At 58.7% G+C, this 115,343-nt stretch carries 109 protein-coding genes and 1 riboswitch (2 of these 110 only partly in view); of the genes, 68 read left to right on the top strand and 41 right to left on the bottom strand.

Going from position 1 to position 115,343, the window contains the following annotated elements:
- The 8 genes from GOW60_RS12470 to cmk all read left to right on the top strand — a co-directional run.
- A protein-coding gene (locus GOW60_RS12470) for a PhoH family protein (RefSeq protein WP_171229543.1) crosses the window boundary here: on the top strand, window positions 1-676 show its 3' portion. 347 nt of this gene lie to the left of the window's left edge; the window shows 676 of its 1,023 coding nt (coding positions 348-1,023); the start codon falls outside the window, past its left edge; the stop codon is at window positions 674-676.
- 36 nt (window positions 677-712) lie between these two features.
- Window positions 713-1,207, top strand: coding sequence for an rRNA maturation RNase YbeY (gene ybeY, locus GOW60_RS12475; protein WP_171229544.1), 495 nt, complete (start codon window positions 713-715; stop codon window positions 1,205-1,207).
- 36 nt (window positions 1,208-1,243) lie between these two features.
- The gene (locus GOW60_RS12480; protein WP_152457166.1) at window positions 1,244-2,131 is read left to right on the top strand and encodes a hemolysin family protein; all 888 of its coding nucleotides are present in this window, start codon (window positions 1,244-1,246) and stop codon (window positions 2,129-2,131) included.
- The gene (gene lnt / locus GOW60_RS12485) at window positions 2,128-3,633 is read left to right on the top strand and encodes an apolipoprotein N-acyltransferase (RefSeq protein ID WP_171229545.1); all 1,506 of its coding nucleotides are present in this window, start codon (window positions 2,128-2,130) and stop codon (window positions 3,631-3,633) included. Before GOW60_RS12480 ends, lnt begins: the two co-directional genes overlap by 4 nt.
- A gap of 41 nt (window positions 3,634-3,674) precedes the next feature.
- Window positions 3,675-3,724: riboswitch (SAM-SAH riboswitch) on the top strand.
- A gap of 5 nt (window positions 3,725-3,729) precedes the next feature.
- A complete protein-coding gene (gene metK / locus GOW60_RS12490; RefSeq protein WP_171229546.1) occupies window positions 3,730-4,911 on the top strand; it encodes a methionine adenosyltransferase in 1,182 nt (393 codons plus the stop codon).
- Between the two features lie 97 nt (window positions 4,912-5,008).
- Entirely contained in the window at window positions 5,009-5,719 is a 711-nt protein-coding gene (locus tag GOW60_RS12495; RefSeq protein WP_171229547.1) for a tRNA (guanosine(46)-N(7))-methyltransferase TrmB, read from the top strand.
- A 68-nt stretch (window positions 5,720-5,787) separates the two neighbouring features.
- Window positions 5,788-7,134 carry a 3-phosphoshikimate 1-carboxyvinyltransferase gene (gene aroA / locus GOW60_RS12500; protein ID WP_171205597.1) on the top strand — a complete coding sequence of 449 codons (1,347 nt, stop codon included), beginning with the start codon at window positions 5,788-5,790 and terminating at the stop codon, window positions 7,132-7,134.
- Entirely contained in the window at window positions 7,131-7,748 is a 618-nt protein-coding gene (gene cmk, locus GOW60_RS12505) for a (d)CMP kinase (protein WP_171229548.1), read from the top strand. The genes aroA and cmk overlap by 4 nt, the downstream gene beginning before the upstream one ends.
- Before the next feature lie 21 nt (window positions 7,749-7,769).
- On the opposite strand, the gene GOW60_RS12510 is transcribed toward cmk, so the two are convergent.
- Window positions 7,770-8,246, bottom strand: a complete 477-nt coding sequence (locus GOW60_RS12510; protein WP_171229549.1) for a YHS domain-containing (seleno)protein — start codon at window positions 8,244-8,246, stop codon at window positions 7,770-7,772.
- A 217-nt stretch (window positions 8,247-8,463) separates the two neighbouring features.
- Between GOW60_RS12510 and GOW60_RS12515 the strand changes: the two genes are divergently transcribed.
- The 10 genes from GOW60_RS12515 (at window position 8,464) to GOW60_RS12560 (ending at window position 18,800) form a co-directional block, all read left to right on the top strand.
- Window positions 8,464-9,000 (top strand): hypothetical protein, encoded by a 537-nt coding sequence (locus GOW60_RS12515; RefSeq protein ID WP_171229550.1) that lies wholly within the window; start codon window positions 8,464-8,466, stop codon window positions 8,998-9,000.
- 194 nt (window positions 9,001-9,194) lie between these two features.
- Complete coding sequence (locus GOW60_RS12520; RefSeq protein WP_152457174.1) at window positions 9,195-10,880, top strand: tryptophan halogenase family protein; 1,686 nt, start codon at window positions 9,195-9,197, stop codon at window positions 10,878-10,880.
- 65 nt (window positions 10,881-10,945) lie between these two features.
- Window positions 10,946-11,326, top strand: a complete 381-nt coding sequence (locus tag GOW60_RS12525) for a DUF6525 family protein (protein ID WP_371813358.1) — start codon at window positions 10,946-10,948, stop codon at window positions 11,324-11,326.
- Window positions 11,327-11,557: 231 nt separating this feature from the next.
- Complete coding sequence (gene rpsA, locus GOW60_RS12530; RefSeq protein ID WP_068337749.1) at window positions 11,558-13,234, top strand: 30S ribosomal protein S1; 1,677 nt, start codon at window positions 11,558-11,560, stop codon at window positions 13,232-13,234.
- Window positions 13,235-13,504: 270 nt separating this feature from the next.
- Window positions 13,505-13,789 carry an integration host factor subunit beta gene (ihfB, locus tag GOW60_RS12535; protein WP_050603110.1) on the top strand — a complete coding sequence of 95 codons (285 nt, stop codon included), beginning with the start codon at window positions 13,505-13,507 and terminating at the stop codon, window positions 13,787-13,789.
- 7 nt (window positions 13,790-13,796) lie between these two features.
- The gene (locus tag GOW60_RS12540) at window positions 13,797-14,147 is read left to right on the top strand and encodes a lipopolysaccharide assembly LapA domain-containing protein (RefSeq protein ID WP_171229704.1); all 351 of its coding nucleotides are present in this window, start codon (window positions 13,797-13,799) and stop codon (window positions 14,145-14,147) included.
- Window positions 14,148-14,158: 11 nt separating this feature from the next.
- On the top strand, window positions 14,159-14,800 hold the full coding sequence (locus GOW60_RS12545) for a phosphoribosylanthranilate isomerase (RefSeq protein WP_171229552.1): 642 nt from the start codon (window positions 14,159-14,161) through the stop codon (window positions 14,798-14,800).
- 47 nt (window positions 14,801-14,847) lie between these two features.
- The gene (locus tag GOW60_RS12550) at window positions 14,848-15,183 is read left to right on the top strand and encodes a hypothetical protein (protein ID WP_171229553.1); all 336 of its coding nucleotides are present in this window, start codon (window positions 14,848-14,850) and stop codon (window positions 15,181-15,183) included.
- 68 nt (window positions 15,184-15,251) lie between these two features.
- Window positions 15,252-16,499, top strand: a complete 1,248-nt coding sequence (trpB, locus tag GOW60_RS12555; RefSeq protein ID WP_171229554.1) for a tryptophan synthase subunit beta — start codon at window positions 15,252-15,254, stop codon at window positions 16,497-16,499.
- A gap of 648 nt (window positions 16,500-17,147) precedes the next feature.
- Entirely contained in the window at window positions 17,148-18,800 is a 1,653-nt protein-coding gene (locus GOW60_RS12560; RefSeq protein ID WP_171229555.1) for an Ig-like domain-containing protein, read from the top strand.
- Between the two features lie 54 nt (window positions 18,801-18,854).
- Here the strand turns inward: GOW60_RS12560 and GOW60_RS12565 are convergent, their stop codons facing one another.
- The 7 genes from GOW60_RS12565 to GOW60_RS12595 form a co-directional block, all read right to left on the bottom strand.
- Entirely contained in the window at window positions 18,855-19,229 is a 375-nt protein-coding gene (locus GOW60_RS12565) for a DUF2237 family protein (RefSeq protein ID WP_152457181.1), read from the bottom strand.
- 9 nt (window positions 19,230-19,238) lie between these two features.
- Window positions 19,239-20,402, bottom strand: a complete 1,164-nt coding sequence (locus GOW60_RS12570) for a serine hydrolase (protein WP_171229556.1) — start codon at window positions 20,400-20,402, stop codon at window positions 19,239-19,241.
- Between the two features lie 83 nt (window positions 20,403-20,485).
- On the bottom strand, window positions 20,486-21,166 hold the full coding sequence (gene pth / locus GOW60_RS12575) for an aminoacyl-tRNA hydrolase (protein WP_171229557.1): 681 nt from the start codon (window positions 21,164-21,166) through the stop codon (window positions 20,486-20,488).
- Window positions 21,167-21,307: 141 nt separating this feature from the next.
- Window positions 21,308-21,961 (bottom strand): 50S ribosomal protein L25/general stress protein Ctc, encoded by a 654-nt coding sequence (locus GOW60_RS12580; RefSeq protein ID WP_152457184.1) that lies wholly within the window; start codon window positions 21,959-21,961, stop codon window positions 21,308-21,310.
- A gap of 249 nt (window positions 21,962-22,210) precedes the next feature.
- Window positions 22,211-23,377 carry an alpha-hydroxy acid oxidase gene (locus GOW60_RS12585; protein ID WP_171229558.1) on the bottom strand — a complete coding sequence of 389 codons (1,167 nt, stop codon included), beginning with the start codon at window positions 23,375-23,377 and terminating at the stop codon, window positions 22,211-22,213.
- Between the two features lie 147 nt (window positions 23,378-23,524).
- Window positions 23,525-24,316 carry a tryptophan synthase subunit alpha gene (gene trpA / locus GOW60_RS12590; RefSeq protein ID WP_171229559.1) on the bottom strand — a complete coding sequence of 264 codons (792 nt, stop codon included), beginning with the start codon at window positions 24,314-24,316 and terminating at the stop codon, window positions 23,525-23,527.
- A 78-nt stretch (window positions 24,317-24,394) separates the two neighbouring features.
- Window positions 24,395-24,883: an acyloxyacyl hydrolase gene (locus GOW60_RS12595; RefSeq protein WP_171229560.1), complete on the bottom strand. Its 489-nt coding sequence runs from the start codon at window positions 24,881-24,883 to the stop codon at window positions 24,395-24,397.
- A 199-nt stretch (window positions 24,884-25,082) separates the two neighbouring features.
- Between GOW60_RS12595 and ychF the strand changes: the two genes are divergently transcribed.
- Window positions 25,083-26,180, top strand: coding sequence for a redox-regulated ATPase YchF (gene ychF, locus GOW60_RS12600; RefSeq protein ID WP_152457188.1), 1,098 nt, complete (start codon window positions 25,083-25,085; stop codon window positions 26,178-26,180).
- A gap of 22 nt (window positions 26,181-26,202) precedes the next feature.
- Here the strand turns inward: ychF and GOW60_RS12605 are convergent, their stop codons facing one another.
- Window positions 26,203-26,559, bottom strand: coding sequence for a nuclear transport factor 2 family protein (locus GOW60_RS12605; protein WP_171205608.1), 357 nt, complete (start codon window positions 26,557-26,559; stop codon window positions 26,203-26,205).
- Between the two features lie 157 nt (window positions 26,560-26,716).
- Between GOW60_RS12605 and GOW60_RS12610 the strand changes: the two genes are divergently transcribed.
- From GOW60_RS12610 to fdhF, 3 genes are all read left to right on the top strand, one after another.
- Window positions 26,717-27,598 carry a LysR family transcriptional regulator gene (locus tag GOW60_RS12610; protein ID WP_152457190.1) on the top strand — a complete coding sequence of 294 codons (882 nt, stop codon included), beginning with the start codon at window positions 26,717-26,719 and terminating at the stop codon, window positions 27,596-27,598.
- 85 nt (window positions 27,599-27,683) lie between these two features.
- A complete protein-coding gene (locus GOW60_RS12615; protein WP_171229561.1) occupies window positions 27,684-29,387 on the top strand; it encodes an NAD(P)H-dependent oxidoreductase subunit E in 1,704 nt (567 codons plus the stop codon).
- Between the two features lie 13 nt (window positions 29,388-29,400).
- Window positions 29,401-32,184: a formate dehydrogenase subunit alpha gene (gene fdhF, locus GOW60_RS12620; protein ID WP_171229562.1), complete on the top strand. Its 2,784-nt coding sequence runs from the start codon at window positions 29,401-29,403 to the stop codon at window positions 32,182-32,184.
- 272 nt (window positions 32,185-32,456) lie between these two features.
- On the opposite strand, the gene GOW60_RS12625 is transcribed toward fdhF, so the two are convergent.
- From GOW60_RS12625 to GOW60_RS12640, 4 genes are all read right to left on the bottom strand, one after another.
- The gene (locus GOW60_RS12625) at window positions 32,457-36,545 is read right to left on the bottom strand and encodes a translocation/assembly module TamB domain-containing protein (RefSeq protein WP_254443945.1); all 4,089 of its coding nucleotides are present in this window, start codon (window positions 36,543-36,545) and stop codon (window positions 32,457-32,459) included.
- A complete protein-coding gene (locus tag GOW60_RS12630) occupies window positions 36,542-38,350 on the bottom strand; it encodes an autotransporter assembly complex family protein (RefSeq protein ID WP_171229563.1) in 1,809 nt (602 codons plus the stop codon). The genes GOW60_RS12625 and GOW60_RS12630 overlap by 4 nt, the downstream gene beginning before the upstream one ends.
- Before the next feature lie 152 nt (window positions 38,351-38,502).
- The gene (locus GOW60_RS12635) at window positions 38,503-39,489 is read right to left on the bottom strand and encodes a type I glyceraldehyde-3-phosphate dehydrogenase (protein WP_171229564.1); all 987 of its coding nucleotides are present in this window, start codon (window positions 39,487-39,489) and stop codon (window positions 38,503-38,505) included.
- 54 nt (window positions 39,490-39,543) lie between these two features.
- Window positions 39,544-39,867 carry a hypothetical protein gene (locus tag GOW60_RS12640; RefSeq protein ID WP_170344942.1) on the bottom strand — a complete coding sequence of 108 codons (324 nt, stop codon included), beginning with the start codon at window positions 39,865-39,867 and terminating at the stop codon, window positions 39,544-39,546.
- Between the two features lie 327 nt (window positions 39,868-40,194).
- Between GOW60_RS12640 and GOW60_RS12645 the strand changes: the two genes are divergently transcribed.
- Window positions 40,195-40,551, top strand: a complete 357-nt coding sequence (locus GOW60_RS12645; protein WP_171229565.1) for a hypothetical protein — start codon at window positions 40,195-40,197, stop codon at window positions 40,549-40,551.
- Between the two features lie 15 nt (window positions 40,552-40,566).
- On the opposite strand, the gene GOW60_RS12650 is transcribed toward GOW60_RS12645, so the two are convergent.
- On the bottom strand, window positions 40,567-41,502 hold the full coding sequence (locus GOW60_RS12650) for a glyoxylate/hydroxypyruvate reductase A (protein WP_152457197.1): 936 nt from the start codon (window positions 41,500-41,502) through the stop codon (window positions 40,567-40,569).
- Between the two features lie 130 nt (window positions 41,503-41,632).
- Between GOW60_RS12650 and GOW60_RS12655 the strand changes: the two genes are divergently transcribed.
- The 4 genes from GOW60_RS12655 to GOW60_RS12670 all read left to right on the top strand — a co-directional run bounded on the left by GOW60_RS12655 (window position 41,633) and on the right by GOW60_RS12670 (window position 44,314).
- Window positions 41,633-41,860 carry a hypothetical protein gene (locus GOW60_RS12655; RefSeq protein ID WP_171229566.1) on the top strand — a complete coding sequence of 76 codons (228 nt, stop codon included), beginning with the start codon at window positions 41,633-41,635 and terminating at the stop codon, window positions 41,858-41,860.
- Window positions 41,861-41,867: 7 nt separating this feature from the next.
- Window positions 41,868-42,674: a thioesterase family protein gene (locus GOW60_RS12660; RefSeq protein ID WP_171229567.1), complete on the top strand. Its 807-nt coding sequence runs from the start codon at window positions 41,868-41,870 to the stop codon at window positions 42,672-42,674.
- A gap of 72 nt (window positions 42,675-42,746) precedes the next feature.
- The gene (locus tag GOW60_RS12665) at window positions 42,747-43,394 is read left to right on the top strand and encodes a DUF1007 family protein (RefSeq protein ID WP_152457200.1); all 648 of its coding nucleotides are present in this window, start codon (window positions 42,747-42,749) and stop codon (window positions 43,392-43,394) included.
- The gene (locus GOW60_RS12670; RefSeq protein WP_171229568.1) at window positions 43,379-44,314 is read left to right on the top strand and encodes a nickel/cobalt transporter; all 936 of its coding nucleotides are present in this window, start codon (window positions 43,379-43,381) and stop codon (window positions 44,312-44,314) included. Before GOW60_RS12665 ends, GOW60_RS12670 begins: the two co-directional genes overlap by 16 nt.
- 1 nt (window position 44,315) lies before the next feature.
- On the opposite strand, the gene truA is transcribed toward GOW60_RS12670, so the two are convergent.
- The gene (gene truA, locus GOW60_RS12675) at window positions 44,316-45,083 is read right to left on the bottom strand and encodes a tRNA pseudouridine(38-40) synthase TruA (protein ID WP_171229569.1); all 768 of its coding nucleotides are present in this window, start codon (window positions 45,081-45,083) and stop codon (window positions 44,316-44,318) included.
- 107 nt (window positions 45,084-45,190) lie between these two features.
- On the opposite strand from truA, the gene GOW60_RS12680 reads away from it, so the two are divergent.
- From GOW60_RS12680 to ileS, 6 genes are all read left to right on the top strand, one after another.
- Complete coding sequence (locus tag GOW60_RS12680; RefSeq protein WP_171229570.1) at window positions 45,191-46,606, top strand: YcjX family protein; 1,416 nt, start codon at window positions 45,191-45,193, stop codon at window positions 46,604-46,606.
- Window positions 46,603-47,058 carry a GNAT family N-acetyltransferase gene (locus GOW60_RS12685; protein ID WP_171229571.1) on the top strand — a complete coding sequence of 152 codons (456 nt, stop codon included), beginning with the start codon at window positions 46,603-46,605 and terminating at the stop codon, window positions 47,056-47,058. The genes GOW60_RS12680 and GOW60_RS12685 overlap by 4 nt, the downstream gene beginning before the upstream one ends.
- Window positions 47,051-48,040, top strand: a complete 990-nt coding sequence (locus tag GOW60_RS12690) for a YcjF family protein (protein ID WP_171229572.1) — start codon at window positions 47,051-47,053, stop codon at window positions 48,038-48,040. The genes GOW60_RS12685 and GOW60_RS12690 overlap by 8 nt, the downstream gene beginning before the upstream one ends.
- A 60-nt stretch (window positions 48,041-48,100) precedes the next feature.
- The gene (locus tag GOW60_RS12695; protein ID WP_171229573.1) at window positions 48,101-48,811 is read left to right on the top strand and encodes a VIT1/CCC1 transporter family protein; all 711 of its coding nucleotides are present in this window, start codon (window positions 48,101-48,103) and stop codon (window positions 48,809-48,811) included.
- Window positions 48,812-48,989: 178 nt separating this feature from the next.
- Entirely contained in the window at window positions 48,990-51,698 is a 2,709-nt protein-coding gene (locus GOW60_RS12700; protein ID WP_171229574.1) for a DUF2339 domain-containing protein, read from the top strand.
- Between the two features lie 164 nt (window positions 51,699-51,862).
- Window positions 51,863-54,775 (top strand): isoleucine--tRNA ligase, encoded by a 2,913-nt coding sequence (gene ileS, locus GOW60_RS12705; RefSeq protein WP_171229575.1) that lies wholly within the window; start codon window positions 51,863-51,865, stop codon window positions 54,773-54,775.
- Between the two features lie 40 nt (window positions 54,776-54,815).
- On the opposite strand, the gene GOW60_RS12710 is transcribed toward ileS, so the two are convergent.
- On the bottom strand, window positions 54,816-56,774 hold the full coding sequence (locus GOW60_RS12710) for a hypothetical protein (RefSeq protein ID WP_171229576.1): 1,959 nt from the start codon (window positions 56,772-56,774) through the stop codon (window positions 54,816-54,818).
- A gap of 134 nt (window positions 56,775-56,908) precedes the next feature.
- Between GOW60_RS12710 and GOW60_RS12715 the strand changes: the two genes are divergently transcribed.
- Window positions 56,909-57,364, top strand: coding sequence for a methylated-DNA--[protein]-cysteine S-methyltransferase (locus GOW60_RS12715; protein WP_171229577.1), 456 nt, complete (start codon window positions 56,909-56,911; stop codon window positions 57,362-57,364).
- Between the two features lie 76 nt (window positions 57,365-57,440).
- On the top strand, window positions 57,441-57,908 hold the full coding sequence (locus GOW60_RS12720) for a hypothetical protein (protein WP_171229578.1): 468 nt from the start codon (window positions 57,441-57,443) through the stop codon (window positions 57,906-57,908).
- Window positions 57,909-57,929: 21 nt separating this feature from the next.
- On the opposite strand, the gene GOW60_RS12725 is transcribed toward GOW60_RS12720, so the two are convergent.
- The 4 genes from GOW60_RS12725 to fsa form a co-directional block, all read right to left on the bottom strand.
- Entirely contained in the window at window positions 57,930-58,625 is a 696-nt protein-coding gene (locus GOW60_RS12725; protein WP_152457212.1) for a phosphatidylcholine/phosphatidylserine synthase, read from the bottom strand.
- Between the two features lie 68 nt (window positions 58,626-58,693).
- Window positions 58,694-59,614: a tyrosine recombinase XerC gene (locus tag GOW60_RS12730; RefSeq protein WP_171229579.1), complete on the bottom strand. Its 921-nt coding sequence runs from the start codon at window positions 59,612-59,614 to the stop codon at window positions 58,694-58,696.
- Window positions 59,611-60,318: a DUF484 family protein gene (locus GOW60_RS12735; protein WP_152457214.1), complete on the bottom strand. Its 708-nt coding sequence runs from the start codon at window positions 60,316-60,318 to the stop codon at window positions 59,611-59,613. Before GOW60_RS12735 ends, GOW60_RS12730 begins: the two co-directional genes overlap by 4 nt.
- 196 nt (window positions 60,319-60,514) lie before the next feature.
- Window positions 60,515-61,168: a fructose-6-phosphate aldolase gene (gene fsa / locus GOW60_RS12740; protein WP_170613342.1), complete on the bottom strand. Its 654-nt coding sequence runs from the start codon at window positions 61,166-61,168 to the stop codon at window positions 60,515-60,517.
- An 88-nt stretch (window positions 61,169-61,256) separates the two neighbouring features.
- Between fsa and GOW60_RS12745 the strand changes: the two genes are divergently transcribed.
- From GOW60_RS12745 to GOW60_RS12760, 4 genes are all read left to right on the top strand, one after another.
- On the top strand, window positions 61,257-63,452 hold the full coding sequence (locus GOW60_RS12745) for a primosomal protein N' (protein ID WP_171229580.1): 2,196 nt from the start codon (window positions 61,257-61,259) through the stop codon (window positions 63,450-63,452).
- Window positions 63,453-63,531: 79 nt separating this feature from the next.
- Complete coding sequence (locus GOW60_RS12750; protein ID WP_152457217.1) at window positions 63,532-64,764, top strand: MFS transporter; 1,233 nt, start codon at window positions 63,532-63,534, stop codon at window positions 64,762-64,764.
- 66 nt (window positions 64,765-64,830) lie between these two features.
- Window positions 64,831-65,709: a 50S ribosomal protein L11 methyltransferase gene (locus GOW60_RS12755; RefSeq protein ID WP_171229581.1), complete on the top strand. Its 879-nt coding sequence runs from the start codon at window positions 64,831-64,833 to the stop codon at window positions 65,707-65,709.
- Window positions 65,710-65,798: 89 nt separating this feature from the next.
- Window positions 65,799-66,155: a hypothetical protein gene (locus GOW60_RS12760; RefSeq protein ID WP_224857539.1), complete on the top strand. Its 357-nt coding sequence runs from the start codon at window positions 65,799-65,801 to the stop codon at window positions 66,153-66,155.
- Window positions 66,156-66,266: 111 nt separating this feature from the next.
- Here GOW60_RS12760 and GOW60_RS12765 read toward each other — a convergent pair whose 3' ends face one another.
- Window positions 66,267-66,482 carry a DUF1127 domain-containing protein gene (locus GOW60_RS12765; RefSeq protein ID WP_170344966.1) on the bottom strand — a complete coding sequence of 72 codons (216 nt, stop codon included), beginning with the start codon at window positions 66,480-66,482 and terminating at the stop codon, window positions 66,267-66,269.
- A gap of 333 nt (window positions 66,483-66,815) precedes the next feature.
- Between GOW60_RS12765 and ruvC the strand changes: the two genes are divergently transcribed.
- The 18 genes from ruvC (at window position 66,816) to GOW60_RS12855 (ending at window position 83,242) form a co-directional block, all read left to right on the top strand.
- Complete coding sequence (gene ruvC, locus GOW60_RS12770) at window positions 66,816-67,313, top strand: crossover junction endodeoxyribonuclease RuvC (RefSeq protein ID WP_171117483.1); 498 nt, start codon at window positions 66,816-66,818, stop codon at window positions 67,311-67,313.
- Window positions 67,310-67,987, top strand: a complete 678-nt coding sequence (ruvA, locus tag GOW60_RS12775) for a Holliday junction branch migration protein RuvA (RefSeq protein ID WP_171229582.1) — start codon at window positions 67,310-67,312, stop codon at window positions 67,985-67,987. The genes ruvC and ruvA overlap by 4 nt, the downstream gene beginning before the upstream one ends.
- Window positions 67,988-67,991: 4 nt before the next feature.
- Window positions 67,992-69,011 carry a Holliday junction branch migration DNA helicase RuvB gene (ruvB, locus tag GOW60_RS12780; protein WP_171229583.1) on the top strand — a complete coding sequence of 340 codons (1,020 nt, stop codon included), beginning with the start codon at window positions 67,992-67,994 and terminating at the stop codon, window positions 69,009-69,011.
- A gap of 63 nt (window positions 69,012-69,074) precedes the next feature.
- The gene (locus GOW60_RS12785) at window positions 69,075-69,698 is read left to right on the top strand and encodes a hypothetical protein (RefSeq protein ID WP_171229706.1); all 624 of its coding nucleotides are present in this window, start codon (window positions 69,075-69,077) and stop codon (window positions 69,696-69,698) included.
- Window positions 69,695-70,078, top strand: coding sequence for a tol-pal system-associated acyl-CoA thioesterase (ybgC, locus tag GOW60_RS12790; protein ID WP_171205628.1), 384 nt, complete (start codon window positions 69,695-69,697; stop codon window positions 70,076-70,078). Before GOW60_RS12785 ends, ybgC begins: the two co-directional genes overlap by 4 nt.
- 110 nt (window positions 70,079-70,188) lie before the next feature.
- Window positions 70,189-70,884 (top strand): protein TolQ, encoded by a 696-nt coding sequence (gene tolQ, locus GOW60_RS12795; protein ID WP_152457225.1) that lies wholly within the window; start codon window positions 70,189-70,191, stop codon window positions 70,882-70,884.
- Between the two features lie 2 nt (window positions 70,885-70,886).
- On the top strand, window positions 70,887-71,363 hold the full coding sequence (tolR, locus tag GOW60_RS12800; protein WP_152457226.1) for a protein TolR: 477 nt from the start codon (window positions 70,887-70,889) through the stop codon (window positions 71,361-71,363).
- Window positions 71,364-71,372: 9 nt separating this feature from the next.
- Window positions 71,373-72,476 carry an energy transducer TonB gene (locus GOW60_RS12805; RefSeq protein WP_171229584.1) on the top strand — a complete coding sequence of 368 codons (1,104 nt, stop codon included), beginning with the start codon at window positions 71,373-71,375 and terminating at the stop codon, window positions 72,474-72,476.
- On the top strand, window positions 72,473-73,792 hold the full coding sequence (gene tolB / locus GOW60_RS12810) for a Tol-Pal system beta propeller repeat protein TolB (RefSeq protein WP_171229585.1): 1,320 nt from the start codon (window positions 72,473-72,475) through the stop codon (window positions 73,790-73,792). The genes GOW60_RS12805 and tolB overlap by 4 nt, the downstream gene beginning before the upstream one ends.
- 72 nt (window positions 73,793-73,864) lie before the next feature.
- Window positions 73,865-74,371 (top strand): peptidoglycan-associated lipoprotein Pal, encoded by a 507-nt coding sequence (gene pal / locus GOW60_RS12815; RefSeq protein WP_152457229.1) that lies wholly within the window; start codon window positions 73,865-73,867, stop codon window positions 74,369-74,371.
- Window positions 74,372-74,375: 4 nt separating this feature from the next.
- The gene (gene ybgF, locus GOW60_RS12820) at window positions 74,376-75,212 is read left to right on the top strand and encodes a tol-pal system protein YbgF (protein ID WP_171229586.1); all 837 of its coding nucleotides are present in this window, start codon (window positions 74,376-74,378) and stop codon (window positions 75,210-75,212) included.
- Entirely contained in the window at window positions 75,203-76,462 is a 1,260-nt protein-coding gene (tilS, locus tag GOW60_RS12825; protein WP_371813359.1) for a tRNA lysidine(34) synthetase TilS, read from the top strand. Before ybgF ends, tilS begins: the two co-directional genes overlap by 10 nt.
- A 75-nt stretch (window positions 76,463-76,537) precedes the next feature.
- On the top strand, window positions 76,538-78,454 hold the full coding sequence (gene ftsH / locus GOW60_RS12830) for an ATP-dependent zinc metalloprotease FtsH (protein WP_171117497.1): 1,917 nt from the start codon (window positions 76,538-76,540) through the stop codon (window positions 78,452-78,454).
- Between the two features lie 97 nt (window positions 78,455-78,551).
- Window positions 78,552-79,148, top strand: a complete 597-nt coding sequence (locus GOW60_RS12835) for an MOSC domain-containing protein (protein WP_171229588.1) — start codon at window positions 78,552-78,554, stop codon at window positions 79,146-79,148.
- A 144-nt stretch (window positions 79,149-79,292) separates the two neighbouring features.
- Window positions 79,293-80,969 carry a formate--tetrahydrofolate ligase gene (locus GOW60_RS12840; RefSeq protein WP_171170859.1) on the top strand — a complete coding sequence of 559 codons (1,677 nt, stop codon included), beginning with the start codon at window positions 79,293-79,295 and terminating at the stop codon, window positions 80,967-80,969.
- Between the two features lie 60 nt (window positions 80,970-81,029).
- Window positions 81,030-81,335 (top strand): chorismate mutase, encoded by a 306-nt coding sequence (locus tag GOW60_RS12845; RefSeq protein WP_171117503.1) that lies wholly within the window; start codon window positions 81,030-81,032, stop codon window positions 81,333-81,335.
- Window positions 81,336-81,388: 53 nt separating this feature from the next.
- The gene (gene folD / locus GOW60_RS12850; RefSeq protein ID WP_171229589.1) at window positions 81,389-82,279 is read left to right on the top strand and encodes a bifunctional methylenetetrahydrofolate dehydrogenase/methenyltetrahydrofolate cyclohydrolase FolD; all 891 of its coding nucleotides are present in this window, start codon (window positions 81,389-81,391) and stop codon (window positions 82,277-82,279) included.
- A 264-nt stretch (window positions 82,280-82,543) separates the two neighbouring features.
- Window positions 82,544-83,242, top strand: coding sequence for a LytTR family DNA-binding domain-containing protein (locus GOW60_RS12855; RefSeq protein WP_371813360.1), 699 nt, complete (start codon window positions 82,544-82,546; stop codon window positions 83,240-83,242).
- A 2-nt stretch (window positions 83,243-83,244) separates the two neighbouring features.
- Here the strand turns inward: GOW60_RS12855 and pdeM are convergent, their stop codons facing one another.
- The 15 genes from pdeM to GOW60_RS12930 form a co-directional block, all read right to left on the bottom strand.
- Window positions 83,245-83,907, bottom strand: coding sequence for a ligase-associated DNA damage response endonuclease PdeM (gene pdeM / locus GOW60_RS12860; protein WP_171229707.1), 663 nt, complete (start codon window positions 83,905-83,907; stop codon window positions 83,245-83,247).
- A gap of 40 nt (window positions 83,908-83,947) precedes the next feature.
- Window positions 83,948-86,359 carry a ligase-associated DNA damage response DEXH box helicase gene (locus GOW60_RS12865; protein WP_171229591.1) on the bottom strand — a complete coding sequence of 804 codons (2,412 nt, stop codon included), beginning with the start codon at window positions 86,357-86,359 and terminating at the stop codon, window positions 83,948-83,950.
- A 40-nt stretch (window positions 86,360-86,399) separates the two neighbouring features.
- Window positions 86,400-87,707, bottom strand: a complete 1,308-nt coding sequence (locus GOW60_RS12870; protein WP_171229592.1) for an ATPase — start codon at window positions 87,705-87,707, stop codon at window positions 86,400-86,402.
- Window positions 87,708-87,823: 116 nt separating this feature from the next.
- A complete protein-coding gene (locus GOW60_RS12875) occupies window positions 87,824-88,369 on the bottom strand; it encodes a prepilin peptidase (RefSeq protein WP_171229593.1) in 546 nt (181 codons plus the stop codon).
- A 3-nt stretch (window positions 88,370-88,372) separates the two neighbouring features.
- Window positions 88,373-89,224 carry a lipopolysaccharide assembly protein LapB gene (locus GOW60_RS12880; RefSeq protein WP_152457242.1) on the bottom strand — a complete coding sequence of 284 codons (852 nt, stop codon included), beginning with the start codon at window positions 89,222-89,224 and terminating at the stop codon, window positions 88,373-88,375.
- A gap of 30 nt (window positions 89,225-89,254) precedes the next feature.
- On the bottom strand, window positions 89,255-89,839 hold the full coding sequence (locus tag GOW60_RS12885) for a tetratricopeptide repeat protein (RefSeq protein WP_371813361.1): 585 nt from the start codon (window positions 89,837-89,839) through the stop codon (window positions 89,255-89,257).
- A 15-nt stretch (window positions 89,840-89,854) separates the two neighbouring features.
- Complete coding sequence (locus GOW60_RS12890; protein WP_152457243.1) at window positions 89,855-90,829, bottom strand: type II secretion system F family protein; 975 nt, start codon at window positions 90,827-90,829, stop codon at window positions 89,855-89,857.
- 10 nt (window positions 90,830-90,839) lie between these two features.
- Complete coding sequence (locus GOW60_RS12895; RefSeq protein ID WP_152457244.1) at window positions 90,840-91,808, bottom strand: type II secretion system F family protein; 969 nt, start codon at window positions 91,806-91,808, stop codon at window positions 90,840-90,842.
- An 11-nt stretch (window positions 91,809-91,819) separates the two neighbouring features.
- The gene (locus tag GOW60_RS12900) at window positions 91,820-93,262 is read right to left on the bottom strand and encodes a CpaF family protein (protein ID WP_171229594.1); all 1,443 of its coding nucleotides are present in this window, start codon (window positions 93,260-93,262) and stop codon (window positions 91,820-91,822) included.
- A gap of 25 nt (window positions 93,263-93,287) precedes the next feature.
- Window positions 93,288-94,523, bottom strand: a complete 1,236-nt coding sequence (locus tag GOW60_RS12905) for an AAA family ATPase (protein ID WP_152457246.1) — start codon at window positions 94,521-94,523, stop codon at window positions 93,288-93,290.
- 199 nt (window positions 94,524-94,722) lie between these two features.
- Window positions 94,723-95,352 (bottom strand): OmpA family protein, encoded by a 630-nt coding sequence (locus GOW60_RS12910; RefSeq protein WP_171229595.1) that lies wholly within the window; start codon window positions 95,350-95,352, stop codon window positions 94,723-94,725.
- A gap of 17 nt (window positions 95,353-95,369) precedes the next feature.
- Window positions 95,370-96,776, bottom strand: a complete 1,407-nt coding sequence (locus tag GOW60_RS12915; RefSeq protein ID WP_152457248.1) for a type II and III secretion system protein family protein — start codon at window positions 96,774-96,776, stop codon at window positions 95,370-95,372.
- A gap of 195 nt (window positions 96,777-96,971) precedes the next feature.
- The gene (gene cpaB / locus GOW60_RS12920; protein ID WP_152457249.1) at window positions 96,972-97,850 is read right to left on the bottom strand and encodes a Flp pilus assembly protein CpaB; all 879 of its coding nucleotides are present in this window, start codon (window positions 97,848-97,850) and stop codon (window positions 96,972-96,974) included.
- A 291-nt stretch (window positions 97,851-98,141) separates the two neighbouring features.
- The gene (locus GOW60_RS12925) at window positions 98,142-98,381 is read right to left on the bottom strand and encodes a hypothetical protein (protein WP_152457250.1); all 240 of its coding nucleotides are present in this window, start codon (window positions 98,379-98,381) and stop codon (window positions 98,142-98,144) included.
- Window positions 98,382-98,693: 312 nt separating this feature from the next.
- A complete protein-coding gene (locus GOW60_RS12930; RefSeq protein WP_117869713.1) occupies window positions 98,694-98,924 on the bottom strand; it encodes a Flp family type IVb pilin in 231 nt (76 codons plus the stop codon).
- A gap of 353 nt (window positions 98,925-99,277) precedes the next feature.
- Here GOW60_RS12930 and GOW60_RS12935 point away from each other — a divergent pair, with 353 nt between their 5' ends.
- Complete coding sequence (locus GOW60_RS12935; RefSeq protein ID WP_171117518.1) at window positions 99,278-100,144, top strand: lytic transglycosylase domain-containing protein; 867 nt, start codon at window positions 99,278-99,280, stop codon at window positions 100,142-100,144.
- Between the two features lie 37 nt (window positions 100,145-100,181).
- Here the strand turns inward: GOW60_RS12935 and GOW60_RS12940 are convergent, their stop codons facing one another.
- Window positions 100,182-100,808 (bottom strand): CoA transferase subunit B, encoded by a 627-nt coding sequence (locus tag GOW60_RS12940; protein ID WP_152457252.1) that lies wholly within the window; start codon window positions 100,806-100,808, stop codon window positions 100,182-100,184.
- Complete coding sequence (locus tag GOW60_RS12945; protein WP_152457253.1) at window positions 100,808-101,512, bottom strand: CoA transferase subunit A; 705 nt, start codon at window positions 101,510-101,512, stop codon at window positions 100,808-100,810. The genes GOW60_RS12940 and GOW60_RS12945 overlap by 1 nt, the downstream gene beginning before the upstream one ends.
- A 163-nt stretch (window positions 101,513-101,675) precedes the next feature.
- Between GOW60_RS12945 and GOW60_RS12950 the strand changes: the two genes are divergently transcribed.
- The gene (locus tag GOW60_RS12950) at window positions 101,676-102,053 is read left to right on the top strand and encodes a hypothetical protein (protein ID WP_171229596.1); all 378 of its coding nucleotides are present in this window, start codon (window positions 101,676-101,678) and stop codon (window positions 102,051-102,053) included.
- Between the two features lie 72 nt (window positions 102,054-102,125).
- Here GOW60_RS12950 and topA read toward each other — a convergent pair whose 3' ends face one another.
- From topA to tldD, 3 genes are all read right to left on the bottom strand, one after another.
- Entirely contained in the window at window positions 102,126-104,753 is a 2,628-nt protein-coding gene (topA, locus tag GOW60_RS12955; protein WP_171229597.1) for a type I DNA topoisomerase, read from the bottom strand.
- A 167-nt stretch (window positions 104,754-104,920) separates the two neighbouring features.
- Window positions 104,921-106,045 carry a DNA-processing protein DprA gene (gene dprA, locus GOW60_RS12960; RefSeq protein ID WP_171229598.1) on the bottom strand — a complete coding sequence of 375 codons (1,125 nt, stop codon included), beginning with the start codon at window positions 106,043-106,045 and terminating at the stop codon, window positions 104,921-104,923.
- A gap of 239 nt (window positions 106,046-106,284) precedes the next feature.
- Entirely contained in the window at window positions 106,285-107,706 is a 1,422-nt protein-coding gene (gene tldD, locus GOW60_RS12965; protein WP_171229599.1) for a metalloprotease TldD, read from the bottom strand.
- 176 nt (window positions 107,707-107,882) lie between these two features.
- Here tldD and coxB point away from each other — a divergent pair, with 176 nt between their 5' ends.
- From coxB to GOW60_RS13010, 9 genes are all read left to right on the top strand, one after another.
- A complete protein-coding gene (gene coxB, locus GOW60_RS12970; protein WP_171229600.1) occupies window positions 107,883-108,794 on the top strand; it encodes a cytochrome c oxidase subunit II in 912 nt (303 codons plus the stop codon).
- An 88-nt stretch (window positions 108,795-108,882) separates the two neighbouring features.
- Window positions 108,883-109,833 (top strand): heme o synthase, encoded by a 951-nt coding sequence (gene cyoE, locus GOW60_RS12975; RefSeq protein WP_171229601.1) that lies wholly within the window; start codon window positions 108,883-108,885, stop codon window positions 109,831-109,833.
- Entirely contained in the window at window positions 109,830-109,991 is a 162-nt protein-coding gene (locus GOW60_RS12980) for a hypothetical protein (protein ID WP_171170832.1), read from the top strand. Before cyoE ends, GOW60_RS12980 begins: the two co-directional genes overlap by 4 nt.
- Complete coding sequence (locus GOW60_RS12985; RefSeq protein WP_152457260.1) at window positions 109,991-110,566, top strand: cytochrome c oxidase assembly protein; 576 nt, start codon at window positions 109,991-109,993, stop codon at window positions 110,564-110,566. The genes GOW60_RS12980 and GOW60_RS12985 overlap by 1 nt, the downstream gene beginning before the upstream one ends.
- A 22-nt stretch (window positions 110,567-110,588) precedes the next feature.
- Complete coding sequence (locus tag GOW60_RS12990) at window positions 110,589-111,404, top strand: cytochrome c oxidase subunit 3 (protein ID WP_152457261.1); 816 nt, start codon at window positions 110,589-110,591, stop codon at window positions 111,402-111,404.
- 157 nt (window positions 111,405-111,561) lie between these two features.
- Window positions 111,562-112,239 carry an SURF1 family protein gene (locus tag GOW60_RS12995; RefSeq protein WP_171229602.1) on the top strand — a complete coding sequence of 226 codons (678 nt, stop codon included), beginning with the start codon at window positions 111,562-111,564 and terminating at the stop codon, window positions 112,237-112,239.
- Complete coding sequence (gene thrC, locus GOW60_RS13000; protein WP_171229603.1) at window positions 112,236-113,624, top strand: threonine synthase; 1,389 nt, start codon at window positions 112,236-112,238, stop codon at window positions 113,622-113,624. The genes GOW60_RS12995 and thrC overlap by 4 nt, the downstream gene beginning before the upstream one ends.
- Window positions 113,621-114,883 carry a pitrilysin family protein gene (locus GOW60_RS13005; protein ID WP_171229604.1) on the top strand — a complete coding sequence of 421 codons (1,263 nt, stop codon included), beginning with the start codon at window positions 113,621-113,623 and terminating at the stop codon, window positions 114,881-114,883. Before thrC ends, GOW60_RS13005 begins: the two co-directional genes overlap by 4 nt.
- Window positions 114,883-115,343, top strand: partial view of a GNAT family N-acetyltransferase gene (locus GOW60_RS13010; RefSeq protein WP_117869702.1) — the 5' portion only. Its footprint extends 124 nt past the window's final position; only the first 461 of its 585 coding nucleotides appear in the window; its start codon is at window positions 114,883-114,885; the stop codon falls past the right edge of the window. The genes GOW60_RS13005 and GOW60_RS13010 overlap by 1 nt, the downstream gene beginning before the upstream one ends.

The following is a 115,343-nucleotide window of genomic DNA, read 5'->3' on the forward strand; positions in this document are numbered from 1 at the left end:
GGGCGGTTCAGTCGAGATCAAAACCCGCAAGAAACTGGTGGAACCGCGCACGGACGCCCAGAAGGCTTATGTGCAGTCACTGTTTCAAAATGAGCTTGCATTTGGCATCGGGCCTGCTGGCACGGGGAAAACCTATCTGGCTGTCGCCGTGGGCGTGTCGATGTTCATTGGCGGGCATGTGGATCGAATCATCCTCAGCCGTCCGGCGGTCGAGGCGGGTGAAAAACTGGGCTATCTGCCCGGTGACATGAAGGACAAGGTCGATCCCTACATGCAGCCGCTGTACGACGCGCTGAATGATTTTCTGCCCGGCAAGCAGCTGGCCAAGCTGATCGAGGAAAAGCGAATCGAAATAGCGCCGCTGGCGTTCATGCGTGGACGCACGTTGGCCAATGCTTTTGTGGTGCTGGACGAGGCACAGAACGCCACGACCATGCAGATGAAGATGTTCCTGACTCGTCTGGGCGAAGGCAGCCGTATGGTAATCACCGGCGACAGGTCTCAGGTGGATTTGCCACGCGGCGTTCAGTCGGGTTTGCAGGATGCCGAAAGACTGTTGAAAACGATCCCCAACATCAGTTTCAACTATTTCACGTCCAAGGACGTGGTTCGCCACCCGCTTGTGGCCGCGATCATCGAAGCGTATGAGGCGGATGCGGGCCGCGAAACCAGTTGATTGCAAGGCTCATTCACAGGGCTGTTGTGCGATAAGATGAATCTGGAACTCACTGTCGAAGACGACCGGTGGCAAGAGCTTGAAGCTTTGTCGCGGCAAGCGATATCCGCCGTCCTGTCCCATGCGGAACTGGACCCTGAGCTTTGCGAGATAAGCGTTCTGGGATGCGATGATGCGCGCATTTCGGAGCTGAACGCCGAGTTTCGCGGCAAACCAGCCGCCACCAATGTTCTGAGCTGGCCGGCAGAAGACTTGGCCCCGGACGAAGCCGGGCAAGCGCCGCATCCGCCAAAGCCGGATTTCACCGGTGAAATTCCTTTGGGCGATATTGCGATCTCCTTCGACACCTGCGCGCGCGAGGCGGATGAGGCGGGCAAGGACATTGACGATCACGTCATCCATTTGCTTGTTCACGGAACGTTGCATTTGCTGGGATATGATCACATTCGTGACCCCGATGCCGCTTTGATGGAAGGGATTGAGGTCGAGATACTTGGCAAGCTGGGTATAGATGACCCATATAAGGTATAAGGTGGGTCAGGTGACCCGATCAGTTGGAACAAGGTAATGGGCGAAACAGACGGCAGTTCTAGGGCAGCGCAAAGCGCGCAACCTCAGGACAGCGGCAATGATACAGAAGAGAAAAGCGGGTTTATTTCCCGCATTTTTGACGCGTTTTCGGGTCATGAGACTCAGCAAAACCCGGGGATGAATGGGCAGAGCGCAGCGGCCGCTCGGCCTCACGGGATGATGAACCTGCGCAGGATGCGCGTCGAAGACGTGGCCATTCCAACGGCCGAAATCATCGCGGTTCCTTCTACCATCACCAAGGATGAACTGGCCGACGTGTTCCGGGACAGTGGGTTGTCCAGAATCCCGGTTTATGAAGGAACGCTGGATACGCCGTTGGGCTTTGTTCACCTCAAGGATTTCGCACTGACCCATGGTTTCAACGGCGGTGCAGACAAGTTTGACCTGAAATCCATGTTGCGCACGCTTTTGTTCGTGCCGCCTTCAATGCCGATCGGTGTCCTGCTGACCAAGATGCAGACCGAACGTCGCCATATGGCGTTGGTGATTGATGAATATGGCGGCGTCGACGGGCTGCTGACGATCGAAGACTTGATCGAGCAGGTCGTGGGTGAGATCGCGGACGAACACGATGCAGACGAAGATCAGCTTTGGGTGCAGGAAAAGCCGGGTTGTTACGTTGTGCAGGCACGTGTGCCGCTTGAGGATTTCGAGGCCGAGATCGGCAGATCCCTTACCAGCCACGAGGATGTGGATGAAGAAGACATCGACACGCTGGGGGGGCTGGTGTTCATGCTGTCCGGGCGTGTTCCGGCACGGGGTGAGGTCGTGATTCATCCGGAAGGGCCGGAATTCGAAGTGATCGAAGCCGACCCGCGACGCATCAAACGGTTGCGCGTCATGCTGCCGGACGTCGCTGCATGACGCCTGTCCGGGGCTGGCCGTTATCGTTGAGATTGTTTGCCGCCGCCGCACTGGGCGCCTTCGGCGCTTTTGGCCAGGCACCGCATGGGTATTGGGGCGCTACGGTTGTTGCACTGGTTTTGATCGTTCCGGTGTTCCTTGGCAGTGAAACTCGTGCTCGCGCGGGGTGGATCGGCTGGTTCTTCGCCACCGGCTATTTTGCCCATGCGCTCAGCTGGATCATCGAGCCCTTCCAGGTGGATGCAGAGCGCCACGCCTGGATGGCACCGTTTGCGCTGGTGTTTATGGCCGGCGGGCTCGCCCTGTTCTGGGCGGTTGCGTTTCGACTGGCGCGGCATGTTGGCGCGACCGCCATGCAGCAAAGCGTTTTGCTGATCGCGACGCTGTCGCTGGCTGAACTGGCACGGGGATACGTGCTGACTGGATTCCCCTGGGGCGGAGTAGCGCAAATCTGGGTGAATACGCCCGTGGCGCAATTGCTGTCTCTGGTAGGGCCGTATGGCCTGAATGCGCTGACATTTGCCGTGGCGTTTCCGATAGGGGCGGCACTGACTCAGGAAAGACGCTTGCGGGCACTGGTCCGTCCGCTGGGATTTGCAGCTGCGGTGGCGGTGCTGGCGATTGGCTATGCGTCGATGCGGCCAACGGTTCAGGAAGGCCCGCACACAGTTCGTGTTGTTCAGCCCAACGCCCCGCAACACCAAAAGTGGGACCCGGCATATGCGCCTTTGTTCTTTGCCCGTCAGATTGGATATTCCGCCGCTTTGCCCAGACCGGACCTGATCGTCTGGCCCGAGACCGCAGTTCCAGCCTGGCTGGGCAGCGCGCAACCGTATTTGACGGCCATTGCGGATGCCGCTCAGGGTACGCCCGTGGTTTTGGGGATCCAGCGCGGAGACGGCCCGAGGATTTTCAACTCGATGGTCTATCTGGATGAAGCCGGGCAGCAGGGCGGTCTGTATGACAAACACCATTTGGCGCCGTTTGGGGAATATGTGCCTTTTGGCGATTTGATGGGCCGTTTTGGGATTTATGGGATGGCGGCCACAACCGGGCATGGATTCAGCGCAGGGCCGGGGCCCGAGCTCTTGGGCCTTGGCAAATTGGGAAGGGCGCTGCCTCTGATCTGTTACGAAGCCGTGTTCCCGCAGGATGTGAACGGGGCGGCGGGTCGGGCGGACTTTCTGTTGCAGATCACAAATGACGCGTGGTTCGGAACGCGTTCGGGACCGTTTCAGCATCTGGCACAGGCCCGGATGAGGGCAATTGAACAGGGTCTGCCGATGATCCGTTCGGCCAATACCGGCATATCGGCCATGATTGACCCATTGGGTCAGGTCACGGCCTCATTGGCGCTGGGCAAGGCGGGATACGTGGATGCCATCCTGCCGCAGCCACATCAGCCAACAGTTTATTCCCGCATCGGGGACAGCCCTGTTTTTGGACTGCTATTGTTTCTTGCTGCATTGGCGTGGTTCAACATCCGTCGCCTGACCAAATAATTTAAGATTGACCCCATCTTTAAGCGAGCGTATGCGTCTGTGACCTGTCACAACGGCTTCCTGGCGTGGCGGAGAAACCCCTAATGGAGCGCATTTATGTCCCGACAGAACTATACATTTACTTCGGAATCCGTTTCCGAAGGGCATCCCGACAAGGTCTGTGACCGCATCTCGGATGCTGTCCTTGATGCATTTCTCAATGAAGAGCCAGAAGCCCGTGTGGCCTGCGAAACTTTCGCCACGACCAACCGGGTTGTGATCGGTGGCGAAGTAGGTCTGTCTGATCAAGACAAGCTGCACGATTACATGGGTCGCATCGAACAGATCGCCCGCGACTGTGTCAAAGACATCGGTTACGAGCAGGACAAGTTTCACCACGAAACCGTCGAAGTAACCAACCTGCTGCACGAACAATCCGCCCATATCGCTCAGGGCGTTGATGCTGCGGATGACAAGGACGAGGGTGCCGGCGACCAGGGCATCATGTTCGGTTATGCCACGACTGAAACTCCGGCGCTGATGCCCGCACCGATCCAGTATTCGCACGCTATCCTGCGGCGTCTGGCGGAAGTACGCAAGAATGGTACCGAACCTGCTTTGGGCCCCGATGCAAAGTCGCAGTTGTCGGTCGTTTATCGCGACGGCAAGCCGGTCGGCGTCAGCTCGATCGTTCTGTCTACGCAGCATCTGGATGAAGCGTTGTCTTCGGATGATATCCGCGCCATCGTCGAGCCTTATATCCGCGAAACCCTGCCTGACGGCTGGCTGTCGGCTGAAACCGAATGGCACGTCAACCCGACCGGAAAATTCGTTATCGGTGGACCGGATGGTGACGCTGGCCTGACCGGGCGCAAGATCATCGTGGATACCTATGGCGGTGCGGCCCCTCATGGCGGCGGCGCGTTCTCGGGCAAAGACCCGACCAAGGTTGACCGCTCGGCAGCATACGCAGCACGCTATCTGGCCAAAAACGTCGTGGCGGCCGGCATGGCCGAACGCTGCACGATTCAGCTGAGCTATGCGATTGGCGTGTCCAAGCCGCTGTCGATCTATGCCGACACCCATGGAACCGGCCAATTGGCGGATGCGGTTATCGAAAAAGCTGTGGGTGAGGTCATGGATCTGACACCGCGCGGCATTCGCCAGCATCTGCAACTGAACAAACCGATCTATCAGCGCACAGCTGCTTACGGCCACTTTGGTCGCCAGCCGAGCGATGATGGTGGTTTCAGCTGGGAGCGCACCGATCTGGTCGATGCGTTGAAATCCGCAGTCTGATCTGAACAACACAAAGCGCGCCTTTCAGGGCGCGCTTTTTCCTTGTGCGTACCGCGTGGCCTTGCAACGTTCTCTGGCGCGCAGTATGGCGACCGCCATGAGCACCGAGACCCCACAACGCCCGCGCAGAAACTTCTATGGCCGCTTCAAGGGCAAGACCCTGAAGCCCAGCCAAAAGACCTATCTGAACGAAGATCTGGCGGCTTTGTCGCCCGGTGCGGTGGATTGGGACACAAACCCCGAACGCAGGCCGTTGGACCTGAACGCGTTGTTCGGCGGCAAGCCGGTCTGGCTGGAAGTCGGCTTTGGCGGTGGCGAACACCTGGTTCACCAGGCGCAAAGCAACCCCGACATCGGCATCATCGGGGCCGAGCCCTATATCAACGGCGTTGCCATGCTGCTGGGTAAAATTCGGCAGGCGGGGGTTGATAACCTTGCCGCGCATCCCGGCGATGCCCGAGACCTGTTCGACGTGCTGCCAGAGGCCAGTATATCGCGCGCCTTCCTTCTGTATCCTGACCCGTGGCCCAAAACCCGGCATCATCGTCGCCGTTTCGTGACGCCGGAACATCTTGAACCCTTGGCAAAGGTCTTGAAGCCCGGGTCGATCTTCCGGGTCGCCACGGACATCCCCGACTATGTGCGGCAGACTCTCGAGGAAGTCCCCCGCGCCGGGTTCGAGTGGCTGGCCGAGCGCCCCGCAGATTGGCGCGAGCCGTGGGACGACTGGATTTCCACACGCTACGAGCAGAAAGCCTTGCGTGAAGGTCGCACGCCCCATTACCTGACCTTCCGCCGCAAAGGCTGATTGCCGCTGGACCAAACGGTGCCAATTCGCTAATCGGCTTGAGCACTGATAGCGCAAAAGGAGCCCCCATGTCCGGACACGGAACGCCCATCCCGATGACTTCGCATCCCTGCGGCCCGCTGACCGGCACGGCAGAGGTGCCGGGCGACAAGTCGATTTCGCACCGGTCGTTGATCCTTGGCGCGATGGCTGTGGGCGAGACCAGGATCTCGGGGTTGCTCGAAGGTGAGGACGTCTTGGACACCGCAAAGGCAATGCGGGCCTTCGGGGCAGAAGTCACAGATCATGGCGGCGGCGAATGGACCGTGCATGGCGTGGGCGTCGGCGGGTTTGCCGAACCGGATCAAGTGATTGACTGCGGCAATTCCGGCACCGGAGTCCGGCTGATCATGGGTGCCATGGCGACCTCGCCGATTACGGCAACCTTTACTGGTGATGCCAGCCTGAACAAGCGCCCCATGGCGCGGGTAACGGATCCGCTTGCGCTGTTTGGGGCGCAGGCCGTGGGCCGCTCGGGGGGGCGTTTGCCCATGACGATCGTCGGTGCGTCGGACCCGACTCCGGTCCGGTACGAAGTTCCGGTGCCCTCGGCCCAGGTGAAATCCGCCGTTCTGCTGGCGGGGCTGAATGCCCCCGGTAAAACCGTGGTTATCGAGAAAGAGGCGACCCGCGATCATTCCGAGCGGATGTTGTCCGGTTTCGGTGCCGAAATTACCGTAGAAGACACTGTTGAAGGCCGGGTCATCACTTTGACGGGGCGCCCGGAATTGAAGCCGCAAGTCATCGCCGTTCCACGCGACCCGTCCAGCGCGGCCTTCCCGGTTTGCGCGGCGCTGATCACGCCCGGTTCGGACGTTCTGGTGCCGGGTATCGGCCTGAACCCCACGCGCGCGGGCCTGTTCACGACGCTGCGCGAGATGGGCGCCGACCTGACCTATGAAAACGAGCGCGAAGAGGGCGGCGAGCCGGTTGCCGATCTGCGCGCGAAATACTCGCCAGACATGAAGGGTATTGACGTACCGCCTGAACGCGCGGCCTCGATGATCGACGAATACCCCGTTTTGTCCGTGGTTGCCGCAAACGCCACGGGCACCACGATGATGGGCGGAGTGAAGGAACTCCGGGTGAAGGAAAGCGACCGCATCGATGCCATGGCACGCGGTCTGCGCGCCAACGGCGTCACGGTCAACGAGGGTGACGACTGGTGGTCGGTCGAAGGGTTGGGTATCGGCAAGGTTCCGGGCGGCGGGACGTGCGAAAGCTTCCTGGATCACCGCATTGCCATGTCCTTCATGGTGATGGGCATGGGCGCGCAGAACCCGGTAAGCGTGGATGATGGTAGTCCGATCGCGACATCCTTCCCGATTTTTGAACCGTTGATGGCGTTGCTTGGTGCAAAGGTAGAGCGCAGGTGAGCTTCACTGTCGCCATTGACGGACCTGCGGCTGCGGGCAAGGGCACGATCTCCAAGGCCGTTGCGGCGCATTTCGGGTTCGCGCATCTGGACACCGGCTTGCTGTATCGCGCCGTTGGGCGGCGTACTCTTGAAGGGTTTGGCGCGCTTGAAGCAGCGCAGGCCCTGACCGCCGAAGAGCTTGAGCAGGGTGATCTGCGCACGGCTGAAATCGCGAAGGCCGCATCCAAAGTGGCGGTGATCCCCGAGGTTCGCGCCGCCTTGGTGGATTTTCAGCGCGCCTTTGCCCGAAGGTCGGGCGGGGCCGTCTTGGATGGGCGCGACATCGGGACGGTGATTTGTCCCAATGCCGAGGTGAAGCTTTTTGTAACGGCCAGCCCGGAGGTGCGAGCCGAACGCCGGTTTCTGGAGCTTGGTGCAAAAGGTGCTGACGTGACGCGCGAACAGGTTCTGGCAGATGTCAAAGAGCGGGATGCGCGGGACGCAGAGCGCAGCGCCGCGCCGATGAAGCCAGCTGAGGATGCAGTGCAACTGGACACAACAGACCTCAGTATCGAGGCCGCATTGGCCAAAGCGCTTGAAATCATAAGCGCAAAACTGCCCGCGACGCGTTGACGTCGCAGGCAAAAGCGGAGTTTACAGCTCGCCTACGGCGATGCTCTTGATGTTTGCCCACTGTTCGTCCGCCGTTTTTGCGGTGGCGGGAACGTCCTTCAGGAAGGCCGCGCGGGTTTCGGCGTTCAGGAACAGGTATAGTTTTCCATCTGCAACCAGGTACTGATCCGGGTCTCCGTCGAACTTCTTGCCGACCGATACGCCGAATGAACAGAACCCACCATGTTGTGGCAGGTAGGCCTCCGGGTTCGCCTCGAACGCCTCGAGGTTGGCGGCGGTGGTGAAGTAATAGGATGCGCCATCATAAGTCGCCGAGTGGGTGGCGAAGCCTTCGACCGGGTTGCCATCATTGACCAAAGCAACCAGATCGACCCCATGTGCGGCAAGCGGGGCACCTGCGGCCGAGATCCCGTTCGACACGTTGATTTCGTCCGCGGCAAAAGCCGGAGTGGACAGGGCCATGGCGGCTGCCAGGGCGGTGAAGACGATAGTTTTCATTGCACGTTTCCTCTTGGTTCTGGGTTCGGGTCGATCGGATCGTCGACCGGTGAAACATAGTTAGGGGATGAAAGCTGGACGTGTAATCGCAGATAGGCCATCAGATATTGCAGATCGTACAAGTGTCTGAATGTCCAGAAGGTGCGTTCACCAAGCTTTGTTTGGTCAGTGTGGTTTTGCGTACCTATGCTGAAAGAATGCCCGCAGGAGTGCCATCATGATCCGATTAGCCCTCATCCTTGTTTTCATTGCCCGAAGCCTTGCCGCGCAAGAGCCCGTGCAAAGCCCACCCGAAGCCGAGCCGCCGATGACGTATGAACGGCTGGGCAACATTCTTTTCGCGCTTGACCCCGAAGCAGAGCCGAGCGGCCCCGGGTTTCAATTGACGATTGCAGGGGTGCAGGTCCTGGTCATCACCGACACCAATGCGGATCGGATGCGGGCCATGGTCCCGATCCGCAGCGCCGAGGCGCTGTCGGAGGAAGACTTGATCAGAATGATGCAGGCCAATTTCGACAGCACGCTGGATGCCCGCTATGCGATTGCCAATGGCACCTTGTGGGCTGCGTTTATCCACCCGTTGTCCCTGTTGGAAAAAGACCAGCTGATCTCGGGGCTGGCCCAGACTGTGAACATCGCCAGGACATATGGCACCCTGTATTCCGGTGGTGAGGCAGAGTTCGGAGGCGGCGACAGCACCGATCTGCAACGTGAGTTGATTGAAGAACTGCTGAAGAAAGGCGAAGAGATCTGACCTGCGCCGTGAATATGGAACTGGCGTGACGCCTGCTGGTTGGCCGACGTTGCGCGGCCGGGCCTTCATAGACCCTAGATGGATTTAGGAAAGCTGTTATAGTTTCTTCCCAGCGAAAAGGGAAAGCTGCGACACAACCCGCAAAAAAACAGGGGCGCAGCAAAAAATTCCCAAGCCAACAGGGACAAAACTACATGAACAATCGTTTGAACAAAATCACCATCGTGGGTGGCGGTACGGCTGGATGGATGACCGCGCTGATCCTGGACATGGTGTTTTCCCGCACGTCAGCGCCCAAGGATCGACCGCAAATCTGCCTGATCGAAAGCCCGAACATCTCGACCGTGGGGGTGGGTGAAGCCACAGTTCCGCGGATGCCTGTCACGCTGCGTCAGGCGGGTATTTCAGAGCGGAGTTTCTTCCGCGAGACCAACGCGTCCTTCAAGCTGGGTGTGAAGTTCTGCAATTGGAACAATGACGCCAAGGGCAATCGCATCGACTACATGAACCCCTTTGCGCATGGCCAGATGCTTGAGGGGCTGGAGGCCGCCGAGTATTTCCTGCGCTTCGGCAATGGCGACCGGGATTTCACGCAGTCCATATCGCCGCATGATGATCTGGCCCGTTTGTGCAAGGGCGCGCGTCAGTTGGGGCAGCCGGAATTCGAGCAACGGTTTGGTTATGCATATCATCTGGATGCCGTAAAGTTTGCAGGCATGCTGACCAGGGTCTGCACGAAGCGCGGAGTGGAGCATATCCGGGATGAGGTGCAAACGGTCGAGCTGGATGAACAGGGCAATGTCAGTCATCTCATGCTCGAAGCAAAAGGCCGCCATGACATTGAGATGGTCGTGGATTGCACCGGATTTCGTGGGCTGATCATCAACAAGGCACTTGGTGAGCCATTTTTGGATTACTCTGACTACCTGCCCAATGATCGGGCCATGGCGTTGCAGATCGAGCATCCGGATCCTGACAAGATCGAAAGCGCCACCAGATCCACTGCCTTGGGCGCAGGTTGGACGTGGCGCGTGCCGCTTTTTAACCGTGTGGGCACAGGATATGTCTATTCGTCGGCACACCGCACGGATGATCAGGCAGCGGACGAATACCTTGAGTGGCTGGGTGACAGCGGCAAAGGTTTGACACCGCGCGTGATCCCGATGCGCGTCGGTCGCGTGCGCAATGCCTGGGTCAAGAATTGCGTGGCCATAGGCCTGTCCGGCGGGTTCATTGAACCGCTGGAAAGCACGGCGATTCATATGATTGACCATGCGATACGCTGGTTCGCCGAGCATTTGCCCACGCGAGACATCGAGCCTTCGCTGAGGGACAGATACAATCGACAGATGGACAAGCTTTACAACGAGGTACTGGAATTCATCTGTTTGCACTATCGGTTGGGCAACCGTACCGATGATCAATACTGGATCGATGCGCGCACTGAGATGAAGATACCGGATCGGTTGGCCGAAAATCTTGACTTGTGGCAGTATCGCCTGCCGATGGACCACGATATCGAGTTCGCCACTTTGTTTGACAGCCGCGTTTATCAGACCGTTCTTTTGGGCAAACAGGTTTATGATACGGGCTATGGTTCAGGCATCCGTGATCGTCTTCGACCGTTGAAGAAACCGATTTGGTTCCAGGGTATGAAGAACGCGAAAATGGATCTGGCGAAGATCGTTAAATCCATGCCGGATCACAAAACACTGTTGCGCGATATCCGGGGGGAACTTGATCAACCTGCCTTTGGAATGGCGGCAGCAATGAAGCCTACAGTGGCGATGCCGGGCACGGCGCCAGCCCCTGTTGTCATCGAAAACATGCCGAACTTTGCTGAAATCCAAAGCGGTAAAAAGGATCTGCAACTGTTCTGACTGCTTCCTGCCCGTCGCGCAGGGAGTGTTTTCAGGAAAGGCGGGGTGCGAATTCCCCGTCTTTTGTGCTTCCGTCTGCCTTGTTGGTATGTAATGTAATTACATATACTTTGCGAAAGGCGACCGTATTGCAGCAACACAAGAAACAAGGGCAAACAAGGGGCCGGAATTTGCAGAGCACCCTCAAACGTCGGAGGCGACAGGCAGCGCCTATGCAGGTCTACGACTCTCTGCCGTCAGGGCTGCGCCAGTGGTTGGCCTCGGCAAGCTTGCCGTGGAGCCCCGTTTCTGCGCAAAAAATCTGGAACCGGGCCGGAGGCGCACGCAACCCTTCCGCAGCGTTGATGCGACTGGACGCAATTGAACAGGCCATGCTGCGGCGCGATGCCGGGGTTTGGACCTTCAAAACCGGCAACGCGCCTGGGCATAGAGCCGCCAAACCTTGAAAATATGGGCTTTGCCCTTGCACATACCGGGGAATCCGCCTATACGCGCGCTGTCGATACAAGGGCGGTCAACGTCCGGATGACGTTTCTGAGCAGGGCCGGGTTACCTCGGCCCTTTGTGTTTGTTTGCTCAGGCGCGCACCGGATCACGCCTGAAGACATCATGAAACAAGACCGGCGGAGACAACCGCTCGGCCAGCAAAAACGTATTGTAAAGGAAAACAACGCCACATGGCTAACGCATCCATGGAGGAATTCGAAGCCCTCCTGAATGAAAGCTTCGAAATGGACACACCCGAAGAGGGTTCTGTTGTCAAAGGCAAGGTTCTGGCGATCGAAGCCGGCCAGGCCATCATCGACGTAGGCTACAAAATGGAAGGCCGCGTTGATCTGAAAGAATTCGCAAATCCCGGCGAAGCCCCTGAAATCGCTGTTGGTGACGAGGTCGAAGTTTACCTGCGTGCCGCAGAAAACGCCCGTGGCGAAGCCGTCATCTCGCGCGAGATGGCCCGCCGTGAAGAGGCATGGGACCGTCTGGAAAAAGCATATGCCGACGACCAGCGCGTCGAAGGTGCAATCTTTGGTCGCGTCAAAGGTGGTTTCACCGTCGATCTGGGTGGCGCAGTTGCGTTCCTGCCCGGCTCGCAGGTTGATGTGCGCCCCGTGCGCGACGCCGGACCTCTAATGGGTCTGAAGCAGCCGTTCCAGATTCTGAAAATGGACCGCCGCCGTGGCAACATCGTTGTGTCGCGCCGCGCCATCCTGGAAGAATCGCGTGCCGAACAACGTGCCGAAGTCATCGGCAACCTGTCCGAAGGTCAGACTGTCGAGGGTGTTGTCAAGAACATCACCGAATACGGTGCATTCGTTGACCTGGGCGGCGTTGACGGCCTGCTGCACGTCACCGACATGGCATGGCGCCGTGTGAACCACCCGTCCGAGATACTGACGATCGGCGAAACCATCAAGGTTCAGGTCATCAAGATCAACAAAGAGACCCACCGCATCAGCCTGGGCATGAAGCAGTTGCAGGAAGATCCGTGGGATCTGGTTGCTGCCAAGTACCCGCTGGGCTCGGTCCATCAGGGTCGTGTCACCAACATCACCGACTACGGCGCGTTCGTCGAGCTGGAAGCCGGTGTCGAAGGTCTGGTGCACGTGTCCGAGATGTCCTGGACCAAGAAAAACGTCCACCCCGGCAAGATCGTTTCGACCAGCCAGGAAGTCGACGTCATGGTTCTGGAAATCGACGGCGCCAAGCGTCGCGTGTCTCTGGGCCTGAAGCAGACTCAGCGCAACCCGTGGGAAGTGTTTGCAGAAACCCACCCCGAGGGCACCGAGGTCGAAGGCGAAGTCAAGAACATCACCGAATTCGGTCTGTTCATCGGCCTCGAAGGCGACATCGACGGCATGGTTCACCTGTCCGACCTGTCCTGGGACGAGCGTGGCGAGGATGCGATCCAGAACTACCGCAAGGGCGATGTCGTTCAGGCGGTTGTCTCGGAAGTTGACGTCGAAAAAGAGCGTATCTCGCTGTCGATCAAAGCCCTGGGCGGTGACAAGTTCGCCGAAGCCGTGGGCGGCGTGAAGCGTGGCTCGGTCATCACCGTCGAAGTCACCGCGATCGAAGATGGCGGCATCGAGGTCGAATACGAAGGCATGAAGTCGTTCATCCGTCGTTCGGATCTGTCGCGTGACCGTGCCGAACAGCGCCCCGAGCGTTTCTCGGTCGGCGACAAGGTCGACGTCCGCGTCACCAACGTCGACAGCAAGACCCGTCGTCTGGGCCTGTCGATCAAGGCGCGCGAGATCGCCGAAGAGAAAGAGGCCGTGGAACAGTACGGTTCTTCCGATTCGGGCGCATCGCTGGGCGATATCCTGGGTGCAGCGTTGAAATCCGGCGACTGAGCCAAGGCAGTATCCCAAGCATGAATTTCGGCCCCGTACGACAGTGCGGGGCCGTTTTTGTTGCGAATCAATATGTTCCGAACCGCAGGGTTAATAAGGGGATTGATCGCGCATTAAGTGTGGAAATTGGCCTGACAGATAAAATTTCGCGCGAGAATGTGGCAAAATAAAGCCTCAAAACTCAGAGTATCCGTTCCCCCCTTCCGGGTTTTTTCCTATACTGTCAAAACAGTAGACCTGTCACACCGGCTGCCTGGGAGGGTATCACGCATGATCCGTTCAGAATTGATTCAGAAAATCGCTGACGAAAACCCGCATCTCTATCAGCGTGATGTCGAGCGGATCGTGAACACTGTATTCGAAGAAGTCACAGACGCCATGGCGCGCGGTGACCGTGTCGAACTGCGGGGCTTTGGTGCCTTCTCCGTGAAAAAACGCGACGCACGTGTTGGGCGCAACCCGCGCACAGGCGAAACGGTGCAGGTCGAAGAAAAATGTGTACCGTTTTTCAAAACTGGCAAGTTGCTCAGGGATCGATTGAACGGTAAAGCCTGACACCATGATGCGTTACCTTCGATATGTTTTTCTGGCGGCTCTCGGGATCATCCTGATTTCCGTGTCTCTTGCCAATGTTCAGTCCGTAGAACTGAAACTGATGCCGGATGCTCTGGCCGAGCTTCTGGGTTTCAACCTCAGTGCGTCACTACCGCTGTTTCTGGTGGTTTTGGGGGGTGTTGCGGCAGGATTGGTTATTGGTTTCCTGTGGGAATGGCTGCGGGAACACAAGCACCGCCGCGACGCGACCGTGAAGAAAACCGAAGTGCGCAAACTTGAGCGCGAAGTCAAGAAACTCAAGAAAAAGCAAAACGAAGGCAAGGACGACGTACTTGCCCTTCTGGATGAGGCGAGCTGAGCCTGATCGCCATGCCTGATGTTCGATTCAAAATCTGCGGTCTGACCGCACCGGATCACGTGCGCGCTGCGGCAGACGCCGGGGCGGGCTATGTTGGGTTTGTTTTCTTTCCGAAATCGCCACGCAATCTGGATGTTTCGCGGGCCGCAGAGCTGGCGCATCTGGTCCCAGTTGGCGTTGCCAAGGTGGCATTGGTTGTGAATGCCACTGACGAAGAGTTGGACGGCATCGTTTCGACTGTACCGCTTGATATGCTTCAACTGCATGGCAAGGAATCGCCCGAACGGGTTTCCGAAATTCGCGAGCGATTTGGTTTGCCGGTGATGAAAGCCATAGGAGTGGCCGAGGCCGAGGATCTGGCGGCCATCGATCTTTACTCGGAGGTGGCCGATCAACTGCTGATCGATGCGAAACCGCCCAGAGAATCCGAATTGCCGGGCGGCAACGGGTTGGCCTTTGACTGGCGGCTGTTGGCCGGACGGAAATACTGGCGGCGACCCTGGATGCTGGCCGGTGGCCTGACACCCCTGAACGTTGCCGAAGCAGTCCGGATGACAGGTGCCCGGCAGGTGGATGTGTCATCCGGTGTCGAAAGCGCGCCGGGTGTGAAAGATGCGGCCCTGATCCGCGACTTTGCATCGGCTCTCAGGTGATCTGATAAAGATTTTGCTGCGTATCCCTCGAAACAGAGGGGTTGAGCATGCTCGCAGCAATCGGGGGCGTTTCCTTGAAACATTGGTACCATGCGCCGGAGTTTTTCTGGCGCGCGGGACAGGCCTGTCGGCAGGCGCAAGGCGACCCATTGTGCCTGCACGCTGACTTGTTCAGGAAGGATGGCATCTATTTTTCATTCAGTGTCTGGCAAGACATCGAAGCAATGCTGACATTTTCCCAATCCGGCCCCCACAGGCGTGCCGTGTTGGCGGCCGATCGTTTGGCGGATGTGAACAGGTTTCATCATTTTCCGTGCATTGGTGTGCCCTCGCCGGAACAGGCGATTCAGGTCTGGCGTCAAAACACGCAGGTTGTGGAATGATGCGTTTTGCCCATGGCAAATCCCGCTGCCACCACCTATGAACAACAGATACGACGAGGGAGACACCCATGGCCAACGATCTTTTCAATTCCTTCATGTCCGGCCCTGACGAACAGGGACGTTTCGGCATCTTCGGCGGGCGTTTTGTCAGTGAAACTCTGATGCCGCTGATCCTGTCGCTGGAAGAGGAATACAACAAGGCCAAAGATGATCCGACGTTCTGGGCCGAAATGGATGACCTGTGGGCAAACTATGTGGGTCGTCCTTCGCCGCTGTATTTTGCGGAACGCCTGACCGAGCATCTGGGTGGTGCCAAGATCTATCTGAAACGTGACGAGCTGAACCACACCGGCGCGCACAAGATCAACAACGTGCTGGGTCAGATCATTCTGGCGCGGCGTATGGGCAAGACCCGGATCATTGCTGAAACCGGGGCAGGGCAGCACGGCGTGGCCACCGCCACCGTATGTGCCAAATTCGGCTTGAAATGCATTGTCTATATGGGGGCGCACGACGTGCAGCGTCAGGCCCCGAACGTATTCCGTATGCGTCTTCTGGGGGCCGAGGTGATCCCTGTGACCTCGGGTCGTGGGACGCTCAAGGATGCGATGAATGACGCGCTGCGCGACTGGGTGACCAATGTGCGCGACACGTTCTACTGCATCGGCACCGTGGCTGGACCGCACCCCTATCCGGCAATGGTCCGCGATTTCCAGTCGATCATCGGCAAGGAAGCGAAAGAGCAGATGATGAAGGCTGAAGGCCGTTTGCCAGATACGATCATCGCCGCAATCGGCGGCGGTTCGAACGCGATGGGTCTGTTCTATCCCTTCCTCGACGACAAGGACGTCAACATCATAGGCGTCGAGGCGGGCGGAAAAGGTGTGAACGAGAAAATGGAGCACTGCGCCTCGCTGACCGGCGGTCGGCCGGGCGTGCTGCACGGCAACCGGACCTATCTGTTGCAGGATGACGATGGCCAGATTCTTGAAGGCTATTCAATCTCGGCCGGGCTGGACTATCCGGGCATCGGGCCCGAGCATTCCTGGCTGCACGAAATTGGACGCGCGAATTACGTCTCGATCACCGACAAGGAAGCGCTCGAGGCGTTCCAGCTGTGCTGCGCCACCGAGGGGATCATCCCGGCGCTGGAGCCAAGCCACGCTTTGGCCCATGTGATGAAGATCGCACCGGAATTGCCCAAGGATCACCTGATCTGCATGAACATGTGCGGTCGTGGAGACAAGGACGTTCAGACCGTGGCCAAATATCTGAACTTCGATATGTCAGACACCGAAGGCCGTACGGCGGGCTGACTGTGAACCGGGGCGGCATGTCCCGGTTGCTCTGTCTTGGGGTCGATGGCTCAAGCAGTCCTGAAAGCAATAATTCCAAGGCAGGACAGGCGGGATAGTCAAACATGTGACATGTCCGCCCACATCAGGCTGCCCTGCAAAAAGGGCCGCCGCCAATGCGCATGTGAGGACAACACAGAAGCCCGAGGAATCGCCGGCTGCTGTGAAACCTGGATCATTGTGCCTGCATTTGTTTCCCAACAACTGCCAGTTGCGATCTCTGCCTGGGATTGTTGCGAATACCCCGTCAGAGCCGAGAATTTGTAACCGGCACATTCTGAGCATATGACTTGCAAAGTCTCGGCTTGTTGTGACCTTTCGCCGAGAAGACACCCTGAAAACACCGGGGTCCGAAGTGTTTTCCGGGGATTTTTCGCCTTTGCCCTGCGGTTTGTGCATGGCCATGTGGCCCGCACGCCAAAGTTGAGTTGCTTCCAATTCTATACAGTGCCTCCAAATTGAATTAACTATTGGGTAACTGGCGTAGTTGCGGCCGGTTCAGGGGACGTCTCTGCAATGGATGGGACAATGGATGACGTGGTTCGGGGCACAGTATCTTTGCCCGGGCACCCTGGTGTTTAGCACCCTCGCGGTGTTGTAGGAGGTAAAATGGTCAGGTCCGTTATTTCGAGGCTGTCGTGCCTCTGTTTTCTGATTTCAGCACTCATGATCGGAAGCGCGAAAGAGGGTGCGGCCCTTGGTGGCGGCTTCATCATAACCTCGGTTCCGACGCCGAACGGGGGAAGCATCTTTTTCAACAATATCCCATTTACCGGCACGGCCTTTGTTTCGCTGGGAGGGTCGGGGCAGGTTCCCGGCGGCAGTTTCTATTTCAACAACGGCATTCTGAACCAGAGTGCAATCACGCCCGCAGGCCTTGCTTCCCTGGGCTATATCGGCGCAACCATTCTCAGTCAGGATGGCGCGGATTCCACATATGCGGCAGACGGGTATATGGGGATTACGTTCACCGCGCGCGAAACCGTCGGAGGGCCGCTTTATCGCTATGAGATCGCGTTGTCCGGTGTAACGAACACCCAAATCGTCAACACACGCGTTCTGGTGGATACGACACAGCCAACTGCAACGATCGGCGCCTTGACGCCGACCGGCAGCGGAACATTTCAAGCAAGCATTACCCTGAGCGAACCAAGCACCGATTTCACCGTGGGCGACCTGTCCGTCACCAATGCAACGGCCACTCTGACCGGGTCCGGCACCAGCTATGTCGCCACTTTGACGCCCCAGAACAACGGCACCATCGAGCTTTTCATTCCGGCAGGGGTGTTCTCGGACGCGGCTGGGAATCTGAACCTTGAATCAAACAGGGTCAGCACGCTTCAGGCCGTGACAAATGCTCAACGTCAGATTCAGGCGTTCCAGAACGCCCGGGCCAACAGCCTTGTGTCGAACCAGCCGAAACTGACCCAGTTTCTGCAAGGCTCGGGGTCGGGTGTACTGGACGCTTCGGTCACGCAGGGCTCGGGGTATCTGAATTTCGCCAGTGATCCGGCGCGGCCCGTCTGGTTCAGTGTGACCGGCAACTGGAGTTCGCAGGATGATTTTGACAACTCCTATGCACTGGCAGTTGTCGGGGCTCATCGCCAGATCAATTCGAACCTGTTGATCGGTGCCATGCTTCAGTTCGACTATGCCGAAACGGAAAACGGCCCGGCCAGCGTCGACGGTACGGGCTGGCTGGTTGGTCCTTATGTGGTGGCAAAATTGCCCAATCATTCGGTGTTTCTTGAAGGGCGCGTTCTTTATGGTCAGGCCGACAACAACATCTCTCCGTTTGGCACCTACGAGGACAGTTTCGACAGTGACCGTTGGCTGGTCCAGTCGCGCGTAACCGGTGAGATAAAGCGTGGCGCCCTGACATTGATGCCATTGCTGGACGTAAGCTATGCCAGTGACGATCAGAAAGCTTATACCGACAGCCTGGGCAATCTGATTCCACAGCAGGATTTCAGTTTGACGACGGCACGGTTGGGTGTGGATTTCAGCCACCCGTTGCAAGTGTCACGAGGAGAGATGATGCTGACGGGCGGGCTTTCTGGGATTTGGAGCACGACTTCGGGTACCGGCACCGCCCCGGGCGTGACACCGATAGGCGATACCGTCCGTGCCCGCGCGGATCTGGGCCTGGACTACCGGCTGGAAAACAACAGCTTGCTTGCAGCAAACGTGTTCTACGATGGCATTGGTGAAAGCGGTTTTGAAAACTACAGCATCAGCCTGATCTGGCAAATGGCATTCTGACCCTGGGGCGATACTGGATCGCGGATCAGGTCTCGCCCCAGGCGCAATGGCTGTCTAGGCATTCGCCTTGTTCTGAAGCAAGATATCAAGCGGCACAATCTCGAGAGCGCGTTGATGGGTCGCCTCCAGGTGGACCTTTGGGGCGCATCCTTCGTCATGGGCCTGTAGGAACCGGCCGGCACACAGACACCAGCTGTCTCCGGGCTTGAGGCCCGGGAAATCGAACTCGGGCCGAGCCGTGCTCAGATCATTGCCGACGTATTTCGAGAATGCCAGAAACTCGGCCGTCATCACGGCACATACGGTATGGCTGCCCTGATCCTCGGGGCAGGTATTGCACGCACCATCGCGGAAGAACCCGGTCAGAGGATCGCGTGAGCAGGGCGCCAGAACGCCGCCGAGTACATTGATACTTTCTTGCTTCTGCATGAACACACCTTACAGGCTTTCTGCGATCTTGCGGAACATTTCGATATTCTGGTCGTTTACGCCAGTGTCGCGGAATTTCCGATCAGCGCCGGTAGACACAATCAGAACGCCACGAGGTTGGTTGAAATAGATGTATTGCCCATACACGCCCCGGGCCAGAAACTCTCCTTCATGGGCGCCGCGCGGGATCCACCACTGGTACCCATATCCAATCTTCCCCCGAGCGGTCGGGGCGCTGGGTTGAGTTGCCTCGAATATCCAGTCGGCGGGCACCACTTGCCGGCCGTTCAATTCCCCATCTTGCAGGATCATTTGCCCGAACCGCGCAAAGTCACGTGTCGTGAAGTTCAATCCGCCCAGAACAAATGCGACACCGGCGCCGTCTGTGACATAATACCCGTCACGCTCAAGGCCCAGGGGCTGAAGGATTTTTTCCGTCAAAAGATCCGCGACACTGCGACCGGTCGCCCCGCGTATCACCATGCCCAATACATGCGTGTCTATGGAAACGTATTGCCAGGTTTCACCAGGGGGCGCGAAACTGTCCTGCAAAGAGGCTGCGAAATCGTCCAGTTCACCGCCTAGGGCAATCACACGGCCCATCCTGTTGATGTCAGATTTCGGGTCCAGATAATCTTCGTCAAAGGTGACGCCGCTGGCCATGTTCAGAACGTTTCGAATTGTCGCCCTGTCATATGCGCTGCCTGCAAGTTTGGGGGCGTATTTGACGACGGGATCATCCAGTGAATCGATTGCGCCCTCTTGCAGGAGAATGCCGAAAAGCGACGACAAGTAACTTTTTGCCACTGACCACGAAATCCGACGATCATCGGGACCGGTGCCCAGATAGTACTCCTCGAACCGGATCTTGCCGTTCTGCATGATGAGCAAAGAAGTGACCGAGCGTTCATTGATCCAAGTGTCGGTGCCTTCCGGAAGATCGAAACCTTCGCCGTAGGGCAGTTCCCATGTTGGGGCGTTTCCACGCGGCAGATCCACGGTAAGAAAGGCTTCATCCATATGCGAAAAGTTGTGAACGATCTTGTCCTCGGCAAACAGAGAGTTCACCGCCATCAGGCGCTGCAACTCTTCGCGTTTCCAAAGCCCAACGGCAGCGGCGGCCAGAGCCAGCGCCAGCACAATGCGCAGAACCCACTTCAGTATGGACCGCATCGCATAGCCTCCCTTGTTTGCGTGTATTGGAACGTGGACATCCCTCTTTCGCAACGCCGACGTAACGGAAAGAGGGCGGGGCGCTATTTGAACTTGTCCAACAGTTTCTGCATGGCCGACCGTTCGTCGGCCGGTGGCTTCGGAGGTGCCTTAGATGCGGTTTCAGCTTTCGGAGCGGCCGTCTTGGACGACCGGGGCGGAGCAGTGCGCAGGGCCACCGCGTTCATGAATTTTCCACCATCATCCCGCGCCAGATGGGGCGCGCCATCCGAAACACCCCGAAGAACGTCGTCCAGCCATTCACTCTCGGATTTCGCAAAGTCGCTCAGGACATAAGCCGAAACCATTTCCTTGCGGCCCGGATGTCCGATCCCAAGCCGGACACGGTCATAGGCTGCGCCTATATGGTCGTGGATCGAACGCAGACCATTATGCCCAGCGTGTCCGCCGCCCGCCTTTACCCGCACTTTGCCCGGGGCGAGGTCCAACTCGTCATGGAACACGACAACATCCGTGGACTCGAGCTTGTAGAAACGCATCGCTTCACCCACGGATTGACCGGACCGGTTCATGAAGGTCTGCGGTTTCAGCAAAAGGACTTTTTCAGACCCTAACCGCCCTTCCGAGATTTCGCCCTGAAACTTGGATTTCCATGGGCCAAACCCATGATCTTCCGCAATCCGCTCCACAGCCATGAACCCGATATTGTGCCGGTTCCGGGCGTATTTCTGCCCCGGGTTTCCCAATCCGACAAAGAGTTTCATGACCATGCTCCGCCTTTGTAGCCTCGAGGCCATGTGATGCCCGGAATTGCCATGGAAATCCAGCCGGCGCCGCGCGTCTTGACCATAAAAAAACGGGGCTCGTCAGAACCCCGTTTCAAAATCCAGACGTTTGATCCGGATTTATTCTTCTTCTTTGCCGACGACTTCGACTTCGTCGACTGCAACTTCTGCTTCTTCACCTTCTTCGTCGTCGCTTGTCGACAGACCGGTCGGTGCCGAGACGTTTGCGATCACGAAGTCGCGGTCGATGGTCGGCTTGGTGCCTTTGGGCAGTTCAACCGACGAAATGGTGACAACGTCGTTGATGTTCATTCCGGCCACATCAACGGTGATCTTCTCAGGAATGTCACCTGCGGTGCACAACAGCTCGACTTCCGGGCGGACAACGGTCAGCACGCCGCCCTTCTTGATGCCGGGGGCTTCATCTTCGTTGATGAATTCAACCGGAATATACAGTGCGATCTTGGTAGTCCGGCGCAGGCGCATCAGGTCCAGGTGGGTCGGCAGGTCTTTGACGACATCACGCTGAACATCGCGGCAGATGACGCGAACGTCTTCATGGCCTTCGACCTTCAGGTTCCACAGGGTCGACTTGAAGCGACCGGCCTTCAGGCGCTTGAACAGTTCGTTGAACGGAATCTGAATCGGCAGCGGATCTTTGTCGCCGCCAAACACTACGCCCGGAACCATGCCTTCGCGGCGAGTTTTGCGAGCGGCGCCCTTGCCTGTCCCCGTCCGTTCCAGAGCTACGAGATCAGGAATCTCTCCAGCCATGATAATTCTCCAATGTTAGGGCGGGTATCCTCCAAGGCTGTATACCCGCGTGAAGCCGCGTCCTTATCTCGATTCATCCGGTTTGGAAAGGGGTAATTCACAGCTTGCCGTTTTGTGGGGTTCAGCCGCGCGCTCCGAAGTGGTCTTCGCCAGATCAGTGAAGAGTCCGCGGCTTCATCTGGCCACAAGTATCCCGGGGGAGACGCCCGGAACGGGCGGCGGGGGCAGAGCCCCAAATCTCCCGCGGGCTCAGCCTTGCCAACGACCACCAAAATCTTCTGGTACCAGAAGATTGTGCGCCCCCAGCGCGCCGACGGTTTTTTCACCGCACAGCGCCATTGTTGTATCAAGTTCCTTCTGAATCACTTCCAGCGCGGTGGTGACGCCTTTCTGACCCATGGCGCCCAGCCCATAAACAAATGCGCGGCCGATATACGTCCCCCTGGCCCCCAGCGCCAATGCCTTGAGCACGTCCTGACCCGAGCGGATACCACTGTCCAGATGCACTTCGACATCATTGCCGACAGCGTCCATGATTTCGGGCAATACCCGGATCGAGCTGAGCGCACCATCCAGCTGACGCCCGCCATGGTTCGACACGACAATGGCATCCGCTCCCAGCTTGGCAGCCATTTTGGCATCTTCCGCGTCGAGTATCCCTTTCAGGATCACCTTTCCGCCCCACTGTTCCATCAGTTTTTCGACTTTGCTCCAGTCGAGGGTGGGGTCGAACTGTTCAGCGGTCCAGGCCCCCAGTGAAGACGCGTCCGAGATACCTTGCACATGTCCCACTATATTGCCGAACTCGCGCCGCTTGGCCCGCAGCATTTCAATGCCCCAGGCCCATTTGGTCATCAGGTTCGCGATGGTCTTTGCGGTCAGCTTGGGTGGTGCGGACAGGCCGTTTTTCAGGTCTTTGTGCCGTTGGCCCAGAATTTGCAGATCCAATGTAATCACCAGCGCCGAACACCTGGCGTCCTTGGCCCGCTGGATCAGGCGGCTGACATAGTCAGCGTCCTTCATCGTGTAGAGCTGAAACCAAAACGGCTTGTCGGTGTGCTCGGCCACGTCTTCGATCGAGTTGATCGACATTGTGGAAAGCGTAAAGGGAACACCAAAGTCCTCGGCGGCTTTGGCGGCCTTCATCTCTCCGTCCGCATGCTGCATCCCCGTCAACCCGACCGGGGCCAGCGCGACCGGCATCGACACCTTCTGGCCGATCATTTCCGAGGCCGTCGAACGCCCGGACATATCAACGGCAACCCGCTGACGCAGGCGAATCTTTTCAAAATCGGAACTGTTTTCGCGGAATGTTTGTTCCGTCCAGCTGCCGCTTTCAGCGTAGTCGTAGAACATCCGCGGCACGCGACGCTCGTAAATGCGCCTGAGGTCTTCAATATTGGTTATCACAGGCATGACTCAGACCTCCGAACTTACTGGTTCGTTTTCCTTACCAATGCATGTCAACGCCTGCAATGATCTGGCCCGGCGTCGGGCAGTCAAAAAAGCCTGCCCCAGAACAGTCTTTGGCAGGCTTTCGAGCGTGTTGTTTTATCTGCCGGATCAGGCGCTATGAGCGCCATCCGACAGGGACTTTACAAAATCCAGAACTTCGTCGACCGGTTTGCCTGCACCGATCTGGCTGACGATCGCCGATCCGACTACGGCACCATCTGCCACGGACGCGATATTGCGGGATTTCTCGGGCGTATTGATGCCAAAGCCCACGATCACCGGCAGCTCGGTCGCGGCCTTGATGCGGGCAACCTCGGGGGCCACATCCGTTGCCTGCGCCTCGGCCGCGCCGGTGATGCCAGTGATTGACACGTAATACACGAAACCCGAGGTGTTTTGCAGAACGCGCGGCAGGCGCTGGTCATCCGTGGTAGGTGTTGCAAGACGAATGAAGTTCAGCCCGGCCGCCTGCGCAGGCAGGCAAAGCTCTTCGTCTTCTTCGGGCGGCAGGTCGACAACGATCAGCCCGTCAATCCCGGCGTCTTTGGCATCGGCCAGAAAGGCCTCGACACCCCGGCTGTAAATCGGGTTGTAGTACCCCATCAGGACAATTGGCGTTGTGTCATCTGTTTCCCTGAACGCGCGCGCCAGATCCAATGTGCGCTGCAACGTCATACCGCCATCCAGCGCGCGTTGGCCGGCCGCCTGAATGGTGGGGCCATCCGCCATCGGATCAGTGAAGGGCAAACCAAGTTCGATGATGTCCACACCCGCGCCGGGCAGGCCTTTGACCACGTCGAGCGAGGTGTCATAGTCCGGGTCCCCTGCCATCACATAGGCAACAAAAGCCTTCTTTCCTTCGGCTTTCAGGGCGGCAAACTTGGCGTCGATACGGGTCATCGGATGTCCTTGCAATCGGGTTTGGACCCGTGTGCAGAAACTTTGACCGAAAATCAATCCCGCCAGCGCAGGAATAGGTCAGAAGCCCAGATGATACCGCAGCAGAACCGCGTTTACACCGGGGTTCTCATCATTGGTGCTGGCGTTCGATTTGTGCGTGATTGCAACTGACATTTTGTTGCCGTTGTTCAGATTGTATCCAAGACCCAAAAGGCTGCGGATCTGAAAGTCTCCGCCCAGGTCGTTCTGGTCGTTGCTGGCATTGAAATAACCCGGCATAACACTGCCTTCGACGAACCAGCGCTCACCCAGAGAATACAGTCCGACCAGCCCCGCACCGATATGCGTATCCCCGTCTTCGTCCACAGAAAACGCAGCACCCCAGCCAGCACTGAACCGAGTTGCCTGGTGAAAAGGAGTGTGATGGTATTCGAGAGCGATCAGTGCCTGATCTTCGGACGTCGCCTCGGAAAAATCTGAATACCCGGCACCAAAAACAACCGTCTGAGCTTGGGCCGTAGCAAATGTAGAGACCGTCAGTACAGCTGCAAGAAGTAGTTTTTCCATAATATTCTGCCATTTAAATTGTTCGCGCTATGTTAATTGTTCATCCTACCGTTCGTTTTTCAGGACCGACAAGAACACGATTTGAGAACAATTTCGTGATGTGGCCGAAGGGACTCAAACAAAGTAGCCCCGGCAATCACTTGCGCATTGATGCGGACCTGCATAGAAGCTGCGTTCGTATTCTATGCAGGAGGCCGTTATGGGCTTTAAGATGGGAATCGTGGGTCTGCCGAATGTGGGCAAGTCGACCCTGTTCAATGCGTTGACCAAAACCGCTGCCGCGCAAGCCGCGAACTTCCCGTTCTGCACGATTGAGCCCAATGTCGGCGATGTGGCCGTGCCGGATGAGCGGCTCGACAAGTTGGCGGCAATCGCGTCGTCAAAACAGATCATCCCGACGCGCATGACATTCGTGGATATCGCCGGTCTGGTGAAGGGGGCCTCGAAAGGCGAGGGTCTGGGGAACCAGTTTCTGGCAAATATTCGCGAGGTCGATGCCATCGCCCATGTCCTGCGCTGTTTCGAAGATGGCGACGTGACCCATGTAGAAGGCCGCATCGATCCAGTGGCCGACGCCGAGACCATCGAGACCGAGCTGATGCTGGCCGATCTGGAAAGCATCGAAAAGCGCCGTGCCAACCTGGTGCGCAAGCTGAAAGGCAATGACAAAGAGGCCCAACAGCAGGACCGCCTGCTTGCCGAAGCGCAAAAGATGCTGGAAAGCGGCAAACCTGCACGACTGGTCGAGGTTTCGGACGAGGACGCCAAGGCCTGGAAGATGTTGCAGCTGCTGACCACCAAGCCGGTTCTTTATGTTTGCAACGTGTCTGAGGAAGAAGCCGCTGAAGGTAACGAATACTCGGCGAAAGTCGCCGAGATGGCTGCCGCCCAAGGCAACTCTCACGTCATCATCAGCGCCAAGATCGAAGAAGAGATCAGCCTGCTTGAAGCGGACGAGGCACAGATGTTCCTTGAGGAAATGGGTCTGGAAGAGCCCGGCCTCGACCGTCTGATCCGTGCCGGGTACGACCTGCTGAAACTGGAAACCTATTTTACGGTCGGCCCGAAAGAGGCCCGCGCCTGGACCATCCGCACCGGCACCGCTGCACCGCAGGCGGCTGGTGTCATTCATGGTGATTTCGAAAAGGGATTCATCCGCGCCGAGACCATCGCCTATGACGACTTCATCGCCTGCAACGGCGAGCAGGGGGCGAAAGAGGCAGGCAAGATGCGGGCCGAGGGGAAAAGCTATATCGTCAAGGATGGCGACGTGATGCATTTCCTGTTCAACACCTGACGCCATTTGCCCTGTGCCGACATCAGGGCGTTTCGTTCAAGCTGCATTGTCGAATCAGCCACCCGCCGTCCGGCTGTCTGTACAAAACGTTGAGAGATGTGCCGTCATCTGTCGTTCCTTCGCGGAAAGTCGCAAGGCACCAGCCGATTTGGCCGTCTATGCCAGCCTGAACGACTTCGATGACTTTGTCCTCGCCACCTTCCTCCAGCCATTCCGCGTGTATTGTTTCAATGGCCGTTCGTCCTTTGGCTGCGGGACCAAAAGGTGAGTATAGCTCTGCGTCTTTGGCGAAAAACGATGCGCACCCAGCTGCGTTTCGGGATCGGTAGCATCCAACATACGCGTCAAACAGTTTTTGAAATACGTCTACAGCGGTCATGCGGTACCTCGCCTTCTTGTTCCCAGCCCCCATTAATGGTGGGCAATCTTATACGACAAAGCACCAGTTTCCGACGCGCCCGCGCTGAAAGACGGTGCTTTCTCTGTGCGGTAATGCAGTTAGAGTGGTCTTTGGCCTGATGTTGGAAATTTGAATCATGATCGAAATCCGCGACCTGCAACTGCTCAGCGCGTTGGCGCGGCACCGCCATTTCGCCAAGGCCGCCGAAGAGTGTGGGATTTCGCAGCCCGCCTTTTCCATGCGCATCCGCAACCTCGAGGATCGGCTGGGCGTGTCCATCGTCCGCCGCGCCAACCGGTTTCAGGGCCTGACCGAAGAGGGCGAGATGATCGTCCAACGGGCGCGGCGTATTCTCGATGACACCAAAGCACTGGAACAGCAGGTGCTGGCCACCAGGGGCGAGATCACCGGCACGCTGATCCTTGGCGTGATACCGACGGCCATCGCCTTTACTGGGCGTCTTACCAAACGCTTTCGGCAAGCCCATCCTCGCATCGTTACCCGCATCGAAACCATGTCTGCCACCGCCATTCAACACCGGCTGGACGAAGGAAGTCTGGACGCCGGGATAACATATGGCGACAGCATCGGGACTGATCTGCGACAGGTGCAACCTTTGTACGAGGAAACCTATGTTCTGTTGGTTCCGTCACACATGACGGACGAAACCGGCCCCTTGCCTTGGGCGCGCGTGGCTGAATTTCCGCTGAGCCTGCTCGAGCCGCAGATGCAAAACCGGCGTATTCTGGATCGTATCTTTGCCGAACAGGGGCTGCACCCGGACGTGGTCGCCGAAACCAGCGGATTTACCGCGTCGATGGTGATGGCACGCGAGGGGCTGGCTGCCACGGTTGTGCCACGTGTGCTTATTCGGGCCCTGGGCGAGTTGCAGGGGACAAAGGTGCTGCCGCTGGTCGATCCGATTGTCAGCAAACCCATTTGTCTGGCCACCCTGAGCCGAGATCCTGAACTGCCAACGGTGCAGGCACTGCGCGCTGTGGTGACGTCTTTACGGTGATAAGATGTCGTTATCGTGCGATTGCAAAAAGCGATTTGACGATATGCTAGCCTGATGAGACACGGGGCCTGAATCGGAGGGCATCATGGCACCATTAGACACCAAGCCATCAGGCGCACCCAAGGGCGTCTGGAAGTCAGGTAAAGGCAAGGGGCGGCACACGCCCAAGGGCCGACAGTTTACGGATGAAGCGCAGGCCGAAATTGCGCGCCTGCTGGGCGACCGCCCACGCCGCCGCGACCTGCTGATCGAGTATCTGCACCTGATTCAGGACACACACGGCTATATCAGCGCCGACCATATCGCCGCGCTGGCCGTCGAGATGCGGATCGGCCAGGCCGAGATTTACGAGACCGCGACCTTCTATGCCCATTTCGACGTGGTGAAAGAAGGTGAAACGCCGCCCCCCGCGCTGACCATTCGCGTCTGTGATTCCCTGTCCTGCGAAATGGCTGGTGCGCAGCAGTTGCAAAAAGCGCTGGAGGATGGGCTCGACCCGTCCGAAGTGCGCGTTTTGCGCGCGCCCTGCATGGGGCGCTGTGACACGGCACCGGTGCTGGAAATCGGGCACAACCATATTGACCACGCGACCCCTGAAAAGGTGCAGGCTTCGATTGCTGCGGGCGACACTCATGCCCATCTGCCCGACTATGAGACCTTCGCGACCTATGTCGAGAACGGCGGTTACGCCAAGCTGAAAGAGCTGCGCGAGGGCGGCGACTGGGAAGCGGTTCAGGAACAGGTTCTGGCCTCGGGCCTGCGCGGTTTGGGCGGCGCAGGTTTCCTGTCGGGCAAGAAATGGGGCTTTGTCCGCATGAACGACGGCCCGCGTTACCTGGCCGTGAACGGGGACGAGGGCGAGCCGGGCACCTTCAAGGATCGCTACTACCTGGAACGCACGCCGCATGTTTTCCTCGAAGGCATGCTGATTGCCGCATGGGCGGTTCAGGCAGAGACCTGCTTCATCTACATGCGCGACGAATATCCGGCCGTTCTGGAAATCCTGCGGCGCGAGATCGCGGCGCTGGAACAGGCCGGGATCGTCGCAAAAGGTTATATCGACCTGCGCCGCGGCGCGGGCGCTTACATCTGCGGCGAAGAATCCGCGATGATCGAATCGATCGAGGGCAAGAAGGGCCTGCCCCGCCACCGCCCGCCCTTCGTGGCGCAGGTGGGCGTTTTCGGCCGCCCGACGCTGGTGCACAACGTGGAAACGCTCTACTGGGTGTGCAAAATCTGCCGGGAAGGTCCGGAGATCCTCAATTCAGTTGAAAAGAATGGCCGCAAGGGGCTGCGCAGCTATTCGGTCTCGGGCCGGGTGGCGAAACCCGGCGTCTACCTGCTGCCGGCAGGGTCGACCATTCTTGACGTGATTGATGCAGCCGGAGGCATGGCCGAAGGTCATGTGTTCAAGGCGTATCAACCGGGCGGGCCGTCGTCAGGTCTTCTCCCCTCCAGCATCGACGACGTCCCGCTCGACTTTGACACACTACAGCCGCTGGGCACCTTCATCGGGTCTGCTGCGGTTGTAGTTCTGTCCGATCAGGACACGGCCCGCGATGCGGCGCTGAACATGCTGCGGTTCTTCGAGGACGAAAGCTGTGGCCAATGCACCCCCTGCCGTGCGGGTTGCGAAAAGGCGGTCAAGCTGATGCAGGCCGACAAATGGGATACCGAACTGTTGGAAGATCTGTGTCAGGTCATGGGAGATGCCTCGATCTGCGGTCTGGGGCAGGCGGCCCCAAACCCGATCCGTCTGGTCATGAAACATTTCGCTGACGAAATCTGAGGGAGACAGAGCCATGCTTGACGCAAGCCCAACCAAGACCGTCACCTTCAACCTGAACGGCGATGACGTCACCGTGCCCGAAGGCACCACCATCTGGGAAGCGGCCAATGGCCGTGGACTGGTGATCCCGCATCTGTGTCACAAACCGGCGCCGGGCTACAAACCCGATGGCAACTGCCGCGCCTGCATGGTCGAGGTCGAGGGCGAGCGTACGCTGGTCGCCTCGTGCATCCGTCCGGCGGCTGACGGGATGGTGGTGAAAACCGACACCGACCGCGCCGAGAAATCGCGCGCCATGGTCATGGAACTGTTGGTGGCCGACCAGCCCGAGAAGCCGCACGATGCCTCGAGCCATTTCTGGGACATGGCCAAGCTGAACGATGTCAGCGACAGCCGTTTCCCGGCGAAAGAGCCCGAGAAGATTCCGCTGCTGGATGACAGCCATGTAGCGATGCGGGTCAATCTGGATGCCTGCATCAACTGCAACCTCTGCGTCCGCGCCTGCCGCGACGTGCAGGTGAATGACGTGATCGGCATGGCCGGGCGCGGGCATACCGCGCAGGTGGTGTTCGACCAGAACGACCCAATGGGCGAGTCGACCTGCGTGGCCTGCGGTGAATGCGTTCAGGCCTGCCCGACCGGCGCTCTGATGCCCGCCACCGTGCTGGACGACCAGCAGCACGGCGACAGCAAGGATTACGATTCCGAAACCGAAAGCGTCTGCCCCTTCTGCGGGGTGGGCTGCAAGGTCAGCCTCAAGGTCAAGGACGGCAAGGTCAAATATGTCGAGGGCATCAACGGCCCCGCCAACGAAGGCCGTCTGTGCGTCAAGGGCCGGTTCGGGTTCGACTATATCCACCACCCGCATCGCCTGACCAAACCGCTGATCCGGCGCGAGAATGCACCGGCAAAAGGTCTGAACGTTGATCCCGGCAACCTGTCGACCCATTTCCGCGAAGCGACCTGGGAAGAAGCGATGGATCTGGCGGCCACGAGACTGATGGCCCTGCGCGACCAAGACCCGCGCAGCGTTGCGGGCTTTGGCTCGGCCAAATGCACCAACGAAGAGGCCTATCTGTTCCAGAAGTTCATCCGTCAGGGTTTCAAACACAACAATGTCGACCACTGCACCCGTCTGTGCCATGCGTCGTCTGTGGCCGCTCTGATCGAGAACGTGGGCTCGGGCGCGGTGACGGCGACCTTCAACGAGATCGAGAATGCCGATGTGGCGATCATCATCGGCGCCAACCCGATCGAGAACCACCCCGTCGCAGCTACCTATTTCAAGCAGTTCGCCAAGCGCGGCGGCAAGCTGATCGTGATGGACCCGCGCGGTGTCGGCATGCGCAAATTTGCGGACGAAATGCTGCAATTCCGGCCCGGTGCCGATGTCTCGATGCTGAACGCGATCATGAACGTGATCGTCGAGGAAGAACTGTATGACAGCCAGTACATCCACCGCTGGACCGAGAACTGGGAGGCCGAGAAAGAGCATCTGCGCCAGTTCACCCCCGAGAAGATGGCGCCGATCTGCGGCATCGAACCGGATCAGCTGCGTCGCGTTGCGCGCACCTTTGCGCAAGCCAAGGCTGGTCTGATCTTTTGGGGCATGGGCGTCAGCCAGCATATCCACGGCACCGACAATTCGCGCTGCCTGATCTCGCTTGCATTGATGACCGGGAATGTCGGCAAACCCGGCGCGGGTCTGCACCCTCTGCGGGGCCAGAACAACGTGCAGGGCGCATCAGACGCCGGCTTGATCCCGATGTTCCTGCCGGACTACAAGACGGTGACGGATGACGGCATTCGCGCGCAGTTCACCAATATCTGGAAATCGGATGATTTCTCGAACGAGAAGGGTCTGACCGTCACCGAGATCATTGACCAAGCCTATGCGGGCAACATCAAGGGCATGTACATTCAGGGCGAAAACCCGGCTATGTCCGACCCGGATGTTGGCCACGCACGTGAGGCCCTGGCCAAGCTGGACCTGATGATCGTGCAGGACATCTTCCTGACCGAAACCGCGAACTATGCCGACATCATTCTGCCGGCCTCGGCGCTGTATGAAAAGAACGGCACGGTTTCGAACACCAACCGTCAGGTGCAACGTGTCCGTCCGGCCGTGGCGCCTCCGGGTGAGGCGCGCGAGGATTGGAAGATCACGGTCGAACTGGCGCAGCGCATCGGGCTGAACTGGGACTACTCCGATGTGTCCGAGGTCTTTGCCGAGATGAAACTGACCATGGAGTCGCTTGACAATATCACGTGGGAACGGCTGGAAAACGAGACGATCACCTATCCGTCGCTCAGCGAAACCGATCCCGGCCAGTCTATTGTGTTCGGCGATGGTTTCCCCCGCGCGGGTGGCAAAGCAAGGTTCACTCCGGCCAATGTCATCCCGCCTGATGAGGCGCCCGATGATGAATACCCGATGATTGCCACCACCGGCCGTCAGCTGGAACATTGGCATACCGGTTCAATGACCCGCCGGGCAAAGGTTCTTGACGCGGTCGAGCCAGAGGCCAATTGCTCGATGAACCCGCGCACGCTGAAGCTGATGGGGATTGATCCGGGCGAAATGATCCGCCTGACCACGCGTCGTGGTTCGATTGAAATCATGGTGCGCGCCGACCGGGCCATTGCCGAAGACATGGTGTTCATCCCGTTTGCCTATGTCGAAGCGGCGGCGAACATCCTGACGAACTCGGCCATCGACCCCTACGGCAAGATACCCGAGTTCAAATTCTCGGCCATTCGTGTCGAAAAGATCGAGGATGCGATGGCAGCGGAATAAGATCGCGGCCAGACTGAACAAAGGCGGCCTCTGGAAGGGGGCCGCTTTTTTCTTTGCCGCGCTGTCGTTCAAACGATTGCCCCATCTGACTTGCCCCGGCAATTCGCTGGGTTTTCATTTGGTCGCGGCACCACGCAATTTCCCGCGCTGGCGATTGCATCGCGACCACCAAAGAAATCGGAATCTGGCGTCGACAAAGCAATTTGAACACCCGTCACCTGCTCGGGCGACATGAACGGATGGCTCAACTCGGTTTCTTTTGTGACAGTTGGTCAGTAGTCACGCTCGAAGAACACACCCACGCCCGTCTCTCCTCGGCCATCGACCGTACCGCGCACCGTGAAATTGTCCGTGACATCAAGGTTCAGGTTCACTTCGGTGTCACCTTCGGTGTTCACGGTGAAATCCGTATAGAGGTTTTCACCCAGGTACGCGCCCGCACCCAAACGGCCCGCGCCGCTTTCCGAAGCTCCTATGTCGACCGTGTCGACTCCGGTGGAGTCGCGGAGACCTTTGGTTGCATCCCCTCCCGCACCGCTAAGCTGCGCCAGTGATGCTGCCATTTGCGCGATCAGGAAAGGCGAGATTTCTGAAAACCGGTTCCCGAACAGCAACATTGCCAGTGCTTCTTCAGCCGGACGTTCGGGGTCGGAAAACACATTGACCTCAGGTGAATCCAGCGGGCCGGCAATTTCGATCGTCGCGGTGCCGTCAGACGTACTGGCTGAAGACTCGAACTCGATATAAGGGGTCAGGTCGCCCTGCAACGTGACGATCCCCTTGGTCAGTGCCAATCTGCGGCCCAGAATGTCGAAATTCCCTCGGATCAGTTCGATCTGACCGGACGGAACGACAGAGGCAGTGGTGCCGCCGATGAAAATTCGACCGCCCAGTTCTGCGTTCACACCACGCCCTCTGACGAAAACCGCCTTGGGTGCAAGCAGGCTTATATCCAGCGCAATACGGGATGCGCTTTTCTCCGATCCTTCGGTCACGACCAATCCGGCCCGCTCTCGCGTGACGAAACCGGCGCGACTTTCGTTGATGTGCTGGATGTCCGGGATAGGTGCCGCGCCTACCGCGCCGGACGCGGCGGCAAGGTTGATGTTGGTTTCGTCAAACGTGATCTGACCGGCCAGCGAACTGTTTCCGGCCAACGCCCCGGTCATGGCAATCTGACCGTTCAGGGTGGTTTCATACAGCAACCGGTCTGTCAGCACTAAGTTGTTCAGGGTGGTGGTAATCTGGGCGTTGAACGGAGGGGTCAGGTCAACAGGCCCGTTGACGGTAAAGTTTCCGCCCGCCCGAACTCCGCCATTCAGTGTAATGTTTGCGCGACTTTGCGCCAGATCCACCTGACCACTGATCCCGGTAATGGTCTGACCAGCACCCGGAATTGCAAGGGATGTGCCCGAAGTGGTGACCGAACCGCTCAGCGACGCCAGCGCCGGAGCACCTTTGAGTGCCAGATCGAAGCGCGCCGACCCGTCGATCTTGTTGGGTGTGATGAAGACATTCGCGATCCCAAGGTTGATGCCGCCCTGTGCCTTCACATCCGCCTGACTGCTGGTTTCATCAAAAGTGCCGGCCAACGTGGTGTCTATGTCGGCAGGCCCTTGCGCCTTGGCGTCAATCGTCCAGACACCGTTATCGCGTTTGGCCGTTCCCTTTGCTGCCACAGTGCCGGGAAATTCGGGAACGAACCGCTCGATCCGGTTCAGTTTGGCGTCAAAATCCACATCAGCCGAGCCATTCTGGCCGACCGTTCCTTGAAGGCTGGCGTAAGAGCTGTCAGGCCCGTCCAGGCGAGCAGTGCCTTCCAGTCCAGAGCCGGTCGGAGCGACGTTCCCGCTCAGGTTCAGCGGTCCGGACAAGGTTTGCGACAGTCGGGCAAGGTCATCCAGTTTGGCGGAAAAGTCCAAACCGCCGGCGTCTCGGTTCAGCTTGCCCGATGCATTCGCCGAAAGGGCCGTTCCAATCAGTTGGAACGTGCGGATATCCAGGCCTTCATCGTTGTTCATCGCGTCTACGGTCAGGTTCGTTCGCCCCTGAATCAGGTCGTCAACGGCGTCGATCCCGGTTTTGATGTCGTCCGCCGCCAAATTGCCTTTTACGTCGAACGCTTTGCTGCCGACTGCGCCCTTGCCGGCAAAATCCGCTCGGATCGCCCCTGCCAGATCGCGTTTTGCAAGGCTGGAAAACGGTGACAGGTCCGGGATGTTCAGATTGACCTGCCCGTCAATCGCAAGGTCTTTCCTTGGGTCGTCTATGGTAACAGAGGCCTTGGCGGTCAGGGCTGAACCGTTCACCGATGCGTCGCGGATAACAATCTGTTCTTGGCTCAGCGCACCGTCGAACGTGATCTCGTTGCGACCGACCAAAAGCGGGTCGATCTCGGTTAGACCGGTTTTGATATCCCGGCCCGATACGCTGGCCGTTCCGTCAAACTCCAGCGTCTGAACGGTTCCCTTTCCGTTCAGCTTTGCTTGCACCGCACCCCCAAGCTCGCGGTCGGCAAGGCCGGAAAACACGGACAGGTCTCGGGAATTGACCGTCGCCTGACCATCGATCGTCACGTTGCCATCAGGGGTCGTTACCGTGCCGTCGGCCTGGGCGCGCAAGGTATCACCGATCAGGGTGAAATCTCGGATGGTTACGCCATCTGCGCCGCGCCTGGCGTCGAGCGTTATTGTTGTATTGCCCTTGATCACCGGATCGATGTCATCACGCCCGGTCGAGAGGTCTGTTCCTTCGACCTCCAGTTTGCCGTCGAAACTGCCTTCCAGCGGTGAGCCTTGACCGTTTAGACGGGCCGAGACCTGGCCTCCCAGCTCCAGGTGGGCCAGTTCCGAAAACCGGGACAGATCCGTGGCTTCCAAAGTGGCGGTGCCGTCGACGGCCAGACCGGTGGACAGGCCGCTGACCAATGCGTCGACGCCCAATTCGTAATCCGCACCAACCAGTTCGAGACCGGTCAGGTTCAGGGATTGGTCACTGCCATATTCGAAAGTGCCATCCAGAGTGACGAGGTCGCCAATTGCTGCATTCAGGGCCTTGTCCGCCAGACTAATACCGTCCAACGCGGCCTGCAGGTTGCCATTGATTTTTAGCACTGCGCCCTGTTCCAGGGTCCCGTGAGCAGTAATTTGCGCGCGCTCCAAATCAACCTGCTCGGCCTGCACGGCGTTCGCAGTCAGGCTCAGGTCCCAATGATTGCCGTTTTTTTCGTCGTACAGCGCCGAAATCTGTGCTGCTCCAACGGACGTGTCACCGCCCGAGGCTGGAAGAGTTACCCTTTCACCCTCCGGTGGCGTTATGCGTCCTTGCAGGGCCGCGAGTTGCAATCGCCCACCTGCCGCCAACTGTAACTGGCCTTTCAGGTTCAGTGCTTGTGACGAGATCTCAAGCTCGTCAATTTCCAGCGCACCTTCAGGTTGGGTTCGCCCATCCACATAGAGCTGTGTTTTGGCACCGAAAAACGTATCCATTTCTTCGGCGACAAAAGGTGTCAAATCACCACCGAGATCGGCAGTAAACGCAATGCCCTCTTCTGCGCTGGCCGCGGCAGTCGGGGCCGAGCGTAACCGAACCTGACCCGTCACCCGAGGCTGACCATCGCTGCTGAGACCGATATCGGCCGTAAAATCGGTCACGGGTCCGGATCCTTTCGCTGTCAGCGCGATAGGCGGGGTATCCGGCATTTTAAGAGCGGTCGAGATCAGGCCGCCCGCTGCCTCTGTCACCTGAAGGTCAAGATCGATCTGGCTGTTTGAATTCTGAAATCCGGCTGTCAACTTGATTTCATCACCTGCCCGGTCCAGCCGGATGATATCAAGGTTGGTGTCCAGCGTCCCGTCGGCCAGTGACAGGTTGCCACTGACCGCCAGTTCTGCGGCCACTCCGATCAGGGGCTCGCCCAAAGCCAGCTCGTCGATGCGAATTTCACCGATTTCGATGGCAACAGGCAGTTCAGGCAGTTGGAAGCCTTTTGCCTCTGCGGTTGGCGGCGGCGTGTCTTTGGTGGTGGTGCCAGGCGCGCGGGCAACGTCGATCTCTTGTGCTGTCAGGGCATTGACCGAGAACCTCCCACGGATCAAAGCCAGCCGGTTCCAGTCTAGTTCGGCATCCTTTATGGTCAGCCAGACCCCTTCGTCATCGGCAACGGTGATCTCGGCAATCGTGGCACGTGAACTCAGTGCACCTTGCAGGCCTTTGACGGTGACGTTCTGATCGTCGCCCGACAGTGTATCCTGTAGGAACCTCTCGATCATGCTGCCGCCTTCGTCCTCCTGCGGATGTCCGGCCACAGGCACGATTGCCAGCGCGCCAATCAGCAGAGGGTATGGAAGGTACCGTCTCAAAACGCCTGTCCTATCCCGATATAGAACTGTAGCCCGTCCCCGGTGGGACCGCTGACAGGATAGGCCAGATCAAGACGCAAGGGGCCAAACCCGCCCAGATCATATCTTACGCCAATACCGGCGCCCGAGTGATCTTCTTGCGCGCCGCTGCCGACAAAGGAAGATGTATCGACGACACCGTAGTCATAAAACCCGACCAACGACAGGCTGTCAGTAACCTTGCCACGGATCTCGCCGGACAAGCCAATAAATGACTTGCCGCCCGCGATGCCGGTCCCGACCGGAATGCCAAGGCTTTCATAGGGTTGCCCGCGAACGGTTCCCGCACCGCCCGAGAAGAACAGAAAGTCAGGCGTGACGCCATCGGCAGGTGGGCCAATCACGGATCCCAGCTGCGCGCGACCGGCCAAAACGATCCGCCCCCCTGTCCCCAGGCTTGTATAGGCCCGCCCATCAAAGAAAAGGCGGAGGCCGGTATCCGTACCGGATATTCCGACAAAGGGCATGACTTGCGAGTCCAGATAGAATCCGCGTGTGGCGCTGACTTTGCTGTCGCGTTTGTCCCATTCAGACCGGAAGGGCAGGATGAAATACCTGAACTTGCGACCAGTGCCATATGCGTCGTCGGCGTCTGACAGCTGAAACCCGGCGGATGCCTCGGCATATAAGTTGTCGGAAAAAGTGCGGCGCGCACCATAGGCCAGCGAAGCCACCGTTACATTATAGTTTTCCGTGTTGCGGCGTTCCAGCAGGGCGCTCCAGAAGGTGTTGTCATCCGGGCCAAGCCGGTCAGGTTGGTCCAGACGCAACCCGATCCGGCCATCAATATCCTCTGCACCGCCAATATTTCGAACCGCCACTTCGAAGCGCAGACGTTCTGCGCGCCTGAACATATTGCGATGGGTCCACGTCGCGGTCACATCAACACCATCGCGAGAGGCCAGTTCGACACCAAAGGTCAACCGACGTTTGGGCAGGTCTTCGAACGTGGCGTCGAAATCCAGTGTGCCATCGGGGTTTGGAGTCTCTCGTTCCTGCAACGAGACCACGTTGAACGTGCCGGTCCGGCGCAACCGTGTTCCCACCTTCTGGATTTTCTCAGGGGAATAGACCTCTCCACTTGGGAACCCGGCGATCTTTTCGATGGATCTGTGGCGCACATCTGAATTGCCCTTGATGAACATCTTGCCAAATGTCAGCCTGCGCCCGGGATCAAGGTCGATCTGGGCATCCAGACGGGCTTGGGCGTGGCGCGCGATGATTGTCTGACCCGCAATTCCGGCTTTTGCGTGACCAGCGTTCCTCCAACCCTGAACACCGGCCGAGGAGGCCTGTTGAATGGCACCGGTCGTCGCCAGTTTCCCGGGGGCAAAGTTTTCGGGCAGTTCGGTTCCGGGGGCCAGGGGCTTGACAGTGGCGGTGCCGAATTTGAAGCTTGGCCCGGTTTCAACGGTAATCGCAGCACGGTTTATTTGTGCAGGCACCGTGAGAGAGCTCAGCTCGGCCGCTTCCTGTCCATCAAGCTTGATGCTGACGACCGGGCTGAAATACCCTTCGTCGTAAAGGATTTGCACGATCGTACGGTAATCCGACAAGGCTGCCGAGAGGATTTCAAGCGGGGTGTCGAGGCCGCGTTCCTCAGCAGTGGTTACCGAGGATGTCTCCTTGAGGCGATCAACCAGTTCTTTCGATGCGCCGGGGGCCGTAAGCGAGGTTTCCAGCGCCGCCAGCGTGGTTGGGGCCAAAGTCACAACTGTGGCCATCAGCCAGCGCCCCAGACGGCATTGCCGCTTGCTCCTTTGCATGAATTGCCCCAACTGTCCCAATTCCAGTTCTCTTGTCCGTGTCGTGCACGGCCCTTTGAATTCAGGTTAGAGCATCTGAAAGCGGATGGGGAAAGGAATTATACATGAGACGAGAATTTTTTCGGCCAAATTGTGTTGAGGTTGCCGCCCGGCTATTCGGCTGCCATAAGGCGGGCCACGTCCAGCATTCGCGCCGAGAAGCCCCATTCGTTGTCGTACCAACCAAAGACTCTGACCTGGTTTTCACCCACCATACGGGTCTCGGGCCCGGCAACAACCAGCGATTCAGGGCGGGACCGCAGGTCGGACGAGACCAGCGGCAAATCAGTCCAGCCAAGCACTGGGGATGCAGCAACGGCCTGCTTCAGGGCTCGATCGAAGATCTCGGCGCTCATGCCGCGCTGCAATGTGACCACAAGGTCCACGGCTGACACACTTGCCGTCGGAACGCGGACAGCCGCGCCCGAGATACGCCCGGCCAGATGCGGAAGGACGACATCGATAAGGTGCATCGCGCTCGATGTGGTTGGAACCATCGACAGCGCCCCAGCCCGAGAACGGGCAAGGTCGCCACGCGGCGCGTCGACCATGGGTTGGCTGTTGGTATAGCAGTGGATGGTGGTCATGTGCCCCGATGCAACACCGCCGATATCGTCGATGACCTTGACCAGTGGCACTAGCCCATTGGTGGTGCAGGATGCGTTTGACACAATCCGGGCGCTGCCCAACTGGTCTTCGTTCGCACCCAGAACGATGGTGACATCAGCAGCTGGGGAGGGGCCTGAAATCAGCACTTTGCCTGCGCCCGCAGACAAACCGCGACGTGCAACGTCCGAGCTGCGGGCGATACCCGTACAATCCAGCATGACGTCAACGCCCGACAGATCAACGCGGGACAGATCATCGCTGTGGGTCATGGGAATCGTGTGCCCATCCACGATCAGCGCGGCGTCCCCTGCGGACACATCGCCGGGATAGGGGCCAAACGTGCTGTCGTATTTGAACAGGTATGCACAGGTGTCCAGCGGCGCGATGTCATTGATCAGCACCAGCTCGATATCTGACCCTTCCGGCAGGGTCAGAACCTGCCGCAGGATCGTACGGCCAATACGGCCGAATCCGTTTATTGCGAGTTTCATGCGCAAGCTATGGCAGGCCGGTCGGGCGACCTCAATGCCTGATCTGACGCTGTGTCAGTTGCAGCTGACCTGCGAGAAAAACTGGCCCGAGATGTTCTGATACATGCTGGCCACGATCGGCTTGCACCCGGTTGCCTGCTGAATCGCGGCAATTGCCTGAACGGTGCGCAGGCGCGGTGGCGGACCGAATGGGTTGAGGTTGTTGTTGTCACGCGTGGCGCGATAAACGACCGGCGCGTCGGAAACCTGTGTCACCGCCCAGGTGCGGCTCATGACGAACACGGATTTGGTTTCTTCCTTGGCCGAGATGGGGGATGCAAAAAGGGCCGCGGATGAAGCGAGTGCTGCGACGGCCAGCAGGGCAGGGCGTAGTTTCATGGAACAATCTCCAGTGCTCAAAATCAGAATTTACTTGGATTTCAGCAAATTCCGGCCCGCCTGTGAAGCCCCAAGGTCAGAAATTTGCGACGCCACCCCGTCGGAAAGGTGTTGCCGGCGAGCTGTGGGCAATGGCAAATGTCGGTTGCAGTCCCTGTGCCGCCAATGCCCGAACCCCCCCGGATCGCCCGCGTTGCGGGCTTGCGAACAAAAGTCTCGCAGACAGGTCTGTCCGGGGTTTTTTTGAAGGTTCGCGTCAGGGGCTTGGCCCTGCCGGGTTAGGGGTATAACCTTGACCACAAATGATTTCAGCTCTGCGAGGCCGCCATGAATGCCCCATTTTTTACCGCCATCGCCGCATGCGGCATTTTATTGATGAGCACTGTGGTCGAGGCCAAGCCCCTTTCTCGAATCATAGCCGAGATGGGGTTGTCTCCGGCAGATTTCGAAGTGGTCAACGCAGCCTCGAACGCGCTTTTGACCAGCGGTACGCCTTCCGTGGGCCAGGAACGGTCATGGAAGAATGACGACACGGGTTCCAAAGGGACAATCCGGGTGCGATCGGTACAGGGAAACTGCGTTGGTCTTCAGCATGTGATTCAGCCGGAAGGCGGTGATCAGAGCAGGGAAATCCGAACCCGCCGCTGCAATGACGGCAACGGCAATTGGATCCTTACGCCCTGATTATCAGCTCAGAATTCAGTAGCCCTGATCACGATTGACTTCATGCAGCAAGGCCGCGCCGGAACTGAGGCGTCGGAAGTTTTCAGCCACATCCGACAAGGCGTCGCCCAGATGCCAGCCTGAAACATGTGGAGTGATCGTCACGCCGGGGTGGCGCCATAGCGGGCTGTCTTGTGGCAAAGGTTCCCGCGAGGTGACGTCCAACACGGCATGCCCCGGAACACCTGCGTCCAGTGCCGCGATGAGGGCGTCCTCATCAATCAGATTTCCGCGCCCGGCGTTCAGCAACTGACTACCGGGTTTCATCGCCGCCAGCATCCGGGCATCAAACAGGCCAGCGGTCTGAGGGGTCGAAGGCAGGATTGCGCAAACGTGGTCACATTGGCCAAGAAGCCCGGTCAACGCGTCCTGCCCATGGATGCAAGTTACGCCGTCAATGGCTTTTGGCGTACGGCTCCAGCCCATCACCTGAAAGCCCACGGCGTGCAGCATCCGCGCGGTGCGGGCGCCGATGTGGCCAAGACCTAGAACACCGACCACGGTGTCCGGCGTAAAAACCGGTGCGCGCGGGGACCACTCGGCGCGGGTTTGGGCCGCTTCGTGAAACGCCATGTGTCGCTGAGCGCGCAGGATATAGGCCAGAAACCACTCGGCAATGCCCTGTGCCGGTGCGTCAGGCTTCAGGCGGGCGATGCGAACGTGACCGGGCAGACCGGGATGGCTGACAATGGTCTCTACCCCTGCGCCCAGCTTTTGAACCAGTTTCAGGTTCGGCAGTCGCGTCGGGTGGTCACGTTGCATGTCAACCACGGCCAGCATCGTTATGTCATCCGGATTGCCCAGCGTTTCGGCGGTGCGGATATCCGCATCCGGTAACACGGCCTGTAAACTGCGGGCAATTTCGTCATCACTTATCCAGTTGGACAGCCCGGTTTCGATCAACAACGCCATGTGCGGCTCCTGCATATGTTTGATGTGGTGACGTCCCGTCACTGCGGTGGACAGGGCCCGGGCAGTTAAGCCATCCTTGCGGCAAAAGTATAGCCCGGACCCGGTGCTTCAGAGGGACATTTCCGAAAACATGACATTCAGCCTGGCCGTGCAAATTCATGATCATCTGCAAGACGTTGCTGATATGACCGGGGCCGAGGTCACTCGGATGGATGACACATGTTTCCCTTGCGGTGATGGCGAAACTGATCGCAAGGCCGGCTTGTCCTGCGTTTTCGCCGCCAAAGTAGGAACGGGGAAAGTGTTTGAACGCCTGGGTTCAGACAAACTGAAACGATTTGCGCAAGAACAGACCTGAGGATCACATGGCCGAAGCGCTCGACTTTACCAACACGACCTATTTTCATCAGCGCGAGGACGGGGCGTTTGTTGGCAACGATGCCGCGCGCGGGCCTTGGTCTGCCGCACATTGCCACGCGGGGCCGGTCAGCGGCTTGATCGTTCGGGCCGCAGAAACCGAAATCGGCCCGGAGAAGATGCTGACCCGACTGACTGTCGATTTGCTGAGGCCGCTCCCGCTGGCCGGGCTTCGCGTTGCGGCAGAGACCACGCGCCACACAAAGACACTCGGGACTACGCGGGTCACGGTGCACGATCTCGACGATACGTTGTGCGCCACGGCAACAACCATGCACCTGTTGCGGCGCGATCTGGGGCAGGTGCCGAATGTCGAGATGGATGCGCCGAGAATAGAGGACGTTGTCGATGGCCCTTTTCCGATAGGTGAAATTCGCCACGACCTGCCAGGCTTTGCCCATTACAGCGATATTCGCTATCCCGCAGGGGGAAAACAGGGGGCCGGACCCAAAACGATTTGGATGCGTACTCCGCAGCTTTTGCAAGGCGAGGATCAATCGCCCGTACAGGCCCTGTGCCCGTTGGCCGATTGCGGAAACGGTATCTCATGGAATGCGCCGACCACGGAAATGGGGTTCATGAATACGGACCTGACTGTGCATATCCACCGTGAACCGGTTTCGGATTGGCTGGCCTCAAAATCGATTTCGCATTGGCAGCCTTCCGGCATTGGCATGTCTCAGTCCGTCCTCTTTGATACACAAGGTCCGGTGGGCACAGCGCTGCAAACACTGGTTCTGTTTCCGCCGACCTGATGGTGGGCCGGATTTCGCATCGGGAGTGAAAATGTCGTTGCCGCCACGCGGAGGGAGACCTATCTTGCGCCTATGCGTTACCTTATAACCACTATGATCCTTTGTTTGCCGATGCAGGCCAACGCCCACCCGCATGTCTTCATTGATACCGGGCTGGAGTTCATCGTGGATGACGCTGGTCAACTGACCCATGTTCGCGTGACCTGGGCGTATGACGAATTCTACTCGTTGCTGGTTCTGGAAGACATGAAGCTGGATCAGGATGCTGACGGCGTTCTGACGGAAAGCGAAGAACGGTTCCTGACCGGGTTCGATACGCAGTGGGTGGAAGGATATAACGGCGATCTTGTCGTTACCGCAGACGGAAACCACGTCGCGCTGTCGGGCCCGATGGAGGCGCAGGCGACAGTTGAAGACGGGCGCGTTGTCACCACGCATCTCAGGGCGGTGGAGGCCGGTTCCGTCGCGGCCGCGGCGCTGTCTGCGAAAGCGTTTGATGAGACGTTTTATACCGCCTACGAGGTGACGCGGCCCGTGACCGTGACGGGCCCCGCCGCGTGCCAGATTGACCGGTTTGACCCGGATATCGACGGCGAACTGGCCCAGATGCAGGCCTTTCTGCTGACCCTGGACGCCGACTATGACCTCGAGGAAAATGACATCCCTCTGGTCGGTGAACGTTTTGCGACCGAGATCCGCGTTTCATGTCCCGCTACCTGATCCTGCCTGTCGGCCTGGCGATTGTACTGCTGCTCTGGTTTTGGGGCAGCGGAGGCTTTGACAGTCTTGCGGCCTGGGCTGCGGGGGAGCAACGAGAATTCCAGAACCAGATCGCCCGATCCTTGCGTGCCGCGCGCGCCGAGCAACCCGAGGCGGTGGCAACGCTGTTGACAGTCTGTTTCGCCTACGGGTTCTTTCATGCCATCGGCCCCGGCCACGGAAAGGTCCTGATCGGGGGTTACGGTTTGGGTCGGCGTGTCGCCTTCTGGCGGTTGTCGGCGATCAGTGTATTGTCAAGTCTGGGGCAGGCGGTGACGGCCGTCGTCTTGGTCTATGCCGGGGTGCTGGTGTTCCAGATGTCCCGTGAAAGCCTTGTTGGAACGACGGAACAGGTCATGGCTCCGATAAGCTACGGAGCGATCGCACTTATCGGTCTTTGGCTGGTGGCCCGGTCCTTGCGCAGTTTTGCAAAGAGACGGAATACCACGTCGCCCCATGAGCACCATCATCATGAAAACGATCACTCGCATCACCCTCACCACGATGGAGAAGTCTGTTCAGATTGCGGCCACCGCCATGGCCCGACTGCGCAAGAAGTTGCAAATGTGGGTTCACTGCGCGAGGCCCTGATACTGATTGCGGGCATCGCGGCACGACCGTGCACAGGGGCTTTGTTCGTGCTGATTCTGACGTGGCAGATGGGCATCGCGATGGTCGGTATCGCCGGGGCTTTTGCCATGGCATTGGGCACGGCATTGGTGACGACATTGGTGGGATGGACGTCCTTTGGCCTTCGCGGAGGTCTGCTGGCCTCAGCCTCGGCCACTCGGTTCGCATCGGTGCTGGCCCCAACCATCGAACTGGTGGCCGGGCTGATCATTGCCGTGATCGCAAGTGGTTTGCTGCTGCGTGCGATTTAGGTCAGTCGAACACCGGTTCCGGATATCCGACCCGCGCCAGATACAACCCCTGCGGCGGGCATACTGGCCCGCAGGCTGCACGGTCGGCAGCTTCCAGCGCCTCGCGCACCTCTTCCGGGGTCCACGCTCCGGCGCCCACGCGTTCCAGCGTTCCGACGAAACTGCGCACCTGATTGTGCAGGAATGACCGAGCCTTTACGTGGAAATGAACTTCGGGGCCGGAAAAGCCCTGAACCTGTTCAACCCGCAACTCATCCAGAGTTTTGACCGGGCTGGCCGCTTGGCAAATCGACGACCTGAAGGTCGTGAAATCATGGCGACCCAGCAGCATGTTCGCCGCTTCCTGCATGGCCTCGACATCCAGCGGATGATTGATCTGCCAAACCTGCCCTTTGTCATGGGTTGCAGGCGCGCGCCTCATCAGGATGCGGAACAGGTATTGCCGTTCGACCGCCGAAAACCGCGCGTGCCAATCGTCGGTCACGCGCACGGCGTCCACGATCGCCACCGGCTGCGGTTTGAGGTGATAGTTCAGCGCCTCGGACAGGCGGAACGGGTCCCATTCCTTGGCCATGTCGCAATGAGCAACCTGACCCAACGCGTGAACGCCGGCGTCGGTGCGCCCCGCGGCTGCAATCGTATGCGCACCCGGCTGGATACGGGACAGGGCCTCTTCGATGGCACCTTGTACCGACGGCTGATCCTTTTGCCGCTGCCATCCGGCAAACGGTTCCCCCTGGTATTCGACTTTCAACGCGTATCTGGGCATGTGCCGCTGGTACAGCGCGGCGCGGGAACGGGCAAGGGGGCGAAAGCGCTGGTATGTGCGGTACCCGCTACCTATCTTGGGTGAAACGATAATTGCGGGGCGACGGATTGGTCATCTCATCACTGGCAGACAGTCTTGTGCGCGGCGTCGAAACCATCGGCGACAGCGTCTCCGAGACGTTTTTTGAGCCTGTCATCCGCCTGGGTGTCACCGGGTTGGCGCGGTCGGGCAAGACGGTTTTCATCACCTCGCTGGTGGCGAACCTGCTGGATCGGGGGCGCATGACCGGGCTGGTTGCGCAGCAGGAAGGTCGGATCAATGCCGCCTATCTGCAACCGCAGCCGGATGACACCGTGCCCCGGTTCGATTATGAAACGCACCTGTCCGCCCTGACGGGTCCGACACCGCACTGGCCGGACAGCACACGCGCGGTGTCAGAACTGCGCCTGTCCTTCAAAGCCCGTCCAGCCGGCTTGCTTGCCGGCTTGCAGGGACCGCGCACCGTTCATCTGGACATCGTCGATTACCCCGGCGAATGGCTTTTGGATCTGGCCCTGCTGGACAGGTCTTTTGCAGACTGGTCTCGGGAAACACTGGAACGTATCGAGGCCCGCTCGGAGGCCGCCGAGTATTTGGGGCAGGCCCATGCCGCAAACCCGTCCGGCGCGCATGACGAGCCGACCGCGCAGGCGCTGGCATCGTCGTTCACGACCTATCTCAATCAGGCGCGTGACGCGGGGTATTACGACTGTACCCCCGGGCGGTTCCTGCTGCCGGGGGACCTGGCCGGATCTCCGGTTCTGACCTTTGCGCCGTTGGTGGTGTCTGGCCCGTCGCGGCGCAGAACGCTTCAACGCGAGATGGAACGGCGATACGAAGCCTATAAAGCCCAGGTCGTGAAACCGTTTTTTCGCGATCATTTCTCGCGCATCGACCGGCAGGTGGTTCTGGTCGATGCGCTGGGCGCTATTCACAAAGGTCCTCAGGCGGTCGAGGATATGCGCCGCGCCATGGCTGGTATCCTGTCGGCCTTTCGCCCCGGCCGAAATGCGTGGCTCGGCCAATTGCTGTTGGGCAAAAGGGTTGAGCGCATCCTTTTTGCGGCGACAAAAGCGGACCACCTGCACCACATGCAGCATCCCCGCCTGACCGCGATTATCGAGGCGTTGACGCGTGAGGCGCGTGATCGGGCGAATTTCGCCGGAGCCCGGACCGAGGCCCTGTCTCTGGCTTCGCTGCGTGCCACGACCGAAGAACTGCGCCACCACGACGGGACAGACTTGCCATGCGTTCGGGGTACCCTGTTGGAGAGCGGCAAACAGGCCGCCTTCTACCCGGGAGAATTGCCCGAGGATCCAGCGCATCTGTTGGGTCCGGCCAGAAACGGGGCTGATGCGTGGTTGGGCGAAGATTACGGCTTCATGGCCTTTGCCCCGGCGAAGCTGTCGCTGAAACCCGGTGATGGCCCGCCGCATATCCGGCTGGACAGAGCGGCACAGTTCTTGATCGGAGATCGGTTGTGACGATAATTCTGCGCCGCGCGCGCTCGACGGATGCGGGCACCATCGGGTCGATCCTGCACGGTTTCGCCTTGGAAAACGACTGGATGCCTGAATTGCACAGCTGCGCCGAGACGATCGCTTTCTGTGGTCGAATGATTGATCTGGAATGGGTGACCGTGGCCGAAACTGAGGCCGGCGTTGTTGGCTTTTTGGCGCTCGACGGTCGTGAAATCCATTCGCTTTATCTGGATGCTTCGGTTCGGGGCTGCGGGATTGGTCGGCAATTGCTGGATCACGCCAAATCGGCCCGCTCAGAGCTGAGCTTGTACGCGTTTCAGAACAATGCCCGAGCCTGCCGGTTTTATGAACGTAACGGCTTTGCCGAGGTGGCCCGCAGCGATGGGGCGGACAACGACGAAAACCTGCCGGACATACGGTTTGTCTGGCGCAGCGAGGATGTGATCGATGGCTAAAGGCCCGGTTTTGATCGATCTTGAAACGGATGACCCCCCTGCCGATGTCGCCAAGGCCCCGCCGGTGCCGGACATCGCGCAACCACAAGGGCAGGCGATGCAAGGCGCGGCGCGGCTGGCGGCGCGCAGACCATCGGCTCTGGCACGCTGGTTCTGGGGGCTTGCTCTGGCGGTGATCGGGGCGGCCGTGTCGGTGGCCGCGTGGGATTTTGCAACTTCGCTGGTGGCGCGAACACCTGTTTTGGGTTGGATCGTAACCGGGTTGATCGCCGCGCTGGTTCTTGTGGCGCTTATAATCGCAATCCGTGAACTGGCCGCATTGGGGCGATTGTCCCGTGTGGATGGCCTGCGCCGGGCCGCAGATGCCGCGTTGGCAGAGGACGATCTGGCTCAGGCCCGCGCAGTCACCAATCGTATCATCGCATTCTACAAAGGCCGGGAAGACACGCGCTGGGGCCGCGAACGATTGACCGAGCGGATGGCGGATCAGTTCGATGCGTCAGCTCTGCTGGAACTTGCCGAAGTTGAGCTGTTGGCGCCTCTGGACGAAGCCGCCAGCCGCGAGGTCGAGGCCGCGGCCCGGCAAGTTGCTACCGTGACCGCATTGGTGCCATTGGCGCTTGCGGATGTGATAACCGCGCTGGCCGCGTCATTGCGGATGATCCGCCGGGTTGCCGAAATCTATGGCGGGCGCGCGGGTACGTTGGGCGGCTGGCGTCTGACCCGCAGTGTATTTGTGCATCTGGTGGCGACAGGGGCGGTTGCAGTCGGCGATGATCTGCTGGAGCCTGTCCTGGGCGGTTCGGTTCTGAGCAAACTGTCACGCCGGTTCGGCGAGGGTCTGGTCAACGGGGCCCTCAGCGCTCGTGTGGGTGTGGCCGCGATGGAGGTGTGCCGCCCGTTGCCCTTCTCGGACAGGCACAAACCTTCGACGCGGGGCATCATCAAGCGCGCCTTGCAGGGCCTGTTTTCCAAGGGTTGATCCAAAGCAAGGCGCCCCGGCCTGCGCTTCGGCACACTGAATGTGTCAAAGGAGCCAGCCATGACGGATCACGGTCACAGCCCGCAGGAAATCGCCGAACGGATCAACGCGCCGCCCGGCCGCGGCGTGTTGCGCGATGTCGTCTATGGCGGCATCGACGGGTCCGTCACCACATTTGCCATTGTGGCAGGCGTTGCAGGGGCAGGTCTTTCCCCTTTCGTTATCGTGGCGCTTGGCCTGGCGAATGTTCTGGCTGACGGATTTTCGATGGCGGCGGGCAATTATTCGGGCACCAAGGCCGAGCTGGACAACATTCGCCGCATCCGCGCGGTCGAGGAACGCCACATTGCGTTGTACCCGGATGGTGAGCGCGAAGAAGTGCGAGAGATCCTTGCGCAAAAAGGGCTGTCTGGCGACATTCTGATCGATGCCACGGCAGAGATCACCTCGAGCAACGAAAACTGGATCAACCTGATGATCGAGGGTGAATATGGTCTGGGCAGTGTCGACCCGCATCCAATGAAAGCGGCTGTGGCCACCTTCTTCGCGTTTCTGGTGGCGGGGATGATCCCATTACTGCCGTTTCTGGCGTCCGTGCCGAACGCGTTTGCGATCTCGGCCTGGATGACCATGGCTGTCTTTTTTGCGATTGGCGCGCTCAAAAGCCGGTGGTCACTGGCCCCCTGGTGGCGGTCGGGGATCGAGACGTTTTTGATCGGCGGGCTGGCCGCGCTGATCGCGTATCTCGTCGGGTCCCTGTTCCACCCATGAATCTTGCGGCGCTGGGATGACGGTTGTTGCGGTAGGTCTTACCGCAGACCCCGGACCTTTTCAGGCCGACGATCGCGCGTCCGGCGATTTCGGTGCTTTAGATCGGATCACAGCTTTCCTGACTGTCACTTTCGGACGGCTCAAGATAGCCTGACTTCCAAAAGGATCGGAGACTCGGTTGGAATCGCTGCTTGTTCTTGTTGGCCTGATAGTTCTGGCCATCCCTGTGACATTGATCGCTCTTTTGGTCGGGCATTCCCGATTGCGTCGCCGGGTAGAGCAGCTGGAAGCGCAAATCGACGCCTTGGCCTCAGGCGATGCGACCGTCCTGCCGCAACCGGAACAGGAAACGCGTGCACCACAACCTGCTGCTGAAGAGAAGCCGCGCAGGCCAGCACCCTGGTTGGCTCCAAAACGGCAGGAAGACAACAGTGCCGACGCTCAGGATGCAGAGGTTTCTTCTCCGGCTGTCGTGTTTCGCCATGACAGGTTTGCGGCTTTGGGCGCGTGGCTGCGCGAGAACTGGTTTTATGTGGTTTCGGCCCTGTCTCTGGCGCTGGCCGGTATTTTCCTCGTGCAATACGGCGTCGAAAACGGTTTGCTGCCGCCGGCGGCCCGTGTCGTCGCTGCCCTGGGTTTCGGCACGGTTCTGATCCTCGGAGGAGAAATCCTGCGCCGCAAATTCGGTGATGACGAAGCGGTGGCAACCGCCTATCTGCCCTCGGTCTTTTCCGGTGCAGGGCTTGTCACTTTGTTCGGGGCGATTCTGTCCGCGCGCCAGCTGTACAACCTGATCGGTGCCGAAACGGCACTGGCAGGGATGGTCGTTGTCGCGCTGGTGGGCCTTGTTCTGGGGTGGTTCCATGGTCCGCTGCTGGCTGCGGTCGGTCTGATCGGTGCCTTCGCGGCGCCTTTCCTGGTCGGAGGCGCGTCCGATGATCCGTCGTGGCTTTACGCGTATTTCCTGCTGGTCGCCGTCTTGGGTCTGGGTATCGACACGGTACGGCGCTGGGCATGGATCTCGGTCCTGACACTGCTCGGGGCCTATGCGGCGAACCTGCTTCTGGTGATGGGCGCGCCGAGTACGGAATCGGGATACCTGATCGCGGCAACGGTGCTGGCGCTTTTGGCAACCGCCATTCCGGTGCGGCGCATTTGGCCAAATCACGCGGGCCCCATGCTGACTGAGATGATCCGACGCCCAAAGGCCCGCCCCTGGCCGGAATTCCCAACTCGACTGGCTGCCGGGGCTATCGCGGCAAGTACGGTGATCCTGTCCTGGCATTGGGCGGACACAGAACTTGAATTCTGGTTGGGCATCAGCCTGTTGTCTGCCCTTGTTCTGGCGCTGCTTCTATGGGCCAAGGATGCACCGGCCCTTCGGGACCTGACCGTCCTGCCTGCGGCTGGATTGGTGGTTTTTGTCGCCTCTCACGGGCTTGAGAATGGCGCGGTTCTGGACAGGTTTGCGGGCACTTACGCGGAAACGGCCGAGGCCGACTATCCGATGGTGGTTACTGTGCTGGTCGCTTTGGGGGGTTTGATGTCGGCCCTGATGGCGTGGCGGTCATTCAAGGTAAGCCAGTATCGCGCCGTCTGGGCCGGAGGAGCCGCGCTTTTTGCACCCGTACTGGCCATCGCGCTGGAAATCGGCTGGCATCCGGCATTGGTGATCGGGGCTTATCCTTGGGCGCTCCACGCGATTGCGCTGGCTGTGTTGATGGTGGTTCTGGCTGAACGCTTTGCCCGCGTCGACGGCGATGACCGGATGCGGGCGGCTCTGGCCACCCTGTCCATGCTGTCGTGTCTGGTCTTTGCCTGCGTCATCGTGCTCAGCTCGGCGGCGCTGACGGTAGCTTTGGTCGCCAGCGTTGTGGTTGCGGCCGCGTTGGACCGCAGGTTCATCCTGCCGCCGATGAGCTGGTTCATCTGGGCCGGTGTCTTTACCGTCACGGTGCGTTTGGTGCTTGATCCCGGACTGGACTGGGCCAATTCCGCTCCGGTGCCTGAGATGGCGATGGTCTATGGCGCGGCCACATTGGGATTTGTCGTGGGCTGGTGGCTTTTGCGTCCGTTGAAGCGCCCACTGGCGGCGCTGCTGCTGGAAAGCGCGGCCTGGGCGACAGCGGGTATCCTGCTGTCCTTGCTGCTGCTGCGTTGGCTCGAAGGCTTCGGCGAGGGCGGCGCCGACAACAGCCATTGGGGCCTGGGTCTGTTGGCCGTCATCTGGCTTTTGCTTGCGTTCGCGCAGGTGCAGAGGTTCGGGCTGGGTGGCAAACTGAACTATCTGCGCTACCTGCTTGCTCTGTTCTTTGCGGGTCACGGCCTTTTCTATCTGTTGCTGGCATTGGCGGACCAGAACCCCTTGTTTGATCCGAATGCCGATCCGGTGCTTGGGCCGCCGGTTTTGAATACGCTGGCCGTTGCCTATCTGTTGCCCGCATTGGCCATCGGCGGATCGGCCTGGAGGATCCGGGAAATGCCGAAACCGATCATGCAAGCAAGCTTTGCCGTTGCAGGGACGTTGGCGGCAGTTTGGTTGGGTTTGACGATCCGTCACGTCTGGCAGGGCGCGGCGGGGATGTATGAAGGCAACGGCGTCACCCAGCCGGAACTGTATACCTACACTTTGGTGCTGCTGCTGATCGGGGCCGCTCTGTTCTATCAATCTCTTGCCCGCCGATCCGACCTGATGCGCAAGGCCGGGCTGGCGGTGATCGGGCTGGCGGTGGCCAAGGTCTTCCTGATCGACATCGCCGGTCTGGGCGGCCTGATCCGGGTGTTTTCACTGTCGGCGCTGGGCCTTGCGCTGGCCGGTCTTGCGTGGCTGAACCGGTGGGCGAAACTGCGCCATTCGCCGCAGCGGGCAGAACCTCTGGACCATTAGGCGCAGGCGTCATATAAGCGCGCCATGCATGACCGGATGGCCATCATTATTCGAATTATATCCCCGGCGCTCTGACCTCCTGAGACGCCGGGCAAAGGTGTTTGAGACTTCGCACCGACCGCTTCGATCCAATAGACGACCAGATCATCCAAAGGACGCCCCAAATGTGCGCCGACACGATCCAGACACCTGACTACAAAGACACGCTGAACCTGCCCAAAACCGATTTCCCCATGCGCGCCGGCCTGCCCAAGCGCGAACCCGCATGGCTGGAACGGTGGGAGACAATCGGTGTCTATGACCGCCTGCGCGAGAAAAAGGGCCGCTCGCCCTTTACCCTGCACGATGGCCCTCCTTATGCAAATGGGCATCTGCATATCGGCCACGCCCTTAACAAGACCATCAAGGACATGATCGTGCGATCCCATCAGATGATGGGCTTTGATGCGCGATACGTCCCGGGCTGGGACTGCCACGGCCTGCCGATCGAATGGAAGATCGAGGAACAGTACCGCAAGAAGGGCAAGAACAAGGACGAGGTGAACATCGTCGATTTCCGTCAGGAATGCCGCAAGTTCGCCGAAGGCTGGATCGACATCCAGCGCGAAGAGTTCAAGCGTCTGGGCATCACCGGAAACTGGGCCGATCCCTACATCACCATGGACTATCACGCCGAGGCGGTGATTGCGGACGAATTCATGAAGTTCCTCATGAACGGCACGCTCTATCAGGGCTCGAAGCCTGTCATGTGGTCGCCCATCGAAAAGACGGCCCTGGCCGAGGCCGAGGTCGAGTATCACGACAAGGAAAGCTTCACCATCTGGGTGAAGTTCAAAGTCGTGAATGCGGGCGATCTTGATGATGCCTATGTGGTGATCTGGACGACGACGCCGTGGACCATGCCGTCGAACAAGGCCGTCGTGTACGGTAAAGACATCTCCTATGGACTCTACGAAGTCACCGGCGCGCCGGAAGAATGCTGGGCCAAGTTAGGCGACAAGTTCCTGTTGGCCGACAACCTGGCCGCCGATGTATTGGGCCGTGCCCGTCTGAACGACGATCAGTGGACCCGTGTACGCGACGTGACCGCCGACGAATTGGAGAGCGTGCAGCTGCTTCACCCGTTGGCCGGGGCCGAAGGCAGCAATGGCGAATGGGACGACATCCGCGATTTCCGCGCCGCTGACTTCGTGACCGATACCGAAGGCACCGGTTTCGTCCACTGCGCGCCCTCGCACGGGATGGAGGAATTCGAGCTGTACCGTGATCTGGGCATGCTGGAACAGGTCATCACCTATAACGTGATGGACGATGGCTCGTTCCGAGCCGATCTGCCGTTCTTTGGCGGCAAATACATCCTGTCCCGCAAGGGCGGCGAGGGTGACGCAAACAAGGCCGTCATCGACAAGCTGGCCGAGGTCGGCGGGCTGCTGGCGCGCGGCAAGATCAAGCACAGCTATCCGCATTCGTGGCGCTCGAAGGCGCCGATCATCTATCGCAACACGCCGCAGTGGTTCGCATCCGTCGACCGCAAACTGGATGACGGTATGGGCGAGATGGGCGACACCATCCGCGAACGTGCCCTGCGGTCGATTGACGAGCTGGTGAAGTGGACGCCGCAGTCCGGCCGCAACCGCCTGTATTCGATGATCGAAGCGCGCCCGGATTGGGTTCTGTCGCGCCAGCGTGCATGGGGTGTGCCGCTGACCTGCTTCACCAAAAAGGGCGCTCTGCCCACCGACGCGGATTACCTGCTGCGCAACGCCGAACTCAACGCCCGCATCAAGGCAGCGTTCGAGAAGGACGGTGCGGATGTTTGGTACACCGACGGCTTCAAGGAAAAGATCCTCGACGGAATCGCCAACCCGGACGACTACGAACAGGTCTTTGACGTGCTGGATGTTTGGTTCGACTCGGGTTCCACCCACGCGTTCGTTCTGCGCGATCGCGAGGACGGGACCGAGGATGGCATTGCCGATGTCTACATGGAAGGCACCGACCAGCACCGCGGCTGGTTCCATTCGTCCATGCTGCAAGCCTGCGGCACCAAGGGCCGCGCGCCCTATCGCAACGTAGTGACCCACGGTTTCACGCTGGACGCCAAAGGCAACAAGATGTCCAAGTCGCTGGGCAACACCATCGTGCCGGAAGAGGTCGTCAAACAATACGGCGCCGATATCCTGCGCCTGTGGGTGGCGCAGACCGACTACACCGCCGATCAGCGGATCGGGCCGGAGATTCTGAAAGGCACCGCCGACAGCTATCGTCGCCTGCGTAATACCATGCGGTTCATGCTGGGTTCGCTGGCGGACTTCACCGAAGCTGACCGGGTGGACCCTGCGGATATGCCGCGTCTGGAACGCTGGGTGCTGAGCCGTCTGGCGGAGCTGGATGAGCAGGTCCGCAAGGGCTATGCTGCGTTCGACTTCCAGGGTGTATTCAGCGCAGTGTTCAACTTTGCGACAGTTGACCTGTCTTCTTTCTATTTCGACGTCCGCAAGGATGCGCTGTACTGCGACGGCGACAACCTGCGTCGCCGCGCCGCGCGCACTGTTCTGGATATCCTGTTCCACCGTCTGACCACCTGGCTGGCCCCGGTTCTGGTCTTCACCATGGAAGAGGTCTGGCTGGAGCGGTTCCCGGGCGACGACAGTTCGGTCCATCTGGTGGACTTTCCGGACACACCCGCCGATTGGCGCGATGCCGAGCTTGAGGCCAACATGGCCAAGGTGCGTCGTGTGCGCCGGGCCGTGACTGCCGCGCTGGAGGTTCAGCGTCAGGACAAAGTGATCGGCTCCAGCCTCGAGGCGGCACCGATCGTGCATGTCGAGGATGGCGATACCCGCGATCTGCTGGCCACGTTCGACGTGGACGACATGTGCATCACCTCGGGCCTGACCGTGACCGGCGATCCCGCCCCGGCCGAGGCGTTCCGTGTGCCGGAAATCGAAGGCGTTGCCGTCGTATTCGAAAAAGCAGAAGGCGAGAAATGTCAGCGTTGCTGGAAAATCCTGCCTGATGTGGGCCGCCACACCCATGCGGGCGTCTGCGGGCGCTGCAATGAGGCGCTGGGATAAATCAACGCGCCCCCCGAATTCAGTCGGGGGGCATTTTGGGCTATGTCTGCACAGATTGCGGTGTTGGATTGAACAGATCAAAGCCAATGGCAGGATCTGACAGTGCTTTCCAAACCTGATAGTCCGTAAAGTAACCGGTGTGCCCGCCAGGATCGACCGGGATGTTTCGATTTGCAAAAATGAGCCCACCCTCGATCTCGGTTCCGACAAAATCGTCCTGCCGGAAGATGTTGAACCACGCGGCGTTCAACTGACTGGCCGTGATGGTGAACATCTCGGGAAAATAGCGCTGATAGATATGGGTGACCGGAGAGCCCATCGTGATGAGTGTCAGGGTCCGCCCGCCGATGCGTCTCTGGACGCGTGGGTCAGCAAGCATCTGCGTGGCAATCACGGTGCCCTGCGAATGGGATATCACCGTAATATGATCCGCTGGAAAGATATCGAGAACATAGTACAACGTGCGATAGAAACGTTCGTCTATCGCCTTGCGATCCGGATAGTTGCGTTGTCGCGTTTCCAGATCTTTTCCCAGATAGCATTTGTCACGAATGGCGTAGGTAACGATATCCCGTGCAACGCCCAGCCCGGCGGAAACAAAATCAGAAAACCGGTACATCAACGCAGTTGCGCCAAGAACGATCAGGCCGATCTCGCCTTGCGAACAGGCCAACCTGTCCAAAGCCCAAGAGATCGGGTTGGTTTCACCTATGCCCACGTTGCATGCGGCCTCAAAACTCTGGTTGGCTGCGATCTCTCGGATCGTGACCAGAACCAGCACGATTGTACCAAACAGAAAGACCCACTGCGCCAGCCGGTTTACAATCGCCCGGCTGATCAGACCGCTGCGGGTGTGAAGGTTGGCCTTGTACGTTTTGCGACCTGCAAAAAGCCCGACGCCAACGAACCCCAACAGAACGATGGCCACAAAGGCCACGCTGAGAGTTTCGATGGACTCGTTCAAATTGCTTTCAAAAAGACGTTGCAGCTGACCGCCGGACAGGCCCGAAACAGTTTCCAGCAATTGCTCTATGGTCAACCAGAGGCCGGAAATGAAGAACATCCAGAAAACCAGCATGCCTGCACAGATGCTGGGGTACAGCCGCCTGTGCTCTGAAAGTGTGTCATTGATCTGCAGCGTCCAGGCGGACAACGCGTAAAGAATGAGTGTCAGGAAGATAAGAGTGGCCCAGAAAATGGACAGCAGAAAAACCTGAAACGCCACGAATTGCTCCAGGGCCGGCGGGCAATTTCCCGTGTCGGAAGGGACGCATGCCCACAATTTCAGGCCCAGCGGCCCAATGACCAGGCACAGAGTCAGTGCTGTTCCCATTGCGAGCATTCCACGCCAGAAGACCCGCCTGAGATAGGTCGGCGCCGATCGGCTTTGCCCTAGCCCGACAATGGCCCCGCCGGCGTACAGCACGAACAGAAGCCAGAACAACAGGGCAGGGTTCTGGAAAACCGAGACAGGTATCCGGTCGGTCATGACCGCTGCGGCACCAATCAACAAAAAGACGTTCAGCGTCGCAACCGCACCGAAGAAGATCCATGTGAAAAGATGTACCAGCTGTGCCGCAAGTGTATTCCTGCCATTGGGCTGGTCCGAGGCAACGCCTTTGCGGATGTGGGTTTGCTCGACATTGTCCATCGCCAGATATCCCAACGCCAGAACGACCCAAATCAGGTCCAGCACGGTTTTGATCGCTCCTTTCGGGGCCGGAGAGCGATCAGCCCAATAAACTTCGGCAAACAGGGCCTTGTCCTGAGGAACAGCCGGGTCAGTCACCGTGCGCAGATTGACTTCGAACAGCTCTGCATTTCTTGGATTTCCGTCGAAGGTGGATTCGGCCAGTTCGATCATGCCGCGTTCGACTTCGATCGGTGGTCTGGGGTTTCCATCCAGCCAAGTTGTTGCTGCGCCAACGACCTGATCGACGGTTTCGCCGGGTTTTTGTTCACCGATTCCATGTACCGTGAGGATCAAATGGCGACCCATTGCGTTCTCCAAAATCTCTTTAAGTAACGGCAGGAGCGTATCACGAATGGCGCCAATGCCCAAAAATGACGTTTTGCGTGGTCTTGCACATTCCCGCGCTTGTGCTTGGCGCTTTGATCTGAAACCGTCGGTCCATGGCGATGATTTCCGTTGAAACTCAGTTCGGACGACTTGGTGTTGAAGAAACAGACGGAGCCCTTACACGGCTTGTCTGGAACGGCAGGGACGAGGGTGAGCCGACTACGCTGCTGCGCGAAGCCGCCGCCCAGTTGAGGGCCTATGATCAAGGGCGGCTTGACCGTTTCGATCTGCCGTATCGCATTGACGGATCAGAGTTTCAAAAGCAGGTCTGTGACCTGATCTATGCCATCCCGCTTGGAGAAACGCGCACCTATGGCGATATCGCCAAAGAACTGGGGCAACCCGCCCAGCCGGTTGGCCAAGCCTGCGGATCAAACCCCATTCCCGTGATCATTCCCTGCCACCGGGTACTGGCCGCAAATGGCTTGGGCGGTTTTTCGGGCGACGGTGGTGTTGAGACGAAAGTTTCCCTGTTGCGGCATGAGCGGGCGGCAGGTCTTTTGATCTGAGCGTCGAAATTCGGTTGCAATCCGCTTTTTGCAGACACAACTTGTAACAGTTGCTGAATTTGAAGGACCGCATTGCATGACCACTGAACAAGACCGTGCAGCCCGCAAGAAGGCCATTATCGACCGGTTGATGTCGCTTGAAGCGCAAGAGCTTGCAACGGCGCAGGCGCATTACGATGCGTTTTTGAAAGATGCCCAGTTGGACGACCGGGAAGGTCACGACAAGGATGACATCGCCGCATCGCGGGAAAACGCCGATCTGGCGGCTGCCTTTGATGCCCCGGTCCATGCGCATCATGCAAAGATTGATGTCATCGAAAATACCGATTTCAGCCTTGCCGACAGGGTCAGGCCAGGAGCTGTGATCAAGTTCAACAACCGCAGATTTGTTGTGTGTGTTTCAACAACGCGGTTCGAAGTGGATGGCAAGACCTATATGGGTATTTCAACCCAAAGCCCGATATATCTGGCGATGGCAGGTCTGCAAAAGGGCGACGTCTTTACCCATAACGGCACCGAATTCGAGGTTCAGGACGTTCTGTAAAACGGGACGGGCAGCGCTGCGTCAGGCGCGGCGCTGCGGAACAACCTGTTGGGCGATGCCTGCGAAGGTCAGGTACAGGCTGGTGATGACCAGCCCCCAATGGGCCCAGCTTTCGGGGTGAAAATCGACCCATGCGGCCCAACCCGCGAAGAACGTCCATGCCAGCGCCATCGGCAAAGTCAGGCTGCGCCAGCGCTCGGTACGGACGGGATGAACGAATTTCAGCGGTAGAAACATGGCCAGCGACAGCAGGGTGACCAGCAGCAGGATGATCCAGAAATTCGGTTCCAGCGCGAAGATCACGATCACGAACATGTTCCAGCACCCAGGAAAACCGGAAAAGGAATTGTCCTTGGTCTTCATGCGTGTATCCGCGAAATACATCGCACTGGCAAATGTGATGACGATGATCGCGAACCATCCGGTCCAGCCGTCCATCAGCCCCGATTTGAACAGGGCAAAGGCCGGGATGAACACATAGGTCAGGTAATCTATGATCAGATCCAGCAGAACGCCGTCGAACTCGGGCGCGTTGTGCTTGACGTGATAATGTCGCGCCAGCGGGCCATCGATACCGTCTACAATGAAAGACACGACAAGCCAAAGATACATAAGGCTCCATTTCTCTTCGACCGCGGCCAGCATGGCCAGCATGGCAAAAACAGCGCCTGTTGCAGTAAAGAGATGAACGGAAAGAGCTTTGAATCTGAGTGTCATGCGAGCGTCATGACTGATGCGCGTCCGAGATGCAAACCAAAAGCCTGGGTTTCTAAGTAATGCGCAAGTCAGGCTTTGGGATGCGCGTGGTTGTAAACCTCCATCAACCTCGCTGTGTCCACTGCCGTATAGGCCTGCGTCGTCGACAAGGAGGCGTGGCCAAGAAGTTCTTGGATGGCACGCAGGTCGCCTCCGGCTGACAGCAGGTGGGTGGCGAAGCTGTGCCGCATCGCGTGGGGCGTTGCGGTAGAGGGCAGGCCCAGTTGCATACGCGCCTTGGCCATAACCCCTTGGATTGCACGTGGGTTCAATGGCCCGCCACGGACGCCTCGAAACAGGGCTTTGTCCTGTGCTTGTGGATGGGGGCACAACTTCAGGTATCCGTCGACCGCTTCGCGGGCGGCAGGAAGAACCGGCACGATCCGCTCTTTGTCGCCTTTGCCGACGATGCGCAGCGTGGCGGGCAAGGGCGCGTCCGCTCCGGTCAGGGACAGCGCCTCGGATATGCGCAGGCCGCATCCGTACAGCAGCGTCACAACCGCGACGTCGCGCGCCGCGACCCAGTCGGATGTGGATTGCAGTTCCACCATATCGATCATGGCGCGGGCTGCATCTTCGGCCAGTGGCCGGGGCAGTTTCTTGGTGAATTTCGGCGCGCGGGTGGACAGAACGGCGGTGGGCTCGAACCCCTCACGCTCTGCCAGCCAACGGTAGAAGCTTTTGACCGCCGACAGTTTGCGCGCCAAAGACCGCGCGCTGACGTCCGCGCCGCGCTGATCCGCCATCCAGGCGCGCATATCCGACACTGTGATCCGTTCCAGCGCCTTCAGGCCATGCCGTTCGGCGTGATGCAGGGTCATGAACGTCAGAAACTCGACGACATCGCCACGATAGGCGTTTAGCGTATTCTCGGATCGTCCGGCCAGTGCGCTCAGGCTGTCCAGCCAATGCTGAAGCGCGTCGCGGCAGGCAGGCGAGATCAGGCTCACGACAACCAGTGGCGCATCGAGCGTTCGAACACGCCGGCAAAAAAGGCCAGAAGATCGGTGCCCAGCTGCGGTGTGAAATGCCGCGGGTCGCGGGCGGCCATGACTATCATGCCAGGCAGACGACCGGCCCCGAGGTCCAGCTTCAGGCAGGCCTCGGAACGAAGCTGATCGGCCTGTGACCCGAAAATACGCCGACTCGGCTGATGGATTTCCCGCAAGATCACATCCCGCGCAGGACCGCCGCGATCAATGGTCAGGTACCGGTCGATGAAACCGGGTTCCGCGATCGTCAGGACCCCGCCCAACGTGTCGATTGCGGGATCGTTCTGAACCACGGTTGTTTCCAGAACCAGCGTAACGCTGTCGACGCGCAGGATGTCCGCCACATCGGCACCCAGCGTGCGCAGGAAATCTTCGAACTCGACAGGTTCCAGCAATCGCAGAATGGCGCGGTGGACCTGATTGGTGCCCGCGAGGTTTTCATAGGCCGCAGCAATGACGGAACGGTGGGTGTCTTCCAGCCGATCCAGTCGCGCCTCGAGCCGTTGCATCGCAATGCCGCGCAGGTCAATCACGTTGTCGCCGCGCGCTTGCTCGTTGGCTGCGACAAGCGCCTGCATCAGGTCTTTGTCGTCCAGCACGACATCCGGCTCGGCCAGAATCGCCGCGCGGAGGTTATCCTCGAGTTTGGGGGTGCTGCTCATGTCCCGTCCGGTTTTTTTTGTTGTCGCGGCTTATAACATGCCGGACCGGATTTGCCTTGGAAAAAATGCACGCAAGGGTGGATTTCCTTGCATGCTGTGGCAAGGGGTTCCCGCCCGCCATGCCTGATCACAGATCAGGCATTTGGCCGTTGGGCCGGGCGCGGCGCCTTTCGGCACCGCGCGGTCGGGTCTGAGATCAGAGGATCTTCTGACCGGTTTTAGCCCAGTCCGCGAGGAAGGTTTCCAGGCCTTTGTCCGTCAAGGGATGGTCGGCCAGTTTCTTGATCACGGCAGGCGGTGCGGTGATCACATCGGCCCCGATGCGGGCGCTGTCGGTCACGTGGTTGACGGTACGGATCGATGCGGCAAGGATTTCGGTCTCGAACCCGTAGTTGTCATAGACCTGACGGATGTCTGCGATCAGGTCCATGCCGTCGAGGTTGATATCGTCAAGGCGTCCGATGAAGGGCGAGATGAAGGTTGCACCTGCTTTGGCGGCCAGAATCGCTTGGTTGGTCGAGAAGCACAGGGTCACGTTGACCATCTGGCCTTCGTCAGTCAGCGTCTTGCAGGTTTTCAATCCCGCCCATGTCAGTGGCACTTTTACGGCGATGTTGGGCGCGATCTTGGCCAGTTTGCGGCCTTCGGCGATCATGTCGTCAGCTTCGGTGGCGACAACCTCGGCCGATACCGGGCCATCGACCAGATCACATATCTCTTTGGTCACTTCCAGAATGTCGCGACCTGATTTCAGGATCAGCGAAGGGTTGGTGGTTACGCCGTCCACCATGCCCAGATCGTTCAGTTCGGCAATGGCGTCGATCTCGGCGGTGTCTACGAAGAATTTCATGAGGGCAGTCCTTTGATGGGTTGGCCTTGGTCGCGGATGGCTTTACCTCAAAGAGACCCCTGCTGGAACCCCCTGCGAAGGATATGCCGTGAGCGCTAACGGATTTTTCGACCAAGGAGAGCTGGTTGCGGTGCTTACAACGCAGCCGCTGGACCGGACGCTGGATTACAAGGCGCCCGAAGGTGGGTGCGTTCTGGGCGCTTTTGTCGAGGTTCCTTTGGGCCCGCGCAAGGTGCTGGGAGTGGTTTGGGGGCCGGGGCAGGGCGGCTTTGACCTGAGCAAAGCGCGCTCGGTGATCCGGGTTCTTGACGTTGCACCGATGCGTGAAGAGATGCGGGTGTTTCTGGAAAAGGTCGCCGATTACACTCTGACACCCATGCCCGCGATGCTGCGTCTGGCCACGCGGGCACCGGGCTTGGGTGATCCGCCCTCGATGCGCAAGGTCTATCGGTTGGGTGAAGGTCAACCAGACCGAATGACCGATGCCCGGGCCCGGGTTCTGGAGGTATTGCGCGACTACGGCGGGCTGGCTTTTACCTTGAAGGAACTCGCCGAGCAGGCGGGTGTAACGTCGTCTGTCGTCAAAGGGTTGGTCCAACAAGGCGCCGTGCGCGAAGAGGACAGCCCGCGCGACCTGCCTTATCCTCATCTTGATCCGGACCTTCCCGGGAAAGACCTGACAGCGGATCAGGCAGCGGCGGTCGAACGGCTTCAGGCCGGGCAGCGGACCGGCGATTACGGCACCACGCTGCTGAAAGGCGTTACCGGTTCCGGTAAGACCGAGGTCTATTTGGAGGCTGTGGCCGAGGCGCTGCGCATGGGACGGCAGGCCTTGGTTCTGCTGCCCGAGATTGCCCTGACCGCAGAATTTCTGACCCGGGTCGAGGCCCGGTTCGGTGCGCGTCCGGCGGAATGGCATTCCGGTGCAACCATGACGGAACGGCGGCGGGTCTGGCGGATGGTCGGGCAGGGCAACGCGCAACTGGTCGTGGGCGCCCGGTCGGCGCTGTTTCTGCCATTTCGAGACCTGGGGCTTGTGGTCGTCGATGAAGAACACGACACGTCCTACAAACAGGAAGACGGCGTGCACTACAGCGCACGCGACATGGCGGTTCTACGCTCGGCGATCTGTGGTGCGCGGGTGATTCTGGCCAGTGCGACACCTTCGCTGGAAAGTTGGGCCAATGCCGAGGCCGGCAAATATGAACGGCTCGACCTGACCTCGCGCTTCGGAGCGGCGGTATTGCCCGAGATGAAGCCCATCGACATGCGGGCCGAACAGATGACGCCCGGAACGTGGGTTTCTCCGTCTTTGCGGCAAGCGGTGCAGCAGCGGATTGAAAAAGGTGAACAATCGCTGTTGTTCATCAACCGCCGTGGCTATGCGCCGGTCACGTTGTGCCGGGCCTGCGGTGAGCAGATCGCCTGTGATCAGTGCGACGCACGCATGGTCGAGCATCGGTTTCTCAAGCGATTGATGTGCCACCAATGCGGCGAAACCAAGCCGATGCCCGAAGCCTGCCCCTCTTGCGGCGTGGAAGGCAAGCTGGCCCCGGTCGGGCCGGGGATTGAGCGGTTGGCGGAAGAAGCCGAGGCGACCTTCCCAGAGGCAAACATCGCGATGCTGAGCTCTGATTTGTTCGGTTCGGCGCGGGCCTTGAAAGCCAAGATTGAAGAGATCGCCGCCGGGGATGCCGACATTATCATCGGTACGCAGCTGGTGGCCAAGGGCCACAACTTTCCCAAACTCACTCTGGTCGGTGTGATTGATGCTGATCTGTCATTGCACGGCGCGGACCTGCGCGCGGCTGAGCGTACGTTTCAATTGATGCGGCAGGTGGCCGGGCGCGCGGGGCGGGCGGACAAGCCGGGGCAGGCGCTTTTGCAGACCTTTCAACCGGAACACCCGGTGATCCGGGCCATCCTGTCGGGTGATGAGGAAGGGTTCTGGAAAGCCGAGGCAGCGGGTCGGCAGGCGGCAGGCGTACCGCCCTATGGTCGCATGGCCGGGATCGTGTTGTCGGGCCCCGAGGTCGGGCCGGTGTTCGATATCGGCAATGCAATGGCCCGCAACGACGCGCCCCTGCGCGCCATCGGTGCTCAGGTCTTTGGCCCCGCGCCGGCACCCATTGCGCGTATACGCGGCCGTCACAGAGTGCGCTTGTTGGTGAAAGCCCCGAAAGGGGCGCCGATTCAAGATGCCATCGCCCGCTGGATCGCCCCATTGCGTCTGAAGGGCGATATCCGCCTGACCGTCGATATCGACCCACAGAATTTTTACTGACCTCTGCATCTGTGCAGGGTGATTGTGCGCAGACCGCTTCCCTCTCGCCAAAGCTGCGAAATGGGCGTAGAGGGGTCTCATGCTGAAACCCATGCCACTTACCGAGGCGCAGAGCCTGCCGTTCTGGCGCCGCCCCATCACGCTGTTGTTCATGATGGCGCTGACCATGCCCATTGCGTTCAACGCATGGAGCGCGCTGCTGAACAACTTTGTTATTGAGGTGGCGAATTTTGATGGCGCGGATATCGGTCTGCTGCATACGGTGCGCGAGATTCCGGGGTTTCTGGCGGTTGGCGTGATTGCCGTCATCATTTTCATTCGCGAGCAGGTGCTGGCGATGATCTCGCTGATGATGCTTGGTGTCGCAACGGCGGTGACCGCGTGGTTCCCCAGCCTGGGCGGGTTGCTGTTTGTGACCTTGTTTAGCTCGATCGGGTTCCATTACTACGAGACCGTGAACCAGTCGCTTCAATTGCAGTGGCTGCCCAAGGATCGTGCTCCGCAGGTGCTGGGATGGCTGGTTGCGATGGGATCGGCGGCGACCATGGTGGTGTATGGGCTGATCGTACTGACCTGGGATCGCTTTGATCTGTCCTACAACTTTGTATTCATGGCGTCGGGTGGAGTTACGGCTGCGCTGGCCCTGTTCTGTCTGTTTGCCTATCCGCAATTCGATGCGCCCACGCCGCAGACCAAGAAACTGATCCTGCGTCGCCGGTATTGGCTGTATTATGCATTGCAGTTCATGGCAGGCGCGCGGCGGCAGATATTTGTCGTCTTTGCCGGGTTCATGATGGTCGAGAAATTCGGCTTTGAAGTGCATGAGCTCACCAGCCTTTATCTGATCAATCTGATGATCAACATGATGGCCGCCCCATTGCTGGGAAAGGCGGTGGCAAAGTTCGGTGAGCGGCGCACGCTGATATTTGAATATACCGGTCTGGCCATCGTGTTCGCAGCCTATGGCGGCATCTATTGGTTCGGCTGGGGTGTTCTGCTTGCGGCAATCCTTTATGTGATCGACCACGTGCTGTTTGCGCTGGCTTTGGCATTGAAAACCTATTTCCAGAAAATCGCCGACCCTGCTGATATCGCGCCGACCGCTGCGGTGGCCTTTACGATCAATCATATTGCGGCGGTGTTTTTGCCCGCTTTGCTTGGCCTGCTTTGGGTCGTGTCGCCAGGCGCTGTGTTTGGCCTGGCCGCGGCGATGGCGATCGTTTCGCTGCTGTTGTCCCTGTTGATCCCGCGTCACCCCGAGCCCGGCAACGAGACCATCCTGACCAAATACGCTCCGGCCCCTGCGGAATAGGCCTCAGCGCTTGACCTTGACGGCGCGGCGTCCTAGGCGCGGTGTCAATCGAGACAGGAGGCCCCAATGCCCACATTCACCGCACTGACGACGCTGACAGGTAAGAAGGCCGCCGAAGGTCTGGGCGAGGCGATGGAACGTCTAGAGCCAGAGCCAACCGGCGTTGGTGTGTTCGAAGTCGAAGACGGATCCGGCCTGTGGGAGGTCGGCGGATATTTCACCGAAGCCCCCGACGAGACCGCACTGGCGGTTCTGTCAGCGGCGTTCGAGGCCAAACCGTTTGTTGTTTCAGAACTGCCGGAAACCGACTGGGTTGCGCATGTCCGGCGCGAGCTTGCGCCCGTCGAGGCGGGCCGTTTCTTCGTCTATGGAAGCCATGATGCCGACAAGCTGCCCGAGGGCCGCATCCCTTTGCTGATCGAGGCCGCAATGGCCTTTGGCACCGGCCACCATGGTACGACTTTGGGGTGCCTCAAGGCTTTTGACAGATTGCTGGATGAAGGGTTCACCGCGACGAAAGTGGCGGATATCGGCTGCGGCACCGCCGTTCTGGCCATGGCCGCAGCCCGGGTTTGGGACGGCGACATCATTGCCAGCGACATTGATGAAGTGGCCGTTGACGTGGCCGAAGCCAACCTCAAGGCGAACGGGATGTCCGGTGCCGTGCGGTGCGTGGAGGCCGCAGGTTTCGACCACCCCGATCTCAGAGCGCACGCGCCCTACGACCTGATCTTTGCCAATATTCTCAAAGGTCCTCTGGTCGCCCTCTCACCGGAAATCGCGGCGAATCTGCGTCCCGGAGGGTATGCAATCCTGTCGGGGATCCTCAACGAACAGGCCGATGATGTGGTGTCCGTTTATTCTCAAAATGAGTTCAATCTTGCCCATAGAGGTGAGATTGGTGAATGGACGACCCTAATCTTAATGAAACAGGGCGCAAACTAGGCCATTTGCAGGAGTTTTGTGGAATTTTGCCACGTTTTTGTCGTAATCTCTTTCTACCGTTTTCTGACTGAAGTCGAGGGGGGCGGTTTTTGGAGGCTGCCATGACGGGTAAACAACTGGAGTTCACTCAGCGCGTTAATCGCCTGAACAAAAAACATCAAAAGATGAGCCGTGGCTATCGCGCGACGATGCGCAAGGATGGCCTGGTCGTCATGAAGCCGCAGCGGGTAAGCTCGGCAGTGCCGGCCAGGGTGTTGTTGCTTACGCTTCTGAGTGTTGTGGCGTTCAAGGCGTTTCTTTTGTCCAGCCTTGGCCCGACCGGATACCAATATCGGATCGACAGTTTGAACGAAGGCACATCGGTCGAAAAAGCAGGTGCTTGGGTGATGCAGATCGACCCGGTGTCGCAGGCGATTGCCGTGCAACTCAACAAGATTTTATACTGAATCTCAGTTCTGAGTCAGTTTTCGAAAAAAACACCGCGTGCCCGGGGCGCGCGGTGTTTCTGTTTGCCCCTCTAGGGAGGAGGAAGGGGCGTATGCGAGTGGTGGTCGGTATTACCGACGACCTTGGGCGATGGCGTCGATGTCGCCACGGCACAGGCCGATATCTTCCAGTTCACGATCGCTTAGACCGGTCAGCGCGTTGCGGGTAACGCGGGCGTCATTCCATTCGACGGCGGCGTTCACGGCCGATACGAAAAATGCGCCGATACGGCCAACGAGGCCGAACGAGCCAGTGGAGGCGAAGCGGGTGGTGTCCAGTGCAGCCATATCCTGTTTCCTTCTGGTTGGTGTTCATTTTGCAGTCTTGCGATCTGCCCGGCATCTAGTGCCGCCAAATCGCCTGCACAAGTTCAGTTTTTGCATGTGTCCTATGCGTTTCCTGCAATGCTCCAAAAGGCTATAATCCCCTTAAATAATTGGTGAAAACGCGTTCACAAAAGTGTCGAATTCAGACTTTCTCAAGTCGCAAATGGCGCGTTGCGTCGCCCATGGGACAGGGGTGTCGTTTTCAGGCCTTGGGTCAATTCACTTGGAAAATGTTCACGCTTCGTGCTAGGCGTTGAAAAAAGATCACAGAACCCGAGCAGGCCGAGGCAAAACATGCGAATTCTGGGCATTGATCCGGGGCTTAGAACCCTGGGGTGGGGCGTCATCGAATCAAATGGCAGCCGCCTGAGCCACGTGGCCAACGGTTTGTGCAAGTCGGATGGGGATGATCTGGGTGAGCGGCTGTTGTCTCTCCACAACCAGATTGTCGAAGTCATCGCCGATCACCAACCGGACCAGGCAGCCATCGAACAGACCTTTGTGAACAAGGATGGCGCAGGTACGCTCAAACTGGGTCAGGCGCGGGGCGTGGCCTTGCTGACGCTGGCACAGGCCGGATTGCCGGTGGGGGAATACGCCCCGAACCGGGTCAAGAAAACGGTCGTGGGTGTCGGGCACGCGGAAAAGGAGCAGGTGCTGCACATGGTCAAACTGCAATTGCCCGGATGTCAGCCCAAGGGCGCGGATGCAGCAGATGCTCTGGCGATTGCAATTTGCCATGCCTATTACGGCAAGACCCAACAGGCGCGTGTGAAAGAGGTGCGGGCATGATCGGAAAACTCACCGGAAGGCTGGACTATCGCGCAGCAGATCACGTGCTGATCGATGTCCGGGGTGTGGGATACATCGTCTATTGCTCTGACCGGACCATGGCTGCACTGCCGGGTGTAGGCGAGGCGGTTTCGATCTATACGGACATGGTCGTGCGCGAAGACCTGATGCAGCTTTATGGCTTTCTTTCGCTGGTCGAGAAGGAATGGCATCGCCTTTTGTGCTCGGTTCAGGGGGTCGGAGCGAAAGTCTCTCTGGCGATCCTCAGCGCGCTGGGGCCGGACGGTGTCAGCCGCGCAATCGCACTGGGAGATTGGGCGGCGGTCAAGGCGGCGAAAGGTGTAGGCCCGAAAACGGCGCAGCGGATCGTTCTGGACCTCAAGGACAAGGCGCCGGGCGTGATGGCCATGGGTGGCACGGTGATTGATGCGATGGATGGCCCTTCGATCGAAGTTGTAGAGCCTGTCGAGGCAGCACCTGCTCCGAAGCGGACGCCAAAACCAGCCTCTGGGGCCGCTGCGGCATCAGCGGGTGCGCTGTCTGCCTTGTCCAATCTGGGTTATGGGCCGTCGGATGCAGCAGCCGCGGTTGCCGAGGCGGCCGCCAACAACCCGGATGCAGACGAAGCGGGTTTGATCCGTGCCGCCCTGCAATTGCTGGCTCCGAAAGGCTGAATGAATGGTAGACGCTGATCCCACCGTGCGCCCCGATCCATTGCCCGAGGACAACGACCGCGCATTGCGCCCGCAGGGCTTGGATGAGTTCATCGGTCAGGCCGAGGCACGCGCCAATCTGCGCATCTTCATCCAATCCGCCCGCCAGCGGGGCGAGGCGATGGATCACACGTTGTTCCATGGCCCTCCGGGGTTGGGCAAGACGACGCTGGCGCAGATCATGGCGCGTGAACTGGGGGTGAATTTTCGCATGACGTCCGGGCCGGTTCTGGCGAAAGCGGGCGATCTGGCTGCGATCCTGACCAATCTCGAAGCGCGGGATGTCTTGTTCATCGACGAAATCCACCGCCTGAACCCGGCGGTGGAAGAGGTGCTTTACCCCGCGATGGAGGATTTCGAGCTTGATCTGGTGATCGGCGAGGGGCCCGCCGCGCGAACCGTACGGATCGAATTGCAACCCTTCACGCTTGTTGGGGCCACGACGCGCATGGGTTTGCTGACCACACCTTTGCGCGACCGGTTTGGTATTCCGACCCGGTTGCAGTTCTACACCGTGGACGAATTGCATGAGATCGTCACCCGAAACGCGCGGAAACTCGGCGCTCCGGCAGATGATGAGGGCGCACGCGAGATTGCGCGCAGGTCACGCGGAACACCGCGCATCGCCGGACGTCTGCTGCGCCGGGTGGTGGATTTCGCCATTGTCGAAGGAGATGGGCGGATCACCCGCGAACTGGCTGACGGAGCCTTGACGCGGCTGGGTGTGGACCATTTGGGGCTGGATGGTGCGGACCGCCGGTATCTGAAACTGATCGCCGAGAATTACGGTGGTGGTCCTGTCGGGATCGAAACGATGTCAGCCGCCCTGTCTGAAAGCCGGGACTCGCTGGAAGAAGTGATCGAGCCCTTTCTGTTGCAGCAGGGGTTGATCCAGCGAACACCGCGTGGGCGGATGTTGGCGCAAAAGGCTTGGACGCATCTGGGCATGGCTGCACCCAAACGGCAAAGCGATCTGTTCGGTTGAAGCTTGCGCTTGGAAATTTTATGCCTTCGGCGAGAGTGTTTTCGAAAAGATGAAGGCTTGACCGTGACACCGGAAGAGATTGAGGCGCTGTTCACGCGCGAAAGCGGTGAGTTTCTGTTTGCCCGCTGGGGACGACCCATCGTGCCGATTGTGTTTGGCGTTGAAGATGAAACGCTGTCCACTGTGAAGGGCGCCTTCGAGGCGGTTGTCACCTTGGCCGGTCACAAAATGGCCGAAACCGACCCCGAACTTGGTGCCAACTTCATGGTCTTCTTCTTCCGGGATTGGCAAGAGCTACTGGACGTGCCTGATCTTGATCGTCTGATCCCCGATCTGGCACCATTGGTCGGGCGCTTGGTTGAAGCGGATGCAAACCAGTATCGCATTTTCCGGTTCGAGGAAGATGGCGCGATCCGTGCGGCTTTTGTTTTTCTGCGCATGGACAAGCAGTTGTCTAAGGTACCGGCGGAAACGCTGGCGCTGAGCCAGGTGGTGCAGACCATCCTGCTTTGGTCCGATACTGCGTTTCGGACGCAATCTCCGCTGGCCGTGGCGGGCGAAACGACGATCCTGCGCCCCGATATTGCTGCGTTGATTCGGGCTGCTTACGATCCGGTTTTGCCGGGTTCGGCGCAGGATGCGTCTCATGCGCTCAGGTTGTTTGCCCGGTTGGAGCCGCTGCAATGAAGCATACCTATCCGGTTCGCGTATATTATGAAGACACCGACATGGGCGGCGTTGTCTATCACGCGAACTATCTGCGGTATATCGAACGTGCGCGTTCGGATTGGGTGCGCAATCTGGGCAATGACCAAAACGCGATGCGGGAAGAGGGCATTGTTTGGGTCGTGCGGCGGGTCGAGGCCGATTACCTTTCGCCTGCCAGGTTCGATGACGAACTGATCGTCGAAACCGAAGTCACGGAAATCTCGGGTGTGCGGCTGACCATGGCGCAGCTGGTCCGGCGCGGCGAGACCGAGATTTTTCGCGCCTCGGTCACTGCGGTGTGTATCAACAAGGACGGCAGGCCGATCCGGCTTCCGGCAGAGATTCGCGCATTGATGTAACAATTTGCGGGTCAGGGGTGGTTATGTTGGCATTTCAGCCCCAACTGCGTTAGCGTTTGGCAAAACAAGGCCAAACAAACGGCCGTCAGGCAAAAACAAAGAGCAGGTTCATGGAAGCTGAAACGCTGGCGCTGGCGCAGGAGATCGATTTCTCCATGTGGGGGCTGTATGCCCGCGCGACCTTTATCGTCAAATTGGTGATGTTGATGCTGATCGGTGCATCCATCTGGTCCTGGGGCATCATCATCCAGAAGCTGATCAATTACCGCGCGGCCCGTCGCGAGGCGCAGGCATTTGACGAGAGCTTCTGGTCCGGCAACCCTTTGGACGAGTTGTTCGAGCAGATCGGAACCCAACCGGATGGCAGTTCAGAAAAGATCTTTGCTGCCGGAATGATCGAATGGCGAAGGTCGCACCGAAATGATGGCGGATTGATTGCCGGAGCGACCGCGCGGATAGACCGGTCCATGGATGTGGCCATAGCGAAAGAGGCCGAGACCTTGCAGAAAGGTCTGCCCATCCTGGCCACGGTTGGATCGACTGCGCCGTTCATCGGCCTGTTTGGTACGGTCTGGGGCATCATGAATGCCTTTATCGAAATCGCCGAACAGCAGAATACCAACCTGGCGGTCGTGGCCCCGGGTATTGCCGAGGCACTATTGGCAACGGGGCTCGGCCTTCTGGCCGCGATCCCGGCGGTTATTTTCTACAACAAGCTCAGTGCAGACTGTGACCGCATCGTGGGCGGCTACGAAGCCTTTGCCGACGAGTTCGCGACCATTCTGTCGCGCCAGTTGGACAGCTGACAATGGGCGCGGCGGTTCAGCAATCCTCGGGTGGAAACGGGCGCAGACGCGGTCGTCGTCGCGGGCGCGCGCAACCTATGGCCGAGATCAACGTGACCCCGTTTGTGGATGTCATGCTGGTTTTGCTGATCATCTTCATGGTGGCCGCGCCATTGCTGACCGTCGGTGTTCCGGTAGATCTGCCCAAGACCGCCGCCAGTGCTTTGCCCGGTGACAATGAAGAACCTTTGACCGTGACCCTGACGGCAGATGGACGTGTGCAGATCCAGACAACAGACGTGTTGCGCGAGGAACTGATCGGCAAGCTGCGGGCCATCGCCGCAGAGCGGAGCAGTGACCGGGTTTTCCTGCGCGCCGATGGCGCGATTCCTTACGCGCAGGTCATGCAGGTCATGGGCGCGCTGAACGCGGGCGGGTTTTCCAACGTTGGGCTTGTGACCGATACGGGCGGGCCGACGCTGGACGAAGGTGGAGAGTGAGGGCGCACGGTGGATACCGGCACCAAGATTTCGGCGATTGCGCATGTCAGCCTGATCGGAGTGGCGCTTTTCGGCGGTACCTTCCGGTCCGAGCCTTTGCCGATGGCCGTACAGGATGTGTCCGTGATCACCGCTGAACAATTCGCGGCCATGACGGCCCAGCGGGATGCGCCTGAGATCCCAGAGGTGCCGGTGGCATTGCAACAACCGCCCGAACCACAGGCTGATAGCACGCCGCCAGAACCTGTGGTCGAGGAACAGTCTCGCCCTGAACCCGTCGTGCCTGCCGAACCCGAACCCGAGCCTGCTCCTGTTATCGTCGAAGCACCGCCGGAACCGGACGTGCCGGATGAGCTGCCGGTACTGACAGAGCCCGAGGTCGAACCTGTCGCACAGCCGGTGCCTCCGGGACCCGAGGCGCAGCCGCGCCCGTCCGATCGTGTTGCCCCCGAGGCCATAGCGCCGCCACCGCCCGAGGCAAAACCCGATGATTTCGAAACGCCGCCGGTGTCTTTGGACGAAGGAGCCGAGGTTCAGCAGGAACAACAGGATCAGACCGCGCCGGAAGAAGCGGCCCCCGAGATCGTGACCGAGGCAGAGGAAACCAAAGAGCAGTCTCCGCTTACGTCACCGCGACCGCGGGTGCGTCCGAACCGCCCAAGCCCACCGCCCGAACCCGTTGTGGCAGAGACGCCCGAGGCGGCACCTGAACCTGACGCGCAAGCCGACGAGGCCGCGATCAATGACGCTCTGGCCGAAGCCTTGGGCAGTGGAACCCAGCCATCCGGCCCACCGCTGACCAGCGGCGAGAAGGACGCGATGCGATTGGCCGTGTCCAAGTGCTGGAATGTGGGCTCTTTGTCTACGGATGCACTGAGTACTGTGGTCGTTGTGGCTTTTTCGCTAAACCGTGATGGTACGGTTGTGGATGGCAGCATTCGGATGCTGGACAGTTCTGGCGGGTCTGCTGGCGCGGCCAATCAGGCCTATCAAGCCGCCCGGCGCGCGATTTTGCGCTGCGGGGCCAGAGGATATGACTTGCCTGCTGACAAATACGCTCATTGGCAGGATGTTGAGATTACATTCAATCCCGAGAGGATGCGGATCAAATGATGAAACTTCTGACCAGCCTCTTTGTCGGCCTGACGCTGATGTCTACGCCGGTTCTTGCACAGAACGGTCCCCTGCGATTGGAGTTGGACCAGGGCATTATCGAACCCTTGCCCTTTGCGGTGCCGAACTTTGTCCCCGATGGCCCGTCAGCGGCGCAATATGCACAGGACATTTCGCGCGTGGTGGCGGCTGATCTGACAGGAACCGGGTTGTTCCGCGAGATATCATCAGATGCCTTCATCAGTCGGGTCAGCAGCTTTGAGGCTCCGGTTCAGTTCGCCGATTGGAAAGCGATCAATGCTGATGCGCTGATCACGGGTGCAGTCAATGTTTCGGGCAAGAACCTCACGGTTCGATTCCGGGTCTGGGATGTGTTTTCGGGTCAGGAATTGGGCAATGGGCTGCAATTGGCAGGCACCACCGAGGGCTGGCGGCGTATGGCCCACAAAGTGGCCGATCAGGTGTACAGCCGGATTACAGGCGAGGGCGGATACTTTGACAGCCGCGTGGCCTTTGTTTCGGAAAGTGGACCGAAAAACCAACGCCTGAAACGTCTGGCGATCATGGATTATGATGGCGCGAACGTGCAGTACATGACCGACAGTGCCGCAATCGTTCTGGCGCCGCGCTTTTCGCCTACTGGCGATCGGTTGCTGTACACCAGCTATGAAAGCGGAAGCCCGCGCATCTATGTTCTGGATGTGGGCCGCGTCAAACGGCAGGAACTGAAGACGCAGGACGGAACCATGAGCTTTTCGCCCCGCTTTTCGCCGGATGGCCGGTCGATCGTGTATTCCTTGATTCAGGGCGGAAACACGGACCTGTGGAAAATGGATCTAGCGTCGGGGCAAAGCACTCGTCTGACCAACACGCCGGCGATAGAAACAGCCCCCAGCTATTCGCCGGATGGCAGCCGGATCGTGTTTGAAAGCGACCGTTCGGGTACACCGCAGCTTTACGTGATGCCCGCGAATGGCGGAGAGGCCACGCGGATCAGCTTTGGCTCGGGTCGTTATGGCACGCCGGTATGGTCGCCGCGCGGCGATCTGATTGCCTTTACCAAGCAAAATCAGGGCCGCTTCCACATCGGGGTGATGCGCACGGACGGATCAGAGGAACGCTTGTTGACCGCCTCGTTTCTGGATGAAGGCCCAACCTGGTCGCCCAATGGCCGCGTCATCATGTTCACCCGTGAAACGCAGGGCGCCAGCGGCCGGGCCTCGCTTTATTCGGTGGACATCTCGGGCCGCAACCTGCGCCCGGTGCGTACACCGGATGGCGGCAGTGATCCGTCATGGGGCCCACTACAGAATTGATCGCAGCAAAGTTCACAACGAATCGTCCCTGTGGTAGACAGGCGGCAACAATCAAAACACGAGGCACTTGAAATGAATGTATTGAGCAAAGTCCTGGCGTTGGGCGCGCTGAGTGTGATCGCCGCCTGTACGAACAATGACCCATCCGCCTTGGGCGGCAGCGGTGCCGGCGGCACAGGCGCAATCGTACCGGGCTCGCCCAGTGACCCGCGTTCGCCTGCGTATTTCCAGCAGACCGTCGGGGATCGTGTTCTGTTCGCCGTGGACCAGTCCACCCTGACACCACAGGCGCAGACCGTTTTGCAAGGGCAAGCGGACTGGCTTCTGGCCAATCCGGATTTTGTTGCCACGATCGAAGGTCACGCGGACGAGCAGGGTACGCGCGAGTATAACCTTGCGCTGGGTGCGCGTCGCGCAAACGCCGCTCGTGAGTATCTGATTTCGCGTGGTGTTGCTGGTAACCGTCTCAAAACCGTCAGCTACGGCAAGGAGCGCCCAATCGAGATTTGCAGCGTTGAGGAATGCTATTCCAAGAACCGCCGCGCAGTGACTGTGCTGACCGGATCAACACTGGGGTAAGACAATGCGTATGGCAGGATGGGTATTGGCGGCGGTCATGGCGACAGCCGGTGTTGCACAGGCACAGGATCAGCAAACCCTGGCCGACATACGTCAGGAGCTGACGGTGCTGCATGTGGAAATTCAGCGACTGAAGCGCGAGTTTTCCACCACAGGATCGCCAGCGCCAAACTTGTCCGGCAGTTCGGTCCTCGATCGGGTTGATGCCATTGAAGCGGAACTGCAACGCCTGACCCGTCAGACCGAGCAGCTTAACCAGCGTGTGCAAAACATTGTCTCGGACGGCACCAATCGCATCGGAGATCTGGAGTTCCGCCTGTGCGAGCTTGAGGCAAACTGCGAGATTTCAGGCGAACCGACCAGCACACTGGGCGGAGAGGGCACAGATGTAGGTACGGCTGTAGGTACGGCCGTTATCACGCCTGCCACGCCATCCCAAACCGATCAGGGTGAACTGGCCGTGGGCGAGCGGGCGGATTTCGACGCGGCATCGCAAGCACTGGCCGATGGGGATTACCAGACTGCGGCTGATTTGTTTGCGCAGTTTGATACGAACTATCCCGGCAGCCCCCTGGCGCCCGAAGCGAATCTGAAACGTGGTCATGCGCTTGAAGGCCTTGGCGACACCCGCGAAGCGGCGCGGGCGTTCTTGGCAAGCTTTACCGGAGATTCCGAAGGAGCATTTGCCCCCGAGGCCCTGTTCGAGTTGGGCGCGGCGCTGGGGCGTCTGGGGCAGACCGATCAGGCCTGCATCACGCTCAATGAAGTTGGCGTGCGCTTTCCATCCGCACCGGCGTTTGCGGATGCGACGCAAGAGATGTCTGCGCTGGGGTGTTCTTGAACCGTCACAGCGAAAACCTGCTTGCAGAGCTTCGCGCCCGGCTTCCCGAAAGGCTTCCGCCTAAACTGGGCGTGGCGGTCTCGGGCGGTGGGGATTCCGTGGCGCTGATGCATCTTTTGCATCAAATCGCCCAAAACGAAGAGATTGCCCTTTTTGCGGCCACGGTCGATCACGGCTTGCGCCCAGACGCGGCGCAGGAGGCCGTGACAGTGTCGCGCCAGGCTGCGGCTTTGGGGCTGCCGCATGACATTTTGCGTTGGGCGGGTTGGGACGGATCGGGCAATGTTCAGCACGAGGCGCGCAAGGCGCGTTACAGCCTGCTTGCCGGTTGGGCGCAACAGCTCGGAATTGACGCCATCGCGTTGGGGCATACGGCGGATGATCAGGCGGAAACGTTGCTGATGCGAATGGGTCGATCATCAGGTGTCACGGGACTGTCCGGCATGTCGGCAAACCGGCAACGGGAAGGTGTGACATTGCTGCGGCCAATGCTGGGGATCACACGCAAGGATCTGAGAGCCTACCTGACCGGTATCGGCGCAACATGGGTCGAAGACCCGTCGAATCAGGACCCTCGTTTCGACCGGATCAAGGCACGAGAGGCCATGTCCGGCCTCGCACCACTGGGAATTGACGCGCTTTCATTGTCGCGAGTGGCCGAAAATCTGGCGCAGGCCCATGCCGCCCTTGGTGTGTTTGCGCAGGAATCCGCACGGAATGTCGCCCAGGTTGAACAATGCGACGTGAAGGTGGACAGGGCCGGTTTCTCCGCATTGCCCAAAGAAATCCGACGCCGCGTGTTGCTTGGATGCCTTGGCTGGATCGCAGGGCAGGGATATCCCCCGCGTCAGGCGGCGGTCGAGCAGGCCATGAAGGCCGTAATCGAAGGGCGGGCGGGTTCGCTCAGCGGTTGCCTGTTGGTCCCGGAAGGGATGAGTGTTTGGATTTGCAGGGAATTCAAGGCCGTGGAGGCTCGGGTTTCAGCACCTGACGAAGTTTGGGATGGCAAATGGGTCTTGACCGGTCCGGAAATTTCCGGTGCCGAGATCCGCGCTCTGGGTGAAGACGGCCTGCGACAAGTGCCCGAATGGCGCGAAACAGGCCGGCCCAGGCTGGCCTTGAGCGCGACGCCCGCAGTCTGGAAGGGGGGCGTGGTGCTGGCCGCTCCGCTTGCGGGATTCGCGAATGGATGGCGCGCGGACACGACGCCGGAATGGCCCGAGTTCCACGCATCTTTTTTATCGCATTGAACATACCACAATCCTCTCTATTTTAAGAGGTAACTTGGCAGATCCTCACCTGCCGGAACTTTTGGGAGAATTTCCTTGGGCAACGCTCGCAATATCGCGTTTTGGGTCGTTCTGTTTCTGCTGATCCTTGCACTGTTCAATCTGTTCAGTGGACCGGGCGGAACGCTTCAGAGCAATGAAAGAACTTATTCCGATTTCGTCGGCGCCGTGCAAAGCGGAGAAGTCAAGAACGTGACGCTGGACGGCGAACAGATCCGCTATACGACCGAAAGCGGTGCGACTTACGTTACGATCAAACCCGGCGACGCCGAGGTCACCAAGCTTTTGATCGATGAGAACATCCCGGTTCAGGCGGTCAAGCAACAGCAGTCGGGCTTCCAGTCTTTCCTGATCACGCTCTTGCCGTTCCTTCTTCTGATCGGTGTCTGGGTCTATTTCATGAACCGGATGCAGGGCGGCGGCAAAGGCGGTGCGATGGGCTTTGGCAAGTCGAAGGCCAAGATGCTGACCGAAAAGCATGGCCGCGTCACATTTGACGACGTCGCGGGCATCGACGAGGCCAAGGAAGAACTGGAAGAGATCGTTGAATTCCTGCGAAATCCACAGAAGTTCAGCCGCCTTGGCGGCAAGATCCCGAAAGGCGCGCTGCTGGTCGGTCCTCCGGGTACTGGTAAAACATTGCTGGCCCGCGCCATCGCGGGTGAGGCAGGCGTTCCGTTCTTCACCATTTCGGGGTCCGACTTCGTCGAGATGTTCGTCGGCGTCGGTGCATCCCGTGTCCGCGACATGTTTGAACAGGCCAAGAAGAACGCGCCTTGCATCGTGTTCATCGACGAGATCGACGCCGTGGGCCGCCATCGTGGCGCCGGTTACGGCGGTGGTAACGACGAGCGCGAACAGACCCTCAACCAGTTGCTGGTTGAGATGGACGGGTTTGAGGCCAACGAAGGCGTGATCATTCTGGCGGCCACCAACCGCAAAGATGTTCTGGATCCCGCGCTGCTGCGTCCGGGCCGTTTTGACCGCAACGTGACCGTTGGTAACCCCGACATCAAAGGCCGTGAGAAAATTCTGGGCGTGCACGCGCGCAAGACGCCTCTGGGCCCCGATGTCGATCTGCGCATCATTGCACGCGGCACGCCGGGCTTCTCGGGGGCTGATCTGGCAAACCTCGTGAACGAAGCTGCGCTGATGGCCGCCCGCGTGGGTCGCCGCTTTGTCACCATGGAAGATTTTGAGAACGCCAAGGACAAGGTGATGATGGGTGCCGAGCGCCGCTCGATGGTGCTGACCCAGGACCAGAAGGAAAAGACCGCCTATCACGAGGCCGGCCATGCCGTTGTCGGCCTGACCCTGCCGTTGTGCGATCCTGTCTACAAAGCCACGATCATTCCGCGCGGTGGTGCGCTGGGTATGGTGGTTTCGCTGCCTGAAATGGATCGCCTGAACTACCACCGTGATGAGTGTGAGCAAAAGCTGGCCATGACGATGGCTGGTAAAGCCGCCGAGGTCATCAAATACGGTGAAGACCACGTTTCGAACGGTCCGGCCGGAGACATCATGCAGGCCAGCCAGTTGGCGCGTGCCATGGTGATGCGCTGGGGCATGTCGGACAAGGTCGGTAACATCGACTATGCCGAGGCGCACGAAGGCTATCAGGGCAACACCGCAGGGTTCTCGGTGTCGGCCCATACGAAAGAGCTGATCGAAGAAGAGGTGAAACGCCTTATCCAGCAGGGTTATGAGCGCGCGCACCAGATTCTGACCGAACAGCGCGAAGAATGGGAACGCCTAGCGCAGGGCCTGCTTGAATACGAAACCCTGACGGGTGATGAGATCAAGCGTGTCATGAATGGTGAATCACCCAGCGAGGATGATGATGAAGGCGACAAGCCGGATGAAGGCAGCGCGCCCAGTGTCACGGCCATTCCCAAGACAAAGGCCAAGAAATCTCCGCCCGATGGCGGGATGGAGCCTGAACCCACCGCATAGTCAAAAAAGACCCGGCGCATAGTCCGGGTCTTTTTTCTTTTCATCGGTGTTTTGCCGGGCAATATGCACGCAAGAAAAAGAGCGAAAAGGGAAGGCTATGCCATTTTTGCGTGAAACCGAGTTTGCCGCCGAAGCAGTCTGGCTTGGCCATGTCCCTGCGGGAACCTCCTTGCGGGCCAAGGCTGTTGACACGCTGGATCTGGGTTTTGACGGCGTGAAGGGTGAGCGCCACGAAGGCCTCAATCGGGCGTCCTGTGTCAGGGTCTCGAACCTTTACCCGAAAGGCACTGAAATTCGCAACGTGCGTCAGCTTTCAATTTTGTCCGAGGAGGAGTTGCAGCAAATTGCGCAGGACATGGGGTTGGATCAGCTTGATCCGTCCTATCTTGGGGCTTCCATTGTGCTGCGCGGAATCCCGGATTTCTCACATATCCCCCCGTCTTCACGTCTTCAGGCAACGAGGGGGGCGACAATAACGGTGGACATGGAAAACGCCCCTTGTGTTCTGCCGGGGCGCGAGATCGAAGCGGATCAACCGGGGCATGGCGCAACTTTCAAACCTGCGGCGGCCGGGCGTCGGGGCATCACCGGATGGGTCGAACGTCCGGGGCGCATTCAACTGGGGGACCGGCTGAAACTGTTTGTTCCTGATCAACCTGCCTGGGCTTGTGAAAACGGGCTTGTTTCCGATTAGAAACCCCTGAAACGAACTTACGACGCTTCGCGACGCCAGAATGTCGGAATCCATGGCTATCGGGATTGTACACAAGGGTATGGAATGCACAGCGCCGACGCCCCGCGTCGGTTTTGCACGGTATTCAATCAAGGACCCCGGCCAATGAGCTACAAATCCGATATCGAAATCGCCCGCGAAGCGAACAAAAAGCCGATTCAGGAAATCGGTGCCAAGATCGGCATCGACTCTGCGGATCTGCTGCCTTACGGCCATGACAAGGCGAAGGTCAGCCAGAACTTCATCAACTCGGTGCAGGACCGCGAAGACGGCAAGCTGATCCTGGTGACTGCCATCAACCCGACCCCGGCAGGTGAGGGCAAGACCACGACCACAGTGGGTCTGGGTGACGGCCTGAACCGTATCGGCAAGAACGCGATGATCTGTATCCGCGAAGCCTCGCTTGGCCCGAACTTCGGCATGAAGGGCGGCGCTGCGGGTGGCGGCTATGCGCAGGTCGTTCCGATGGAAGAGATGAACCTGCACTTCACCGGTGACTTCCACGCCATCACCTCGGCTCACTCGCTGCTGTCGGCGATGATCGACAACCACATCTATTGGGGCAACGAGCAGGAGATTGACACCCGCCGCGTCGCATGGCGCCGTGTGGTCGACATGAACGACCGTGCCCTGCGTCAGATCACCGCCAGCCTGGGTGGTGTGTCGAACGGCTTCCCGCGCGAAGCTGGTTTTGACATCACCGTGGCGTCCGAGGTCATGGCGATCCTCTGCCTGGCGAACGACCTGAAAGACCTTGAAAAGCGTCTGGGCGACATTATCGTTGCTTACCGCCGCGACAAGACGCCTGTCTACTGCCGTGACATCAAGGCCGAAGGTGCAATGACCGTTCTGCTGAAGGACGCGATGCAGCCGAACCTGGTGCAGACGCTGGAAAACAACCCGGCCTTCGTCCACGGTGGCCCGTTCGCGAACATCGCGCATGGCTGTAACTCGGTCATCGCGACCAAGACCGCTCTGAAAGTCGCCGACTATGTCGTGACCGAAGCCGGTTTCGGTGCGGATCTGGGTGCCGAGAAGTTCATGAACATCAAATGCCGCAAGGCGGGCATTGCCCCGTCGGCGGTTGTTCTGGTTGCGACCGTGCGCGCGATGAAGATGAACGGCGGCGTTGCCAAGGCTGATCTGGGTGCGGAAAACGTTGAGGCCGTCAAATCAGGCTGTGCCAACCTGGGCCGTCACATCGAGAACGTGAAGTCGTTTGGCGTGCCGGTTGTCGTCGCCATCAACCACTTCGTCACCGATACCGATGCCGAAGTTCAGGCCGTGAAAGACTATTGCGGCGAGCACGGCGTCGAGGCCGTTCTGTCGCGTCACTGGGAGCTGGGTTCCGAAGGGTCTGCGCCGTTGGCCGAGAAAGTCGTCGAAATCGTCGAAGGTGGCACCGCGAACTTCGCACCGATCTACCCCGACGATATGCCTCTGTTCGAGAAGATCGAAACCATCGCCAAGCGTATCTACCGCGCTGACGAGGTTCTGGCTGACAACAAGATCCGCAACCAGCTGCGTGAATGGGAAGAAGCCGGATATGGCAACCTGCCGGTCTGTATGGCCAAGACGCAGTATTCCTTCTCCACCGACCCATCGCTGCGGGGCGCACCCACGGGCCATTCGGTTCCGGTGCGCGAGGTACGCCTGAGCGCGGGCGCGGGCTTTATCGTGGTCGTCTGCGGCGAGATCATGACCATGCCGGGCCTGCCGCGCAAACCGGCTGCCGAAACCATCTGCCTCAATGACGCAGGTGAGATCGAGGGCTTGTTCTAAGCCGCCGAATAGGACATCTCGTGGTCCGGGGATTCATTCCCGGGCCATGAGGAGATGACGATGCCCACTCTGACACCGCCTCAGAACTGCAACACCATGCAGGAGCTGCGGGCTGAGATCGACAAGCTGGATCGCCAACTGATCGAAATGTTGGTAACGCGCGCTACATATATTGATCGCGCGTCGCAGCTGAAACCGGGCGAGGGCCTTCCGGCCCGTATCCCGGAACGCGTCGAAGAGGTGGTGCAACGCGTGCGTGCAAGCTCGGACGCGCTGGGGATGGACCCGGATTTGGCCGAGAAGCTATGGCGCATATTGATTGACTGGTCGATTGCACGCGAAGAGCGCGTGATTGGCACCGACTGACTGACCGGGCGTTCTGTGCGCCCGATCCGTTTTTTGAAAGAAGGGATCGAAGTATGGTAGCTCAGGTTATCGACGGTAAGGCCTTTGCCGCAAAAGTGCGCGGTCAAGTTGCCGATCAGGTCGCAAAGCTGAAAGAAGAAAGCGGCATCACCCCCGGCCTGGCCGTGGTTCTTGTGGGCGAAGACCCAGCCAGCCAGGTCTATGTCCGGTCGAAGGGCAAAATGACCGTTGAAGTCGGCATGAATTCATACGAGCACAAACTGGACGCCGCGACGTCGGAAGAAGATCTGTTGGCGCTGATCGACAAGCTGAACAACGACCCGGCCGTGCATGGCATTCTGGTCCAGTTGCCGCTGCCCAAACACCTGAACGAGGATCTGGTGATCAACTCGATCGACCCGGCCAAAGATGTGGATGGTTTCCACATTTCGAACGTGGGCCTGCTGGGCACCGGTCAGAAATCGATGGTGCCCTGCACCCCGCTGGGCTGCCTGATGATGCTGCGTGACCACCACGGCTCGCTTTCCGGCATGGACGCGGTTGTGATCGGCCGCTCGAACATTGTGGGCAAACCGATGGCGCAGCTGCTGCTGGGCGACAGCTGCACCGTGACCATCGCGCATTCGCGCACCAAGGATCTGCCGGACGTCGTACGCCGCGCCGACATCGTCGTGGCTGCCGTGGGGCGTCCGGAAATGGTACCGGGCGACTGGATCAAGGAAGGCGCGACCGTGATCGACGTAGGCATCAACCGCATCGAACGCGACGGAAAGAACAAGCTGGTCGGGGATGTGGACTATGCCAGCGCGTCCCAGCGTGCTGGCGCCATCACTCCGGTTCCGGGGGGTGTAGGTCCGATGACCATTGCATGCCTGTTGGCCAACACTTTGACTGCGTGCTGCCGCGCCAACGCTCTGCCGGAACCAGAAGGTTTGACGGCGTAAGGTAATCTGGTCGGGTCGATCATGTCGGCCCGGCACATTCCTCGGTTGTGCATGACCCCGCGGGACAATCATCGGACGCTCCAGTCAATTTGCCCTGAATGGGTTTGACAGCTTAAAAAATCGTGATATCCCTGTATTCCCAGTTGGTTACAGGTAAGGTGCTTCAGTGCTTGTCGTGCTAAGGTTGAATTTAATTAAGTCATGCGCAAAAGCGGTATGACGTCTGGGATTAACACTATTCGGAATGCTTGTACCCCACAGCGAGTGACGGCGGGCCTTGTCTTTCTTCCATTGCTTGCTTACGCGTTTCCTCCGTTTCTGGTCGCGGATCTGAGCTTCGGTTTGCGTCTTCTTTTCTGGACCGGGGTGATGGTTCTTGCCCTGACAGTCACCGGGTTGGCGCGCAACTTGATGCAAAAAAACCCCGTTCTGTTGAATGTTCCCGTCCGTGATCTGGCATTCGCGGCACTGATCCTGGTTCTGTTCACGCCGTCCCTTTGGATGTTGGCATGGGTCCTGTTCACCTGCGGAGGTCACATGGCACCAGGCGCCCAGACCGTCGCGGTATATGGGGTCCTGTTTGCAACGGGTTTGGTTCTTGTGCAACGCAATGATTTGAACCCATTGATGGCCTCAACACCTGAAACCGAGAGGCCGCGCCTGATCAGGCGTCTGCCGCCTGACTTCCATGGTCAAATCCATCGTTTGACGGTCAGGGATCACAATGTGGATATTGTCACTTCGGAAGGCACGTTCACGGTCCGCTCGCGCTTTACGGACGCAATTGCCGAGATGGAGCCGGTTCCCGGACACTGTTCGCACCGTTCACATTGGGTGGTGGACGCATCAATCGTTGGGGTTGAAAAATCGGGGGGCAAAACTTTTTTGCGCTTGATGAACGGCGATCTGGTTCCAGTAAGCCGCAAGTACAAACCGAAGTTGGAAGAAGACGGGTTGATCTGAACTCAACGCGGCATTGGGATCATCTGCGGTTGCTGGCCGGTCAGAATGGCCATGGCGTCCGCGCCCAAAAGATCGGAAAGTGCCCGATCCGAACTGCGCAACCCCCCGGTGTAAGTTCCGTAGGCAGGCAGGATCAGCCGATTTCTGTCCAGCAGAAAGGCAGGTCGTGAAATGTGCCTGCCTTTCGTCCGAATCTGTGCTTTCGGATGAAAATGGCCTGAAATTTCACCTTGCGGCCGATCCTGGGCGATGTGACGAAAGACGAGAGGGCCGCACTGCCATTCGACCAGATGAGAGCCCCCCATCTCGATCGGGCCGGGATCGTGATTGCCTTCGATCCAGATCCATTGGCGCCCGGCTTGCAAAGTCGCAATCCTCAACCCTTCTGCGTCGGGCAAGGCTTGGGCCGCTTCGAGATCGTCAAAGCTGTCACCTAGGCAGATGACGGTTTCGGCGTTGGTGTGTTCCAGATCGCGGGCCAGCCGGTCAAGCGTTTCGCGACTGTCATAAGGCGGCAGCGTAGCCCCGCGCCGACGGGCCATACGTTCGGATTTTCCCAGATGCAGGTCCGAAACACAGAGCAGTTGCCGCGCCGGCCACCATAATGCGCCAGACGGCAACGCATCGAGTTGCTGGCCTGCAAAGGAAAACTTGCACACGTTCATGATACGTTCTTGACCTGATTCCACATCTTGCGCAAGGGGATCAAAGCTGGTCCAACCCGGCGGCTTCCAGCAGGCGTGCGCTTTCTTCTGCAAGCAGCCTTTCCTCGGCGGCCCCTTTGACAGGCACCTTTCCGACCTCAAGAAACAGCGGCGCGGCCAGTGGGGAAACGCGATCTAGACGCAGCAGGTCGATGCGGTCGCCGATGCGCGCCAGCATTGCCTCGATCCGACCGAAGTCAACCAACCCGCGCATGGCTTCTTCGCGGGTGATCTGCATCAACAGATGATCGGGATCATATTTCAGCAAAGTGTCATAGAGAATATCTGACGAAAACGTGGCTTGCCGCCCGGTTTTCCGTTGCCCGGCCATGTTGCGTTCGATCAGACCGGCAATCGTGGCCGACGCGCGAAAGGTACGCTTCATGACTGCGTTGCCTGCCAGCCATGTGTCCAGCCCGTCACGCAGCGCTTCGGGTTGAAACAAAGGGCGTGGGTCAGTGACCGCATCCAAACCCCAAATCAGCGTGGCATAGTCTGTGGCGACAAACCCCAGCGGCGCCAAACCGGTATCCTCCATCCGCTTGGTCAACAGCAGCCCAAGTGTTTGTTGCGCGTTGCGGCCGGCGAATCCGTACACGCACAGATGCTCTCGCCCGTCGCTTGGAAAGCTTTCGATCAGCAGACGATCCCGTTGAGGCAGGCGGGACATTTGGCGCTGCAAGTCCAGCCAATCAGCCGTATGGGAAGGCAGGTGCGGCCAGTCAGTTTGGGCGAACATGCGCAGAATGCGGTCGCTGAGTTGCGTTGAGGTCGCAAATTTCGTGCCCGAGAAGGTCGCGATCTTTGGTTTGCGATCGGCGCGACGGCTGACTTCGACCACCATTTCGCGCAGACCTTCATACCGTACGATCTGTCCGCCGATCAGGAAGGTATCGCCGGGGGTCAGCGAAGCAGCAAAGGCTTCCTCGACTTCGCCCAACGGTTTACCGCCACGGCTGCGTTTAAGGCGAACTTTGAGTGTATCCGTGTCCTGAATCGTGCCCAGATTCATGCGAATACGCGACGCTGCGCGAGGATCGCGCAATTGCCATTGCCCGTCGGCACGCTTCTGCAACCTTTGCCATCGATCATAGGCGCGCAAGGCGTAGCCGCCGGTGGCACAGAAATCCAGACAGGCGTCAAATTCCGGTCGGGTCAACTGTGCGTAAGGTCCGGCGGATGTCATCTCGGCATATAGATCATCAGCGTCAAAGGGCCCGGCACAGGCCGCAATCAGAATGTGCTGGCACAACACATCGCGGGGGCCGGGGCCTCGGGGTTCTCCGTCCAGTTCATGGGCTTTGGCAGCCTCGAGCGCAGCGACGCATTCGACAACCTCAAAACGGTTCGCAGGAACCAGCAGCGCCTTGGAAGGCGCGTTGTAGCGGTGGTTGGCCCGACCAATCCTTTGCACCAGCCGCTTGACGTTCTTGGGCGCACCGATCTGAATCACCAAATCGACATCGCCCCAATCAATGCCCAGATCGAGGCTGCCGGTGCAGACGATGGCGCGCAATTCGCCACGCACCATCGCGGCCTCGACCCGCTCGCGTTGCTGCCGGTCGAGGCTGCCGTGATGGATGCCGATGGGTAGGCCGTCGTCATTCGCCAGCCACAGATTGTGAAAGTATATCTCGGCCTGCGCGCGGGTGTTGTGAAAAATCAGAGTGGTCTTGTGCCGCCGGATCTGGTCCAGCACAGCCGGAATCGAATAGGCCGCGCCTCCGCCGGACCAGGGCGGCATTTCCGTTGTTTCCAACATCTGGATGTCCGGGTCCGGGCCGGGATCGGCCTGCACGATCTGGCAGGGGTCCGGGTGGCGCGCCAGAAAGCCGGCTATTGCCGCGGGGTCTTCGACTGTGGCTGACAGGCCTACACGACGCAGACCTGGGTTGAGGCGGTGAAGACGTGCCAGGGCCAGCATCAGCTGATCGCCGCGCTTGCTTTCCGCCAGCGCGTGGACTTCGTCGACGATGATCCGCTGTACCCCATCGAACATGCGCGCCGCATCCTCGTAAGATGTCAGTAGTGCCAGACTTTCCGGTGTGGTCAGCAGGATATGGGGCGGATCGGCCCTTTGGCGTTTTTTCTGCGTGGCCGAGGTGTCACCGGTGCGATCCTCGATCCGGATGGGCAGGCCGATCTCTTCCACCGGGGTGCGCAGGTTACGTTTGATATCCGCTGCCAGCGCCTTAAGCGGCGAGACATAGAGCGTATGCAAACCGTTGTGGCCACCGTCGGCCAGCTCGGACAGGGAAGGCAGAAATCCGGCCATGGTCTTGCCGCCACCCGTTGGGGCGATAAGGAGGGTTGCCGGCTCCTTCGCCCGGTCGAACATCTCTTTCTGATGCGGGTGGATGGACCAGCCTTTGGAGGAGAACCACGTACCAATCCGAGCGGGAATCTGCGTCATGGTTGCAGACTACCCGCCCGGAGGAGGGATTGGCACGGCGTTATTTGACGATTTTCTCGTCTTTTACGAACATGTTGGCCCAGGCACGGTCAACCAGGTCCGGACTCATCTGATAAGGGATGCCTTCGAACTCGCAGATCGAGATCATCTGATCAATCAGGAAGATCGGTTGGTAGTTGGCATAAATATTGTTGATGGTCGGGTACTTGACCTTCAACAGGTGTACCAAGGCCGCCTCGTCCAGTGGCATACCTCGTTTGCGGGCTACCATGGCAAAGATTTTCAGGAAGTTCTCCTGATTGGGGCCGTCAATCTTTATCTTGAAGAAGATCCGACGCAAGGCCGCTTGGTCGAAGATCTCATTCGGGTGGAAGTTGGTCGAGAAGATGACCAGCGTGTCAAACGGAACTTCGAACTTTTCACCTGATTGCAGGCCGAGGATATCCTTGTTTTCTTCAAGCGGGACAATCCAACGGTTGACCAGCGCCTGCGGCGGTTCGGCCTGACGGCCAAGGTCATCTACGATGAAAATGCCACCGGTGGATTTCAGCTGCAACGGGGCCTGATAGGTTCGGGCGGTCGGGTTGTAGACCAGATCCAACATACTGAGCGAGAGCTCGCCACCGGTTACGACGGTGGGGCGTTCACACTGAACATAGCGAGAATCGAACCGCTTGCGACGGCGCAGGCTGTTGGGGTCGTCCGGCTCCTGTTCGATGGCCGTGTGCACGATCGGGTCATAGACCGTGATCACCTGACCCGCATATTCGATGGCGTAGGGCACATAGACGTTATCACCCAACGCATCCCGGATGCCGTTCGAGATCGAGGATTTACCGTTGCCCGGAGGACCGTACATCAGAATCGACCGGCCCGCACTGACCGCCGGGCCCAGATGGTCCAGCAGGCTGTCGGGCAGAACGAGATGACCCATTGCGCCAACCAGTTGCTCTCGCGTGACTTGAATATTTCGGATCGACTGGCGTTTGACCTGCTCGCGATAGACATCCAGCGGCACCGGCATTGCGCCGAAGTATTCGGATTGGCTCAGCGCATCCAGCGCACGGGCCTTGCCTGCATCGGTCAGCTGATACCCCATCTCATTGCCGCTGTTGGCGTTCAGTGTCCCGGTCGCTTCAAGCAGTTTCTGATCGCGCGCGATATCGACCAGTTCCTGAGTTACCGATCCCGGGAGACAGATCGCTTCGGCCACTTCTGATACCGTGCTCGCGTTTTTGCGAAAAACCGTCTTCAGAAGGATGTCCCGCATCATTACAAGCGGAAGCTTCATTTCGCCCAAACCCTTGGGGGCAGGGGGGGCCATAACAGAGGAATTCTGCATATTCATGCGCGGTGCTCGTCCATCAATTTGTCACGCCAAGAACCCGAAAAAGGGCGTCTTGAAGAAAAATGAACCAGCTTTGTGGCGGGACAAAGGCAACGACAAGGCGCGCTGATGATAGTTTACGATCCGAGAACAGTACCCAAAATCAGGTACATGGCCAATGATCCGCCCAAGGCGAAACCCATCGGAAACTGCTTGCCCCGGCTCCAGCTTTCCCAATGCGGCGCGATCGTGCGCAGCCTTGTGATTTTGGCCAAACGATGAGTGACCACGGCAGCCAGAACACAGGCGGTCAGGATCATCAGCATAATTCTCAGATCGCCCAGCCAGACAAACGCCGAAGCGGCGGCCAGAAATTTGGCATCGCCAGCGCCCATGGTGCCTGCGGCATTCAGGAAGATGCCAATAACCAAAACCACGACAATATGCAGCAATTGCCAGAAATAGACCGGCATAGACACGGTGACCGGCCCCAGATTGCCGCTGAGGCTGCCTGAAGACCAGGGTGGAATGGCGATCAGACCTATCACGATGTAAACCAGCGTCAGCGCAAGGACTGCATGGTTCTTGATCCGCATCTCACGCATATCCGTGAAGGCCACGTAAAAGCAGATTGGCAGCACAAACGGCAGAAACCAGGCCGCTGCCACTGCGGGTATTTGCATGTGTCAGGCCCCTTCAAGTGCCCGAAGCGAGCGGACCGCCTCGTCGAAATGCTGCGGGTGGGTTGAAATGGCTTCGCGGAACAGGTTCTTGGCGGTGGTTATGTCGCCCTGTTTGACTGCCGAAATACCCATCGTGTTGAGCAGACGCGCCCGCTCGACCTGAGTCATCGGCACGACTGGCAGGCTGTAGTTGCCTTGCGCCGATCGGGCCAAAACCAGGTTGTTCTTGGCAGTAAACAGTGAGTTATCCTGTCGGATCGCTTCCGAGAACAACCGCTCGGCTTCGGCGTATTCGCCGCGGGTCAATTTGGAATATCCCCAGTTGTTCATCACACTGCCCGGACGCGTCGTCAGCCCGACAGCGGTTTCATAGAAATGATCCGCGCGTTTCCACTCTTTCCGGGAATCCGCAACGACTGCCTCGAGTCGATACCGTTTAAAGGTTTCAAAGGTGGGGGGAACCGAATCCAGAACCGTTTTGGCCTGCGACCAGTCGCCGTTTCGGACCAAGGCGTCCGCGTATTCAACCTTGTCCGCGGCGTTCGAGCCCTTCATCGTTGTGACGCGCTTCCATGCGGTCACGGCCTCGGTCGTGCGTTTGGCACGGCCCAAAGAAATTGCCAGTCCGCGCTGAAGATCGATCCGGTCCGGGTTCTTGAGCGCTGCACCGTGGAAATAGGTCACTGCTTCGTTTGGATCTGCGGCGCTCAGAAGCACATCGTTCAGGTTTGTTTCGTCAATAACGTTCACTTCCTGAAACGTTCGTTCAACCTTTTCCTCTTCGGTTTCCTTTGCACAGGCCGACAGGATCAGACCACTGATAACAACACTCGGAATCAAGAATTGCTGGCGCATTTTTTGCGTCCTTTACTGCTCTCGCCTCAATTACTGGATCTTGCGTAGCGTGAATTGCCCGTCGCCAAGCTGCTCCAGTGTGTATTCTTGTTGTTCTTGTGGGGTATTATTAACAGGATTTTCCATTTTTGCGAGTGCTAAGCGCAGATTGTCCCGGATTGCGTCACTTTCGCCATTGTCCAGCGCATAGGCCCGCTGAAACACTTGCGCGGCCTCGGGGTATTCCTGTTTTTCCATTAGCAGGACACCGAGATTGTTCCAGGCCACCGGCCAGTCCGTGTCGTCTTCGACGGCTCTGCGCAGCAGTTTTTCGGCCTGTCCCAAGCGGCGTAGCCCCACATTTGCGGTACCCAGAGAGGTTAGGACCTGGGGCGTCATACCCTGTTCAAGCGCGGCCCGGGTAAAGGTTTCAAGCGCCAGTTCGTATTCTCCGGCGGCCATCAATCTGTTTCCGACCTCGATGTTGTCCTCTGCCTGACCCTTGGCGTCAATTCCCGGTGCATCCAATCCGTTGGATGACAGGCCTTCTGTGCAAGAAGCCACCATGGCAAAAACCATGGTGGCCCGGAGCATTCGGCGAAACCCGGAAGGGAAGCACCTGAATTCAGCTTTCATATGGTTCTATCCGACCTAGCGTCCAAAACTCGAAATAACATTCGCCGACGGGCCAACCAGAATAATCAGCAGCGGCGGGACCGTCAGCATCATTGTGACAAGAGTCATCTTGGTCGGCAACTTGTTCGCGGCCTCCTCGGCGCGCATCACGCGTTTGTCGCGCATCTCGCCGGCGTAAACCCGCAACGCCTCGGCAATCGATGTACCAAATGTCGCCGATTGGATCATAACGGTGACAAAAGAGTTCACATCCTGCACACCACATCGCACGCCGAAATCACGCAGGACGGTGTCCTTGTCCTTACCAGCCTTCATTTCGTGCGCGACAGTTTCGAATTCCTGCGCGATATCCGGATAAGACGCACTCATTTCGCTGGCAACGCGAACGATGGCCTGATCAAGCGATTGGCCGGCCTCGACACAGACCAGCATCAAATCGAGCGTATCAGGAAAGCCAGCGGTAATTGCTTCCTTCCGTTCTTCAACCCTGCGCGTGATCCAGTATTTTGGAGCGAAATAGCCAATCGCACCGGGGACAAGCACTCGGATCATCATCTGTGTTCCGGTAAATTCCTGGCCGCCGGAAAAGACCGTGACCAGCAGAACACCAATGAAAATACCAAGGATACCCAAGGAAAACTGCGCAAAGTGGAAGAACCGAACCGAATCCTTCGACCTGTAGCCCGCTTGGCGCAGCTTCAGCTCGACGGCCGAGTATTCTTCTTCGTTTTTGGGCTCAAGGAATGTAGCAAACTTCTCAAGCTGCTCGTTTCGGCTTGAGTTTCGAAGCTGCTCTTTCTTCCCTTTTTTCTGCTTGGGAGGAGCCGCATTCGATCTTTGCAGTTTCTTCAGCGGGTCTTCCGGCTGCTTCATCATCAGTGTGACAGCGACCAGAACCATAAGCAGGCCAAGTACGCCGACAATGATAAGAGGGCCGAATTCGCCCAGGTGCTGGGTTAACAGGTCATTGATGCTGGTCAGGATTTCCATTGTGCTGCCCTCAGACCTTGATGTTGGTGATGATTTTCATGACGATCAGGTTCAATGTCAGCAGGATGGCGACAACAAAACACGCGGGAATAAACCATGGGTGATCCAGCACCTCGTCGTAATAGCCCGGATCTTTGACCAAGATGAAAATCAGACAGGCAACGGGAAACCCGGACAGGAACTTGCCGGACCATTGTGCCTCGGCCGTAATCGCCTTGACGCGACGGAACAGGCGAAAACGAGCGCGGATCACCTTTGCCAGTCCGGCCAGAATTTCGGCAAGGTTGCCGCCGGATTGCTGCTGAATACCCACGGCTACGGCAAGAAAGCGCATATCCTGCATGTCCAAACGTTCAGCCATGTCCTTCAGCGCCTCGCCCACATCGCGACCATAGGCACATTCATCAGCGATAACGCCAAATTCGGTTCCCAGCGGATCCTGAACTTCGTTTGCAACCACCTGAATCGTCGACACAAATGGATTGCCAACACGCAGAGATCGAACCATCAGCTCAACCGCATCGGGCAGTTGTTCTTCGATCATACCCATGCGTTTCTTGGCCTTGTGGTTGACCCAGGCGTAAACGCCGCCGATGCCGATCGCGATGGAAACAACGATACGAAGTGCCGTGTCCGTAGCGGTGCCAATGCTCAAACCGACAAAGGCCATGGCTGATACCAGACCCATGATCATAATCAATTGACGTGGAGAGAACGCGATTGCAGCCTTTTGCGCCTTGTCAGCAAGAAGTGAGTACAGAGGAATGCTCTGCGATTTCATATGCTGCTGCATCTCTTTGCGCAGCTGCTCCAGCACCTGTTCGCGTCCGGCACCCTTTTCCAGCATATCCAGGCGTCGGTTGACCCGGCTGTTCAGGCTGATGGACTTGCCGAAGGCGACAAGATAGATGCCCTCGACCAAGGCAAGAACCCCCACAAAGATGGCGACATAAATGATCGCCTCCATAGGCAATTGCATACCTGGTTCTCCTACATTGTGGTTGGGTCGTAGATGGATGCTGGCAAGTCAAAGCCCCACAGACGGAACCGTTCCGAATAGTGGCTGCGGACGCCAGTGGCGGTGAAATGCCCGATGATCTTGTTGTCTGGTGTCAGGCCAACGCGTTGAAAACGAAAGATTTCCTGCATGGAAATCACGTCCCCTTCCATCCCGGTGATTTCGGTGATCGAGGTCATCCGGCGTGAACCGTCCTGTAGGCGGCTGGCCTGCACGATCAGGTTCACAGCCGAGGCGATCTGACTACGGACCGCCTTGATCGGCATTTCGATCCCGGCCATCGCGATCATGTTTTCCAGACGTGAAATGCCGTCACGGGCCGAGTTGGCGTGAATCGTGGTCATCGATCCGTCGTGACCGGTGTTCATGGCCTGCAACATGTCGATGACCTCGGCGCCGCGTGTCTCACCCACGATGATGCGGTCAGGACGCATACGCAGGGCGTTTTTCAGACAGTCGCGCGGGCTGACTTCACCTTTGCCTTCCACGTTGGGCGGGCGGCTTTCCATCCGACCCACATGCGTCTGTTGCAGTTGAAGTTCAGCCGTGTCCTCGATGGTCAGGATCCGTTCGGCATCGTCGATGAAGCTGGACAAGGCGTTGAGCGTGGTTGTTTTACCCGAACCCGTACCCCCGGAAACGATGATATTCAGTCGGGTGGACACGGCGGCCTGCAAATACGCGGCCATTTCTTCGGTGAACGCACCGAAATTGACCAGATCATCAATGCCCAGCTTGTCTTTCTTGAACTTACGAATGGAAACAAGCGATCCGTCCACCGCGATCGGAGGCACCATGGCATTGAAACGCGATCCATCGGCCAGACGGGCGTCAACATACGGGTTGGATTCATCGACGCGCCGGCCCACGGCGGACACGATCTTGTCGATGATCCGCATCAGGTGCTTTTCATCCTTGAAGGTAATGTCGCTGAGTTCCAGCTTGCCGGCACGTTCCACAAAAATCTGTTGTGGACCATTCACCAGAATATCGTTGACCGAATCGTCCTGAAGCAGCGCCTCAAGCGGGCCAAGGCCCGTCACCTCGTCATACAGTTCCTTGTTCAGTTGGGACCGGTCTTCGCGGTTCAGAACAATGTTTCTTGTTTCCAGAACTTCGCTGGCGATAGCACTGATTTCAGCGCGCAACTCGGCTTCGCCGGCGTTTTCCAGCGCGGCCAGGTTCAGGTTTTCCAGCAGTTCACGGTGCAGTTCGATCTTGATCTCACCCAACCGCTCCTTGCGTTTGCGGTCTTTGTCTGAGCTTGCGACCTCACCTGCAATCTTTTTCACGGGTTTGCGAGCCACCGCGGTCGCAACAGGTGTCGCCTGTGCAGAAGACGCCGCTGTTTCAGCCGGTTGTGCCGGCGTTTTGACGGGCTGCGCTGCAGGTTGCTTTTTGTATCTTGAAAACACGGCTTATCCCCCCTTTGGGATGATGTTACGCAGCTTCTTCGGCACTGCTGCCGAGGCTGTGAAGCGACTTCGCCAGCTTTGCGATTTCCCGGCGCAACGGGTTCTTGGCGGCCGCATTTGCCAGAGGCAGACCATGATCCCCACTTTGCATGACCGGTTTGCCACCATCAGGCAGCAGCAGGTCGATAGAGATTCCAAGACTTTCCCCCATGCGTTTCACGCGGCTTTTCCCGTTCAGATCGGTAAATTTCGGCGCTCGGTTCAACGCAAAACGCAGCTTGTTGAATGGCAGTTCCTCAGCCTGCAATGCACGTTTCAGGCGCAGGGCATTCTGGGCGGACCGCATGTCCAACTCGATCAGGGCGAAATACACATGGGCGGCCTGCAAAACTGTTTCCGACCACAGGACCAGCGTTTTTGGCATGTCGACAATGACATAGTCGAAATGCGCGCGCGCCATGTCGATCACGCGCTGAATGTCTTCCGGAGTGATCAAGTCCAGTGGCACCATGTCGGAGGGTGCGGTTAAAACCTGAAGCTTTTCTTCATATGTTTGAAGGGCTTGCGAGAATACTTCGCTGTCCATCGCATCGGTATCCGACAGCATTTCAAACACGGTCTCTCGTCGCGGCAGATCCAGATAGGTGGAAACAGTCCCGTATTGCAGGTCCAGATCGATCAGACACACGGTCGGCGCGTCCTTGTCAGAGGCACATGCCAGTTCCCAGGCCAGGTTCACGGCCAGTGTCGTTGCACCGACACCACCTGCCAGGCCCTGAACGACAAACAAAGCGCCTTCTTTGGACGCGCCGCCGGCCAAAGGAACGGCGGCTGCTTGCGCAACGGCAACCGGGTCGGGCTGCTTCATACGCTCAATGGCTTCCTGCAATTCGCCTTCGGGAAGAGGATAGGGCACGAACTCGTCAGCACCCTTGCGCAGCAGTTGGTGCAGGGATGCCGGGGTAACATCCTCGGCGATCAGAACAACTTTTACTTTCTTTTCATTGGCTTGAGTGATTATCTCACCTAGCAGAGAAAGGTTGTCTTCGTCTTCTCCGTCGATCGCCAGTGCTACGAATTCCAGCGTTTCAGCCTCGGGTTGGCTGAAAAAGGCCAACGCTTCTGCAAATCCCAGATCTCCCCAGCGTTCGCCCAAGATGGCTTCCATGTCTTCGATCAGAAGGTCGAAATTCTGAACATCCCGACTGATGGTGCAGGCCAAGATTGCAGTATTGTCGTCTTGCGGCGTCGCGCTGGTCATAAACACTATCCTCGTCGTGAGGGCTCAGCATGTCATATGAACGAAATCCGCCAGATTGATGTGCTGTCGCCCCAATACGGTCAAATTTGGCCGCAGGTCACCCTATTGTTCACAATGTTGCTTTGAAGTTGGGCGAGAATTGGGCGCAAAAGAACCAATTGTAGGGAAATGGGCGACGATGCCGCCCATTTCAAACGTATTATCCACCGCTGCCAGCGTCCTGGGCGTTCACTTCCTGAATCTGGCTTACAGCGGTCGCACTTTCCACATATTCGCGGTAAATGATCTGAGCGTACTTGCCGTCCAGAAGCTGTGGGTTGCGATCAACGAATCCTGAAACTTCAGTGACCGTTCTGCGATTCCTGCGATCCCGGCTTTGCGTTGCGATCAGCGGTTGCGTTTTGCCGAACGATACCACCGCTTCAAGCCGTGAGCGTGAGATACCCTGCTGCCCCAAAAACGCGACAACTGCTTGAGCGCGGCGAAGGCCAAGGCTTTTGTTGTAGCTGGCAGACCCCACAGCATCCGTATGTCCGTAAACGCGGAACCGGGCCTCGGGGAACTGCTTGATCCAGTCAGCCTGTTGCAAGAGAATGCGCTGAGCCGAAGCATCCAGTTGCGAGCTGTTGAACGCAAAGTTCACCTGGCTGGGTACATCCGCGGCAAACCGGCGGCTGAGAATCTGCGCGTAGGTCAATTCGCCGCTTTGTACCTGGACGTTGTTGAGCGTCGCGTTTCCGAAAGTGCCTGTATCGATCTCGTACCCGGCCTCGCGGGTGCATGCGGCGACAGCGACCGAAAGACCCAGTGTGATGATCCACTTATGCATTGGTCCTATCCTCCTGATCAATCTAGGACGTAGCCGTAGGAGCTGCCGAAGTTTTGCTTGGCAACTTCTGACGCTCCGCCGGCGCCCGTGCGCTGTGTGCGCGCCACCTGGCCGTTCAAGAACAAGTCAAATTCGCTGGGCGGTTTGACCCGATCGGTTGGAAGCGCAAGAGTTTCGCCCCGAGTCGGTGAAACCAGATGCGCGGTGATGATAACGACGAGTTCACTTTGCTCGCGCTGGTAGTTGGCGCTGCGGAACAACGCACCCAGAACCGGCACATCCCCCAACCATGGGATCTGGTTGCTCAGATCCGCGAAATCGTCCTGGATCAGGCCTGCAATGGCAAAGCTTTCACCATCGCGAAGTTCAATCGTTGTTTTTGCCCGGCGGGTGATGAAGCTAGGAACCGAATCCCCGTTGATGGTAAAATCCGAGCTGTTGTCGATACTTGAAACAGCCGTGCCCATCTCAAGGTTGATCAGATCGCCATCCACGACGCGTGGGATGAAGTCCATTTCAACGCCGAAGGCTTTGTATTCGATGGCCACAACGCCGTCATCCTGCGGTACCGGGATGGGAACTTCGCCACCGGCTAGGAACGATGCCTCCTGGCCGGACAGCGCGGACAGATTCGGCTCGGCCAGGCTGCGGGCCAGCCCCTTGGTTTCCAGCGCTTCCAGCAACAGGCGAACCTGCGTCGAACCCGCGCCAAACCCAAACAGGATGGCACCGGTATTGGCCTGAACTGCCGGAATGTTGTTCGCCAAAGCGTTGTTCAGTGCGAACTGGTTGTTGAGCGTGTTAAAGCCTCCGGTAACGTCGCTTCCACCGAAGCCAAGCGACGCTGTCAGGCTTTTGGCGACCGAGCGGTTCATCTCTGCAAAGCGGACCTTCAGCATGACCTGCTGCACACCACCGACCGACATCAGGTTCGAGACGCGCTCGGGGGCATACCGTTCAGCCAGTTCCAGCGCGCGCGCCAGTTTGGCCGAGCTGGAGATCGTACCGGACAAAACAATGCCATCATTGGCTGTGCGAACCTCGATGGGTTCGTTGGGCAGGATTTGACGCAGACGTTCCTTGAATTCTGTAACATCCGGTGCGACCCGGACGCGGACATTGGCCAAAAGATTGCCCGCGCCGTCAAACAGTGTCAGCGTGGTCAGGCCAGGCGCCTTGCCTAGAACATAGATCGTGCGCTCCGACAACGACGAGATGTCTGCAATGCCGGCATTGGCAATGCTGAGCTCTGCGAAAGGTTGTTCGCTTTCTACGACGATTGCGCGGTTCATCGGGACGTCCAGTGTTTCCACAGTCCCTTTTTTCACCACGCGCAAAGTTTCAGCCCAGGCGGTGTCGCCAATGGGGCCCATAACAAGCGACAACCCCAGCAGGGTTGCGCTGATCCAGGTACGTATTGTCATGTGACCTGCCTCTCCGATCACGCCTCGTTTTTTTGGGTCTTATGCCCTATGGGAGGAGAGACTGCGCGAAATCCGAATTTATTGCAATAATCAATGGTTTCCGTAAGTTTCCTTATGTGGGGAATTGGCAACATCCGCAAAAAAATGAGCCGCGCCAAGGGCGCGGCTCTGAACTTGTAACGTTCTGAATTGGCGTCAATTTGTGCAGGGGATAGGCACATTTACAATTTCGCCACCGCGGCGAATACGTGTCGTGCATACCCTTTCGGCTTTTGCTTCTGGTTCCGGCGCGGCTTCTTGAATTCCCAACAGCTTGCGCTGATCCACTTCAATCGTAGAGGCAACGGACTCATCCTGCACCCCAACCAGAGCCAGGGAAAGTCGCCCGGTGTTCTGAGCCTGTGCCAAAGCCGCGACCTGTTCAGGTGTGGCTGCGACCGTGACTGTACGTGCAATGGTTGTGTTGGTGACGTCTGAACCAGCGGTCTGATCGACGGCAATGAGCTGCACGTTGGTTTCGATCAGGCGGGTAATTCCGCCGCTGTTCCCTTCGATGGTTCCACTGGAACCGGTCCAATAGATGTCGACACTGTCGCCGGGCCGCAGGAATCCGGAAACGCCAGAAGCTACGTCAACGCTGATCGCAAAGGCACGCATACCTTTTTCCAGACGTGACGTCAGGCCGGCCTTTTCGCCTGGACGAGTGATCTTGACCTCCATGATCGCTTCGTCTTTTTCCATTGCCCTCAAAACGAAACGTTCATTTGCGCCGCTTTCGGGGAACAGGGCTGTGAGCTCTGTGAATGTACCTTCCGGAATCGCGTTTTCCGGCCAGTCAACTGCGCGGATATCTTCCTCCGTCAACCGCTCGCCGTATTTAAGGGCGCGGTTCGACACCAATACAGTGACTGTCGGAACAACATCGACTTTGGCATTGGCCAGAGCCTCTTCCGCAGCAAGCCTTTGGCGTGCCAGTTCACTTTGGTAAGCCGCGATATAGTTTCGCGCCATGTATACGGCGCCCCCGGCCAGTGCAACGCCGACAATCAGGACAAGTCCGAAAACTGCTCGCATGCGTGTACCTCATTCTTTTGTTTGGTCGAATACTTAGCGGCCAAGGAACCACATTGAAACAGCCTATTTGCTAACCGCAAATTGTGTCGAAATGTGGGACAAAAATGCCTGATTGTCAGATTTCTGCGCCTTCTTCCGCACAATTCCGCATGGTTATTGTTACCTTTCCCATGATTGCCAGCGGACTGAGCGTAACAAAACAACGCTGCACCCAACGGGCGCAGCGCTTTGCTTCGAAACGGTTAAGCAAGACGTTTTTGGAAACCAGCCAGAGCGCGCACCAGCTGCAACTTAGCCGCCGCCGCCGGCAGTTCCCGCCGTGATAATACCAGACGGTGCAGTATTCGAGCCGGTGCTGACGACGGCGCTGTTCATGGCCCCGTTGATATTGCCGCCCATGCTGTCGACGCTTGAGCTTATTACAAGGTAGGTCGCGCCCGACAATCCTATGACCACTGCGGTCAACACCACCCAGTCAACTGTCACCGCTCCTGCTTCGTCAGATTTGAACTGATTAAGGAACCTTAACATGTGCTTATCTCCAAATACGTCGCGTCAGTGCTAACAACAGGTTGGCCTGAAACTGGTTCGCATGGATGGCGAAAGTTGGGCTAAATATTGATTTCGTAGGGAAATTCTGAGCTCCTACCAGGTTTCGCGCGTTAGTCGAATTGATTGGAGCAGAAGAAACGCGGCAATTACAGCAAAACGCCATGATCGTCGCGATTGCCTTCACAACTTGCGCGCGGGCAGGCTCCAGCGAACTTGGGATGGAGCAGTTTCAGATCACAAAAAAGGCCGCGCCCGATGAGCGCGGCCTTGGAAATTCTCTAGATCAGCAACTTAGTTGCTTTTACCTTCGCCGGTGATGCCACCTGTCGCGGTGTTGCTGCCGGTGCTCAGCGATGCGGCGTTCAGCGCTTCGTTTACGCCGGTTGCCAGGCCAGTGGCGCCAGCCGAGATCTGCTGATAAGCAACGGCGGCCAGGCCGATGACTGCTGCGGTCAGAACAACCCAGTCAACTGTTACTGCGCCGTCTTCGTCTTTGCGGAAGTTCTTGATGAACTTGATCATGTTACGTCCCTCCTAAAGGATCAAAAAGAGTTTAACAAACCTAGGCGTCTTTCAGAGCTTTCTCTCTCAGTCCGCTCATGTCCGTCTCGGTATGGGACTATGTTTGACCGTTGGGCGTGGCAGGAATTGGGCCAAACACAGATTTTTTTTCGCACGGCTTAACTTTTTGGTTATATTTTTTATAACATCATGAAAATAAAAGATAAAAAAATCACAACGATTGAGGCAAAGGCTCTATAGCGATGCAAAATTGCGCCAAATGAGGCGAAACTGCCCCATTTCGCTTTGTTTTTCTGGCCTTGCGGGAAGATTCGGGGTTCAAATCGCCTAAAAAGAAAACATGAGGCAGGCAAATGAACCTCCGGAACGCACTTCAATGCGCCGGTGTGCTGGCGTTTCTGATATCGGGCACCGCATCTGTGAATGCGACCGAGACAGAGCCGCGCGGCGTATACAAGCGCGTCAAAGCCCCAAAACCCGGTGAACGTCCGCGTGTGACCGTGCAGATTACTCCGGAAGAACACGCAGCTAACCCTTCAGCGCCCAGCACGGGCACTGAACTGGTAGTCCCGGAAATTATCGCGCGTACCAAAGTCGCCCCGCTGCCAGCGCCGGGTGCGGAAGTCAAACGAGATCCCAAAGGATCGTACAAGGCTTTCTGGAGCCGGATTTCACCGCACATTGATGAACGCGGGGCCGGGCGGCTTGACGCGGCTATCAACGCCCTGGCCGCAACCAACGTGAGATCACCGCGACTGCAATCGCTGCAAGATATCGCAAAGGAACGCGGGATCGATATCCTCCGTTCCACTGTGGGAACTAATGTTTCACCTGCGCTGGTGCTTGCGGTCATCTCGGTGGAATCGGCCGGACGTGCAGACGCGGTCAGTTCCGCAGGCGCACAGGGGCTTATGCAATTGATGCCCGCGACAGCGGCTAGATTCGGAGTAAAGGACAGCCTTAAGCCCTCTGAGAACATTGCGGGCGGTGTGAAATACCTCAACTGGCTGATGGAAGAGTTCGGGAATGATCCAATACTTGTATTGGCTGGATACAACGCGGGAGAGGGGGCCGTGCGCAAACACAGCGGCGTGCCACCCTATGCTGAAACTCGGGACTACGTGCCAAAAGTCCTCGCCGCGTTTCAGATCGCGCGGGCTTTGTGCGCAACGCCGCCAGACCTGATTTCCGATGGCTGTGTTTTTCAGACGTCCAACTAATAAGGCCCGCCGTGATACGGCGGGCCTATCCATTTGATCAGGAAACGATTGTCGCTTCCGTTGCGGCGCGCAGCTCGTCTTCGCTGACACCTTCCGCCAGTTCGACGATTTTCAGACCGCCTTCAACCACATCCAGCACACCAAGATTGGTGATAATGCGATCCACGACGCCCTTTCCGGTCAGTGGCAGGGTGCATTCCTTCAGGACCTTGCTGTCGCCATGCTTGTTGGTGTGATCCATCACGACAATCACTCGGCCCACGCCTGCAACCAGGTCCATCGCGCCGCCCATGCCCTTCACCAGCTTGCCGGGGATCATCCAGTTTGCCAGATCGCCCTTCTCATCCACTTCCATGGCACCCAGAATCGCCGCAGCGATCTTGCCACCGCGGATCATGGCGAAGGATGTGGCACTGTCGAAATAGGCCGTGCGGGACAGTTCGGTGATCGTCTGCTTGCCTGCATTGATAAGGTCCGGGTCTTCTTCGCCCTCAAAGGGGAAAGGGCCCATGCCCAGCATGCCGTTTTCCGATTGCAGAGTGATGTCCTTGTCACCCACATAGTTTGCCACCAGCGTCGGGATCCCGATGCCCAGGTTCACATACATGCCGTCTTCCAGTTCCTCTGCCGCGCGTGCGGCCATCTGATTGCGGTCCCAGGGCATTATGCTTCCTCCTTCTTGCGGGTGGTGCGCTGTTCGATGCGCTTTTCGTGTTCGCCCTGAATGATGCGATGCACATAGATACCGGGCAGGTGGATGCAGTCGGGGTCCAGCGAACCACGCGGAACGATCTCTTCCACTTCGGCAACGCAGATCTTGCCACAGGTCGCAGCAGGAACGTTGAAATTACGGGCGGTCTTGCGGAAAACCAGATTGCCTGTGTCGTCAGCCTTCCAGGCTTTGACGATGGCCAGATCGGCGAAAATGCCTTCTTCCAGAATGTAGGTCTCGCCGTTGAAGTCCTTGTGCTCTTTCCCTTCGGCGATCACGGTGCCGACGCCGGTCTTGGTGTAGAAGCCCGGGATGCCCGCGCCACCGGCGCGCATCCGTTCGGCCAATGTTCCTTGGGGGTTGAATTCCAGCTCCAGCTCACCACTCAGATACTGGCGCATGAACTCGGCGTTTTCACCGACATACGAACTGATCATCTTTTTGACCTGCTTGGTCTGCAACAGGATGCCGATTCCGAAATCGTCCACACCGGCATTGTTCGACGCAAAGCTCAGGTCTTTGACGCCCGAGTCCCTGATGGCCTCAAGCAACAGTTCCGGAATTCCGCAGAGGCCAAACCCGCCTGCGGCAATCAGCATGCCATCCGACAGCACCCCATCGAGCGCCTCGGTGGCATTGGCATAGACTTTCTTCATGGAAAACTCCCCCAATGACATGGTGATGGGCTGGTTGTGCCGCCGTGTCACGGGGAAGTCAATGAAACCAAGGGGGAGGTGGTATTTCTACCAGTGAAATGAGCTGTTGCAATGAACCGGGCGGTTCAGCATAAGCGCCGTACCTTTATAGGAGATTGAAAACATGGAACGAATTTGGGTCGGAACGGTCGCAGGTGTTGCGCTTTTGGTTATGTCAGCCTGTGAGCCTGAGCAGGCGACCGTACTTCCGCTCGACGATAACAAGATCAAAGTTATAGGAACCGGTTATTCTGAGAAGTCTTCACTTGAATCCGCAATTTCAACCGCCAACGCACGGTGCGCACAGCAGGGCAAAGAGGCCTTCGTTCTGGCCAGCGATACCGGCTATCAGGGGGTGGACAAGAATGCAGCCCTGATCATCGATGTCCTGACGGCTGCTGCCCAGAACTCAGGCAGCGCACCCGGCTACTATCCTAGCTCAAGCAGCTCGGAAGACTGGCAGACGACGCTCGAAGTGCGGTGCGGCCCTCAGCCCAGGTAATTCGCTGACAGCCCCCTGTAATGCCGAAACGGCGATTGCGGGGGGCTTGTTCAACCCCCATCACCTGACAGCCTAGGTTGTTGCTTTCTTGGTGGTTGCTTTCTTTTTGGACGTGGCCTTTTTCTTGGTGCCTTTTTTGGCAGCGCGCTCGTTGACAAGCTCGATGGCCATTTCCTGCGTTACGTCCTCGGGTTTGATGTCCTTGGGGATCGTCGCGTTGACCTTTTCCCATTTCACATATGGCCCATAGCGCCCGTCCAGAACCTGCATCGCGCCGCCATCGGGATGCTCACCCAATTCTTTCAGAGGTTTTGCCGCGGCCCGCCGTCCACGACCGGGGTTTGCCCGTTTTTCGGCCAGCAACTCAACGGCGCGGTTCATGCCGATCTCGAACACGTCATTGGGGTCTTTCAGATTGGCGTAGACCGGCTTCGGCTCCTCCGGCAGTTGATGCATCAGGTAAGGCCCGAACCGCCCGAAATTCGCGCTGATCATGCCGCCTTCGGGGTGTTCGCCGATCTGACGGGGCAGGGACAGAAGCGTCAGCGCCTTTTCCAGGTCCATGTCATCCTTGCTCCACCCGCGGGGAAGGGATGCGCGCGGGGGCTTTTTGTTCTCGGGCGTGGGTTCGCCCCGCTGAACGTAAGGACCGAACCGGCCGGACTTCAGCCAGATCTCATCCCCGGCATCTTCGCCCAGCAGCCTTTCGTCACCTTCCGCGCCTTCACCGGCAATCGGGCGCGTATAGGTACATTCCGGATAGTTCCCGCATCCAACGAACCCACCCGTACGAGAGGTCTTCAGGTGCAACTGACCAGTGCCGCATTTCGGGCAGATACGTGGATCGGACCCATCCTCGCGCGGCGGGTAGAGCTGCGGAGCCAGAGCTTCGTCGAGCTTGTCCAACACTTCCGAAATCCGCAGTTCGGAGGTCTCGCCAATCGCGGCTGAAAAATCACGCCAAAACTTGCCCAGCAGGTCTTTGTAGTCGCGCTCCCCGGCGCTGATGTCATCCAGTTCTTTTTCCAGATTGGCAGTAAATTCATACCCCACATACTGCCGGAAGAAATTCAGCAAGAAGATCGTGACGATCCGGCCCTTCTCCTCGGGGATCAGCCTGTTCTTGTCCTTGCGGACATATTCCCGGTCCTGGATCGTCGTTACGATCGAAGCATAGGTTGATGGGCGCCCGATCCCCAGCTCTTCCATCCTTTTGACCAGTGTCGCTTCGGTATAGCGCGGGGGCGGTTGGGTGTGGTGTTGAAGGGCCAGAACGGATTCGTTCTCGGACAGGATTGCTTCTTTCGCAATCTTGTCGCCGCTGTCGCTGGTCGCCTTGGCAAACTGATCCTTCAGAGAGGTTTTGGCAAAACGGGCCGGATCGCCCTGCGCGATCTGTGGCAGACGCTTTTCATCCTCGTCCGCGACGTCATCCCGGCCTTCTTCGTATACCCGCATGAACCCATCGAACATGACCACCTGGCCGGTGGCGCGAAGGCCGACCTGACCGTCGTCGCTGCCGATCTCGACGGTGGTGCGCTCCAGACGTGCGGCAGCCATCTGACAGGCGATGGTGCGTTTCCAGATCAGATCGTAAAGCTTGCGCTGATCTTCATCCGTGACCTTCAGCGCCTTGGCGTCGCGCGACATATCCGTCGGGCGGATACACTCGTGCGCTTCCTGAGCGTTCTTGGCCTTGTTCTTATACATGCGCGGGCTGTCCGGTACATATTCTGCACCGTAGCGATCCGCGATTGTTTCGCGCGTGGCTGTCACGGCCTCAGGCGCCATGTCGATGCCGTCGGTCCGCATATAGGTAATGTACCCGGCCTCATAAAGCCGCTGCGCCACCTGCATTGTGTGGCGCGCGCCCATGCCGAACTTGCGGCTGGCTTCTTGTTGCAGGGTCGATGTCATGAACGGCGCGCTGGGGTTGCGGGCGGCGGGTTTGGCCTCGACCGAGGTCACGCTCAGCGCGCGGCTGGTGATGGCCTGAACCGCCAGCTCGGCCTGCGTCGCATTGGCCAGATCGTGTTTGTCCAGCTTCTTGCCGGCCAGCGTGACCAGACGCGCCTCATAGGTCTGCCCGCGCGGTGTCTCGAACAGCGCCCGAACCGACCAGTATTCCACCGGCTTGAATGCCTCGATTTCCATCTCGCGTTCGACGATCAGGCGCAGACAGACGGATTGCACGCGACCCGCCGACTTCGCACCTGGCAGTTTGCGCCACAAAACCGGAGACAGGTTGAACCCAACCAGATAATCCAGCGCGCGGCGGGCCAGATAGGCCTCGACCAACGGCATATCGACCTGACGCGGGTTCTGCATCGCCTCGGTCACGGCGTCCTTGGTGATGGCGTTGAAGGTGACGCGGCTGACGGGCGTATCCTTCTTGATCGAACGGCGTTTGGTCAATGCCTCCTGCAGGTGCCAGCTGATCGCCTCGCCCTCGCGGTCGGGGTCGGTGGCAAGGATCAGCGCATTGTCTTCTTTCAACGCGTCGGCAATGGCCTTGACATGCTTGCGGCTGTCGTTGCCGACCTCCCATTTCATCGAGAAGTCATGTTCAGGATCGACCGATCCATCCTTTGGCGGCAGGTCCCGCACATGGCCGTAAGAGGCCAGAACCGTGTAGTCGGGGCCCAGGTATTTATTGATTGTTTTTGCTTTGGCCGGAGATTCTACAACAACTACGGGCATTTAAGGGGAAACCTCGCTCGACGAATTTGGCGCCTTCTATGGTGGTGCAAAATGTGTGGGGCAAGCAGGAATTGTCAATGCGTTCCATTCGCCGGTGGAAAAGCGCCGTGATTTCAGTGCGCTACCACCGATCTTCAGAAACCGGGTACGCCGGTACGAGGGTACGATCAACTTGCCAGCGACAGCAGACCTCCGGGCTGACGCTGGATTCGCCCATCAAGTTCAAGGTCGATCAGCGCCGGTCCAAGCTCACCGGCCGACGCCGCGATATCCCGCAGCAATTGATCTTCGGCGATGGGTGAGGGGCCAAGCCGCGCGATGATTTGCTCGTGCAGGTTTCTTGCAGGACGCGCGATTGGTTCCGAGGGCGGTTCGATTGGCCGGGAAAACAGGTCGTCCTGCCTCGGCAAGGCTTCAATAACGTCTTCGGCGGATCGGACAAGTGTGGCGCCATCACGAATCAATAGATTGCAGCCGGCGGCCCGCGCATCGAACGGATGGCCGGGAACGGCCAGAACCTCGCGCCCCTGATCCAGTGCGTCCCGTGCAGTGATCAGACTGCCGGACTTGGCGGCAGCCTCGACGACGACAACCGCCTGCGCAAGCCCCGAAATGATCCGATTTCGGCGTGGAAAGTGCCGGGCCTGGGGTGTCACGCCCATCGGTTGTTCCGAAATCCGCAAGCCGCGGGACGCGATGTCATGGGCCAGTTCCGTGTTTTCGGCCGGATAGATCACATCAACGCCACCGGCCATGACTGCCACCGTGCCGGTTTCCAGCGCGGCCATATGCGCGGCTGTATCGATGCCACGCGCCAAGCCCGAGACGATAACGTGCCCTTTGCTGCCCAGTTCGGAGGCCAGACCACGTGCCATCCGCGCGCCGAGCGAGGAACAGTTTCGCGCGCCAACCATCGCAATTGCTGGTTTTTGCAACAGCGAAACGTCTCCGATCGCCCACAGCAGCGGCGGGGCTTCGTTCAGTTCAGCCAGGGCCGCGGGGAATTCAGCGGACCCAAGGCACAAAAGCCGCGCTTTAGCGGCTTTTGCGGCCCTGAGTTCCACCTCGATCACGCCGGGGGGGCAGGTTTCATACCCTTTTATACCGGCGGCGCGTGCCATTTCAGGCAGCGCGGCCAGCGCGTTCTGCGCTGAGCCATGTTCGCGAAGCAGCCGACGAAATGTCACCGGACCGACCTTGCGAGAACGCAACAGACGAAGCCACGAGAACCGGTCCTCTTCCGTGGTGGGTGGGAGTGGGGGGTGATTGGAAGAAAGCTGCTCTTCGGTCATCCGTTGCTCCGCCTTGTTGCAGAACTGGTTTACGGGACAGGCAGTTAACAGCTTGTGAATCGTTGAAAATTAGAAGTGATTTTTTGCAATTTCGTCAGGTAAAAGACATAGAACACATTGATAATAAACAAAATAAATAATACTCAGTCAGAAAGAGCGTATTGGTCGCCAAAGGCGATCTTCGCGAAAAAAGAGGCGCTGAGTTAACCCTGCGCCTCTTGGACTGCGCCGCGTCCGACTCAGGCGGCCGAGCCGCCGACAGTCAGCCCGTCCATCAGGACGGTCGGCTGGCCAACACCTACCGGCACCCATTGCCCGTCCTTGCCACAGGTACCCATGCCGGGGTCCAGCGCCATATCGTTGCCCAGCCCTCGGATGCGTTTCAAGGCCGATGGCCCGTCACCGATCAACGAGGCGCCCTTGACCGGCGCGCCGATTTTGCCGTTTTCGACACGATACGCCTCGGTGCACGAGAAAACGAACTTGCCGTTGGTGATGTCCACTTGACCGCCGCCGAATCCAACCGCCCAGATGCCGTCCTTGATATCGGCCACCAGGGCCTGCGGGTCGGCTTCGCCACCCAGCATGATCGTGTTGGTCATGCGCGGCATGGGTTTGTGCGCATAGCTTTGCCGCCGCCCGTTGCCCGTCGGGGCAACCCCCATCAGCCGGGCATTCTGGCGGTCCTGCATGTAGCCGGTCAGCACGCCATCTTCGATCAGCACCGTGCGTGCGCTGGGCGTGCCCTCATCATCCACGGTGATCGAACCGCGACGATCAGCAATCGTGCCGTCATCCACCACGGTCACACCTTTTGAAGCAATCTGCTGCCCCATCAACCCGGCAAAGGCCGAGCTGCCCTTGCGGTTGAAGTCGCCTTCCAGGCCGTGGCCAATGGCCTCGTGCAGCAGGATGCCAGGCCAGCCGGGGCCAAGCGCAACTTCCATGACACCGGCCGGCGCAGGAACTGCGTCCAGGTTGACCAGTGCGATGCGCAGGGCTTCGCGGGCCTTGGCCTGCCAGTCGGCGGGGTCGATCAACCCGCTCAGGCCAACCCGGCCACCACCGCCCGCGGATCCGCTTTCGCGGCGTCCGTTCTGTTCGACAATGACCGACACGTTCACGCGGGTCATGGGGCGCACATCGCGAACCATCACACCGTCAGGACGCAGAATTTCGACCTCTTGCACTGCTGCCGCGATCGTGGCGCTAACCTGAACCACACGCGGGTCCAGGTCGCGGGCGAAGGCGTCGATCTCACGCAATGTCTCGATCTTGACCGGGAAAGCGGCAGAATCAATCGGGTCTTCGTCCGTATAGAGGCGCGTATTGGTGGAGCGCGGAGCATCCGCCAAGACCCCGCCGCCATCCCCGACAGCCAGTCTTGCCGTTTCCGCCGCCCGTTTCAGGGCAGGAATCGAAACGTCTGTGGAATGCGCATATCCAGCCACTTCACCTTGTACGGCACGCAGCCCGAACCCTTCCGACGCATCGTAAGACGCGGTGCGCAGACGGCCGTCATCGAACACGAGAGACTCGGATTTTCGCCGCTCGACAAACAGCTCTCCGTCCTCGGCACCGTCCGTGGCCGAGCGCAAAATGGCAAGCGCTTCATCGTGCGGTAGAGCGCTTTCAAACGGGCGAAACGGGGCGTCGGACATGGGTTGGGACCTTTCGGGTTTGATCCAGATCAAAAATAGCGTCTGTTTGACGCAAGCATTTTGCTTTATCTACCCGACGGAATATGGTTTTTAACGCGGCCAAAGACAACGGGAGAGGTGCGACCGATTCACACCTTTTCGCCAGGGACGCAAAGATCAAACGATCAGGACAGAACATGAAGAATGCTTTGATGCTTTCAGGGTTTATGACAGCCCTCTCCAGCCTTCCAGCCATGGCTCAGGAGCTTGAGATTATTGGCAAACCGGTTGACGGCGGTATGGGCTTTCAGCCGGCAGCCACCAGCCTTGCCACAGGAATTCAGCGTCTGGACGGCATGATTCTGGTGATCATCACCGTCATCTGCCTGCTGGTTGCTGGCCTGCTGGTTTATTGCATCGTGCGTTACAACGAACGCGTTAACCCGAAACCGGCACGTTTTTCGCACTACACCCCGGTTGAGATTGCATGGACCCTTGGCCCAATCCTGATTCTGGTCTTCATCGGTGCGTTTTCGCTGCCGGTTCTGTTCAAGCAGCAGGAGATCCCGGAAGGCGACATCACTATCAAAGTCGTGGGCAACCAGTGGTATTGGACCTATGAATATGTTGATCACGATTTTGCCTTCGACAGCTACCTGCTGGGCCATCCGGCCACTCTGGACGAGGGCGCGCGCCCGGCTGACGCCGACGTGACCCCGTTTGTGCTTGACGATGCCATGCGCGCGAAGCTGGCAGATGCGGGTTACAGCGATGACGAATGGCTGCTGGCCACGGACACTGCCGTTGTTGTTCCGGTTGGCAAGGTCGTCGTGATGCAGGTTACCGCATCTGATGTGATTCACTCCTGGACCATCCCATCCTTCGGCGTAAAGCAGGATGGCGTGCCCGGGCGTCTGGCGGAACTGTGGTTCGAGGCCGAGAAGGAAGGCATCTACTTCGGTCAGTGTTCGGAACTCTGCGGCAAAGACCACGCCTATATGCCAATCACCGTGAAAGTCGTCAGCCAGGAAGCGTATGACCAGTGGCTGCAAGGCGCGATCGAAGAATATGCCGGTTTGCCGCAAAGCTATCAGGTTGCATCGAACTGAGCACACTGAGGGCGGGTTGAAGCCCGCCTGATACGAAATGCAGGCTGTGCGGGCTGACCGCGCAGCTTTCGCCCCAGAAGGACCCGAGATGACCGACGCAAGCATCAATGCCAGCACAGCGACCGCCCACGCGGACGAGGCCAGCTTTGGCGATTACTTCGCCTTGCTGAAGCCACGCGTGATGTCTCTGGTCGTGTTTACGGCGCTGGTCGGTCTGCTGGCGGCCCCGGTTCCGGTCCACCCCTTTGTCGGGTTCTGCGCCATTCTGTTCATCGCCATCGGTGGCGGCGCATCGGGTGCGCTGAACATGTGGTGGGATGCGGATATCGACAAGGTGATGAAACGCACCAAAGGTCGCCCGATCCCCTCCGGCAAGGTGGAAGAGGGTGAGGCGATGGCCATCGGCCTGACCCTGTCGGGCCTGTCGGTGATCATGCTGGGCCTTGCGACCAACTGGTTCGCAGGTGCGTTTCTGGGCTTCACAATCTTTTTCTATGTCGTCGTCTACACGATGTGGCTGAAGCGCTCGACACCGCAGAACATCGTGATCGGTGGTGCGGCAGGCGCTTTCCCTCCGGTGATCGGCTGGGTGGCCGCAACCGGGTCCATGGCGGTTGAGCCGTGGCTGATGTTCGCCCTGACCTTCATGTGGACACCGCCGCATTTCTGGGCTCTGGCCCTGTTCATGCGCTCGGACTATGACGATGCGGGCGTGCCCATGTTGACCGTGACACACGGCCGCCGCGCAACGCGTGTGCACATTCTCGTCTATACGGGCTTGCTGGCGATACTGGCGGTGGGAACCGCATTCTCTGGCATCGGTGGTCCCATCTATCTGACCGTGGCTTTGGTGTTGAACGCGTTGTTCCTGCGCGGCGCCTGGCAAATTTCGCGTCGGACCGAGGATGACTCGGAGGCCGATAATTTCAAGGTCGAACGCAGCTTTTTCAAGCTCTCGCTGCTCTACCTCTTCCTGCATTTCGGCGCTATTCTGGCCGAAGCCTTGCTGAAACCCTATGGTTTGGGAGGATGGTCATGAGCCTGCGCAAAAGCCATGAACTGCATCAGCGACGGTTCAGCCGCAATCTGGGCGTTGGACTGACACTGGTTGCCTTTATCGTGATCATTTTTGGCCTGACGATCGTCAAGGTCTCGGGCACTGATTTCAATATGGCCACACAGGAGGTCCAGAACTGATGGCTTTGTCTGGTCCACAGAAAACGGTCGCTCAAACCGTAGGTGTGGTTGTCCTGATGGGCAGCCTGGCCTGGGCGGCGGTACCATTCTACGACTGGTTCTGCCGCGTGACCGGATTTGGCGGTACAACCGGTGTGGCCGAAGCTGCCCCCGAAGACATTCTGGACCGTACGGTCACCGTACGTTTTGATGCGTCCAAGGCCAAAAACATGGCCTGGGAATTCAAACCGGTCGTTCGCGAGATGGAAGTGCGCATCGGCGAGACCGGACTGGCTTTCTATGAGGCCTATAACCCAACGGATCGTCCAATAGCGGGTCAGGCCTCATACAATGTGGCACCCTATTCGGCAGGCGGGTATTTTCAAAAAATTGCCTGTTTCTGCTTTGAAGAGCAGGTGCTGCAACCCGGCGAGCGGGTAGAGATGCCGGTGACCTTCTTCGTCGATCCTGAAATGGTCGAAGATCTTGAAGCAAAGTATGTTCATACGATCACGCTGTCGTATACATTCTACGAAATCGACCTGCCAGAGGGCTATGCCGCCCTTGAAGCGCAGGCAGAAACAAACACGAACTAACGCCTGTAGGTGAGGGACGCTGATGGCACACGCTAAAAACCATGATTATCACATTCTGGCCCCGTCGATCTGGCCTCTGATCGGAGCTGTCGGCGGCTTTGTGATGTTGTTCGGAGCCGTCCTTTGGATGCACGGATTGACCCCGTGGATGTTCTGGGCCGGTCTGGTCGCAGTTCTTTACACCATGTTCGCATGGTGGTCCGAAGTTGTCGTTGAAAGCCGCCAGGGGGATCACACCCCTGTGGTTCGCATCGGTCTGCGCTACGGTTTCATCCTGTTCGTCATGTCCGAGGTGATGTTCTTCTTTGCCTGGTTCTGGTCTTTCTTCAAACATCGCATGTACCCGATGTACGACTATGCCGGCACCGAATACATCCAGCCGGACATCCACGCGGTTGACCCGTTCCACCTGCCGCTGATCAACACTCTGGTTCTGCTGCTGTCGGGCTGTGCTATTACCTGGGCGCACCACGCGCTGGTGCATGACAACGACCGCAAAGCGCTGATCAACGGTCTGGCCATCGGTATCGTTCTGGGCATTGCCTTTACCGGTTTGCAGGCGTTCGAGTATTACGAGCTGCTGGCCCATGAAGGCTGGAAGTTTGGCGATGATCAGTTCTATTCGAACTTCTTCATGGCGACCGGTTTCCATGGTTTCCACGTCATCATCGGCACCATCTTCCTGTCGGTCTGCCTGATCCGGGCCCTCAAGGGCGACTTCACGCCAGAAAAGCATGTCGGGTTCGAGGCGGCGGCCTGGTACTGGCACTTCGTTGACGTTGTCTGGCTGTTCCTGTTTTTCGCGGTCTACATCTGGGGACAGGCCCCGCTGATGTAAGCCCGATCAGCTGATCCAATTGCAAAAGCCGCCCTTGAGGGGCGGCTTTTTCTCTGTTCCGGGCGCAAGATTGCGCCCCATACAATTGCGTGGTTGCAATTTGGCCCACACGCCCCTTAACAAGACGCCGGTTCCTGAAACGAGGTTCGACCCTGCCATGCGCCGCATTCTGTTCCTGCTGATCTTCGGCCTCGCCGGTTTGGGCGTTCTGCTGTCGCTGGGTACCTGGCAGATGCAGCGTCTGGCCTGGAAACAGGAGCTGTTGGCAGAGATCGAAAGCCGCATGTCGGCCGACCCCATCGCCTTGCCCCGGCAGGTTTTAGAGGACACCGACAAATACCTTCCGGTAACGGTTTCGGGCGAGATGGAACCAGGCGAAATCCATGTGCTTGTTTCGGTCAAACAGGTCGGGGCAGGGTATCGCATCATCCAATCGTTCAGCACCGAGGACCGCACAATTCTGGTCGATCGGGGGTTTGTGCCGACAACGGCGAAACAGGCGCCGCGTCTGACCGGCCCGATGGAGGTCACCGGCAACCTGCACTGGCCGGATGAGGTCGACAGCTATACGCCCGAGCCCGATTTTGACGACAACATCTGGTTTGCCCGGGACGTGCCCAATCTGGCCGCCGCTTTGGGGGCCGATCCGGTGTTGCTGATCGCGCGGTCTCAGACCGACCCGAACGTGACGCCTTTGCCGGTGGATACGGCGGGGATTCCAAATGATCACCTGCAATATGCAATCACCTGGTTTGGCTTGGCTCTGGTCTGGGCTGTGATGACCGGTTATTTCCTGTGGCGCAATCGCGCCCCTTCTGAGAGTGAAGAGCAATGAAATACATCTCGACCCGTGGCCAAGCGCCAGAACTGACCTTTGAAGAGGCGATGCTGACCGGATTGGCCCGCGATGGGGGTCTGTATCTGCCCGCCGAGATCCCGGTGATGAGCCATGACGAGATCGCGGCGCTGGCTGGTCTGCCCTATGAAGACATCGCATTCCGTGTGATGTGGCCCTATGTCAGCGGCTCCTTTGCCGAGGACGAGTTCAAGCAGATCATCGCCCGCGCCTATGAAGGCTTTGGCCATGATGCCCGCGCACCGTTGAAGCAACTGAACGAGAACCATTTTCTGCTGGAACTGTTCCATGGGCCCACGCTGGCGTTCAAGGACTTTGCCATGCAGCTGATCGGCCAGCTGTTCCAGGTGGCCCTGAAACGGCGCAATGACCGCGTGACCATCGTCGGCGCCACCAGCGGTGACACCGGCTCGGCCGCGATCGAGGCCTTCCGGGGGCTGGATGCCGTGGATGTGTTCATCCTGTTCCCGCACGGCCGCGTGTCCGAGGTGCAGCGTCGCCAGATGACGACGCCTGCGGACAGCAATGTTCATGCTCTGGCCGTGGATGGCGATTTCGATGATTGTCAGGCAGCGTTGAAAGATATGTTCAACGATTTCGACTTCCGCGACGGGGTCAAGCTGGCGGGTGTGAATTCGATCAACTTCGCCCGGGTGCTGGCGCAGATCGTCTATTACTTCTCGGCCGCCGTCAGCCTGGGCGCGCCGCACCGCAAGGTCAGCTTCACCGTGCCGACCGGCAATTTCGGCGACATCTTCGCGGGCTATCTGGCCAAGCGCATGGGCTTGCCCATCGACCGTCTGGTCGTTGCGACCAACCAGAACGACATCCTGCACCGCTGCCTGTCGGGTGAGGGGTATTTCAAGGGCGACACCATCCCCTCGATCAGCCCGTCGATGGACATTCAGGTCAGCTCGAACTTTGAGCGTGCGTTGTACTACGCCTATGGCGAGGACGGCGGTGCCGTGGCGCAGTTGATGGATGAGCTCAAAAATGGCGGCTTCAACGTCAGCCAGGGCGCGATGGAAGCGCTGCGCGAAACTTTCGACTCGGGCCGGGTGTCCGAAGACGAAACGCTGGCGACGATCCGGCATACGCTTGCCCACAGCGCGGAACTGGTCTGCCCCCACACTGCGGTCGGGATCAAGGTCGGCGAAGACCACCGTGCCACCGATACCCCGATGATCACCTTGGCCACTGCGCATCCCGCCAAGTTCCCTGCGGCGGTCGAGAAGGCGAGCGACGTGCATCCGCCTCTTCCATCCCGCATGTCTGATCTGTATGAACGTCCGGAACGGGTCACCCGGATCGCCAATGATCTGGGCGCCATCGAGGATCATATCAAAGGGCACATCGCCGAGTGACTGTCAGACAAGACCAACTGAAGAACGGCTTTCGTATCGTCAGTGAACACATGCCGGGGCTGCAATCTGCGGCCATCGGCATCTGGGTAACCGCCGGTGGGCGGCATGAGCGGATCGAACAGAACGGCATCGCACATTTCCTTGAGCATATGGCGTTCAAGGGAACCGAGCGACGTTCGGCGCTGCAAATCGCCGAGGCGATCGAGGATGTGGGCGGGTATATCAACGCCTATACCTCGCGCGAGGTAACGGCCTATTACGCGCGCGTTCTGAAGGACGACGTGGCGCTGGCGATGGACGTGATCGGCGATATCGTTCTGAACCCGGTTTTCGACCCGCGCGAAATCGAGGTTGAGCGCGGCGTGATCCTTCAGGAGATCGGCCAGGCCTATGACACGCCGGACGATGTGATCTTTGACTGGTTGCAGGAGCAGAGCTATCACGACCAGCCTTTGGGCCGCACCATTCTGGGACCATCCGAGCGGGTCAGTGCGTTCTCGCGCGAGGATCTGTCGGGGTTCGTGGCCGAGCATTATGGCCCCGATCAGATGATCCTGTCCGCTGCCGGTGCCGTGGATCACGATCAACTGATGAAAATGGCCGAAGAGATGTTCGGTCATCTGCAACCACGCACCGGGCTGATCGCCGAGCCTGCGCGTTTTACCGGTGGTGAAGCGCGGCAGGAAAAAGTGCTGGAGCAGGCGCATTTCGCACTTGCGCTGGAAAGCCCGGGCTATCGCGACGATGCGATCTATACGGCGCAGATCTATTCCACCGCTTTGGGGGGTGGCATGTCTTCGCGGTTGTTCCAGGAGGTGCGCGAGTCGCGCGGGCTGTGCTATACGATCTTTGCCCAGACCGGTGCCTATGCCGATACCGGTACGACGACGATCTACGCCGGCACCTCGGCAGATCAGGTGGCAGAGCTTGCCACCATCACCATCGACGAGATGAAGCGCGCAGCCGAGGACATGACCACGGAAGAGGTTGCCCGTGCCCGTGCGCAGATGAAAGCCGGGATGTTGATGGGGCTGGAAAGCCCGTCAAACCGGGCCGAACGCTTGGCGCGGCTGGTTCAGATCTGGGGGCGGGTCCCGTCTCTGGAGGATACGGTGGCCCGGATTGATGCGGTCAGCACCGAAGATGTGCGCGTATTTGCCGAGCAGATGGCCGTAAACGCACCTGCCGCTTTGGCGCTGTACGGGCCGGTTTCGGGGGCGCCGACATTGGCCGAACTACAGGAGAGGCGGGCGGCGTGATGCTGTTGGGCAGACGCAAGCTGAAACTCGAGACTGCGCGGCTCAGCCTGCGCCCGCCAGTACATTCGGACTTCAACGATTGGGCCGCGTTGCGGCGGGCCTCGAAAGACTATCTGACGCCATGGGAACCGATCTGGGCCAAGGACCACCTGAGCCGCAAATCCTTTACAAACCGGGTGTATTGGGCACAACGTTCGGTAGCGGCCGGGACGGCAATCCCGCTTTTTCTGTTTCGCCGCGAGGATGACGTGTTGGTTGGGGCCATCACGCTGGACAACATTCGGCGCGGTCCCGCGCAGGCGGGCACATTGGGGTACTGGACCGGTCAGGCCTTTGCCCGACAAGGGTATATGCGTGAAGCCATCGGCGCGATGGTTCACCATGCCTTTACCCGTTTGGACCTGAGCCGGATTGAAGCCGCCTGCTTGCCGGAAAACCGGGCGTCGCGCGGGTTGCTGGA

This window comes from Ruegeria sp. HKCCA4008 (assembly GCF_013033125.1).
Lineage (GTDB): Bacteria > Pseudomonadota > Alphaproteobacteria > Rhodobacterales > Rhodobacteraceae > Ruegeria.

Bases quoted from the DNA above. Each gene is read 5' to 3' on its own strand.
- ybeY (WP_171229544.1), top strand. From the start codon at position 713: ATGAATCTGGAACTCACTGTCGAAGACGACCGGTGGCAAGAGCTTGAA.
- GOW60_RS12480 (WP_152457166.1), top strand. From the start codon at position 1,244: ATGGGCGAAACAGACGGCAGTTCTAGGGCAGCGCAAAGCGCGCAACCT.
- lnt (WP_171229545.1), top strand. From the start codon at position 2,128: ATGACGCCTGTCCGGGGCTGGCCGTTATCGTTGAGATTGTTTGCCGCC.
- metK (WP_171229546.1), top strand. From the start codon at position 3,730: ATGTCCCGACAGAACTATACATTTACTTCGGAATCCGTTTCCGAAGGG.
- GOW60_RS12495 (WP_171229547.1), top strand. From the start codon at position 5,009: ATGAGCACCGAGACCCCACAACGCCCGCGCAGAAACTTCTATGGCCGC.
- aroA (WP_171205597.1), top strand. From the start codon at position 5,788: ATGTCCGGACACGGAACGCCCATCCCGATGACTTCGCATCCCTGCGGC.
- GOW60_RS12510 (WP_171229549.1), bottom strand. From the start codon at position 8,246: ATGAAAACTATCGTCTTCACCGCCCTGGCAGCCGCCATGGCCCTGTCC.
- GOW60_RS12515 (WP_171229550.1), top strand. From the start codon at position 8,464: ATGATCCGATTAGCCCTCATCCTTGTTTTCATTGCCCGAAGCCTTGCC.
- GOW60_RS12520 (WP_152457174.1), top strand. From the start codon at position 9,195: ATGAACAATCGTTTGAACAAAATCACCATCGTGGGTGGCGGTACGGCT.
- rpsA (WP_068337749.1), top strand. From the start codon at position 11,558: ATGGCTAACGCATCCATGGAGGAATTCGAAGCCCTCCTGAATGAAAGC.
- ihfB (WP_050603110.1), top strand. From the start codon at position 13,505: ATGATCCGTTCAGAATTGATTCAGAAAATCGCTGACGAAAACCCGCAT.
- GOW60_RS12540 (WP_171229704.1), top strand. From the start codon at position 13,797: ATGCGTTACCTTCGATATGTTTTTCTGGCGGCTCTCGGGATCATCCTG.
- GOW60_RS12545 (WP_171229552.1), top strand. From the start codon at position 14,159: ATGCCTGATGTTCGATTCAAAATCTGCGGTCTGACCGCACCGGATCAC.
- GOW60_RS12550 (WP_171229553.1), top strand. From the start codon at position 14,848: ATGCTCGCAGCAATCGGGGGCGTTTCCTTGAAACATTGGTACCATGCG.
- trpB (WP_171229554.1), top strand. From the start codon at position 15,252: ATGGCCAACGATCTTTTCAATTCCTTCATGTCCGGCCCTGACGAACAG.
- GOW60_RS12560 (WP_171229555.1), top strand. From the start codon at position 17,148: ATGGTCAGGTCCGTTATTTCGAGGCTGTCGTGCCTCTGTTTTCTGATT.
- GOW60_RS12565 (WP_152457181.1), bottom strand. From the start codon at position 19,229: ATGCAGAAGCAAGAAAGTATCAATGTACTCGGCGGCGTTCTGGCGCCC.
- GOW60_RS12570 (WP_171229556.1), bottom strand. From the start codon at position 20,402: ATGCGGTCCATACTGAAGTGGGTTCTGCGCATTGTGCTGGCGCTGGCT.
- pth (WP_171229557.1), bottom strand. From the start codon at position 21,166: ATGAAACTCTTTGTCGGATTGGGAAACCCGGGGCAGAAATACGCCCGG.
- GOW60_RS12580 (WP_152457184.1), bottom strand. From the start codon at position 21,961: ATGGCTGGAGAGATTCCTGATCTCGTAGCTCTGGAACGGACGGGGACA.
- GOW60_RS12585 (WP_171229558.1), bottom strand. From the start codon at position 23,377: ATGCCTGTGATAACCAATATTGAAGACCTCAGGCGCATTTACGAGCGT.
- trpA (WP_171229559.1), bottom strand. From the start codon at position 24,316: ATGACCCGTATCGACGCCAAGTTTGCCGCCCTGAAAGCCGAAGGAAAG.
- GOW60_RS12595 (WP_171229560.1), bottom strand. From the start codon at position 24,883: ATGGAAAAACTACTTCTTGCAGCTGTACTGACGGTCTCTACATTTGCT.
- ychF (WP_152457188.1), top strand. From the start codon at position 25,083: ATGGGCTTTAAGATGGGAATCGTGGGTCTGCCGAATGTGGGCAAGTCG.
- GOW60_RS12605 (WP_171205608.1), bottom strand. From the start codon at position 26,559: ATGACCGCTGTAGACGTATTTCAAAAACTGTTTGACGCGTATGTTGGA.
- GOW60_RS12610 (WP_152457190.1), top strand. From the start codon at position 26,717: ATGATCGAAATCCGCGACCTGCAACTGCTCAGCGCGTTGGCGCGGCAC.
- GOW60_RS12615 (WP_171229561.1), top strand. From the start codon at position 27,684: ATGGCACCATTAGACACCAAGCCATCAGGCGCACCCAAGGGCGTCTGG.
- fdhF (WP_171229562.1), top strand. From the start codon at position 29,401: ATGCTTGACGCAAGCCCAACCAAGACCGTCACCTTCAACCTGAACGGC.
- GOW60_RS12630 (WP_171229563.1), bottom strand. From the start codon at position 38,350: ATGCAAAGGAGCAAGCGGCAATGCCGTCTGGGGCGCTGGCTGATGGCC.
- GOW60_RS12635 (WP_171229564.1), bottom strand. From the start codon at position 39,489: ATGAAACTCGCAATAAACGGATTCGGCCGTATTGGCCGTACGATCCTG.
- GOW60_RS12640 (WP_170344942.1), bottom strand. From the start codon at position 39,867: ATGAAACTACGCCCTGCCCTGCTGGCCGTCGCAGCACTCGCTTCATCC.
- GOW60_RS12645 (WP_171229565.1), top strand. From the start codon at position 40,195: ATGAATGCCCCATTTTTTACCGCCATCGCCGCATGCGGCATTTTATTG.
- GOW60_RS12650 (WP_152457197.1), bottom strand. From the start codon at position 41,502: ATGGCGTTGTTGATCGAAACCGGGCTGTCCAACTGGATAAGTGATGAC.
- GOW60_RS12655 (WP_171229566.1), top strand. From the start codon at position 41,633: ATGACATTCAGCCTGGCCGTGCAAATTCATGATCATCTGCAAGACGTT.
- GOW60_RS12660 (WP_171229567.1), top strand. From the start codon at position 41,868: ATGGCCGAAGCGCTCGACTTTACCAACACGACCTATTTTCATCAGCGC.
- GOW60_RS12665 (WP_152457200.1), top strand. From the start codon at position 42,747: ATGCGTTACCTTATAACCACTATGATCCTTTGTTTGCCGATGCAGGCC.
- GOW60_RS12670 (WP_171229568.1), top strand. From the start codon at position 43,379: ATGTCCCGCTACCTGATCCTGCCTGTCGGCCTGGCGATTGTACTGCTG.
- truA (WP_171229569.1), bottom strand. From the start codon at position 45,083: ATGCCCAGATACGCGTTGAAAGTCGAATACCAGGGGGAACCGTTTGCC.
- GOW60_RS12690 (WP_171229572.1), top strand. From the start codon at position 47,051: ATGGCTAAAGGCCCGGTTTTGATCGATCTTGAAACGGATGACCCCCCT.
- GOW60_RS12695 (WP_171229573.1), top strand. From the start codon at position 48,101: ATGACGGATCACGGTCACAGCCCGCAGGAAATCGCCGAACGGATCAAC.
- ileS (WP_171229575.1), top strand. From the start codon at position 51,863: ATGTGCGCCGACACGATCCAGACACCTGACTACAAAGACACGCTGAAC.
- GOW60_RS12710 (WP_171229576.1), bottom strand. From the start codon at position 56,774: ATGGGTCGCCATTTGATCCTCACGGTACATGGAATCGGTGAACAAAAA.
- GOW60_RS12715 (WP_171229577.1), top strand. From the start codon at position 56,909: ATGGCGATGATTTCCGTTGAAACTCAGTTCGGACGACTTGGTGTTGAA.
- GOW60_RS12720 (WP_171229578.1), top strand. From the start codon at position 57,441: ATGACCACTGAACAAGACCGTGCAGCCCGCAAGAAGGCCATTATCGAC.
- GOW60_RS12725 (WP_152457212.1), bottom strand. From the start codon at position 58,625: ATGACACTCAGATTCAAAGCTCTTTCCGTTCATCTCTTTACTGCAACA.
- GOW60_RS12735 (WP_152457214.1), bottom strand. From the start codon at position 60,318: ATGAGCAGCACCCCCAAACTCGAGGATAACCTCCGCGCGGCGATTCTG.
- fsa (WP_170613342.1), bottom strand. From the start codon at position 61,168: ATGAAATTCTTCGTAGACACCGCCGAGATCGACGCCATTGCCGAACTG.
- GOW60_RS12750 (WP_152457217.1), top strand. From the start codon at position 63,532: ATGCTGAAACCCATGCCACTTACCGAGGCGCAGAGCCTGCCGTTCTGG.
- GOW60_RS12755 (WP_171229581.1), top strand. From the start codon at position 64,831: ATGCCCACATTCACCGCACTGACGACGCTGACAGGTAAGAAGGCCGCC.
- GOW60_RS12765 (WP_170344966.1), bottom strand. From the start codon at position 66,482: ATGGCTGCACTGGACACCACCCGCTTCGCCTCCACTGGCTCGTTCGGC.
- ruvC (WP_171117483.1), top strand. From the start codon at position 66,816: ATGCGAATTCTGGGCATTGATCCGGGGCTTAGAACCCTGGGGTGGGGC.
- ruvA (WP_171229582.1), top strand. From the start codon at position 67,310: ATGATCGGAAAACTCACCGGAAGGCTGGACTATCGCGCAGCAGATCAC.
- ruvB (WP_171229583.1), top strand. From the start codon at position 67,992: ATGGTAGACGCTGATCCCACCGTGCGCCCCGATCCATTGCCCGAGGAC.
- ybgC (WP_171205628.1), top strand. From the start codon at position 69,695: ATGAAGCATACCTATCCGGTTCGCGTATATTATGAAGACACCGACATG.
- tolQ (WP_152457225.1), top strand. From the start codon at position 70,189: ATGGAAGCTGAAACGCTGGCGCTGGCGCAGGAGATCGATTTCTCCATG.
- tolR (WP_152457226.1), top strand. From the start codon at position 70,887: ATGGGCGCGGCGGTTCAGCAATCCTCGGGTGGAAACGGGCGCAGACGC.
- tolB (WP_171229585.1), top strand. From the start codon at position 72,473: ATGATGAAACTTCTGACCAGCCTCTTTGTCGGCCTGACGCTGATGTCT.
- pal (WP_152457229.1), top strand. From the start codon at position 73,865: ATGAATGTATTGAGCAAAGTCCTGGCGTTGGGCGCGCTGAGTGTGATC.
- ybgF (WP_171229586.1), top strand. From the start codon at position 74,376: ATGCGTATGGCAGGATGGGTATTGGCGGCGGTCATGGCGACAGCCGGT.
- GOW60_RS12835 (WP_171229588.1), top strand. From the start codon at position 78,552: ATGCCATTTTTGCGTGAAACCGAGTTTGCCGCCGAAGCAGTCTGGCTT.
- GOW60_RS12840 (WP_171170859.1), top strand. From the start codon at position 79,293: ATGAGCTACAAATCCGATATCGAAATCGCCCGCGAAGCGAACAAAAAG.
- GOW60_RS12845 (WP_171117503.1), top strand. From the start codon at position 81,030: ATGCCCACTCTGACACCGCCTCAGAACTGCAACACCATGCAGGAGCTG.
- folD (WP_171229589.1), top strand. From the start codon at position 81,389: ATGGTAGCTCAGGTTATCGACGGTAAGGCCTTTGCCGCAAAAGTGCGC.
- pdeM (WP_171229707.1), bottom strand. From the start codon at position 83,907: ATGAACGTGTGCAAGTTTTCCTTTGCAGGCCAGCAACTCGATGCGTTG.
- GOW60_RS12865 (WP_171229591.1), bottom strand. From the start codon at position 86,359: ATGACGCAGATTCCCGCTCGGATTGGTACGTGGTTCTCCTCCAAAGGC.
- GOW60_RS12870 (WP_171229592.1), bottom strand. From the start codon at position 87,707: ATGAATATGCAGAATTCCTCTGTTATGGCCCCCCCTGCCCCCAAGGGT.
- GOW60_RS12875 (WP_171229593.1), bottom strand. From the start codon at position 88,369: ATGCAAATACCCGCAGTGGCAGCGGCCTGGTTTCTGCCGTTTGTGCTG.
- GOW60_RS12880 (WP_152457242.1), bottom strand. From the start codon at position 89,224: ATGCGCCAGCAATTCTTGATTCCGAGTGTTGTTATCAGTGGTCTGATC.
- GOW60_RS12885 (WP_371813361.1), bottom strand. From the start codon at position 89,839: ATGAAAGCTGAATTCAGGTGCTTCCCTTCCGGGTTTCGCCGAATGCTC.
- GOW60_RS12890 (WP_152457243.1), bottom strand. From the start codon at position 90,829: ATGGAAATCCTGACCAGCATCAATGACCTGTTAACCCAGCACCTGGGC.
- GOW60_RS12895 (WP_152457244.1), bottom strand. From the start codon at position 91,808: ATGCAATTGCCTATGGAGGCGATCATTTATGTCGCCATCTTTGTGGGG.
- GOW60_RS12905 (WP_152457246.1), bottom strand. From the start codon at position 94,523: ATGACCAGCGCGACGCCGCAAGACGACAATACTGCAATCTTGGCCTGC.
- GOW60_RS12910 (WP_171229595.1), bottom strand. From the start codon at position 95,352: ATGCATAAGTGGATCATCACACTGGGTCTTTCGGTCGCTGTCGCCGCA.
- GOW60_RS12915 (WP_152457248.1), bottom strand. From the start codon at position 96,776: ATGACAATACGTACCTGGATCAGCGCAACCCTGCTGGGGTTGTCGCTT.
- cpaB (WP_152457249.1), bottom strand. From the start codon at position 97,850: ATGCGAGCAGTTTTCGGACTTGTCCTGATTGTCGGCGTTGCACTGGCC.
- GOW60_RS12925 (WP_152457250.1), bottom strand. From the start codon at position 98,381: ATGTTAAGGTTCCTTAATCAGTTCAAATCTGACGAAGCAGGAGCGGTG.
- GOW60_RS12930 (WP_117869713.1), bottom strand. From the start codon at position 98,924: ATGATCAAGTTCATCAAGAACTTCCGCAAAGACGAAGACGGCGCAGTA.
- GOW60_RS12935 (WP_171117518.1), top strand. From the start codon at position 99,278: ATGAACCTCCGGAACGCACTTCAATGCGCCGGTGTGCTGGCGTTTCTG.
- GOW60_RS12940 (WP_152457252.1), bottom strand. From the start codon at position 100,808: ATGCCCTGGGACCGCAATCAGATGGCCGCACGCGCGGCAGAGGAACTG.
- GOW60_RS12945 (WP_152457253.1), bottom strand. From the start codon at position 101,512: ATGAAGAAAGTCTATGCCAATGCCACCGAGGCGCTCGATGGGGTGCTG.
- GOW60_RS12950 (WP_171229596.1), top strand. From the start codon at position 101,676: ATGGAACGAATTTGGGTCGGAACGGTCGCAGGTGTTGCGCTTTTGGTT.
- topA (WP_171229597.1), bottom strand. From the start codon at position 104,753: ATGCCCGTAGTTGTTGTAGAATCTCCGGCCAAAGCAAAAACAATCAAT.
- dprA (WP_171229598.1), bottom strand. From the start codon at position 106,045: ATGACCGAAGAGCAGCTTTCTTCCAATCACCCCCCACTCCCACCCACC.
- tldD (WP_171229599.1), bottom strand. From the start codon at position 107,706: ATGTCCGACGCCCCGTTTCGCCCGTTTGAAAGCGCTCTACCGCACGAT.
- coxB (WP_171229600.1), top strand. From the start codon at position 107,883: ATGAAGAATGCTTTGATGCTTTCAGGGTTTATGACAGCCCTCTCCAGC.
- cyoE (WP_171229601.1), top strand. From the start codon at position 108,883: ATGACCGACGCAAGCATCAATGCCAGCACAGCGACCGCCCACGCGGAC.
- GOW60_RS12980 (WP_171170832.1), top strand. From the start codon at position 109,830: ATGAGCCTGCGCAAAAGCCATGAACTGCATCAGCGACGGTTCAGCCGC.
- GOW60_RS12985 (WP_152457260.1), top strand. From the start codon at position 109,991: ATGGCTTTGTCTGGTCCACAGAAAACGGTCGCTCAAACCGTAGGTGTG.
- GOW60_RS12990 (WP_152457261.1), top strand. From the start codon at position 110,589: ATGGCACACGCTAAAAACCATGATTATCACATTCTGGCCCCGTCGATC.
- GOW60_RS12995 (WP_171229602.1), top strand. From the start codon at position 111,562: ATGCGCCGCATTCTGTTCCTGCTGATCTTCGGCCTCGCCGGTTTGGGC.
- thrC (WP_171229603.1), top strand. From the start codon at position 112,236: ATGAAATACATCTCGACCCGTGGCCAAGCGCCAGAACTGACCTTTGAA.